We start from the raw sequence: 115,343 nt of genomic DNA, 5'->3' as shown, positions 1-115,343 counted from the left end.
TGATGACTATATGACGCAGTTAGGGCAAGGCGAGCATCAGGTGGCGCGCTGGCTGGAAGCGGAAAACGATCCGCGTCTGACCGAGATCGTCACGCATCTTAATCATGTTGTCGAAGAGGCGCGTATCCGATGAGTGAAACGGTGGTGTTCAGTCAACTGAGCCGTAAGTTTATTGATGAGAACGATGCAACGCCCGCTGAGGCGCAGCAGGTTGTCTATTACAGCCTGGCGATTGGTCACCACCTTGGGATCATCGATTGCCTGGAAGCGGCGTTAACCTGTCCGTGGGATGAATATCTGGCGTGGATTGCTACGCTTGCCGAAGGCAGTGAAGCTCGCCGGAAAATGGAAGGCGTGCCGAAGTATGGTGAGATAGTCATCGATTTCAACCATGTGCAAATGCTGGCGCGCGCGTTCGATGATGCGCGTGCCGTGCAGACCCCGCAGCAGCAGGAGTGGAGCAAGCTGATGCTCAGCATGCTGCACGATATCCACCAGGAAAGCGCTATCTATCTGATGGTGAGGAGACACCGTGACTGACGTTTTATTATGTGTAGGTAACAGCATGATGGGCGATGACGGCGCGGGTCCGCTGCTGGCCGAAATGTGTGCCGCAAACCCTCAAGGTCAATGGGTTGTCATCGACGGCGGTAGCGCGCCGGAGAACGACATCGTCGCCATCCGTGAACTGCGCCCGCAGCGTCTGTTGATCGTGGATGCCACCGACATGGGGCTAAACCCCGGTGAAATCCGTATTATCGATCCTGATGATATTGCTGAGATGTTCATGATGACCACCCACAACATGCCGCTGAACTACCTGGTCGATCAACTGAAAGACGACGTAGGCGAGGTAATTTTCCTTGGCATTCAGCCAGATATTGTCGGTTTTTACTACCCGATGACACAACCGATTAAAGATGCGGTTGATACCGTCTATCAGCGATTAGCTGGCTGGGAAGGACACGGCGGATTCTCCGAGCTGGAAGCGCCGGAAGAGTAAACCGTATCAGTGCCGGATGTGAGCGACATCCGGCCTGTTTCCCTGCGTATCCTCGTCACTCAATGGCCTGCTCAATAATTAATTTCCCCTGCATCACTGACACTTTTACTGCCGTACCGGTAGGAAACCCAGCTTGTTCCAGCCAGTCACCGTTCAGCGTGAGTGAAGCGTGCCGACTGATTCGTCGCGTGAAACCCGTTTTGGGATCTTCATGGCGTTTTCTGACATAGCCGACTTTCAAACGACGTACGGGTTTGGTGATAGCCACTGCTATTTTGTCATTTTGATCAGTCATACACGTTTCCTTGTGGTGAACGGCCAGGATTAAAAACTACTGAATAAAATGCCAGTAAAAAAGGGCGCGAGCAAACCTGAAACTGGAAGGATGATTCCACATTTTGAATGCAATAAATGAAATGAAAATACGTACTTCTGCCGGAGGGCTGTAGACCCCTCCGGCAGGCCCGTCACGACAGATCGGCGCCGTTGCTGGCGATGGCTTTTTTGTACCACCAGAATGATTTCTTGCGGGTGCGAGTCAGCGTGCCGTTACCCGCGTCATCGCGGTCCACATACACAAAACCGTAGCGTTTGCTCATCTCACCGGTTGAGGCAGAAACCAGATCAATACAGCCCCAGGTGGTGTAACCCATCAGCGGCACGCCATCCTCAATAGCGTCTGCCATGGCGCGAATGTGCTCGCGTAAATAGCTGATGCGATAGTCGTCATTGATCTCGCCGTTAGCATCGATTTCATCTTTCGCCCCCAGCCCGTTTTCCACCAGAAACAGCGGTTTCTGGTAGCGGTCATACATCATGTTCATGGTAATGCGCAGACCGAGCGGATCGATGCCCCAGCCCCATTCGCTGGTGGCAATATATGGATTACGCAGCGATTTCACCACGTTGGCGGCGCTGGTATTGCCGGTGTTCATTTCAGCAGAGGCACAGCGCGATGCGTAGTAGCTAAACGAGACAAAATCGACGGTGTTTTTCAGAATGTCGTCATCTTCCGGGGCTTTTTCTATCACCACGCCTTTTTCGCGAAACACACGGGCAGAGTAAGCGGGGTAAGCCCCGCGCGCCTGCACATCAATAAAGAACAGGTTTTCGCGGTCTTTTTCCAGCGCGGTCCATACATCTTCCGGTTTACAGGAGTAAGGATAAAAATTGCCGCCAGCCAGCATACAACCGACCTGGTTTTGCGGATTAATTTCATGGGCAATTTTAGTCGCCAGGGCGCTGGCTATTAGTTCGTGGTGCGCGGCCTGGTATTTAACCTGATCCTGATTTTCACCTTCTTCAAATACCAGCCCGGCGCCAGAAAAGGGACTGTGCAGCATAATGTTGATTTCGTTGAAGGTCAGCCAGTACTTCACCAGACCGTCGAACGCCTCGAAGCAGGTACGGGCGTAGCGGGTAAAGAACTCCACCATTTTGCGGTTACGCCAGGAGCCGTACTCGGTGACCAGATGCATTGGCACATCGAAATGGCACAGCGTGACCAACGGCTCAATTCCGTATTTTTTACACTCGGCAAACACGCTCTGGTAAAACGCGATTCCCTCTTCATTCGGCGTCAGTTCATCGCCGTTAGGGTAGAGACGGCTCCAGGCAATGGAAGTACGAAAAACCGTAAACCCCATTTCCGCCATCAGCGCGATATCTTCTTTATAGCGATGATAAAAGTCGATCGCCTGATGGCTGGGATAAAACTCGTCATCCTGAAGCGTAAAGCGCTTTTCCTGACCCAGTTTGACGGGCATCCGGTGTGCGCCGTGAGGGATCATATCGACGGTGGTCAGCCCTTTGCCGCCTTCCCGGTATGCCCCTTCAGACTGGTTGGCGGCCAGTGCGCCGCCCCATAAAAATCCTTGCGGAAAAACAGACATAATTAACCTCAGTTGATACCAGTCAAATGCTGGCTCCATTGATATTGCCCGGTTGTGCGGCCTGACTTTTTCTGGCCTGCGCGGCTGCATCTTCGACAGGAATATCTTCAAAGCCGAGAATCAGTGTTAATACAAAGGAAAGCACTACTGCCAGCGCCATCACGCCAAATACCCAGACGATGGTCATCGGATTGGCCGGATCGAAAAACTGTACGCTGGTGAACAGGCCCGGAGCCGCCATGGAGTGGCTTGCCAGTCCGGCCATTCCGGCAACGGCGCCGCAGATAAAGCCGCTGATAAGGCTCGCAATCAGCGGACGTTTCAGGCGGATCGCCACGCCATACAGCGCAGGTTCGGAAATACCCGCCATAATGGCTGAGGCAGCTGCCGCTAACGCCGTCTGACGCAACTCCGGGTTTTTAGTTTTCCATGCTACTGCCAGCGATGAACCGCCTAACGACAAGTTGGCGCCGATTTCAGACGGCATCACCATGCCTTCTTTTCCGGTCTCGGCAATAGTCTGAATGATGGTTGGCGTAAAGACGCGGTGCATACCGGTCATTACCAGCAGCGGCCACAGCGCGCCCATAATGGCTACCGACAGCCAGCCGAGATAGCCGTGAATGGTATACACCAGCGCGGAAATCGCACTCCCGATCCAGATGCCTACCGGGCCAATGATGACGATGGCGAGTGGGGCGGCGATCAGTACGATCAGCATCGGTTTCAGGAAGTTTTTGGTCACCGCCGGAGTGATGCGATCGACCCAGCGTTCGATGTAAGACAGACACCAGGTCATGACCAGTGCCGGGATCACCGTATAGGTATACTTCACCGCCGTCACCGGGATCAGGGCGAACTCAACGTGTTCACCCTGCGCGGCCTTCGCCATCAGGTCGATAAAGCTGGGATGCACCAGTACCCCTGCGATGGCGATAGCCAGCGACATGTTGGTTTTGAATTTGATGGCTGCCGAAGCGGCGACCATCAGCGGCAGGAAGAAAAATGCGCCGTCGCCGATAACGGTCAGAATGGTGAGTGTGGACGAACCTTTCACCAGCACGCCGGTCATTTCCAGAACCATCGCCAGCAGCTTGAGCATTGATCCGCCGATAATTGCCGGGATCAACGGAGACATGGTGCCGATCAGCGCGTCGAGGATCCCCGCGCCAATCCGCTTCAGCGTCAGTCGGGGTTTGGTCTGCGGCTCAGCAGGTTGCATGTTGGCAGGCAACAGGCTGACCACTTCACGATACGCCTGCGAAACGGTGTTGCCGATAATCACCTGGCACTGGTTATCGTTACGCACCACGCCGAGCACGCCAGAGAGCGTCTTCAGCGTCGCGCTGTCGACCTGCGAGTCATCTTTGATAACGAAACGCAAACGGGTCATGCAGTGGGTCACTGCTGTGATGTTGTCGACGCCTCCCAGAGCCGTCACAACGGAGCGCGCCAGCGCTGCATAATTCTTGGACATCGGATTTAATCCTGTTTTATCAGTAGAGTACGTTATGTTTTATCCGTTTACGTTGGTCGCTTTTCTGAGTGAATGAAACACAGATAGGAAACCGGTTCCACAAAATCATGTTTAAATTATGAATAATGAGCAAGATTTAATTTTGATCACTTTTTGTAATTGTGACTCCGATCACCAGATGTCAGCGTCTGCGATTTAGCAGCAAGGACAGCGGCGAAACGGTGCAGTACACTGCGTCACATTGAGAGAATAGGGATGAGTAATATGACCACGATGCTGGAGGTGGCGAAGCGTGCCGGGGTGTCGAAAGCGACCGTTTCCCGGGTGCTTTCCGGAAACGGCTATGTCAGCCAGGAGACCAAAGACCGCGTGTTTCAGGCCATTGAAGAGAGTGGTTACCGCCCAAACTTGCTGGCGCGCAGTCTCGCAGCGAAAACCACGCAGACGCTGGGTCTGGTGGTAACAAATACCCTTTATCACGGCGTCTATTTCAGCGAGCTGCTGTTTCATACCGCGCGGATGGCGGAAGATAAAGGACGCCAGCTGTTACTGGCTGACGGTAAACACAGCGCTGAGGAAGAGCGTCAGGCAATCCAGTACCTGCTCGACCTGCGCTGTGACGCGATTATGATCTATCCGCGTTTTCTCAGCGTGGATGAGATAGACGATATCATCGACGCCCACAGCCAGCCGATTATGGTGCTTAATCGATGCTTGCGGAAAAACAGTAGCCACAGCGTGTGGTGCGATCAAAAGCAAACCAGCTTCAACGCCGTTACTCAGCTCATTGCCGCCGGGCATAAAGAGATTGGATTTATTACCGGCTCAATGGATTCCCCTACCGGCGTGGAGCGACTTTCAGGCTATAAAGACGCGCTGGCGCATCATGGTATCCCGCTAAACAATGATCTGATTGTTAACGGGAAATGGACGCCGGCCTGCGGCGCAGCGGGTGTGGATACTTTACTTTCGCGCAAGGTCAAATTCACCGCGCTGGTGGCCAGTAATGACGATATGGCGATCGGCGCGATGAAGCAGTTGCACGTGCATGGCGTGCGCGTTCCTGCGCAGGTGTCGGTGATTGGCTTCGATGATATCGCCCTCGCGCCATACACTATTCCGGCGCTTTCCAGCGTCAAAATACCGGTGACGGAAATGATTCAGGAAACGATTGGACGTCTGATCTTTATGCTGGATGACGGGGCATTTACGCCGCCAAAAACCTTCACCGGCGAACTCATCCAACGCGACTCTGTTGCGCCGCTTGTCTTGCGCTGACGGCTGTCATTTGTCATCGTCACTAGTGACGATGACACGCCTTTCCTGCATTCGCCAGAATAAAAAACCTTTAATAACAGTCAATTAAAACCTGGCACGATTTGTGAATGCTTCGGCAGATATTCTGTCATTGCTGGAGAAATTGATGAACCGTTTCATCATTGCAGACGCCAATAAATGCATTGGTTGCCGTACCTGTGAAGTGGCCTGCGTGGTATCCCATCAGGATAACCAGGACTGCGCATCGCTGACCCCTGAAACTTTTTTACCCCGCATTCACGTCATCAAAGGCGTTAATGTCTCCACGGCGACGCTGTGCCGCCAGTGCGAAGACGCGCCGTGCGCTAACGTCTGCCCGAACGGTGCTATCAGCCGTGATAAAGGCTTTGTCCACGTGATGCAGGAACGCTGCATTGGGTGTAAAACCTGCGTTGTGGCGTGCCCTTATGGCGCAATGGAAGTGGTTGTGCGCCCGGTTGTGCGTAACAGCGGCGCGGGTCTGAACGTCCGTGCAGAAAAAGCAGAAGCTAATAAGTGCGATCTGTGCCACCACCGTGAGGCCGGCCCTGCCTGTATGGAAGTCTGCCCGACTCACGCGCTGATTTATGTGGATCGCAATAAGCTTGAGCAATTGAGCGCGGAAAAACGCCGTCGCGCGGCGCTGGATTCCACCGCATCTTTGCTGTTCTGATATCTGAAAATCCGCGTAAAATACGGTAGTACATATGCCGGATGGCGGCTTTGCCTTATCCGGCCTACGGGGATAGATGACTGCGGGACTACTTAATGACAATAAACAACCACTCCGGCGTACAACTGCGTATTCGCGGTAAGGTACAGGGTGTCGGATTTCGCCCCTACGTCTGGCAACTGGCGCAGCGGTTACAACTGCATGGCGATGTGTGTAACGACGGTGACGGTGTGGTTGTGCGTGTACAGGAAGATCCGGCGGAGTTTATTGCACAGTTGCATCAACACTGCCCACCGCTGGCGCGTATTGACAGCGTTGAGAGCGAACCATTCGCCTGGACGCAGCAGCCTGCCGATTTCTCGATTCGTCAAAGTGCTGGCGGTACGATGAATACGCAAATCGTTCCTGACGCCGCGACCTGTCCCGAATGCCTTGTTGAAATGAACACCCCCGGCGAACGTCGCTACCGATACCCCTTTATCAACTGCACCCACTGCGGTCCACGTTTTACGATTATCCGCGCCATGCCCTATGACCGGCCGTTCACCGTGATGGCGTCGTTCCCACTCTGTGCGCAATGCGATAAAGAGTATCGCGACCCGTATGATCGTCGCTTCCATGCCCAGCCCGTTGCCTGTCCGGCCTGCGGCCCTCATCTTGAGTGGTTCAGCGCGGATGAGCGGGCGGAGAAAGAAGAGGCGCTGCAGGCGGCGGTATCGCGGCTGAAAGCAGGCGGTATTGTGGCCGTTAAAGGCATTGGCGGGTTTCATCTGGTGTGTGATGCGCGAAATGATGATGCCATAGCGTTGCTCAGGTTGCGCAAACGCCGTCCGGCAAAACCTCTGGCGGTAATGCTGCCAGGTGATGACGGGCTACCTGAACCCGCTCGTCGTTTGCTGACTACCCCTGCCGCGCCGATCGTGCTGGTACAGAAGCGCTATGTCGCGGCATTGAGCGAAGGAATTGCGCCAGGGTTAACGGAGGTTGGCGTCATGCTGCCCGCGAATCCGTTACAGCATTTACTTTTACAAGAGATGAATTGCCCACTGGTGATGACCTCCGGCAATCTCAGCGGCAGGCCTCCGGCCATTACCAACGCGCAGGCGCTGGAAGATTTACGCGACATTGCTGACGGTTTCCTGCTGCATAACCGCGAAATTGTGCAGCGGATGGATGACTCGGTGGTGCGTGAAAGTGGGGAAATGCTGCGTCGTTCCCGGGGTTACGTACCGGATGCGGTAGCACTGCCGCCAGGATTTCGCGATGTGCCGCCGATGCTGTGCTTAGGCGCGGATCTGAAAAATACTTTCTGTCTGATGCGTGGCGAACAGGCGGTTATCAGCCAGCATTTGGGCGATCTCAGCGATGACGGCATTCAGCAGCAGTGGCGTGATGCGCTGCGCCTGATCCAGAGCATTTATGACTTTACGCCGCAGCGTATTGTGCACGATGCACACCCTGGCTATGTTTCCAGCCAGTGGGCCAGCGAAATGGAGCTGCCAGTTGAAACGGCGCTGCATCACCATGCGCATGCCGCTGCGTGTCTTGCCGAGCACGGCTGGCCGCTCGACGGTGGCGACGTGATTGCTCTGACGTTAGACGGTATCGGCATGGGGGAAAACGGCGCGCTGTGGGGGGGAGAGTGTTTGCGGGTCAACTATCGTGAATGCGAACACCTTGGCGGCCTACCTGCGGTAGCGCTGGCGGGCGGCGATCTGGCGGCAAAACAGCCGTGGCGTAACCTGCTCGCGCAGTGCCTGCGTTTTGTTCCTGACTGGCAGCGTTATCCGGAAACATCTGCGCTGCAGCATCAAAACTGGAATGTGCTGGCGCGCGCTATTGAACGGGGGATCAACGCTCCGCTGGCGTCATCGTGCGGACGGTTGTTTGACGCCGTTGCCGCTGCGCTGCAATGTGCGCCGGACTCGTTGAGTTATGAAGGAGAAGCGGCCTGCGCGCTGGAGGCGCTGGCATCGCAGTGTGATGATGTTGATCACCCTGTTACGGTGCCGCTTGATGGCAATGAACTGGACTTAGCGGTTTTTTGGCAGCAATGGCTGAACTGGCAGGCCAAACCAGCGGAAAGAGCGTGGGCGTTTCACGACGCGCTGGCGCGTGGGTTTGCTACTCTGATGCAAGAGCAGGCCGAAGCGCGCGGAATCAAGACGTTAGTATTTAGCGGCGGCGTGATGCATAACCGTTTATTGTCAGCCCGTCTGGCTATTTATCTGCATGATTTTACTTTACTGTTTCCCCAGCGTTTACCGGCGGGCGACGGTGGGTTGTCGTTGGGGCAAGGCGTGATTGCCGCGGCGCGAGCGTTGGCACAAAAATAAAAAAGCCCCGGGACTGGCGGGGCAAGAAAAACATGTCGGGGCATACCGACAAATGGCAACGCACATCCATGTGCGTGAGGTTAATAAATCAGTAGCAGCGTAGCCGGATAAAGCAAAGCCGCCATCCGGCATCACGATTTACACGGGCAACGTTTTCAGCAACGCAAAGGCCTCTTTCATGCGGTCTTCACTGACGACGAACGCGCAAAGCTGACCTTCGTCGTTCATCCCTCTGGCGACCATCCCCTGCGTTTCGGCGGCAATTTGCCAGTTCAAATCGCGGCGCTGGGTTTCCCCGGCCAAATGCAATGGCAGTTCCGGCGTTTTGACTTTTACCAGCATGGCTGGCAGCTTCAACGGCGTATTGCCGCCGAGCAGGTTTTTCGCCAGATACATGGCGCTCAGTTGAATCGGTTGCAGGAACGGAAGTACCTGACCGTTAATTTCCGCACAGTCGCCGAGTGCGTAAATATCCGGATGGCTGGTTTGCAGGTAGCTGTCGACGCAGACGCCACGGTTGATGTTCAATCCGGCGCGGCGTGCCAATGCAGTTTCCGGGCGCAGACCGGTTGCGGCGATCACCGCATCGACCTCTACGCTGCGGCTACGATCGAGCGTGGCGCGAATACCCGACGCCGTTTTCTCCAGCCCCTGAAGCTGCGATTTCAGCAGCAGATGTACACCCATATCGGTCAGACGATGCTGTAAGCGACTGCTGACTTCCGGCGGCATCAGCGAAGCCAGAATGCTGGCGGCGTTGTCGATAAGCGTCACCGCTTTACCGGCACGACAGAAATCCATCGCCAGTTCGCTGCCAATCAAGCCGCCGCCGACAATCAGTACCCGCTGTGCGTCGCGCAGCTGCGTTTCACAGGCGCGGTACTCTTGTTGACTGTTCAACGTGAGCATTAACTCACGTCCGGTAACGGGCGGTACAAAGGCTGAAGCGCCCGTCGCCAGTACCAGCTTGTCGTACTGCCACTGATGATCCTGGCTTTTCACTACGTGAGCATCAGCGTCGATGTCGGTTACCCAGGTGTGCGGGAACAGGCGTAAATTAAACTGTTCGGCAAACTCTCCCGCCGACTGGCGGGTGAGGTCGTCTGCACGCTGCGACTGACTGATAACATGGCTGAGATCGGGCTTGTTGTACTCATCCATGCTGTCCGCAGCAATCAGGGTCAGCGGGACATTTGCATCCTGCTTACGGATATTTTTGACTAACTGGCGGGCAGCGAAGCCCGAACCAATAATGACAATTCCGCGGCTCATTTTGCCTCCGTTGCCAGTACGTCGAAGACGTCTTTACCTAATGAACATTCCGGGCACAGGAAGTTGTCAGGCACGTCGCTCCACGGCGTTCCCGGCGCAACATCCTGCAGCGGTTCACCTTTTGCCGGGTCGTAAATCCACTGGCACACGCTGCATTGCATGCATGGACCGAGATCGGCTGCTGCGCAGGCGCACTCTTCTTCTTTGGATGCTGCTTTCACGGTTGTTTCCGGCAGTGGAGCAAGCGCCCACTGACGAGCAATTTCACGGCCGTGCTGGCGGCACAGTTCCAACGCATCCAGGTCCGGACGCCATTTGGCTTTGAGGCTCAGCGACATCTCGAAACCTGCATCCTGCAGGCGCGTGGATAAACGGTCTACCGCTCCGCCGCTCCAGCCGTGTGAGCCAAAAGCGCTGGCGCGTTTGTTGCGAAAACGCAGGCCGGTCATCTCTTCCACGAGACCCGCGATTTTCGGCATCATCACGTTGTTCATCGTCGAAGTACCGACCAGCACGCCTTTAGAGCGGAAGACGTTAGTCAGAACTTCGTTTTTATCGCTACGGGCGACGTTAAAGATTTTCACCGCCACGTTCGGGTCAACTTCGTTGATGCCCTGGGCAATGGCGTCCGCCATCATGCGGGTATTGTTGGACATGGTGTCGTAGAAAATGGTGATCCGGTCTTCCTGGTAATCCGCCGACCATTTCAGGTACATCTCAACGATTTGCGTTGGGTTGTCGCGCCATACCACGCCGTGAGAAGTGGCAATCATATCGACCGGCAGGTTGAAGCCGAGGATCTCAGTGATTTTCGGTGTAACCAGACGGCTGAACGGCGTCAGGATATTGGCGTAGTAACGCTGGCACTGTTCGAACAGTTCGGTCTGGTCAACTTCGTCGTTAAACAGACGTTCGTCGCAGTAGTGCTGACCGAAGGCGTCGTTACTGAACAGCACCGCGTCGCCGGTCATGTAGGTCATCATGCTGTCAGGCCAGTGCAGCATCGGCGTTTCAACGAAGATCAGCTGTTTGCCGTTACCAATGTCCAGTGAATCACCGGTTTTCACCACGTTGAAATTCCACTCCGGGTGATGGTGGTGCCCGTTGATGGAGTCAATGGCGTTGGCTGTGCAGTAAATCGGCGTATCCGGGATGCAGGACATTAGCTCGGTCAGCGCCCCGGCATGGTCTTCTTCCGCGTGGTTAATGATGATGTAGTCGATATCCGCGAGGTCAATTTCACTGCGCAGGTTCTGCACGAATTCACGGCTAAATTTGTGGTCTACTGTATCGATCAGGACATTTTTTTCTTCACGGATGAGATAGCTGTTGTAGCTGCTACCGCGCAGCGTTTTGTATTCAGTCCCGTGGAAATCACGAACTTCCCAGTCACGTTGGCCAACCCAATGAATGTTATTTTTAACCAGAATAGACATAGCAACCTCAGTAATTAATTCAGCGTTTTTCTAAAAAAGATGTTTTGCTTATTGCAGGTTGTGTGCCAACTTTTATTTTATTGATTTTAAAGGTTTTATTGTTTGGTGCTTATTAGGTGGTAGTCAAAATGACTATTCATTTTATTGTCAATATGACAATATGAATTGTCAAAATGACAATGAGGTAGTCATGAGCTTTTCCGTAGACGTGCTGGCGGGCATCGCCATTGAATTACAAAGCGGTATTGGACATCAGGACCGTTTTCAACGCCTGATAACCACCTTACGCCAGGTGCTGGAGTGCGACGCGTCGGCATTGCTGCGCTATGAGTCCCGACAGTTTATTCCGCTGGCGATCGATGGGCTGGCGCAGGATGTTCTCGGCAGACGCTTTACCCTGGAGGGGCATCCGCGTCTGGAGGCGATTGCCCGTGCCGGGGACGTGGTTCGTTTCCCTGCCGACAGCGATTTGCCAGACCCTTACGATGGGCTGATTCCGGGGCAGGAAAGCCTGAAGGTACACGCCTGCATTGGTTTACCGCTGTTCGCCGGTCAAAATCTGATTGGCGCGTTAACCCTGGATGGCATGGAGCCCGATCAGTTCGATGTTTTCAGCGATGAAGAGCTTAGACTGATTGCCGCGCTGGCGGCGGGCGCGCTGAGCAATGCGCTGCTGATTGAACAACTGGAAAGCCAGAATATGCTGCCAGGCCCATCGACGGCTTTCGAGCAGGTGACTGAAACGCAGATGATTGGCCTGTCGCCCAATATGATGCAGCTGAAAAAAGAGATTGAGATTGTGGCAGGGTCCGATCTCAACGTACTGATTAGCGGCGAAACGGGGACCGGGAAGGAGCTGGTGGCTAAAGCTATCCATGAAGGTTCGCCGCGCGCGGTAAACCCGCTGGTGTATCTGAACTGCGCGGCGTTGCCGGAAACCGTAGCCGAAAGTGAGCTGTTTGGGCACGTAAAAGGCGCGTTTACCGGGGCTATCAGCAATCGTAGCGGTAAGTTTGAAATGGCCGACAATGGGACGCTGTTTCTTGATGAGATTGGCGAACTCTCGTTAGCACTACAGGCTAAGCTGCTGCGCGTATTGCAGTACGGTGATATTCAGCGTGTGGGTGACGATCGCAGTCTGCGCGTGGATGTGCGGGTGCTGGCGGCGACGAACCGTGATTTACGCGAAGAGGTGCTGGCCGGAAATTTCCGTGCGGATCTGTTCCACCGTCTGAGCGTCTTTCCCCTTTACGTACCGCCTCTTCGCGAACGCGGCGAAGATGTGGTGCTGCTGGCTGGCTATTTTTGCGAGCAATGTCGGCTGCGGCTGGGGCTTTCCCGCGTAGTGTTAAGCCCCGGCGCGCGTAGCCATCTGCTGAATTATGGCTGGCCTGGAAACGTGCGCGAGCTGGAACATGCCATTCACCGGGCGGTGGTTCTGGCAAGGGCGACCAGGGCAGGGGATGAAGTGGTACTGGAGGCGCAGCATTTTGCCCTGCTGGATGAAGGTCCGGCTCCGCAGGCGGCAGAAGTTGTTGCGGAGATCCCACAGCATCACAGCCTGCGTGAGGCAACAGAGTCTTTCCAGCGGGAAATGATCCGTCGGGCACTGGCGCAAAATAACCATAGTTGGGCGGCAAGTGCGCGAGCGCTGGAAACAGACGTCGCCAACCTGCACCGGCTGGCGAAACGTCTGGGGCTGAAGGATTAGATAATACCGGCCTGATAGAAATCCTGCAGGTTGATAGCACCGGTGAGTTTACCGTTTTCATCTACCACCGGTGCGGCAGTGATTTTGCGCTTCATCAGGATCTCTTTGGCATCAATCGCGCGGCTCTGCGCCTGCAGCGTAATGCCATTATGGGTCATTGCTTCGCTAACCTGAGTGGTGAGCGCTCCGCCGCCAACCAGCCAGCGGCGCAGGTCGCCGTCGGTAAAGACCCCTTTCACTAGTGACGCGTCGTCGCAGACCGCCACCAGGCCAAGACCCGTGCGGCTGAGTTCCAGCATCGCGTCCATGACGCTGGTGGTAAGCGTCACCTGCGGAATGGCATCGTCACGGCGCATCAGATGATGCACTTTATTTAACAGACGAGCGCCCAGCGCACCTGCCGGATGCGAGCGGGCAAAATCTTCCTCGTTAAAGCCGCGCGCCTGCATTACGGCGATTGCCAGTGCGTCACCCATCATTAAAGTGTTCACGGTGCTGGACGTTGGTGCCAGACGCATCGGACAGGCTTCGCGCTCAACGGAAATATCCAGCACGGCTTTGGCGGCCAGACCCAGCGGTGAGGTCGGTTTTCCGGTCATTGCCAGCAGGGCGACGGATTTGTCTTCCAGGCGTGGGATGATGAGATCCAGCTCTTTTGCGCCGCCAGAGTAGGAGATAAATAGCATGACATCGCGGCTTTCAATCATCCCTAAGTCACCGTGCAGCGCTTCCGCCGGATGCACAAAAAAGGCGGGCGTGCCGGTACTGGCGAGGGTCGCTGCGATTTTTTTGCCAATATGGCCGGATTTTCCAATCCCGGAGACGATCACTTTGCCTTCGCAGTGGATGATAGTATTGGCGGCACGGACAAAATCATCGCCCAGCCGCTCAGGCAGTCGGCTGGCTTCCTGTAGTTCCAGCATTAACGTCTGACGGCCCGCGTTCAGTAGTGCATCACTCATTGGTTTCTCCGGTTATGATTACTTCAATCCCTTTTGCTTCCAGCGCCTGACGAAACGCAGGGTCGATACCCGCATCGGTAATCAGCTTGTCGACGCTTTCCAGACTGCACACAACATTAGGGCTTTTACGCCCGAATTTTGACGAGTCAGCCATCAGAATCACTTCACGAGCAGCATTACACATCGCTTTACTGACGCTAAACACCTCATTAAAGGTGGTCACGCCGGCATTGAGGTCAATGCCGTCGGTTCCCATGAAGAGTTTATCAAAGCTGAACTGCTCAAAGGCGTTTTCTGCCAGCTGACCGTGAAATGACGCAGATTTTTTGCGAAAGGTCCCGCCGGGCATCAGGATGGTTTGCTCGTTGTCCAGCTCCGAAAGGGCGTTAACAATGTGCAGACTGTTGGTCATGACGGTGATGTTGCTAAAGCGTGTGAGCATCGGCACCATCTGCAATACGGTGCTACCCGCATCCAGAATAATAGAGTCGCCATCGTGTATAAAACGGACGGCGGCTTCGGCAATCTGCTCTTTTTTATGCGTATTGATTAGCGTTTTATGATCGATTGGCGGGTCGGATTCGTCTTTATTTAATACTACGCCGCCATAGGTACGAATGACGGTTCCGGCATTTTCCAGAATGACCAGGTCTTTGCGAATGGTCGTGCCGGTCGTGTCAAAGTAGTGGGCCAGTTCTTCAACCGAGCATTTTCCCTGCTTTTGCAGATGCTCCAGTATGGCAGCCTGACGCTGACGAGGTTTCATAGGCGTGATTACCCTGACTTAATAGGTTGCAAAATGATAATTTCGCAAGCTATTAGCATTCACAACGAAATTACCCATGTTTCAGTTTAAGCGCCAATGATAGTGCATTCTGCGCTAACGGATCATGGGGAAAGATCACATCAGGCTGTAAATCATCAAGATGTTTGCCCATTATTGTGGCAATTTTGCCGGGTCTGGCGAATACCGTAAGACCTTTCATAAACAACGTATCGGTAACCCGTTGCCGCTCATCCAGCGCGATGGCGACCACCACGCGTGGTTTAAACCGTCCGCCGGAACGACCGACGCCAACCCGACCCCGTTGGCAGAGTTTATCAAACGCCCGGTTAAAGCGGGATATTTGCCAGCCGCCAAGCGCCAGTTGCAAACACCAGGCGATAGCGGCGACGGTAATCAGTGCGGAAACCATATGTACTCCTTTGATTTTGCCGGATAAGCGCAGTCGCCATCCGGCAATTCAACATTAAAACATCACCTGACCGCCGGTGACGTTGATGGACTGCCCTGTGCAGTAAGAGGCTTTCGGGCTGGCGTAAAACAGCAGCATATTCAACACGTCCTGATAATCGCAGCCGCGCTTGAGCGGAACCTTATCAATGTAATACTGCTCAACTTCGTCTGGCTTAAGGCCAAGCTTGGTCGCATATTGCGGCAATAACGACTGAAACATCGGTGATTTCAGCAGATTACCGAGCATCAACGAATGCACGGTAATCCCGTATTCCGCCAGATCCAGCGCCAGCGACTGGGTTAGGCCCACGCCGCCAAATTTTGCCGCGCTATAACCTGAGTTGTGTTTACTGCCCACTTTCCCTGATTTGGAGTTGATCTGGATAATGCGCCCCTGAACGCCATCGCGGATCATCAGGCGTGAGAATTCACGTGCGCAGAGGAAGTAGCCAACCAGATTCACTTGCAGCGAGCGGTCGAAATCCCCAAGCTGAAAGTCGCTGATAAACGCGGCTTTAGCGATACCCGCGCTGTAAACCAGCAGATCGACGCGGCCAAATATTTCATCCACTCCGCGCGATAACGCCAGCACGCTCTGCTCGCTGGTGGCATCTGCGCCAAAACCGTAGGCGGTGCCTTCGCCAAACTCGGCGTTAATTTCCTGCGCGACGTTGGCGGCTTTATCGCTTTGAATATCCACCACCGCGACGCGGTATCCTTCTGTCGCAAGCCCACGGCAAAGGAATGCCCCCAGGGTCTGGCCTCCACCAATGACAACGGCAACCTGATTCATCTTTATCTCCTTCAATCTTAAGCAACAAACTTCAAAATACAGCCCGGCGCTATACCGTCTGGTACAGGACCCGCAACGTGTACGGTGCCAGGGAATTCCGCTTCACTCAGTCCGTCAAAACGCAGGGTGATATGGCCCAGTTCACGTAAGTTTTGTTCCGCCACGCTGCCAACGGCCGTGACCGGGTAGTGATGCTGACCCAGCACAAATTGGATCCCTGCTTGCAATGAGCCGCTTAGTTCTCCGTGGCAATGGATGAAGCAAAACTCCTCGATATCCGCAGGGGCACCTTCACGAAAGGTAATCAGCATCTGGTCGCAGAGCGCATCCGGGGCGCTCTGTCCGATGCGGGTGATGGTGGTTTGATAAATCACGGTCATTTTTGAGTGCCTCTTATTGGTAAATAAAGCCGGAAACAAACCAGGCGATGAGAACGGTAGGTGCGCCGGTCAGAAAACGGCTCACCAGAACAGATGGCACGCCGACGCGGACCGTGTCCTGACGCGCTTCGGCCAACGACAACCCGACAGGAATAAAATCGCATGCAGCCTGGGCGTTAATGGCGAACAGGGCAGGTAGCGCCAGATGTGGAGGGATGTTCCCCAAACCAATCTGTACGCCGATCAGAACGCCGATAACCTGGGCGATAACCGCGCCGGGGCCGAGAAAAGGTGACAGCAGCGGGAAAGAACAGATCAGCGCCAGAGTGACCAGTCCCAGCGGATGGCTGGCCAGTGGTGCGAGTCCATGGGCAATCCAGTCCCCCAGACCAGAAGCCATGATGATGCCGATCAGCGCCGAGACGAACGCCATAAATGGCAGAATGGTTTTCAGAACGGTATCGATAGTGTCGCGTCCGGCCTGAAACAGAACCGCAACTGCTGAACCCATTCCCATCCCAACTTTTGCCAGCAGACCGTCGCTTTGTTCCGTAATTTTCTTGCTGGCGTCGTACTCGCGACCAATCGTGCTGCTTGCAGGCGTTGTCGCAGCGGATGCTTCACCGACAATGGTAATATTTTCTTCTTTTACGCCAGAGACATAGATGTCTTCGATAATGTACTGGGCCAGTGGGCCTGATTTACCTGTAGCGTGAATATTCACCGTCGGTATACGACGTTTGGGATAGATCCCGCAGCGCAGCGTGCCGCCGCAGTCGATGATCGCCACGCCAATTTCGTTTTCCGGCGGCTCGCCTTCTTTGAAGCCATCAACGGCCTGCCAACCGGTCAGACTTGCTATCCTGTCGACTATTGCAGGGCGAGTCCCGGCGGTGATATAGACAATTTTCTTGCCCGGTTCGGCATCCAGTTCAAGCGGGCCGCCCCAGCCGCCGGTGCCTTTTTCAATACGAATACGCGTCATGATGTTGCTCCCGCCAGATGCACTTTCTGCTCAAGTTGAATGCCCATTTTTTTCTCAAAGATGGCGGTGGTGAAATCAGTCACCCAGCCGCGGAAGAAGTTGGTCACCAGACCGACCAGCAAATAGCTCACCGCTAGCGGGCCGAGCGGAAGACCCAGCGTGGTCAGTCCGCTGGCGATCCCCAGATAGACGAACAGTTCACCAGGGTTGATGTGTGGGAATAAGCCGTTCATGGAATGGCAACTGTATGAGGCGGCGGCGTAGTAGCTGGGCTTGTACTTTTCTGGCATAAAGCGGCCCAGGCTCAGCGTCATTGGGTTACAAAACACAAATGTGCCGATGCACGGCAGCAGCAGATAGCGGGACAGCGGGTTTCCGGCGCAGCGCTGGGCAAAACGTTCAATGCGCTGCTGACCGATAAAGTTAATTAGCGCATTCATGATGACCAGCAGACTGATCAGCAGGGGCAGAATACCGGTTACCATGCCGGTAAAGACCTCTCCGCCTTTCTGGAACAACCCGATAAACCACTCAGCACCGAGTGTGATGGTGTCGATCATTATTCTCTCCTGTAGGGTTTTTAGTTATCTTGCCAAACGGTAACTAATTTTAATCAGATCGAAAGATTTAAAAGTGTTATTTTGATCTCAAAATGAAAGATAAATATTTTAATTTGAAAGATTGTGCGTAAGGGATCGCAAATGTGCCGGTCGGGGGGGCAAGAGGGGGGAAATTCTGTGAAGGAGAGTGACTACTACTTCCTTGTATGGAGGAGGATGCTTTACCATACTTCTCCCAGGCTGAATTTGTTTAATGGATGTCTCATGTTCAAGCGTCGTTATGTAGCGTTACTTCCCCTTTTCGTATTGCTTGCTGCTTGTAGCAGCAAACCTAAACCTTCAGAGACTCAAACGACTACGGGTACGCCTTCCGGCGGTTTCCTGCTTGAGCCACAGCATAATGTCATGCAAACGGGCGGCGATTTTGCCAATAATCCGAACGCGCAGCAGTTCATCGAGAAAATGGTGAACAAGCACGGCTTTGACCGCCAGCAGTTGCAAGAGATCCTGTCGCAGGCCAAGCGTCTGGACTCGGTATTGCGATTGATGGACCGCCAGGCACCGACGACTCAACCGCCAGCCGGGCCTAACGGCGCATGGTTGCGGTATCGTAAACAGTTCATCACGCCGGATAATGTGCAAAACGGCGTGGCCTTCTGGAACCAATATGAAGATGCCCTTAACCGTGCCTGGCAGGTCTATGGGGTACCGCCGGAAATTATCGTTGGCATTATTGGCGTAGAGACTCGCTGGGGCCGCGTGATGGGTAAAACGCGGATTCTGGATGCGTTGGCGACGTTGTCGTTTAACTATCCTCGTCGTGCAGAATATTTCTCTGGTGAACTGGAAACCTTCCTGCTGATGGCGCGAGATGAAAGCGACGATCCGCTTGATTTGAAAGGTTCTTTCGCCGGGGCGATGGGCTATGGCCAGTTTATGCCATCTTCCTATAAACAATATGCCGTTGATTTTAATGGCGATGGCCACATTAACCTGTGGGATCCGGTTGATGCTATCGGTAGCGTGGCAAACTATTTCAAAGGTCACGGCTGGGTGAAAGGCGATACGGTTGCGGTTCCGGCCAATGGTCAGGCGCCTGGGCTGGCGAACGGCTTTAAAACCCAGTACAGCATATCTCAGCTTGCCGCCGCGGGCCTGACGCCGCAGCAGTCGTTGGGGAATCATCAGCAGGCCAGCCTGTTGCGCCTGGATATCGGTACTGGTTATCAGTACTGGTATGGACTGCCGAACTTCTACACCATCACCCGCTACAATCACAGTACCCACTACGCGATGGCCGTGTGGCAATTGGGTCAGGCTGTCGCACTGGCGCGCGTGCAGTAATCGCTCCACCGGCCTACCGGAAGATATCTCTTGTAGGCCGGATAAGATGCTCTGGTATCGCCATCCGGCAGGTCTTATTTATGCCACGGAGCAATTTTTGGAATCCTCCTCGTAAATCGTTCTCTCCATCCCCACATTGGTTATGAAAGTGCTATCTTGTCCGGCATATTTTTTTAACTGACAGAGGCTGAAATGACTGACAGTGAACTGATGCAGTTAAGCGAGAAGGTTGGCCTGGCGCTGAAGGCGCGCGGTGCAACCGTAACAACGGCGGAATCCTGCACCGGCGGCTGGGTAGCCAAAGTGATTACGGATATTGCCGGCAGCTCCGCCTGGTTTGAGCGTGGGTTTGTAACCTACAGCAATGAAGCTAAAGCGCAGATGATTGGCGTGCGCGAAGAGACGCTGGCCCAGCATGGCGCGGTGAGCGAGCCTGTCGTGGTGGAGATGGCGATTGGTGCGCTAAAAGCCGCCCGCGCGCATTTCGCTGTTTCGATAAGCGGTATTGCGGGGCCAGATGGTGGCAGTGAAGAAAAGCCCGTGGGGACGGTATGGTTCGCTTTTGCCAGCGTGAGCGGCGAGGGGATTACCCGCCGGGAATGCTTCAGCGGCGATCGCGACGCGGTACGTCGACAGGCGACCGCCTACGCGTTACAAACCCTGTGGCAACAATTTCTACAAAATACTTGATACTGTATGAGCATACAGTATAATTGCCTCAACAGAACATTATCTATCACGTTTCGCGGTTTAACCCGAAAGCGGCATGACAGGAGTAATTAATGGCTATCGACGAAAACAAACAGAAAGCGTTGGCGGCAGCGCTGGGTCAGATCGAAAAGCAATTCGGTAAAGGCTCCATCATGCGCCTGGGTGAAGACCGTTCCATGGATGTGGAAACCATCTCCACCGGTTCGCTTTCTCTGGATATCGCACTGGGCGCGGGCGGTCTGCCAATGGGCCGTATCGTCGAAATCTACGGGCCTGAATCCTCCGGTAAAACGACGCTGACCCTGCAGGTTATTGCCGCCGCACAGCGCGAAGGTAAAACCTGTGCGTTCATCGATGCGGAACATGCGCTGGATCCTGTCTATGCGCGCAAACTTGGCGTTGATATCGACAACCTGCTGTGTTCTCAGCCGGATACCGGTGAGCAAGCGCTGGAAATCTGTGATGCGCTGGCGCGCTCCGGCGCGGTTGACGTTATCGTTGTCGACTCCGTTGCCGCATTGACGCCGAAGGCAGAAATCGAAGGCGAGATTGGTGACTCTCACATGGGCCTTGCGGCACGTATGATGAGCCAGGCAATGCGTAAGCTGGCCGGTAACCTGAAGCAGTCCAACACGCTGCTGATTTTCATCAACCAGATCCGTATGAAGATTGGCGTGATGTTCGGTAACCCGGAAACCACCACCGGTGGTAACGCCCTTAAGTTCTATGCTTCTGTCCGCCTGGATATCCGTCGTATTGGCGCGGTGAAAGAAGGCGACAACGTGGTTGGTAGCGAAACCCGTGTTAAGGTCGTGAAAAACAAAATTGCAGCGCCGTTCAAACAGGCTGAATTCCAGATTCTTTACGGTGAAGGTATTAACTTCTACGGCGAACTGGTTGACCTGGGCGTGAAAGAGAAGCTGATTGAAAAAGCGGGTGCATGGTACAGCTACAACGGTGAGAAAATCGGTCAGGGTAAAGCGAATGCGACCAACTGGCTGAAAGAAAACCCGGCAACTGCGAAAGAAATTGAGACGAAGTTACGTGAGTTACTGCTCAACAACCAGGATTCAACGCCTGATTTCTCCGTTGATGACAGCGGTGAAGACGTAAAAGAAACGAACGAAGATTTCTGATAATCTGTTTTGAATCGCATGTTTTGAATCGCATATAGTAAAGGGCTGCATATCATGCAGCCCTTTTTCATTTCTGAAGGCTCACTATGACAGAAGCAACTTCTCGCCGTTCGGCTTATTCACGACTTCTTGACCGCGCCGTACGTATTCTGGCAATGCGCGATCACAGCGAGCAGGAGCTGCGGCGCAAGCTGGCCGCTCCAGTGATGGGGAAAAATGGACCGGAAGACATTGATGCTACGCCGGAGGATTACGACAAGGTCATCGCCTGGTGTATTGAAAGTCGTTATCTGGATGATGATCGCTTCGTTCAGCAGTTTATCGCCAGCCGTAGCCGTAAGGGCTATGGACCCGCGCGTGTACGTCAGGAACTAAACCAAAAGGGGATCACGCGTGAGGCTATCGAGCGGGCCATGCGCGAATGCGAAATTGACTGGGCAGTTCTTGCGCGCGATCAGGCCATTCGGAAATACGGAGAACCTTTACCTGTAGATTTTTCAGATAAGGTAAAGGTCCAGCGCTTTTTGCTCTATCGTGGCTATCTGATGGAAGATATTCAGGCAATATGGCGAAATTTTGACGATTGAGCGCATACGGGATTTTACTTCCCAGTAAAGAAAACTTATCTTATTCCCACTTTTCGATTGCCAGAGGCGCAGTTTACGTGCCGATGCTGGTAATGACATTTCGTTAGCTTGATTTCTTCAGGATAATTATGAGCAAGAGCACCGCTGAGATCCGTCAGGCGTTTCTCGATTTTTTCCATAGTAAAGGACATCAGGTAGTTGCCAGCAGCTCCCTGGTACCGAACAATGACCCTACTTTGTTGTTTACCAACGCCGGGATGAACCAGTTCAAGGATGTTTTCCTTGGCCTCGACAAGCGTAATTATTCCCGCGCAACCACCTCGCAGCGTTGCGTACGTGCGGGCGGTAAGCACAACGACCTGGAAAACGTCGGTTACACTGCACGTCACCACACTTTCTTCGAAATGCTGGGCAACTTCAGCTTCGGCGATTACTTCAAACACGACGCCATTCAATACGCGTGGGAACTGTTGACCGGTGAAAACTGGTTTGCCCTGCCAAAAGATCGTCTGTGGGTCACCGTCTATGAAACTGACGATGAAGCCTATGAAATCTGGGAGAAAGAAGTCGGTATTCCACGCGAACGTATCATCCGCATCGGTGATAACAAAGGCGCGGCTTATGCTTCCGACAACTTCTGGCAGATGGGTGATACCGGTCCTTGCGGCCCGTGCACCGAAATTTTCTACGACCATGGCGACCATATTTGGGGTGGCCCTCCGGGAAGCGCAGAAGAAGATGGCGATCGCTACATTGAGATCTGGAACATCGTCTTCATGCAGTTCAACCGTCAGGCTGACGGCACCATGGAACCGCTGCCGAAACCGTCCGTGGATACCGGTATGGGTCTGGAGCGTATTGCGGCAGTGCTGCAACACGTTAACTCCAACTATGAAATCGACCTGTTCCGCTCACTGATCGAATCCGTGGCAAAAGTTACTGGCGCGACCGATTTGAGCAACAAGTCGCTGCGTGTTATCGCCGACCATATCCGTTCCTGCGCATTCCTGATTGCCGATGGCGTTGTTCCGTCGAATGAAAACCGTGGTTATGTGCTGCGCCGTATCATTCGTCGCGCGGTACGTCATGGCAATATGCTGGGCGCGAAGGATACTTTCTTCTACAAGCTGGTTGGTCCGCTGGTGGAAGTCATGGGCTCAGCAGGTGAAGAACTGAAGCGTCAGCAGGCTATGGTTGAGCAGGTTCTGAAAACCGAAGAAGAGCAGTTTGCACGTACTCTGGAGCGTGGTCTGGCGCTGCTGGATGAAGAACTGGCAAAACTGTCCGGCGATACGCTGGATGGCGAAACCGCATTCCGTCTGTATGACACCTACGGTTTCCCGGTTGACCTGACGGCAGACGTTTGCCGTGAGCGCAACATTAAGGTTGATGAAGCCGGTTTTGAAGCTGCAATGGAAGAACAGCGCCGTCGTGCGCGTGAAGCCAGCGGCTTCGGCGCAGACTACAATGCGATGATTCGCGTTGATGGCGCCTCTGAATTTAAAGGCTACGAACACCTGGAACTGAACGGCAAAGTGACCGCGCTGTTTGTTGATGGTAAAGCAGTAGACGCAATTAACGCAGGTCAGGACGCAGTTGTCGTTCTGGATCAGACGCCGTTCTATGCGGAATCTGGCGGTCAGGTTGGCGACAAGGGTGAACTGAAAGGCGCGGGCTTTAGCTTTGCGGTCAGCGACACGCAGAAATATGGCCAGGCCATTGGTCACATCGGCAAGCTGTCTACGGGTTCTCTGAAAATTGGCGATGCAGTACAGGCCGATGTTGATGATGCACGTCGTGCGCGTATTCGCCTGAACCACTCCGCAACGCACCTGATGCACGCGGCGCTGCGCCAGGTACTCGGTACGCATGTAGCGCAGAAAGGCTCGTTGGTTAACGATAAAGTGCTGCGCTTCGACTTCTCTCATACCGAAGCTATGAAGCCTGATGAAATCCGTGCCGTTGAAGATCTGGTGAATGCGCAAATTCGTCGCAACCTGCCGATTGAAACGAACATCATGGATCTCGAAGCGGCGAAAGCCAAAGGCGCAATGGCGCTGTTTGGCGAGAAATATGACGATCACGTGCGTGTTCTGAGCATGGGGGATTTCTCTACCGAACTGTGTGGCGGTACTCACGCCAGCCGTACGGGGGATATCGGTCTGTTCCGCATAGTGTCCGAGTCAGGCACCGCGGCGGGCGTTCGTCGTATCGAAGCCGTAACCGGTGAAGGCGCTATCCAAACCGTGCATGCTGAGAGCGATCGCTTAAGCGATATTGCGCAACTGCTGAAAGGCGATAGCCAGAATATCGGTGACAAAGTTCGTTCCGTACTGGAGCGTACGCGTCAACTTGAAAAAGAATTGCAGCAATTGAAGGAACAGGCTGCGGCGCAGGAGAGTGCAAATCTTTCCAGCAAAGCAGTTGATATCAACGGCGTGAAGCTGCTGGTCAGCGAACTCGCGGACGTTGAGCCGAAAATGTTGCGTACCATGGTTGATGATCTGAAAAATCAACTGGGGTCTACCGTTATCGTTCTGGCAACGGTAGTGGAAGGTAAGGTTTCTCTGATTGCGGGTGTGTCTAAGGACGTGACAGATCGCGTGAAAGCAGGGGAACTGGTTGGCATGGTCGCTCAGCAGGTAGGCGGTAAGGGTGGCGGTCGTCCGGACATGGCGCAAGCCGGTGGTACGGATGCAGCGGCTCTGCCTGCAGCGTTAGCCAGTGTGAAAGGCTGGGTCAGCGCAAAACTGTAATAATTATAAGCGTAAGCCGACGCTGCGGACTTCAGTCCGCAGCGGTTGGATCAACGCTATCGACAACGATAAAGTCAGGTTGAAGTTGTGTATATCGGCTAAACTTAGGTTTAACAGAATGTGATGCCGTGACTGCTTACACTTAGGTGTTTGTCATCGCTTACTTTTTGGCGTTATATGATGGATAATGCCGGGATACAGAGAGACCCGACTCTTTTAATCTTTCAAGGAGCAAAGAATGCTGATTCTGACTCGTCGAGTTGGTGAGACCCTCATGATAGGCGATGAGGTCACCGTGACAGTTTTAGGGGTGAAGGGCAACCAGGTGCGCATTGGCGTAAACGCCCCGAAAGAAGTTTCTGTCCATCGTGAAGAGATCTACCAGCGTATCCAGGCTGAAAAATCCCAGCAGTCCAGTTACTAAGGTTTTCGCGTCTCACCTTTCTGGTGAGGCGCAACCTGATTGAATAGTCCTTTTTCTTCTCTTTTCTATTTTGTCTTCCCCATTTTTTCGATTCCACTGCGCGTATTGCCTTTTCCTGCGACGTTTCCGTTTGTTCACTGCTTCAGGAAATTGCCAATTTATCTGTTGATAAAACACTCTTTTTGCCGTTTTTGCAGACTAATTGCGCGTGAAATGTGCAAACGATAAAAGCTCTGGAAAAATTGTTTGACTTATAAGTCCCAGAAAGTAATATGTGCGCCACGCAGCGACGATGAGCAGAAACAAGTTCTTCGAAGCACTCGCAAGAGGCGTGTTGGTGAGGTGGCCGAGAGGCTGAAGGCGCTCCCCTGCTAAGGGAGTATGCGGTCAAAAGCTGCATCCGGGGTTCGAATCCCCGCCTCACCGCCATTTGCATCCGTAGCTCAGCTGGATAGAGTACTCGGCTACGAACCGAGCGGTCGGAGGTTCGAATCCTCCCGGATGCACCATCTTCTCTGCAATAGCGCATTAGCGTTGTTACAGAAAATCGATATCACTTTAGCAGCGATATCAAATCTGCAGTAAGTAAGTTTCCCTGATGCATCCGTAGCTCAGCTGGATAGAGTACTCGGCTACGAACCGAGCGGTCGGAGGTTCGAATCCTCCCGGATGCACCATCTCTTACTTGATATCGTTTATTGCGGTATCAATATCGGCAGTAAAGCAAGTTTCCCGATGCATCCGTAGCTCAGCTGGATAGAGTACTCGGCTACGAACCGAGCGGTCGGAGGTTCGAATCCTCCCGGATGCACCATCTTCTCCGAGATAACAGCGAAACTGTTGTTTCATGGACTGCGAGATAATCGCGAGTACCAGGGAGGATAACGTTGCTTCAGCAACGGCCCGCAGGGCGAGGCGCAGCCGAGTAATCCTCCCGGATGCACCATCTTCTTCGCAGTATCAGTAGTAATCAGCAATTCCCGATGCATCCGTAGCTCAGCTGGATAGAGTACTCGGCTACGAACCGAGCGGTCGGAGGTTCGAATCCTCCCGGATGCACCATCTTCTCCGAAATAACTGTGAAACTGTTTTTTCATGGTCTGCGAGATAATCGCCAGCACCATCTTCCCCTTTTCGAATCATTTCCTCATACTCCCGGAACACCCCTTAATTCGCTGTCAGCGACAAAATCAATCAATTACGATAAAATAACGTCTGGTCAATCGGCTTGTGAGAAGACGATGTACGAACGTTATGCGGGTTTGATTTTTGATATGGATGGCACCATCCTGGATACCGAGCCTACGCACCGTAAGGCGTGGCATGAGGTATTGGGGCATTATGGGCTACGTTTTGATGAACAAGCCATGGTCGCCCTCAATGGCTCCCCAACGTGGCGTATTGCCCAGTCGGTAATTGAGTTGAATCATGCCGATCTTGACCCACATGCCCTGGCACGTGAAAAAACCGATAAGGTGAGAAGCATGCTGCTGGATAGCGTCCAACCTTTGCCATTGGTTGACGTCGTGAAGGCCTGGCATGGTCGCCGTCCTATGTCGGTAGGTACGGGGAGTGAAAGCGCGATTGCAGAGGCTCTGCTCGCTCATCTTGGGCTGCGTCGCTATTTTGATGCTGTAGTCGCAGCCGATCACGTTCAACGCCATAAACCTGCTCCTGATACGTTTTTGCTCTGTGCTGAACGTATGGGCGTTGTTCCGGCGCGCTGTGTGGTGTTTGAAGATGCTGATTTTGGACTGCAGGCGGCGCGTGCCGCGGGAATGGATGCTGTGGATGTCCGGTTATTGTGAGTGATGGACTATCGCTCCTGTCACTGTTTGCCAGCAGTTTTCTCAGCGCTACGCTATTACCCGGTAATTCTGAGGTTGTTTTAGTTGCTTTGCTGGTTTCTGGGGTAAGTCATCCCTGGGTCTTAGTCTTAACAGCAACAATGGGTAATAGCCTTGGAGGGTTAACTAACGTTATCCTTGGGCGTTTCTTTCCATTGCGTAAAACATCGCGCTGGCAAGAAAAAGCCACTGGCTGGCTGCGGCGCTATGGCGCTGTCACACTATTATTAAGCTGGATGCCGGTTGTGGGCGATTTACTGTGCCTGTTAGCTGGATGGATGCGCATCTCGTGGGGCCCGGTACTCTTTTTCTTATGTCTTGGCAAGGCGCTGCGCTATGTTGTTGTCGCAGCGGTTACGACGCAAGGCATTATGTGGTGGCACTAATTGTGTTGTGAGATAGCCTACAGGGTAACCAATACCATTATGCTAATTAAAACGATTTTGACAGGCGGGAGGTCAATTTGATCCCGGACGTATCACAGGCGCTGGCCTGGCTGGAAAACCATCCTCAGGCGTTAAAGGGGATTCAACGTGGGCTGGAGCGCGAAACGCTGCGCGTTAATGCAGACGGGTCATTAGCAACGACAGGTCATCCTGAGGTGTTAGGCTCAGCGCTAACGCATAAATGGATAACCACTGACTTTGCCGAAGCGCTGCTGGAGTTTATTACGCCTCCTGGCGACGATATTGAGAAAATGCTCACGTTCATGCGCGATCTGCATCGTTATACCGCCAGAAATCTGGGCGACGAGCGTATGTGGCCATTGAGCATGCCTTGCTATATTGCCGAAGGCCAGGATATCGAACTGGCGCAGTACGGTACGTCGAATACTGGTCGTCTGAAAACGCTGTACCGTGAAGGCCTCAAAAACCGTTACGGCGCGTTGATGCAAACTATCTCTGGCGTACACTACAATTTCTCGCTGCCGATGGCTTTCTGGCAGGCGAAATGCGGCGTAACGGACGGTGAAGATGCGAAAGAGAAGATCTCCGCAGGTTACTTCCGCCTGATCCGCAACTACTACCGTTTTGGTTGGGTTATCCCGTATCTGTTTGGTGCCTCTCCGGCCATTTGTTCCTCCTTCCTGCAAGGAAAACCGACAACCCTGCCGTTTGAAAAAACCGACTGTGGGATGTATTACCTGCCATACGCGACGTCGCTGCGTCTGAGTGATTTAGGCTATACCAATAAGTCGCAAAGCAATCTCGGAATTACGTTTAACGATTTGCATGAGTATGTGGCAGGATTAAAGCGCGCGATTAAAACTCCTTCCGAGGAGTACGCGGCGATCGGTCTGGAGAAGGATGGTAAGCGTCTGCAAATCAACAGCAACGTTCTGCAGATTGAAAATGAGCTGTATGCGCCTATTCGCCCGAAACGTGTCACTCGTCGTGGTGAAACACCTTCTGACGCGCTTCTGCGCGGCGGTATTGAGTACATCGAGGTTCGCTCGCTGGATATCAACCCGTTCTCACCGATTGGCGTAGACGAGCAGCAGGTGCGCTTCCTCGATCTGTTTATGGTCTGGTGTGCGCTGGCCGATGCCCCGGAAATGAGCAGCGATGAATTGCTGTGTACGCGTAAAAACTGGAACCGTGTGATCCTCGAAGGGCGTAAGCCTGGGCTGACGCTAGGCATTGGCTGTGAAACAGCCCAGTTCCCGCTGCCGAAGGTAGGTAAAGATCTGTTCCGCGATCTGAAACGCGTGGCACAAACGCTGGACAGCATCGATGGGGGAGAGGAGTATCAGAAGGTCTGTGATGAACTGGTTGCCTGTTTTGACAATCCTGAACTGACTTTCTCTGCACGGATCCTTCGGTCTATGATTGATGAAGGCATCGGTGGCACGGGCAAAGCGCTGGGTGAGGCTTACCGAAATCTACTGCGTGAAGAGCCGTTAGAAATATTGCAGGAAGCTGAATTTATTGCTGAAACCGAGGCTTCAAAGCGTCGTCAGCAGGAGATCGAAGCGGCGGATACTGAGCCGTTTAGCGTGTGGCTGGAAAAGCACGCTTGATACAAAAGAAAAAGGCCACTCGGGAGTGGCCAAAATTTCATCTCTGAAAACAGGGATGATGATAACAAATGCGCGTCTTTCATATACTCAGACTCGCCCCGGAACAAAGAGTTCAGATTATTTTTAAAAAATTTATCGGAGGTGGCTAAATGCCGTTGTTAGATAGTTTTACTGTCGATCACACCCGGATGGAAGCTCCCGCGGTCCGGGTTGCAAAAACGATGAACACCCCGCATGGCGACGCAATCACCGTGTTTGATCTGCGTTTCTGCATTCCGAACAAAGAAGTGATGCCTGAGAAAGGTATCCATACGCTGGAACACCTGTTTGCAGGTTTTATGCGTAATCACCTCAACGGTAACGGCGTTGAGATTATCGATATCTCTCCGATGGGATGCCGCACCGGCTTTTACATGAGCCTGATTGGTACGCCGGACGAGCAGCGAGTTGCCGACGCGTGGAAAGCAGCGATGGCGGACGTGCTGAAAGTGCAGGATCAAAACCAGATCCCAGAACTGAACGTTTACCAGTGTGGTACGTATCAGATGCACTCGCTTAGCGAAGCGCAGGATATCGCTCGTCATATTCTGGAGCATGATGTGCGCGTTAACAGCAATGAAGAGCTGGCGCTGCCGAAAGAGAAACTGCAGGAACTGCATATTTAGTCTTACTAATTAGCTGTTTCAGTATTTAAATTAACCCCGGTTTGTAGCCGGGGTTTTTTATTGCTTAACATAATTTGTATTTATTATATTTGTGAAGAAAATACATCACGTATTAACTAAAGCATGGCCAGAGAAATAATAAAATGTGATCTGGTATACAGAAAGTTGCGGATGATTAACGATGCCAGACCGCATTGATCACATAAATTAAAAAACATAAATAATGAATAGAAAAACATAATGGAATGCACCAGATATCCGGGTAATAACAAGACTCTTTTAATAGCCGGTGGATGAGGTTTTTATCAAATCTTATCTGGTATACATTTAACTTTAGGGATAAAAAATGAAGGTGAAATATTTAGCGCTAGTGGTCGGCGCTTGCTTTTCGCATAACCTTTGGGCAGCGAATACCGCTATTGAGCAGCGTCTTGCCGAACTGGAGCAGCGTGTGATTAATGCCGAGCAGCGGGCTGCTGATGCCGAGTCGCAAATCCGTTCGCTGAAGCAACAGCAGGTAGCCACAGCGCCGACGGTGCAAGTACAGTCTGCTGAACCCTCCGCCTCTACGGAAAATCCACCCAAGTTAACGCTATCCGGTTTTAGCGATATCAAGTTCTATGGCGACGTTGAGTTTAATATGGATGCGGCAAGCCGCTCTGGTAGTCTGACATCAACCAGAACTTCTGCGAATAAAGATTGGGCGCCAGGAACGAATGAACGTTGGGATATCAACGGGCGTCTACTATTAGGGTTTGATGGCTACCAACGACTGAACAACGGTAATTTCGCCGGATTCTCAGTTCAGCCGCTGGCAGACCTGACCGGAAAAATGAATCTCGATGATGCAGTGTTCTTTTTTGGTCAGGAAAAAGACTGGCAAATTAAGGTTGGACGCTTTGAAGCTTACGATATGTTCCCGCTGAATCAGGATACCTTTATTGAATATTCAGGTAATACGGCGAATGACCTGTACAGCGATGGCTACGGTTATATATATATGATGAAAGAGGGCCGGGGGCGTAGCGACAGCGGTGGTAACTTCCTGATCAGCAAAACCATCGATAACTGGTATTTCGAAGTGAACACATTGATGGAAAATGGCAGTACGCTCTATACCGAGAAGCAGTACCACGGAATGGACTTAACCAACGATAAAAACGTGGCCTATGTGCGTCCGGTGATAGCCTGGCAAAGCGGACGCTTCTCGACGGCGGTGGCGATGGAAAGTAACGTCGTCAACAACGCCTATGGCTATTATGAGAATGGGAAGTGGATCGATCAGTCCGATCGTACAGGCTATGGTTTTACTATGACCTGGGATGGTCAGAAAACCGATCCAGAAGATGGTGCGGTGATTAACCTGAACACCGCCTATATGGATGCGACCGACGAGACCGATTTTACCGCCGGGGTGAATGCGTTGTGGCACCGGTTTGAGCTGGGTTATATCTATGCGCATAACAACATTGACGCCTTCAACGCCACTAATCTTGAAGCCGTTTGCGAGGAAGATTGTTGGATAACCGATCCTGGCAGTTATGATATTCACACCATTCATGCCTCATATCTGTTCCCCAACGTACTGGATATGAAAAACTTTAACATCTACCTCGGTGCCTATGCCTCATGGGTTGAGGCCGATCCGAATAATGGCGATAACAGCGAAGATGCACGCTACGGCGGGCGCCTGAGATTTAAATATTACTTCTGATCGCGAGTCTAATAAAAAAGGGATCCGCAGATCCCTTTTATCAGAAGCTTAGTGTGCGCCGCCGCCACCACCGCCTGCGCCGAAGGGCGGTTTGGCAAACCACACCAGGCCAAGCAAAACCAGGAAGATCCCCGCCGACATCCAGAAGATTTCGTTGGCGGAAATAATCAGACCCTGATTGGTGATCTGCTGAGCTATCCAGCCTGACGCCTGCTGCTGCGTCATCCCTAAATCCTGCAGCTTATCGTACATGGCCTGCGCATTTGGGTTGTAGGGGTTTACGGATTCCGTTAACTGCGCATGGTGCAGCGACTCGCGGTTCGTCCACATCGTTGTCGTAATCGACGTGCCGATAGAACCTGCCAGCGTTCGCGTAAAGTTCGACAAACTTGATGCTGCGGCCAGACGCTCAGGCGGTAAGCCGGACAGCGTGATGGTCGTCAGTGGCATAAAGAAGCAGGCTACCGCGAACCCCTGAATAAACTGCGGCCAGGCTGATGCGCCAAAGTCCATACCCGGTTCGAACGTCCACGCACGCCAGTAGAAACAGACGGCATACATAATAAAACTGAACGTCACCAACCTACGCATATCCAGCTTGTGCGCAAAGCGGCCGATAATTGGCGACAGGATCACCGGAATGATCCCTACCGGCGCGGACGCCAGACCGGCCCAGGTTGCCGTATAGCCGTAAACCTCCTGCAATAGCTGCGGCAGCAGGACGATTGCGCCGAAGTAGAGCATATAGGCCAGGCTGATACACAGGCAGCCGATGGTAAAATTACGCGACTTAAACAGCGAGAGATCGACGATGGGGTGCTCGTCGGTAAGCTCCCAGACGATCAGGAAGCTGATAGCGACAACCGCGACCACCGTCAGGATGATAATCTCCTGCGAGGCGAACCAGTCCAGCTCTTTGCCGCGGTCGAGCATAATCTGCAAACTGCCGATACCGATGACCAGCAGAGCCAGACCAATGGCGTCGATGCGCCGCTGCTCGGTTTTGGTTTCCCGTCCGCGCAGGGTTTGCAGGGTCATCAATACCACCGCAGCACCGATTGGCACGTTGATGAAAAATATCCAGCCCCAGTGATAGTTGTCGCTGATATAGCCCCCAAGAATAGGGCCACATATCGGAGCAACAATTACCGTCATCGACCATAGCGCGAGGGCGATGGAACGCTTGGCGGGAGGATAGTTATTCAGCAACAGGCTCTGTGACAGAGGAATTAATGGACCGGCGACAATCCCTTGTATCACGCGGAAGAAAATGAGCATGTTCAGGCTGGTGGACATCCCACATGCCCAGGACGCAATGACGAAGGCAATTGTGGACCACATGAAGAGCCTGACTTCGCCAAAGCGCTTTGCCAGCCAGCCGGTGATCGGAATAGAGATAGCATTCGCCACCCCGAAAGAGGTGATCACCCAGGTTCCCTGGCTCAGCGAAGAGCCCAGGTTCCCGGCGATAGTGGGGATCGCCACGTTAGCAATGGTGGAGTCCAGCACCTGCATGAATGTCGCCAGGGACAGCGCGATCGTCATAATGACGAGCTGCGCGCCTTCCAGCGGTTTTTGCTGTTGCATCACACGCACCTTTAATTAGCCCGCGTTGGCCCGCACGATCTCTTCGATCATCTTATTGACCGGAGCAAGGTCGATTTCACGTGCATTACTTTCTGCTACCGGCGTGGTGCGAACCTGGCTTGCCAGAATCTGCCCGTCACGATTAGCGGTATCAACGGTTACCAGCGTAGACAAACCAATACGCAGCGGATGCTGCGCCAGTTGCTGCGCATCCAGTTCGATACGTACCGGCAGACGCTGGACGACTTTGATCCAGTTACCGGTCGCGTTTTGCGCTGGTAACAGGGAGAAGGCGCTGCCCGTACCCATATCCAGGCCGACTACTTTACCGGTGTATTTCACGTCATCGCCGTAAATATCACTGATAACGGTCGCCGGTTGGCCGATACGCATGTGCGCGAGCTGTGTTTCTTTAAAGTTAGCATCCACCCACAGATTAGTGGCCGGAACAACTGCCATCAGCGGCGTGGTTGGGCTAATTTGCGCGCCAGGCTGCACGGCACGACGGGAAACATAGCCGGTCATTGGGCTGACAATTTTAGTACGTTCCAGTGCCAGCCAGGCATTGCGCACTTCAGTGGCAGCCTGTTGCACGGCGGGCTGGTCTTCCAGCTTGCTACCCAGAATCATCGCCTGGTTAGCATTATATTGTTGAATTGCGACATCAAGCTGGGCCTGCGCGCTGGCGACAGCATCACGCGCATGTTGCAGTTCTTCGCGGCCAATCAGGTTGGCGTTGCCCAGTGGAACACGGCGATTAAAGTCGCTTTGCGCCTGCGCCAGTGCGGTTCTCTGCACTTCAATGCTGGCCTGCAACTGCTTGCTGTTGATCATCAACTGGTGCGTCTGACGCACGCTGGAAGCCAGCGCAGTTTTGGCTTTTTCAAATGCCTGTTTTGCGTCCGTCTGATCAAGGGTGACCAGTACATCGCCTTGTTTTACAAAGTCAGTGTTATCAGCCCAGACTTTCGTCACGCTGCCTGATACCTGCGCCATGATTTGAACCTGGTTCCCTGCCACGTACGCATCGTCTGTCTCTTCGACATGACGCAGTACTAAAAACCAATAAATCCCATATGCCACGGCAATGATAATAAAGAGCAAGGTCAGAAGGAGCAGCGTACTTTTACGTTTGCCATTCTTCTTGACCGGTTGCTGCGGGGTTTGAGTCTCCGCATTTGCGCTCATGTTGTTCTCCACGATCTTCTTTTTTTTCACATCGGCTGAGCCGACCTGTTTATCAGACAGGCCAGCAGTGTGCGTGCTGGCCTGTCGGTTTTTTCATTTATAAATCTGGATTTCTGAGCGAGTCGGCGCCTTAGCGCAGCGCTTCTAACACCGCACCATCCTGCTCCATCTGATCAAGACGGGTCAGAAGTTTACGGGTAATTTGCTCGAGCTGATCTTTTTCGGTGGTGCTGAGAGACGACCAGAGCTGATGCAGGCAGTTGTGCTGAGGCGGTAATACCTCTTGCAAAAATGCATGGCCTTTCTCGGTCAATTGCAGATGCAGACAGCGGCGATCGTTATCGCTTTCGCGACGTTCGATCCAGCCACGTTTTTCTAACTCATCCGCGATGCGGGTAGCGTTAGTGCGTGACGAGCCGAGCGCGCAACTCAGTTCAGAGGGCTGAATACTGTGGTTTTCCTGAGACTCCAGCGTAATCAACGCCATAAACAACGTCTCGTTAATCCCTTGAGCTTTCAGCATCTTATTGCGGTTTTCCAGCAGCTTGCCCTGCATGTGCATGCAGAGACGAGTCAGAAGCACTTCCTGATAAGGGAACTCTTCGTAGCGGCTGGCGCGAAATTTTAGCATTTGTTCAATGGGCGTAAACGAACTATCCATTTGGGTATAACCTCATTAATTTCAGCCGATATAGTAACGACAGTGACAAATAAAGTAAATGTATTATTTATTTAAATTGATTTCTTTTATCTATAAGCCAACCAGCATTTTCCAGGCTAATCCGTAGCCCAGAGCACTCAGTAAGGTTGGAATGATGATACTGCGGGTCTTATAGAAGCTTGCGCCCAGTATGACAAACCCCACCAGCGTCGGTACGAACCGACGAGCGTCGTGCATCACTTCTGGCGCGGTAGACACCACCAACAGGGCGCAAATTGATGCTATGCCAATGGTGTCGAGTAATATGCCCGTTGCGCCGCGCCTGGTCGGGCGAACATTACCCACTCGAAGGCGCAGCGGTAAATAGCGAAAGCAGTAGTTCACGCAGCCGACCAACAGGCCAAGCAGCAGGACCTCATAGCTCATCAGGACCCCCCTGCCAAAATGACTGGATGAGTGCCGTCAGGCATCCGCAGACAATGCCGGCAAGGATGGCGGCAGGAATAGAAAACAGCATAACGCCAGCCAGCGCCCCGGCTAGCGCCGCAGTGACGCAGAGCGCCTGCTGACGCTGGAAAGAGGCCAGCAGGAAGCTCATGAACAGCGCCGGGAGCATGAAGCCCAGCGCCGCCTCAACGGCCGGGTAATCCTTAAGTAAACCGCTGCCGGAAAACGCGCCGATCACCGTGCCAAATACCCAGGAGGCCCATGAGCATAGCGCAATGCCAATCATCCAGTTCTCACTCCAGCGCCGGTTATCCCGTACCAGCTTTGCGGTTGCGGCGGCAAAGACTTCATCGGTGAGGCCAAAGGCCCACAGCGCACTTTTGGGTTTGCTCAGTCGCTGGGCGATTCGGCTACGCAGGGAAGGGCCGTACAAAACATGGCGTACATCCATGGCCATGACGGTCAGAGCGGCAACCCACAGAGAACTGCCTGCAGCGAGCATCGTGGTGATGACAAACTGGCTGGCTCCCGCATAGATAATGCAAGAGAAAAAGACGCTTTCAACGGGAGAAAAGCCAAGGCGAGTGGCATTGAGACCAAATGCAAAAGCGACCGGAATATAGCTAATGACTATTGGCAGGCTGTCTTTGAATCCTTCAGTTAGCGTTGCAGAACTGGGTTCAGACTGGGGTATAGGGCTTTCCATAGGGTTATAGGTTTCATTACCGAAATTAATATAACTTGGTTCAATGAGTTATAACCTTAGCAGACTGATGGGCTCCTTAACACCCTGTGGAGCCCAATCAGCGGTAAACATGCACTATACGCTTAATTTACGGCTTCCTGACGGTGAAAACCTCGCCACCAGACCAACAGATTGAGTAGGGCAACGGTCGTACCGGCCAGACAAACGCCAGCCCACCCGGCATGCTGCCAGGCGGAGGCTGAAATCAGCGACCCTGCCGCTCCGCCAATAAAATAGCTGGTCATGTATCCGGCGGTCAGGCGATTACGCGCATCCGGATGAATGCGATAGATAACCGTCTGGTTGGTGATATGTACGCCCTGAACGGTGAGATCCAGCACCAGAATGCCGATAATCAGCATGGGGACGGAAGCGTGCCCAAACCAAATAGCTAGCCAGGAGAGCAGCAGCAATAACAGCCCAAGGGTGGTGGTCAGGTGAGATTTACCTTTATCGGCAAAACCGCCCGCCGGACGCGCGCCTAACGCCCCGGCGGCCCCCGCCAGGCCAAACAGACCAATCATGCCTTCTGAATAGTTAAACGGCGGTGCGGCGAGCAAAAACGCCATTGATGTCCAAAGGATACTGAAATTGGCAAAGGTCAGACAGCCCAGCATTGCGCGGGTACGCAGCAGTTTATCGCGGATAAACAGGCTGAATACCGAACCCAGAAGTTGCGGGTAGTTAAGATGTGTTTCTGATTTCATCTTCGGCAGACCGCGCCACAGCGCAATCGCCATCAGCGCCATTAATACCGATGCCACCCAAAACACAGTGCGCCAGCCGCCCAAATTGGCCAGTAATCCCGCTACGGTGCGCGCCAGCAGAATGCCCAACAGCAGGCCGCTCATAATCGTGCCGACGACTTTACCGCGCTTGTCTGGCGTGGCAAGTGTCGCCGCCAGCGGAACTAAAATCTGTGCGACTACCGAGAACAACCCGGTCAGGGCGGTACCGAGGATCAGCATGCCCAGCGACTGGCTGCTGGCGGTAATCAGCATGCCGCCTGCCGCTAACAGCGTCATGGAGACGATCAGCATCCGACGTTCGAGCATATCGCCAAGCGGGACTAAAAACAGCAGGCCAGCGGCATAGCCGAGTTGGGCCGCGGTGACGATAAACCCTGCGGTACTGGCAGATAGTGAAAAGTTACGGGCGATGGTGTCGAGCAACGGCTGAGCATAATAGTTACTGGCGACGGCGAGGCCGGTGGCGATAGACATTAACAGGATCAGCGAAGGGCTAAGTCCCTGAGTGGTTTTCGTCATTGTTTTCAACTGAGTAATGGGTTGCAGAAAACAATCATAACGGAAGTGATTAAATGTTGCTGATTTGTTGGGTGATGAATTGTGCGATTGGGGGGAGGGCGTCTATGCCGGATAAGGCGCATCGCGCCACCATCCGGCATTGGTATGGTTACAGTGCCTGATGAAACTACGCTCATCAGGCCTGCGAGCCGGTTATTTCTGCGCGGCCAGCGCTTCGTTCACCCAGCCGTCAAACTGCTGCTGGTGGGCTTTGATCCAGCCGTCAACGTGACCCTGCACGTCGGCTTCAGACGCTTTACCGTCATGCATCATCGCGTTCTGCGCGTTGATATCCGCCAGCGGCAGCTTCATGATGGCAAACAGTTTCGCTGCAGCCGGGTTTTTCTCCGCCCAGGCTTTATTGGCGACAATATGCATCGTGTTCACCGGGAAGCCGTAGTTGGCGCCGTTTGGCAGCTTGGTATCAATATCTTTCTGCTCGCCTGGCAGGGAAGAGAACGGTACCTGCAGCCAGACCACATCTTTACCCGGCTTCATGACGTCGCTGACCCAGTACGGTGTCCAGGTGTAGTAAAGAATGGGTTTGCCTTCTTTAAAGCGGGTAATGGTGTCAGCCATCATCGCCGCATAGTTACCGTGGCTGACCTCGACGGTTTTTTCCAGATCGAAAGCTTTGTTCTGGTGGTTGATTACGGCTTCACAACCCCAGCCCGGTGAACAGCCCATCATATCGGCTTTTCCGTCACCGTTAGTGTCAAAGATTTTGGCGATCTTCGGATCTTTTAACTGAGCGATGTTAGTGATTTTGTACTGCTCAGCGGTTTTTTTGTCGATCAGATAACCCTGTGCGGCACCCGTAACGAATACCCCCTCGCGATAAAACTTTTTGTCTCCGCCCGCAGCGGCGTACATATCATCATGCAGCGGCTGCCAGTTCACGGCGGTAAAAGTTGCATCGCCAGAGGCAATGGAGGTATAGCCGACGTTGTAATCAACTTCGCTTGTTTTGTTAACGGTGTAACCCAGCTTCTCCAGCGCGCGGGCAACAAGCTGCGTCTGGAAGGATTCTTCAGAGATTGTACTCTGAATTGGCTGTACGGTGATGCCTTTGCCCGGCAGGTCGGCAGCGAAAGTGCTGGTGGAGACAAGGGTAGCAAACGCTGTGGCAATAATTATTTTCTGTCGCATCGTTGTTCCTTATTACACTTCATCCTGAATGATTTTGTGCAAGTTAATGAATTGTAGGCCCGGTAAGCAATGCGCCACCGGGCAACGGGTGACTTACTTCGTGAAAGGGCGAGTGATAAGCCCAACGGGACCAGTGGTGTACCAGCGACGGTTGCCACGACTACGCGAGTCGCGACCAACGGCCTGCGTCAGGCGATCCAGGATGATGGCGAGAATTACAATCCCAACCCCACCGACGGTGGCAAGCCCCATATCCAGACGACCGATTCCACGCAGCACCATCTGACCCAGCCCGCCGACGGCGATCATCGACGCGATGACGACCATTGAAAGCGCCAGCATCAGCGTCTGGTTGACCCCGGCCATAATAGTGGGCATCGCCAGCGGGAGCTGCACTTTAAACAGCATCTGACGCGGGCTGGCGCCAAACGAACGCGAGGCTTCAATCAGATCGGCTGGCACCTGGTTAATCCCCAGAATGGTCAGACGTACGATTGGCGGCAGGGCGAAGATAATCGTCACCACCACGCCCGGGACGTTACCAATACCGAACAGCATGACAATCGGCACCAGATAGACGAACGCTGGGGTGGTTTGCATGGCGTCCAGCAGCGGGCGAACAATTTTTGCCGCCCGCGGACTGCGTGCTAACCAGATCCCCATCGGCAGACCGATCACTACGCAGAACAGCAGAGCGGTCAGTACCAGCGCCAGGGTTATCATGGCCTGCGACCACGCACCGATGGCACCGATGGCAATCAAGGAAATCAGCGTAGCAACGCCCATTCCGACACCGGATATCTGCCAGGCAATCAGGGCGAACAGGATAATCGCCACGGGCGCTGGCATACCTAACAGAAGCTGCTGGAAGCCGTTGAGAATGTAATCCACCGGAACACGAATGCCCTGGAAGACCGGACGGAAATGGGTAACAACCCAGTCGATCCCTTCGGTGACCCAACTATCCAGCGGGATCAGTGTTTTATGGAACGGATCCATAATATTGAAATGTTCTGGCGCCGGCGCAGGGGCGCTGGTCAGCCAGTCTGCGCTACCGCCGTCAGTGGGCGCACCAGATGGCGTGCTCCAGGCATCGGCAGTTTGTGCGGCGCTGTCGGCCGCTGGTGTGGTATCCCACGGATTAGTTTGATCAGCCATTGTTTACCCCCTCACGATCTAAAGCCTGTAACAGCATGCGTTTTGAAATGACGCCCACATACTGCTGTTCCTCATCAACAACCGGCACCGCGCACGGGGCCTGGCCGACATGAGAAAGCAACTCGCTGAGAGGAGTTTGCGCATCTACGGCTAACGGCTCATCGATCAATGCCGCTTCAATACCTTGCGCCTGACTTAACGCTGTTTTTAAGGAGTCGATTGAAACAACGCCAACGAATTTATTGCCGCGTTCGATCACGTAACCATATTCGCGATCTTTGTCCTGCAATAATTGCAGCGCTGAACGTGGACCCACCCCGGGCGTTTTACGAATTAAACCTTCGGGGCTACGGCGTGAAATATCTTTCGCACTGAAGACCTGGCTAATATCAACGCCACGGAAGAAGGTGCGTACATAATCATTGGCTGGATTATTCAGGATTTCATCCGGCGTGCCGACCTGGACCACTTCACCGTTTTGCATAATGGCAATTCTGTCGCCAATACGCATAGCTTCGTCGAGGTCATGCGATATAAAGACCACGGTGCGTTGATGTTTCGCCTGTAGTTTTACCAGTTCATCCTGCATCTCAGTACGAATTAATGGATCGAGGGCTGAGAAGGCCTCATCCATTAATAAGATGTCAGGGTTAATGGCTAATGCACGGGCGAGGCCCACACGCTGGCGCATTCCCCCGGAAAGTTCATCCGGGTATCCGTGAGCATAATTCTCCAGACCAACCTGACGTAGCGCATCTAACGCTTTTTCACGACGTTCATCCGCGCCGACACCGGCTAATTCCATGCCGAATGCCGTATTGTCCAGCACCGTCATGTGCGGCATCAGGGCAAAGGACTGGAACACCATCGCAATCTTTTTTCTGCGCACCTCGCGAAGCTCGGCATCGGATATGCGGGCGATGTCTACGCCGTCAATCAATACCTGTCCGCGGGTGGGTTCAATCAGGCGATTGAGAAGGCGTACCATTGTGGATTTACCCGAACCGGATAATCCCATGATGACAAATATCTCGCCTTCTTCAATGGCCAGACTGGCGTTCTTTACGCCAAGCGATAGCCCTGTTTTATCCAGAATCTGCTCTTTTGAAAGTCCTTTTTCAATATATTTGAAGGCTCTCTGGGGATGCTCTCCAAATATCTTATAGAGATTTTTAACTTCTAATTTAATTGCCATGCAATAGAATGATTCCTGTTATTTGTTTATATCGATATATTACCTGATGGAAATAGTGACCTTTTTCTACCCTAACATACTGAGAATCTGAGACAACCCTGAATTTGGTTGTGGCATGAATATTGCCGAAGGCCAGGCGGCGGGACTTCCCGTGATATAAGGGCTGAGCGCGAATGCGGGCGGGTTAATATTTTTTGTAAATGCCAATGAAAAATCGCCTGAATTGCTGGAATGCAGGCGAATAATGCGGCTGATATTGAGTGTAGATCACACAATTATATTTGCACGACAAAAGTGTGATCCTGTTAAAATATTTCCGCGAAAAATGTACGGTATTTCCCGCAGAAATGATTGCTAGAAATTCCAGTCGTCGTCTTCGGTTTCGACCGCTTTTCCCATCACATAGGATGAGCCAGAACCCGAGAAGAAATCGTGGTTTTCGTCAGCGTTGGGCGACAGCGCGGCAAGGATTGCCGGGTTAACCTCGGCCATTTCAGGTGGAAATAGCGCCTCATACCCCAAATTCATCAATGCCTTATTGGCGTTGTAGCAAAGGAAGGCTTTGACGTCATCCACCCAGCCTGTTCCTGCATACAATTCTTCCGTATAGCGCGCTTCGTTATCATACAATTCCATCAGCAGATCGAAGGCAAAGTTCTTTAACTCCTCGCGTGCGGACTCGGAAATATGCTCCAGACCTTTTTGATATTTATAACCAATGTAATACCCATGAACGGCCTCATCACGAATAATCAGGCGAATAAGATCGGCTGTATTGGTCAATTTGCCGCGGCTGGAAAAATACATCGGTAACCAGAAGCCGGAATAGAACAGGAAGGATTCCAGAAACACGCTGGCAATTTTCTTCTTCAACGGTTCGTCGCTGGCGTAATGTGCCAAAACGATCTGCGCCTTGCGCTGGAGTGGGGTATTTTCTTCACTCCAGGCGTAAGCTGCATCCACATCTTTGGTCTGGCAAAGGGTGGAGAAAATAGAGCTGTATGAACGGGCGTGTACCGCTTCCATAAAGCTGATATTCGACAGCACCGCCTCTTCATGCGGCGTTAACGAATCGGCCATTAACGCGGGTGCTCCGGCAACATTCTGAATGGTGTCGAGCAGCGTCAGCCCGGTAAAAACGCGGATGGTCAACTGCTGTTCGGCGGCGTTCAACGTTTGCCAGGCCGGGATGTCATTGGAGAGCGGGACCTTTTCCGGTAGCCAGAAGTTACTGGTCAGGCGGTTCCATACCTCGAGATCTTTATCATCCTCAATCTTGTTCCAGTTGATGGCGCTCACGCGGGATAATGTCATTTTCTCCTCCTTACAGCGCGCATGACACGCAACCTTCGATTTCGGTTCCTTCCAGCGCCAGTTGACGTAGTCGGATGTAGTACAGCGATTTGATGCCCTTACGCCAGGCGTAAATCTGCGCTTTGTTGATATCGCGCGTGGTGGCGGTATCGGGGAAAAAGAGCGTCAGTGAAAGCCCCTGATCGACATGGCGCGTTGCTTCCGCGTAGGTATCAATGATTTTTTGTGGACCAATCTCGTAGGCATCCTGATACAAGGCCAGATTCTCATTGGTCATAAACGGGGCAGGGTAGTAAACGCGCCCGGTTTTACCCTCTTTGCGAATCTCCACTTTTGACACGATCGGGTGAATGCTTGACGTGGCATGATTGATGTAGGAGATAGAACCGGTGGGCGGCACCGCCTGTAAATTCTGATTATAAATGCCGTAGCGCATCACATCTTCTCGCAGTCGCGACCACATTTCGCGCGTCGGCAGCGTAAAGCCGCTGGCAGCAAACAGTGTGCGAACCTTGTCGGTTTTAGGCTGCCAGTCGCCCTGCAGATACTGGCTAAAATACTCGCCGCTGGCGTAGCGGGATTGTCTGAATCCGGCAAAGGTTTGACCGCGCTCGCGGGCGATCTTCATTGACGTATTCAGCGCATGCCAGGTGATGGTATAGAAATAGAGATTGGTAAAATCCAGCCCTTCCGGCGAACCATAGGCGATCCCTTCCCGCGCCAGATACCCGTGCAGATTCATCTGCCCAAGACCAATCGCGTGCGACGCGCTGTTCCCGGCTTCGATCGAAGGCACGCTGCGGATGTGGCTCATGTCCGAAACGGCGGTTAAACCGCGAACCGCCGTTTCCACTGTACGACCAAAGTCCGGTGAATCCATGGTATGGGCAATGTTCAACGAGCCGAGATTGCAGGAGATATCATGCCCGGTCTGTGCGTAATTGAGGTTTTCATCGTAGGTGGAGGCGCTGTTAACCTGCAAAATCTCCGAGCACAGGTTGCTCATATTGATCCGACCGGCAATCGGGTTGGCGCGATTCACCGTGTCTTCAAACATGATGTAAGGGTAGCCAGACTCAAACTGGATCTCTGCCAGCCGCTGGAAGAAATCGCGGGCGTTAATGTATTTTTTGTGTACGCGTTGGTCAGCAACCAGTTCGTCATACCGCTCGCTCACGGCGATATCACCGAATGGTTTGCCGTAAATTCGTTCCACGTCATACGGTGAAAACAGCGCCATCCGGGCGTTTTCTTTCGCCAACTGGAAGGTGACGTCCGGGATCACCACGCCAAGCGAGAGCGTTTTGATGCGAATTTTTTCGTCGGCATTTTCACGTTTGGTATCAAGAAAACGCAAAATATCCGGATGGTGCGCGTGCAGATACACTGCCCCCGCGCCCTGACGCGCCCCGAGTTGATTCGCATAAGAAAACGCATCTTCCAGCATTTTCATTACCGGGATCACGCCGGAGGACTGGTTCTCAATGCGCTTAATGGGCGCACCTGCCTCGCGCAGGTTAGAGAGCAAAAATGCCACGCCGCCGCCGCGTTTAGAGAGCTGTAGCGCCGAGTTTACCGCCCGACCAATTGACTCCATATTGTCTTCGATGCGTAACAGGAAGCAGGAGACCAGCTCGCCGCGTTGCTGTTTACCGCAGTTTAGAAAGGTTGGCGTGGCGGGTTGAAAGCGCCCGGAGAGCATTTCATCAGCCAGTTGCATCGCGAGCGCTTCATCGCCCTGCGCCAACGTGAGCGCCACCATCGTGACCCGATCCTCAAAGTCTTCGAGATAGCGCTTACCGTCGAACGTTTTCAGCGTATAGCTGGTGTAGAACTTCCATGCGCCGAGGAACGTCTGGAAACGGAATCCGCTGGCGTGGGCGTGGGTGAATAGCTTCAGCACGAACGCGCGATTGTAGCGGGCTAACACGCTGGCATCGTAATAGCCTTCATCTACCAATGTGTCCAGGCGCTCCTGCTGGCTGGTAAACGCCACCGAGTTGGGGCGGACATGGGCGGCAAAGAAAGCCTCCACCGCCTGATGGTCTTTGTCGAACTGAATGCGTCCGGCTTTATCGTACAGATTCAGCATGGCATTCAGGGCATGGTAATCCAGCGTTGGCTGCATTACGCGTTCTGCGGTTGTCGTTGCCAAAATTCGCTCACTCCTTTCCGAACGTTGTCGATATCGCTTTGGGTGCCCATCAGCTCAAAGCGATAGAGCCACGGCACGCCGCATTTTTGTGAGATCACATCACCCGCGCGACCATAAGCATCCCCGAAATTGCGATTACCGGAGGCGATCACTCCACGGATTAACGCCCGGTTGTGCGTATCGTTTAAAAAGCGGATCACCTGTCTTGGGACCGCGCCAGCCGTACCGCCGCCGCCGTAGGATGGCACGATTAATATGTAAGGTTCGTCTACCCGGATCCGCTCGCGTTCGTTAAGCGGAATGCGGATGGCAGTCAGCCCCAGACGCTGGATAAAGCGGTGCGTATTTTCGGAGCTGCTGGAGAAGTAGACGAGCTGGCTCATGCGCTGGCCACTTGGGGTTCCGGGCGCAGACGGTTGATCATGTCCGGGCGAAATCCTGACCAACTGGCTTCCCCTGCGACCACGACCGGTAACTGGCGAAAGCCTTGCTCGCGCAGGCTATCAGCCAGATCGGGCTGTAAATCGATGTTCACCATCTCGAAGTCAAACCCGCGGCTTTCCATCGCCCGCCTGGTGGCGTGACACTGAACACAGTTGTTGCGAGTGTAAATAACAATGCGCATGATTCGTATTTCCGTTTATAAGTAAAAGATCGACGCGATAGAGGGCGTCGGGTTGTGTGCGTCTTGATACAGAAGATACTAGATGTAGTTTTAAAAAGATTCAACCATACAAGATATGGGAATTTTAGATTAATGAGGGCCGGGTGAGGAGCGTGACGGGGGAAGTGATATGTATCATCGCAGGTTGCTGGATGGCGGCGCGTCGCGTCTAATCCGGCCTACAGGAAAGGACTTCTCAGGCCGGATAAGACATTTATGCTGTCATCCGATAGCGCAGAATCACATACGCATCCCCACCGCCAGACGGTTAAAGCAGTTCATCAGGCTAATGGCAAACGTCAGGTCGCTAATTTCTTTCGCGCTAAAATGGGCGAGCAGCGGCAGATAAACGTCATCTTCGGCATGCGTACTGGCGATATGGGTGACGGATTCAGCCCACGCCAGCGCCGCACGTTCCTTTTCGCTGAAGTGGTGACTCACCCGCCAGCCTGCCAGTGCGTCCAGTTTGGCCTGCGCAACACCGGATTTACGCAGCGCCTTACTGTGCATTTCCAGGCAAAAGGCGCAGCCATTGATTTGCGAGACCCGTAAGTAAATCAGTTCCGTCAGTGTAGGTTCCAGTGCGCAGTTTTCCAGCGCTTTGCTTGCCTGAACCAGGGCGTTATAGATTTCAGGACTGAGTTCATAATAGGGCTGGCGTAACATTGTCATGGTATTTCTCCTCATTTGGCTGAACCGCAATGTAGCACTATAATGGACTGCTAAAGAGAGCCATATTGTTGCAAAAAAAGCAGACCATAAATGCCGCGCTATCAGCAAATCGCCCGTCAGTTAAAAAACGCAATTGAGAACGGTGAACTCAAGCCAGGTACCAGATTACCTTCCAGTCGGACCTGGGCCCAGGAGCTGGGCGTATCACGCTCGACGGTGGAAAACGCCTATGCAGAGCTGGTGGCGCAGGGCTGGCTTGCGCGACGCGGACAAGCAGGAACGTTTGTCAGTGAACAACTGCGGCCTCAAAGCGCGCCAGCATCACCTGCCATCTTCGCCGGAGAAAAACCCCGACCGCAGCTTTTTCAGATGGGATTACCCGCACTCGATCTCTTCCCGCGCGACGTCTGGGCGCGGGTAATGGGGCGGCGTTTACGCACCCAAACGCGTTTTGATCTGGCGGTGGGCGATGTTTGCGGCGAACGGGTATTACGTCAGGCGATTGTTGATTACCTGCGCGTTTCACGCAGTATTGAATGCCAGCCGGAACAGGTTTTTATTACTTCAGGTTACGCAGCATCAATGACGTTAATTCTGCGCGCTTTGTCTCAACCCGGTGAGGGGATGTGGGTCGAAGATCCTGGCTTTCCGCTGATTCGCCCCGTGGTCGCTCAGGAACGCATTGAGCTGATGCCGGTGGCGGTTGATGCTGATGGTCTGGACGTCTGCGCTGGGATCCGCGATTTCCCGCAGGCGCGTTTTGTACTGCTCACGCCCGCACACCAAAGCCCGCTGGGCGTGGCCTTGTCATTAGACCGTCGCCACCGGTTGCTGGAGTGGGCGACTCGCGCGCAGGCGTGGGTAATCGAAGATGACTACGACAGCGAATTTCGCTACCACGGTAAACCGTTGCCGCCGCTAAAAAGTCTGGATGCGCCCCAGCGGGTGATTTATGCCGGAACGTTCAGCAAATCTCTGTTTCCGGCTTTGCGCACGGCATGGCTGGTGGTGCCTCTGACTCAGGTCGAACATTTTCGTCAGCAGGCGGCGCTAACGGCCTGTAGCGTTCCGGTTTTATGGCAGCAAACGCTGGCGGATTTTATGCAAGACGGCCACTTCTGGCGACACTTAAAACGCATGCGTCAGCATTACGCCTTGCGACGACAATGGATGGAAAACGCCCTGACCGAACAAGGATTTAGCGTCATTCCTCAGGAAGGTGGGATTCAACTGGTAATGAGTGTGGATGGAGATGATGTTGCGCTGGTGCGCAAAGCGAATCAGGCTGGACTGGCGGTTCAGGCGTTAAGCCGCTGGCGAATAACTTCAGCAGGAAAGGGAGGAATATTGCTGTCGTTTACCAACATTAGCTCGCTGGAAATGGCGCAGCAGGCGGCATATCAGCTGCGGCTGGCGCTGGCCTGAATCAGCACGGTTCTTAAGATATTCGTCCCACCATCGCCACTCGTTTATGGACTTTTCTGAAAGCGTTGCTAATGCTGAATCAGGTAAGGTAAGCCCGCAGTAAAAGATAACGAGGAAAAGAATATGTATTTACGACCAGATGAGGTGGCGCGCGTACTTGAAAAAGTGGGCTTTACCGTTGATGTTGTGACGCAGAAAACGTACGGCTATCGTCGTGGCGAAAATTATGTGTACGTTAACCGTGAAGCACGCATGGGACGTACCGCATTAGTCATCCATCCCACGCTAAAAGAGCGCAGCTCTTCGCTGGCGGAACCTGCTACGGATATTAAAACCTGCGATCACTACCAGCAATTCCCGCTGTATTTAGCCGGAGAGACCCATGAACATTATGGTATTCCACACGGCTTTAGTTCACGAATTGCACTTGAGCGCTATCTGAGTGGGTTGTTTGGCGACGTTAGCTCAAACTAATAATGCGACTGGCAGGGCCAGTCGCAAAGAATCGTATCAAGCTTTAGCCTGGTGATAGCTGCTGACCTTAAACAGGCGGCGGCAATAATCAAGAAAGTAGCCATAGACAGCGCCCATCAGCATTGACACCACGATGTTCGAACTTACTGCAGCCGTAATCTGGTGCCAGTCTGCGCCAACCGTTAACAGAATAATCACATATACCGGCGACTGGAAGGTGACGTAAGCCAACACGTCTGCCAGGTTTTTCCCCCATCCTGCCTGCGTGGCTTTCCGCGCCGCACGCATAAATAAATCGCGGTACATGCCGTAAGGCCATGCGATCAGGATGTTGACGGGGATAGCCACCAGTCTGGAGTACAGTGACTGTTCGAAGCTCATTCCTGAAAGGAATATTTCGATCAACATGTTCACGACAGAACAATAAACAACCATCGCGAACGTGTCTGCTACTGCATGACGCAAGCGTGACTGCGGAGAGAACATGTTAATGCTCCTTGTAAAAAGGGAAAAAAAGGTTTTGAATGCCTTCTTGCTAGTGATTTGTCTTGCTGCTTTCGCGTTTGAATAGGATATCTGTCTGGATAATAACTGGCAACTAGCTTAAAATTTTTATTTATAACCTTTTTGTCGATAAAATGCTCTGCAATGGTCTGTTTTTTGTTCGTTTTGGTATTTTCGTTGCTGTGTTAATTAAAGGTATTTTAGATCAATGGGTTATAGGAATTTGTTTTTCTGAATTTTTTGCGCTCCTTTTCTGAATGTTGACCAATGTGCAATATGTAGACGAGTTGTCCCGTGCGATGCCGTGGTCTGTTTCTCAAGTGACGTGCAGAGATAGCTTGCAGGTATATTCCTGGCAGCTATCCGGTAATGGAATATATTGCATGGACGATAGCAAAATAGATGCTATAAATACCAGGGTTGGCTATTTGTTTAATAACTCACGAAGAAATTAGACTGGAAATATAATAAGCAGTTGCATACAATATTTAGCGTAATACTGTTTTTACGTTAAAGAGGTTTTGTTAATATGAGTTCAATGTTAAAAAACTTAAATAATATCCGCTCGCTGCGTGCAATGGCTCGTGAATTTTCCGTTGATGTACTGGAAGATATGCTTGAAAAATTCAGGGTAGTGACCAAAGAACGGCGCGATGAAGAAGAACAACTGCAGCGCCAACGTGCAGAACAGCAGGAAAAAATTAGTGCCTTGTTGGCGCAGATGCAGGCAGATGGGATCAGTCCGGAAGAGCTGTTGAGCATAACGCCTGCGACGGCACGTTCAGTTAAAAAACGTCAGCCACGCCCGGCGAAATATCGTTTTACCGATTTCAATGGTGAAACGCAAACATGGACCGGACAAGGTCGCACACCGAAGCCAATTGCTCAGGCGTTAGCTGCCGGTAAATCTCTTGATGACTTTTTGATCTAATTACGACGGCGGTGAGGGTGTCCTCACCGCTTATTTTCAGCAAACGCCGAAATCACCTTCTTCGGTATATCGCGTCACATCAGCTGCTTTCAGCGTGAATTTATCACCGCTTTCATTACTGGCTTGTACCGCCACAATTTGATCGCCATTGACTTCGATAACTTTCAGTTTGGGTCCGCCCATGCGCGGTTGAACCAGATCGCCAGGTTGAAACATATTGCTCTCCTTTATTTATCGCAGAACTCACCATAGATCACGTCATTCAACGGGTACAGCGCTGTTTCAATGATTACCGCTTAATGAGTACGTCGGTTCCAGGGCATGATATTCAGTACTCGCGCCATGCCGCAAAAGCCGGTCACGCCAGCGAGAATCAGCCCGGCACCAACAAAACCGCTCAGCAGGAAGAACGCGCTGTTAACGGCGTAACCCAGAATGACGCCAAGTAAAGCAAGGCTGCCTGCGGCTATCTGTACCTGACGCATCAGTGGTAACGGTTGTGAACTGTCTTTCGCCACCGGCAAACCAGCGGCTTTCCAGCCATCAATTCCGCCTTCCAGCAACCAGACCTGCGCAGGCGCGGCAATGGCGCTCAGTTTTGTCGCTGCGTTTTGTGTACGTTTGCCGGACTGGCAGTGAAAAATTACCTGACCGGCGCGTAAATTCTCAGGCAGCACTCCGTGCTCAAGCGTGGGTAACGGCACCAGATGCGCCTCAGGAATATGCTCGTACAGATACTCATCAGCATCGCGGATATCAATCAGTTTTGCACCTTGTGCGAGGCGCGTCTGCGCCTCGCGCGGGGAAATCGTCCCAATGGTCATGATGGCTCCTTATGGGCAATACAGTGTTTTTAATGTGGCGATCAGCGAATTCACGGCCGCATTTTTAATGGAGTAGAGGATGCGCTGGGCATCGCGCTGGCTGTCTATCAGACCTTCTTCGCGCATACGCGCCAGATGCTGGGAGGTGGCGGAAGGGCTCAGTCCGGTAGCGCGGGCTAACTCGCCTGCGCTGGTACCGGGCGAACCGCAGAGCATGCACAAAATCAGCAACCTTTTCGGGTTACTCATCGCTTTGAGCAGAGCGGCAGCCTGTTCCGCGCTGGCCTGGAGTTGTTCAAGTTCTGTCATATGTATTTAAGCATAGTCTAAATTAAGTAAATTCTAAAATAAAAAGCCAACGTACGCCAGCGTAAAGAGCGTAAAAGAGGGTAAAACAGCAGGGCGAGACGGACGGAGTTAGCTACACTGATTAATCTTAGAGATAAAATCTCTTTTTAAACAATGATTAACTTTTTGCTTGTAGGGAGTGTGTATGGGTTTCTGGAGAATCGTTTTTACTATTATTCTGCCCCCGCTTGGCGTGCTGCTGGGGAAAGGATTCGGCTGGGCATTTATCCTCAATATCGTTCTGACGCTGCTGGGCTACATCCCCGGTTTGATCCACGCCTTCTGGATACAGACGCGTAACTAATCCTCCTTCTGCTACGGCGCTTTGGCGCCGTTTTCTTTGCGCCTCGTTCTCCTCTGCTACACTTTTGGGTGTTGATTGTTAATAACCGAGGTGGATATGGGACTTTTCAATTTTGTAAAAGATGCGGGTGAAAAACTGTGGGATGCGGTCACTGGAAACCATGACACAGCCGATCTGGCAAAAAAGGTGCAGGAACACCTGAATAAAACCGGCATCCCGGATGCGGATAAAGTGAACGTGCAAATTAACGAAGGCAAAGCCACCGTTTCTGGCGATGGTTTAAGTCAGGAAGCGAAAGAAAAAATCCTGATTGCGATCGGTAATATCTCCGGTATCGCCAGTGTAGACGATCAGGTTAAAACCGCTGCGCCCGCGAGTGAAAGCCAGTTTTATACCGTAAAATCTGGGGATACCCTGAGCGCTATTGCCAAACAGGTTTACGGTAATGCCAACCTGTATAACCAGATATTTGAAGCGAATAAACCGATGTTGAAAAGCCCGGATAAAATCTATCCTGGGCAGGTTTTACGTATTCCGGAACAGTAATATTATTCAGGCTTATTCCGTCAGTAATTTGCCGGACATCGCCTGTTGAATAATCGGAATTGGCGTCAGCAGGTGCTGGCGCATTAATTCGCTGGCGCGCGCGGTATCGCGTGCCAGAATTGCTTCGGTCAGCGTCTTGTGTTGATCGTGTTTATCTTCCAGCATTTCAACTGACAACACCGTTTTACGCAGCCAGATAAACCGGTAGCGCGCCGCCAGAGAGAATAGACGTTCGCGCATTTGCAACAAGTATTGTGAACCGCAGCCGGCGACAATCGCCGAGTGAAACGCCTGATGGCGCTGATCCCACTCGTCGAGCATCTGTTCACTGGCGTCAATGGCTTCAAGTTTGCTGAGCATATGCGCCCGCGCCAGAATTTCAGCTTCCCAGGCGTCATCGCCGCGTTCAATCGCTAGCGCGACCAGCATGGCTTCCATATTGGCGCGGGCATCGAAAATATCGAGCAACTCTTGTTCTGACATCGGGGCGACACGATACCCTTTCTGATTAACCACCGTCACCAGCCGCTCCGCGACCAGCTGCGAAAGCGCTTCACGCAGCGGTCCCACGCCAAGATCGTAGCGCGAGGTCAGCAGACTCATACGCAGTTTTTCATCAGGCTGATAAACACCGCGAATAATGTCGTTCTTCAGCCAGCGGTATCCATCAATGGCCGTCGGTTGGGGAATGGCGGTCATGTCTTACTCCTGAACGGATCCCCGGCCTGCGCCGGGAACAGGTTTAATGCGTATTTTGCAACGGTGCTTTTTGCCACGATAGCAGTTTTTTCCAGCGTGACATAATGGGCACGGTACAAATAATTCCTATGGCTAACAACCCGGTAGAGATAACTTCCAACTGTTGTGCTGGCCGAAATAACATGACTACCAGTACAAAGATAATAAACGCGATGACCAGCCAGGTAAGCCACGGATAGAGCCACATTTTCAGTTTAATTTCGCCGCCTTGCGCCAGTAGGATTTTGCGCATCCGTAGTTGTGAAATCGCAATCACCAGATACACCAGCAGCGCGATGGCGCCGGAGCTGTCGATCAGGAATTTAAACACCTTGGCTGGGGCGTAATAGTTGACCACCACGGTGAGGAACGCGGCCCCCGTAGACAGCAATACCGCAACATAAGGCGTTTTACTGCGGTTTGTTTTACCCATAAAGGCGGGCGCATCGCCACGACGGCTCAGGGAGTAGAGCATACGCGAGGACGTATACAGCGCGGAGTTCAGACAGCTGGTCACCGACAGCAAAATAACGCAGTCCATGATCAGTTTCGCGTGCGGGATATGCAGTAACTCCAATACCGAGCGGTACGAACCCACTTCTTTCAGTCCCGGCATATTCCATGGGATCAGTGCCACCACCACGAAAATGGAGCACAGATAGAAGATGGAGATACGCCAGATAACTGAGTTGGTGGCGCGGACGATATGTTTGTCCGGTGTGTCGGACTCGGCGGCGGCGATGGTGACAATCTCCGCCCCCATAAAGGAGAACATGGTGATTAGCATCGCACTGAGCACTGCGCCAAAACCGTTGGGCATAAAGCCGCCCTGATCCCACAAGCGTGAAACGCCGCTGACGTCAGCATAAGGGTAGAAACCGCTAATTGCCGCCGCACCGAGGGTAATAAACGCCAGAATGGCAATCACTTTGCACAGCGCCAGCCAGAATTCGAACTCACCGTAATTTTTGACGCTCAGCAAATTACTGCCGGTTAATGCCAGCGTGATAACCAGAGAAAACAGCCAGACAGGAATGCCCGGCACCCAAGAGTGTAGAATGATGGCGGCGATATTCGCCTCCAGCGGGATAACCAACACCCAGAACCACCAGTACAGCCAGCCGATGGTATAACCTGCCCACGGACCGATGGCCTTATCGGCATAGGTGGAAAAGGAACCCGTATCTGGGGTGGCGACGGCCATTTCGGCCAGCATGCGCATAATCATCACCACCAGCAACCCGGCGAAAAGATAGGCTAATAATACCGCGGGGCCGGCTTCTGCAATCGCCACGCTTGAACCAACAAACAAACTTGCGCCGATAACCCCGGCAATAGACAGCATGGTGACGTGGCGTGATTTCAGCCCGCCCCCTAAATCATGTGATTGTGACACTTGCCCCATCTTTTAAACCTCTCGAAAGTATTTCACTTGGGAGAGCACCCCGGCATTCCCGCGCCGGGGCACGCGTATTATTGTTATTGACCCTGTTTGCCGGATGGCGGCTCCGCCTTATCCGGCTTAAAATTCCCCGTTCGGATACAGGGCTTAACCCTGCTTCGCCTCGGCAAAACACTGAGCGATAATGTCCAGCCCCTGGCGGATTTGCGCGTCTTCAATGGTCAGCGGAACCAGAATGCGCAGCACGTTGTAGTAAGGTCCGCAGGAGAGCAGGATCAGCCCTTTATCGCGTGCACGCGCCACCACTTCCGCAGTCAGTTTGGCGTCTGGCTTCGTGCGATCGCCGTCTTCAAACAGTTCGATAGCGATCATCGCGCCCAGTCCGCGCACATCGCCAATCTCGCGGTGGGTTTCCGCGATAGCCAGCAGGCCTTCGCGCAGGGTTTGTCCCAGCTCGTTGGCTTTTTGCAGCAGATTTTCCTGTTCGAAAATGTTCAGTACCGCCAGCGCGGCGGCACAGGCAATCGGGTTACCGGCATAGGTACCGCCCAGCCCGCCCGGTGGGATAGCGTCCATCACTTCGGCGCGTCCGGTCACTCCGGCCAGCGGGAAGCCGCCGGCGATGGATTTGGCGAAGGTGGTAAGATCGGGGGCGACGCCCATCTGCTCCATAGCGAACAGCGTACCGGTACGGCCCGCGCCGCTCTGTACTTCATCGGCAATCAGCATGATCCCGTGCTCGTCACAAATGGCGCGCAGACGTTGCATAAATGCAGGTGAGGCAGCGTAGAAACCACCTTCGCCCTGGACGGGCTCAATCACGATGGCAGCAACATCTTCCGGTGCGGCATCGTTTTTGAAGATGCGGTGAATGCTGGCGATAGCATCGTCGTCACTGATGCCGTGCAGCGGGCACGGATATAGCGCGCGATACACGTGGCCTGGCATCAGCCCCATTCCGGCTGAGTAGGGATTGACTTTCCCGGTCAGCGACAGGGTGTAGTGCGTACGACCGTGGTAAGCGCCGCTGAAAGCGATCGTGCCGGTTCGCTTAGTGGCGGCGCGGGCGATTTTTACCGCGTTTTCCACCGCTTCGGAACCAGTCGTTACCAGCAGGGTTTTCTTGGCGAAATCACCCGGCACTTTCTTGTTCATAATTTCGCACAGCTCAAGGTAAGGCTCATAGGCCAGCACCTGGAAACAGGTATGGGACAGCTTTTTCAACTGCGCTTCTACCGCAGAGACGATCTGCGGGTGCAGGTGGCCGGTGTTCAGCACCGCGATACCGCCAGCAAAATCGAGGAATTCACGGCCTTCAACGTCCCACACCCGACAGTTTTCTGCCCGCTCGGCAAAAATTGGGTGGATCTGTCCAACGCCACGGGGAACGGCGTTGCTGCGACGTTGCATAAGTTCTTTGTTGGTGCTCATCAGGTGTTCTCCAGTATTTATTTTATTAAAGGCCGATGCACATATATTTGATTTCTAAGTAGTCTTCGATGCCGTATTTCGATCCTTCACGGCCAAGACCGGAGGCTTTGATCCCACCAAACGGGGCGACTTCGTTGGAGATAATGCCGGTGTTAATCCCGACGATGCCGTACTCCAGCGCTTCGCCAACGCGGAAGACGCGGCTCAAATCACGGGCGTAGAAATAGGCGGCCAGACCAAACTCGGTGTCGTTGGCCTGAGCGATGACGTCAGCTTCGTCTTTAAAACGAAACAGCGGAGCCAGCGGGCCGAACGTTTCTTCTTTGGCGACCTTCGCGTTATCAGGCACATCCACCAGAATGGTGGGTTGGAAGAAGTTCCCGCCGAGCGCGTGAGGTTTACCGCCCGCGATAATGCGCGCGCCTTTATCCAGGGCATCGGCGATGTGTTCCTGCACTTTGGCTACCGCTTTCTCGTCGATCAGTGGTCCGGTGGTGACGTCAGGTTGCAGACCATCGCCGAGGCGCAGCTTGCTTACCGCCTGCTCAAGTTTTTCGGCAAAACGCTCATACACGCCGTCCTGCACGTACAGGCGGTTGGCGCAAACGCAGGTTTGCCCAGCGTTACGGAACTTCGACGCCAGCGCGCCTTCCACGGCTTTATCGAGATCGGCATCGTCAAAAACGATGAACGGCGCATTGCCGCCCAGTTCCAGCGACACCTTTTTGATGTCTTTGGCACATTGCTGCATTAGCTGACGGCCAATTTCGGTTGAGCCGGTAAATGACAGCTTGCGCACCAGCGGGTTGCCGGTCAGCTCGTTGCCGACCGCGCCCGCAGAACCGGTCACCACGCTGAAAACGCCTGCTGGGATCCCTGCGCGATTGGCAAGCTCTGCCAGCGCCAGTGCGGAGTAGGGGGTTTGGCTGGCGGGTTTAAGCACCATGGTGCAACCTGCCGCCAGCGCCGGGCCAGCTTTACGAGTGATCATCGCCGCCGGGAAGTTCCACGGTGTAATCGCGGCGGTAACGCCGATCGGCTGTTTGATGACGATCAGACGTTTATCAGCCTGATGGCCGGGGATCGTATCGCCATAAATGCGCTTACCTTCTTCGGCAAACCACTCAATAAATGAGGCGGCATAGGTGATTTCACCTTTGGCCTCTGCCAGCGGTTTACCCTGTTCCAGGGTCATCAGGCGGGCGAGATCGTCCTGATGCTCAATCATCAGGTTGAACCAGCGACGCAGGATGTTGGCCCGCTCTTTGGCGGTCAGCGCACGCCATGCGGGCAGAGCGCGGTTAGCAGCGTTGATCGCTTCGCGGGTTTCATCCGCCCCCATTTTCGGTACGCTGCCCAATTGCTGACCGTTGGCGGGGTTGGTCACCGCGAGGGTCTCGCCGCTGTTGGCGTCACACCAGTTGCCGTCGATCAATGCCTGCTGGCGGAATAAGGTTGGATCGTTAAGTTGCATAATTGCTTCCTGTCTTAATCGTGTTAACGGGTGAATGCGGCGTGTAATGTCTCAACGCTACGTGCCGCACGCAGCGTGCGTCCGGAATTACTCTGGTTCTCCAGTAGCGCATGAACTTTGCTGACAATATGCGCGCCGATAGGGATCGCCGACGTTGCCGCCGGAGAAGGGGCGTTACAGGTGTGAATTGAGCGTGGCGTGGTGACAAACAGGAAATCGTCTATTAGCTTGCCATCAGGTGACACCGCCTGCGCCCGCACGCCCGCAGGCCAGGGCTGCAGATCGTTCTGCGTCAGACTCGGGCAGTACTTTTGCACCAACCGCAGATAGCCGCTTTTGCACAGCGAATTCTTCATTTCGCCAAGCCCTGAACGCAGGTTGTTTTGCAGCACGCGGCGAATGCCGGAAGAACCGAGGATCTCCAGCGTATCGCTGAGCGAGAAGTCGCGTTTACGATAGCCTTCACGCTTAAATGCCAGTACCGCGTTGGGGCCCACGGTGACGCTGCCGTCAATCATCCGGGTCAGATGAACGCCGAGAAACGGCATCGCCGGGTCGGGGATGGGGTAGATCAGATGGTTAACTATCTGGTTGTGTTCTGACGCCAGGCGGAAATATTCGCCACGGAATGGACAGATGATAAAGCCGGGTTCAACGCCGAGCATTTTCACCAGTCGGTCCGCCATCAGACCAGAGCAGCTAATCAGCGTTGCCCCCTCAAATTCCTGCCCCTGGCGGGTATGGACGATCACGCCCGCAGCGTGCTCCTTTAGCGCGCTGACCTCGGCGTTGTAAATAATCTCGCCGCCTTTGGCCTGGAAAATCTTCGCCATCGCGGCGGTCACTTCACGGTAGCTGACGATCCCGCTCGACGGGACGAAAATGCCGCCCAGCCCGGTGATATTGGGTTCACGCTCACGTAGTTCCTGCGCATTCAGCCATTCGCGCTCCAGGCCGTTAGCGGCGGTGCGATCCCAAAGCGCCCGCATGCGCTCCATTTCCAGTGAGGAGGTGGCAACCAGCATTTTTCCGCAGACGTCGTAGCGGATGCCGTTTTGGTCGCAAAAGGCTTTTGTGGCGCGATTACCGGCCAGGCAAAATTGCGCCTTCAGGCTGCCGGGGGTGTAATAGACCCCGGCATGAATTACGCCGCTGTTATGGCCCGTCTGGTGGCAGGCCGGACCGGACTCTTTTTCCAGCAGCGCTATTCTGGCGTCCGGATAGACATCAATCAGTTGCATGGCGGTCGACATGCCGATAATACCGCCGCCAATAATCACAAAATCATACATCCGCTTTTTTCCTTCGCGCTTACTGATGAGTCTGGTAGTGGTTTGTCGCGTAAGCGAAATAACCACGTTGGCGCATCAGTTCGCGGCGCAGGTCAGGATGCGAGGTGAAGCGGTCACGACCATGCAGCCAGAACAGGTTGTTGATCAGCAGGAATTTACCCACTGGAACCGGAACGGAAATAATGCTCTTACTGGTTTCCAGCGCATCGGACAAATCGCTCAGCCAGACGCCTTCGTCATAGTCTTTAGGCTGGACGAACTGGTCGATGTAACGCATTACCGGACGCCCCTGCTGGTCAACGTCAAACACCGGATGGAACACTTCCTGGCTGACGTTTTTGCTCGGCGGCGCGGCAAAACGCATCGCGCGACGCGCCAGCGGATGGGTAAAGTAGTGATCCAGATGTTCCCAGTCGTCGAGGTGCAGCAGCAGCGAGTTACCACCGGTCATGTTCTGTTCGTCAATCTTCATCATCAGCACATAGTCGGTGATCTCTTCGAGGTAGGTTCCGTCGTTATGCAGCTCCATGACACGATGCGGCTGGCGCAGGTAGCTGTCTGAGTTATCGACGTTTTTCACCACAAAACGCGCATAATATTGCCCACTCATCGCATCAAAATTGGAGCGTCCGATCAGATGTGCCACCGCCGTCGCCAGCTTAACCATCTCTTCCGCCTGCGCGACATCATCTACGCCGACGGCATTGATCAACAGCGCGCCTTCGGCACGATCGAGCAACGTTTTCAGCAGCACAGGCTGCAACTGATTACCGCACAGATCATCGAGGATTTTGCCCACTTTGAAGCGCAGGAAGGATTTGTATTCCAGGGCCTGTACCGGCCACTGCGCAACGGCCTGGATAAATTGTTCAGTGGTCTCAGCGGAAAAAGTCAGCTCCAGTAGACGTGGGGACTGGGCTGATGGTTTCAGCGTGAAACCGCTGTAATGCTGGGCAGGATCTTCAGCGTTCTGTTTTACGGCAGTCAGTGCGTTCATCAAATCGTTCCTCTCAGTAGATTGTCAGGGAGATATGGCGCAGCTCGTTTCGTAGCCATAAATTAAAAATATCTACATTTTTGAAAAACGCGCACAGAATGAGCTTGTTTGTTTATTATTTGTGATCAAAAACAACAATTATTTAACATTGTAAAAGGTGAGGATTTAGAGGCTGGATGGATACTGAGTAGCTATTTCAGGGGCGAAAACCCCTGATTTTAAAGAGGAAGATAAGGTGTATTAATGTTCCAGAGCGATGGCGCAGACGTGTTCCACATGGGTCAGATCGTGGTATAAGTCGGGCAAGGTCATCTTTTGACGAATTACGATTTTGAGATTGACCTCAATTTTGCCCTTCTTGATATCCCTGATCGTGATGTTTTCGATAATGTTTTTCTGTTGATGAATGCGGGTTATCAGACTTTCAAGAGCGTCTCGTTCATCAAGAATAACCCGCACTTTAACTTTTCCGGGAAACTGGTTTCTGGTCTGTAAGAAAATTATGAATGGGCTTAGTTTGATCGCTAATAAAAATAAAGCCGTGGCAAAAACAGCATGCAAATAAAAACCGGCTCCGCAGGTAATTCCCACCCCTGCAGATGCCCAGACAATTGCCGCAGTAGTGAGACCAGAGATAGCATCGTCGTGTCGGTGCAGAATGACTCCCGCACCGAGAAAACCAACGCCGCTGATAATCTGCGCCGCCAGGCGCATAGGATCGCTACGGATATTCATCGAAATTTCAGCATAGTATTCAGCAGATTGTATTGATACGACAGTTAACACACAGCTGGCTACGGATAAAATAACGCAGGTTTTGAAGCCGACCGGTTTCCCTTTCGATTCTCTTTCCAGGCCAATAATGCCACCCAGAATAAATGCAATACTGATTTTGATGATCGTAGTTAAAGGCAACAATCCTTGCTCATTGATGATGGCGGCCAGATTATTCATGCAATTACCTTAATAAGAGAGTCTTTAACGATCAGGAGTTTGCTTTTTTCAATGTGAGGTCCGTTTTGCGTTTCGAAATATCGTCCCGGAAGAAAATCAGGAAGAATACGCTGACCACTGCAGCAACGCCTGCTGAAACTAGCCAGAATGTCTCCCATTGTGGCAACGCCTCTGGACCTTGTTCCGTCACGGTGTTGTTAAAGATTTGCCCGCATACGGTGGAAGCAAATAGCAGACCAACGCCGTTGGAGACGATAAATCGCAAGCTTTGGGCTTGTGCTTTAATCTCTGGCGCTGCTTTACGGTCAACATAAATGTCGCCCACGGTAAAGAAAAAGTCCCAGCAGAATCCTTGTAACATCAGGCCGATCAGCACAAACATCATGTTGGCATCCAGCGAGGCATTAGCAAATAATAGTGTGCGGATAATCCAGCAAACGGCGCCTAACATCAGCGTGATTTTGAAGCCAGCTTTCAGTAAGAAGAACGACAGCAGGAACATGAAAATGACTTCACAGGCGATGCCAACCTGCATCATTGAGGCGGCGTTATCGAATCCAAGCGCTTTTAAAAAGACCGGGATATAGGCGGAATAAGCCGTTTTAGGGATCATCAGGACAAAAATACTGAGCATCAAAACCGAGAAACTGCGGTCTTTGAAGAGCGCCAGAGCATCCAGACATAACAGATCGCGAAGCGTAAACACGCTTCCTTTTGCTTTCGGTGGGGTATTTGGCAACGTAAAACAGTACAGGCCGAGAACGACACCGGAAGCCGACGCGATATACCAGGTGATGGTATTTCCAGAATAACCCATTTCACCAATGATAAAGCCGATGACCATAAAGCCAAATGTGCCGAATACACGAATAAATGGGAAGTATTTTACCCCGTTAATGTGGCTGAAACTGATACTGTTCGCCAGCGCAGTTGTAGGATAAAACAGCAGACCAACCAGGAAAATCATGGTTAACGTCATACCTGTATTTTGCGCCTCAATAAATTGCGGAACAAACAACAGTACACCAGCATTAATTAAATGCAGGATCGCCATGACTTTTTGTGACGAAAAAAAGCGGTCGGCGACCATGCCAATAAATAGCGGGGAAAGAATAGTCGCCAGGCCAAGCAAAGCATAGGATGAGCCAATAATTGTCGCCATACCATAGGTGCTCAATACCAGCCCCATGGTCATATTCCAGGCACCCTGCATGAAATATTGTATGAACATCATAATCAACAGGCGTGGTGTTTTATTAAGGTCCATATTGCATATCCTTATTGGTTGATGCTCAGGTTAAGCCCGTCCCAGGCGACAAGAATGTTCTCTTTGTCGCATGCCGCAACGAGATCGTCGTGCAGCAGACCTCCGCTGTGTGAAATATGCGAGACGATAAGTTGGCTATTTTTCTCGAGGCAACCGAGTTCCGCAAGCCTGTCTCTGGCGGCGAAGACGGTTTCCAGGCTCATGTGGTTATTCGTACGATTATCACCATTAAAACCGTAGGTGCACTCCAGGACAGCCAGATCGATTTTTTTTCCTTTCAGCCACTGCCATGTGAGCTCAGGAAACCAGCCTGAATCATGTCCGTAAAAAATTGACTGGCCTTCTTTTTCGATAAACCAGGTATAACAAAGCTCCCACTTGGCATGGTTAGCCAGCAGCGGAGTGATGCGGTATCCGCGAGTTTCAACGGTCACGAAAGGAACCAGACAATGAAAAGCAAATCTTTCAGCGCTGTAGCCCGGTAACACTTCCGCGGCACCGTTAATTGCACGGTCATTACCAAAAATGTGCAACGGATGAGTAATTTCAAATCCATACCCTTCCATTCGGCTAAATAGATCGCCGACGTTGAAATGATCGGGATGAGTATGTGTGAACAATAGCGATCTGATCTCTGTTGCGTCCAGGCCATCTCGCAGCAGTTGTTGGCTGAATTCAGGCGCCACGTCAATGAGCAGTTCATCGTCGATAATCGCTGAAGAGTGTGTGCGTAAGTCTTTGCCTTTCCGAATGCGGGCTTGCTGGCAGTGCTCACAACGGCAAAAAGGATTGGGGATCCCTTCAGATGCAGCGGTTCCCAGAAAATGAATCTTCATGTTTCCCTCTTAATGACAAATGCGATCGTTGTTTTTTTAGGCAATAATGTAATAAAACGTAATTGGAACGTGTCAATTATGATTCCGGCGTTTTATATGAACAACGATCTTTTTCCTCAGAAGTGATCCTCTTCAAATATTATAAAATTTATACTTATATTTCATTGTGTTAATGTTTTTATGTTATGAGGATTGTCTATCAACAACATCAGGCTTTTTTATTATGACATGTTTATAAAATGCACTTTTTAATATTGTAACGTTCAAATTTAAGTGCTGAAGATAGTTTCCTGATGAGCGCCGTGCTAGCATCAAAGCATCAGGGGAAGGATGTAAAAATGCCAACTATCAAAGACATAGCAAGAATTGCCGGTGTGTCGCATGGAACTGTCTCGAATGTGCTCAATGGCAGAGGGAATGTAAGCGTCGAGAAGATTGAAGCGGTTCAACGTGCAGCCCGAGAAGTTGGCTATCAGTTGAATGCGCAGGCGCAATCGTTGAGAGCCAGCAAAAGTCAGGGAGTGGCACTGATTCTGCCCGACATCAATGCCGAACAGTACTTTCAACTCTATCGGGGATTGCATCAGGTTTGGCAGCCTTCATTAAGCGAACCGATTGACCTTTACCTGACCAACGATCTGCCCAATCTTGAGCTGGAGATTCTGCAAACGCTGGCGGCAAAGTCCTACCAGGCTGTTGTCTCGGTCAGTTGCCTGAATGACAGTCAGCCCTATTACGACTTGCTCAGGCTCTCCCCGGAAAATGTTCTGTTTGCATATCGCCAGCCTGTCGGCGCAGTTTGTTATTTTAGCCTTGACTATGTGACTGCAGGCGAAGAAACAGCGAGGAGGGCGCTGGCGCAGCAGCCGGGCCATATTGGTATATTCTGCGAACGTCTGGAATTTTCCCATAGCGCGAGCTTTACTCAGGCGATACAGGAAACCTGCCGGGAATTAAGTCCGCATACGAAGCTAACGATTTTACCTGCACATGCCAGTGAAGCTAACACCGTCGCTTTTGACTTTTTTCGCGGGGCAATTCCCGATCTGTTTATTGTCCAGGACTCTGAGAGAACGCGAGCACTGACGCAAGCAGCCTGGTTTGGTAGCTCCCAGTCCTGCCCGCCGATATTGCAACTGAGTGATAATCTTCCTGCATCCTTCGACGGGATCACAAGCTACCAGATGGATTATGGTCGCTTGGGGACAACTATTGCCTCCAGTATTCGCCTGCCCAAAAGTAAAGAAAAGCATCGTATTCTGACGAATTGCGGTTTTTCCTGGAATGGACAGTACGTGCCGCCGCCTGAAACCGAGGCGACGCTGAATATGTTAATTTTACCAAGTCCTTCGACTGATGCGTTGAAGAAATTGTTACCCCACTTTTATCGCCAGACCGGTATTAAGGTTAATCTGGCGGTTTATCCCTATGATGAAGTTTTTGAAATCCTTTCCCATCTTCATCTACATCCTTATTACGATTTATTGCGAATCGATATGGCGTGTTTTCCCTGGTTTGCTGAGAAAGCACTATTGCCGCTGGAATCCGTCTCTTCTGAGCTTCCGCTGCTGTTGGAAAATTTCTCTGAGCAAATTCAACAGCACTTCAGCATGGTGAATGGGACGGCATGGGCAATACCCTTTGATGCCAGTATGCAGCTTCTGTTTTATCGACGAGATCTGTTTGAAGACGCGACGATTAAACGGATGTTTTATGAAGCAACGGGAAAAGAGTTAACGCTGCCAGAGAGCTTTGCACAATTTGATGAGATAGCGGCTTTCTTTAGTCAGTTACATCAGCCAGAAAACAGACAGCGCCCGATGGGAACTGCGGTGACCCTGGGAAGCTCGGGGCTTATTGCTACCGAGTATCTGCTGCGTTACTACGCGCTCGGTGGGCGTTTAGTGCGTGAGGGCGAGCCGGTACAACTCGAGCCTTCACTTGCCGCAACTGCACTCGAACAATATCTACAACAGCTTTCTATCGCCGTGAATCTCCCCGGTGAGTGGTGGAGTGACGCGGTAAAACAGTTTGAGCGTGGAAATCTTGCCATGCTGATCATGTATCTCAATTTGTTTAATGATGTGGCGCACACGGCCATAGCGCCCACTATCGGCTATGCTCCCGTTCCAGGGCAACTTCCACAATTGGGGGGCGGTTCCATTGGAATGTCCCGCTACAGTAAAAAGAAAAAACAGGTTGAGCAGTTCTTTCATTGGCTTTATTCCGATGAAATTGCGCGTCATCTGGTTTTGCTGGGAGGAAATAGCGCCTGGTCTGGAATATGTCACGATCAAAACGTTCTCAATCTCTACCCGTGGTTTAATTTATTGAATGAAAAAGGCATGACGGGAATAAGGGAGTCTGAGGGAAGTAAAGGTGAACCTTTCAACCTGCGCCAGGCAGAGATTATTATCGGGCAAGGCGTGACGAATGCAATTAACGGCATTATGGATGTCACTGAGGCCGTGGAATATATCAATGCGCGAATAAGAAACGAAACGGGTGCCTGAGCCTGCCTCTTCCTGATGACGTAAGAGGCAGGGTAATGCTTTGTCAGTAACCGACTTTATAAATACGCCCGGTTTGGATGCCTTCCACACTGCGGCGATAGGCGTTGGCGGCGGCGGCGGCGGGCACACTTTCAAAGCCCGGGAAGAAATCGTCGTAAGCTTCGGCGGACTCACTGAGCACGGTTGGGCTTATCAGGTTAATACGCTGACCACGCTCTAATTCGCAGGCCGCGGCGCGAACAAATCCTTCCAGACCGGCATTGATCGTTGCCGCATTCGCTCCCTGTGCGATGGGTTCATGGGCGATGATGCCGCTAATTAGCGTAATTGAGCCGCCATCATTGAGAAAATGCTGCCCGGTTAGTGCCAGACGAATCTGGCCTAACAGCTTATCCTGTAACCCCTGATTAAAGTCCTCATCGGTCATCGTCGACAGCGGCCCAAAGAACAGATTGCCGGTGGCGGAAATGATCGCATCTACCCGACCGACTTTTTCAAACAATGCCTCGACACTCTCCTGCGAGGTGATATCAACCTGGTAATCTCCCTGCGTGCGACCTACGCGGATCACCTCATGTTTACGGCTTAACGCTTCTGTGACTGCGCGCCCCACTGTGCCGCTGGCACCAATAATGACGATTTTCATAACCACCTCCGCAATAGTGTGAGCCGCTATTCTTTAATGAAAATGAAATCGGATAAACTGGCTAAAAGTTAGATGATTACTAACCAGGGGTTTGTAATATGGATAAACTGCGCGGCATGGAAACGTTTATCGCCGTGGTGGAGAGCGGGAGCTTCACCGTTGCAGCAACGAGACTCGAAATGTCTGCGGTGATGGTGGGTAAATATATTACCCAACTGGAAGCGCAGCTTGGCACGCGTCTGCTGGAGCGTAATACGCGCCGCCAGAGCCTGACCGATGCCGGGCGAGTCTATTTTGAAGAAGCCCGCCGCGTGCTGGAGCAGGTGTCGATAGCCGAACGTTCGGTAGAGCGTTTGCGGCTGGCACCGGCGGGGACGCTACGCATTAGCGCGCCCACTTCTTTTGGCGCTTGCGTGATCTCGCCGCTGGCCGCTGCATTTTTACAGGCCTGGCCAGAGGTGCGCATTGAGCTGGATCTGACCAACCGGATGGTTGATCTGGTGAATGAAGGCGTTGACCTGGCAATCCGTATTGGCGATATCCATCAGACTGACGTGGTGGCAAAATACCTGTGTCCCTACCGTATGGCAATCTGTGCTTCGCCAGAATATCTTGCCCGCTATGGTACTCCCCGGACGCCCGCGGAACTGGTGGACCATCTGTGCCTGTCCCATACCGTGTGGACGGCTCGCAACGAGTGGATACTGCCTGGCGTGACGGGTGAGGTCAGATGGAAACGCGATGCGATCCTGCGCTGTAACGATGGCCACGGCCTGCGTATGGCGGCGGTCGCGGGGGCCGGACTGTTATTGCAACCGGAGGTGTTGCTGGCGCAAGAACTGGCTACGGGGAAATTGATTCGGGTGCTGGAAGGGTTTACGCCGCAGCCGCGGTCGATTCATCTTCTGTGGCGACAGGATTTGCGTCCTCTGCCCAAGCTCACAAGGTTTGTTGAGCACGTGCTGGAAGGAACGCGAAGTTTGCGTTGAAGATGAAAATGCCGGATGGCGCTACGCCATCCGGCTTAATACTAACCGATATCCACCTGCGGTTTGCTGTTACGTTTGCGGATCAGTCGCAGCACTGGCGGGACTACGATAACCAGTACCGCCAACACCAGCAGCACTTTCGCCACGCCGCTGGCCCACAGAATATCCATATTACCGTTACTGATAGACAGCGCCCGGCGCAGGTTCTGCTCCAGCATTTCCCCGAGAACGAAGCCTAAAATCAGCGGCGACATCGGGAAGTGCATTTTACGCAAAATGTAGCCCAGTACGCCGAGGGCGACCATCAGCACCAGATCGAAGGTGGTGCTATGGACGGCATACACGCCAACCGCGGAGACTGCCGCGATAGCCGGTACCAAAAACCACAGTGGGATGGTCAGCATACGGGTAAACAGGCCGATTAGCGGGATGTTCATTACCAGCAGCATCACGTTGGCAATCAGCAGCGCCGCAATCAGCCCCCAGACGATATCCGGTTGTTCGGTAAACATCGCCGGACCCGGTGTAATGTTGTACAGCGTCAGCGCGCCCATCATCACCGCCGTGGTGCCGGAGCCCGGTACGCCGAGCGTCAGCATCGGGATAAAAGAGCCGCAGGCCGAGGCGTTGTTGGCGGCTTCGGGGGCCGCCACGCCGCGAATATCACCCTTGCCAAAGCTGTCGCTGTTGCCGCTGAGCTTTTTCTCGGTCATGTAGGTGATTGCGCTGGCAATGGTCGCGCCAGCGCCAGGCAGAACGCCGACGAAAAAGCCAATCACCGATGAACGCAGGGTTGCGCCAACGCACTGCGCACCTTCTTTGGCGTTAAATAACATGCGGCCCGTTTTACGCACCAGCGTCTGGCCACTGCTGGTATGTTCCAGCATTAACAGTATTTCAGAGACGGAGAACAGCCCAATCACCACCACGATAAACTGCACACCGTCGGAGAGATGGACGCTGTCAAAGGTAAAGCGATAAACCCCGGTATTGGCGTCTACGCCGACGGTCGCAAGGCCGAGACCGATAAGCGCTGCCAGAAATGATTTCAGCGGATTTTGCGCCATCATACTGCCGAGGCAGGCAATAGCGAAAACCATTAAGGCGAAGTATTCCGCCGGACCGAAGGCCAGCGACCATTGGGCTAACGCTGGGGCAAACAGAATGATGCCGCCGATAGCGATAAGCGAACCAAAGAAAGAACTGACCGCCGAGATAGAGAGTGCGACGCCGCCGCGGCCTTGCTGCGCCATCGGATAGCCATCGAGCGCGGTCATAATCGCCGCCGCATCGCCGGGAACATTCAGCAGGATGGAGGAGATACGCCCGCCGTATTCACAACCAATGTAGACGGTCGCCAGCAGGATCAGCGCAGATTCTGCGGGCAGATGCAAAGCGAATGCCAGCGGCAGCAGGATCGCCACGCCGTTAATGGGCCCAAGTCCAGGCAGCAGTCCGACAATAGTACCGACAAAACAGCCAATCAGGGCGATGACCAGGTTTTCCGGTGTCATTGCCACCGCGAAACCCTGAGAAAGATAAATCCAGGTATCCATCGTTTCTCCGTTAACCCAGCCAGGCGCCGAGTGGTAAGGTGACGTCAAGCAGTCGGTCAAAGGCATACCACAGCAGAATGCCAAGCACCGCGCCGGAAATACCCGCAGCCGGGATGGTTGCGCCGAACAGCATGCCAATCACCACGGTGAGAATGGCGGTGGCGATGGGAAAACCGAGCCACTCAAAACCCCAGGCGTACATCAACAAAACAATCACCATCGTTAGCAGCTTTTGCAGCACGTGGCGACGAGGCCAACTGATGGTGTCCGGATGGCGCAACAGCAGCGCCACGGCGCAGACCAGCATCAGGCTGATAATGCCAAGCGGGAAGGGACGCGGCCCAACCGGTTCATAGCTGTATTCGCTGGTGATTTGCCAGGCCACGAACAGCCCGGCTATACAGAGCAACAGCCAGATACCTGCAAAAATACGATCGCTCATCATCTTTGCCTCTGTGCTTATTTCGCCAGACCGAAGGCTTTCGCCTGCTCACGATAATCCGTGACCTGCCTTTTTACGTACTCGTCGAGCTGCTTACCGCTCATGTTGAATTCAAACAGGCCGCGCAGATCGCGCTGCTTTTTAAATTCATCGGTCTGCTGGAGTTTGTTAAAGGCATCAACCCACCACTGATACTCGGCGTCGTTGACTTTGGGGCCCACGTAGAAGCCGCGAATGATGGGCCACACGAGGTCATAACCCTGCTCTTTGGCGGTTGGCACGTTAGCTAACTGACCCGGCAGACGTTCTTCCGAGAACACCGCGAGCACGCGAATTTTGTCGCCGCTGAGATAAGGCACCATTTCACTGAGATCGCCGGAAACCACCTGCACGTGATTGCCCATCAGCGCGGTAACCGGTTCGCCGCCGCCTTCAAAGGCGACGTAGCGCATCTTATGCGGATCAACGTTGGCTTTTTGCGCCAGCAGCGCCGACTTCATCCAGTCCTGGCTACCGATAGAGGCGCCTGCGCCAATGACCACGCTGTTGGGATCTTTCTCCATTGCCGTTAGCAGGTCTTTCAGCGTTTTCCACGGTGAGTCCTGGCGTACGGCAATCATGCCGTAGTCGGTGCCGACACTCGCCAGCCAGCGGACATCATCCACGCCGTAGCGACCAAACTTGCCCTGTGACAGATTCAGCAGTGAGCCGCCGGAGAAGGCCACTACGGTTCCCGCTTCAGCCGGGCGTTGAGCGACGATCGCGTTATAGGCCACGGCGCCAACGCCGCCGGGCATGTAGGTTACGCGCATCGGTTTTTCGATCGCGCCGGTTTCCATCATGCTCACCTGAATCAACTTACAGGTGAGATCGAAACCGCCGCCGGGTTTAGCAGGGGCGATACATTCCGTGCGCGATGGCGCTTGTTCGGCCAGTACAGAGGTACTCATCAGTAAAATGCTTGCAGTAAGGGTACGAAGTAACTGTTTTTTCATTGTTTATCCTCACGCCGGAAAACCGGAATTTCGGGTACGGAAGAAGATTTTTGTGATTATGTGAGCCGATGTGTAGCAGTTCGGTTGCGTGATTGTTAAAACATTAACCTTTCAATTCCCTTTCAATGCGGCAGAAACTTTACAGGATGTGATATGCGTCTCTTATTAGCGGAAGATAACCGTGAGTTAGCTCACTGGCTGGAGAAAGCGCTGGTGCAAAACGGTTTTGCCGTCGACTGCGTTTTTGATGGCCTGGCGGCCGACCATCTTTTACATAGTGAAACGTACGCGCTGGCGGTGCTGGACATCAATATGCCGGGGCTGGACGGCCTTGAAGTCGTTCAGCGGCTGCGCAAACGCGGGCAGACGCTTCCTGTCCTGCTGCTGACGGCGCGCAGCGCGGTGGCCGATCGAGTGAAGGGGTTGAACGTCGGGGCCGATGATTATCTGGCAAAACCGTTTGAAATCGAGGAACTGGATGCCCGACTGCGGGCCTTGCTACGCCGTAGCGCGGGGCAGGTGCAAGGTATACAGCAACTGGGGGAACTGGCCTTTCACGATGAAGGCTATTTTCTGTTGCAGGGGCAGCCCCTGGCGCTCACTCCGCGCGAACAGGCATTGCTGACGGTGCTGATGTACCGTCGATTACGACCGGTTTCGCGCCAGCAGTTGTTTGAACAGGTTTTCAGTCTGAGCGATGAGGTCAGTCCCGAAAGTATCGAGCTGTATATCCATCGCTTGCGTAAAAAACTACAGGGAAGCGATGTGCGTATCGCCACGTTGCGCGGCCTCGGCTATGTGCTGGAGCGTAGCGATGAAGTGGGCTAAACCCCAATCGTTGTATCTGCAACTGCTGATGTTTCTGGGCCTGCCGCTCATGTTGCTGTGGGGACTGTCTGCATTTAACAGTTATGTCAGCGCGCTACAGGCGGCGACGCAGGCATATGACCGAACGTTGCTTTCGTCCGCGAGGACTGTCTCCGAACGACTGGTGGTGCGCAATAAACAGCTGGAAGTAAATGTGCCGTGGGTGGTGCTGGACAGCTTCGAACTCAACATGAACGACAGGTTGTATTACAAGGTGGTCGATCCGATGGGGAAGGTTATCTCAGGTTATGACGATTTACCGGCGATGCCGCCTGCAACCTCGCGTACGCGGCTATATCCGGCGCTGGCGTGGTTTTATCACACTGAATATCGCGGCGAGGCCATTCGCGTGGCGCGTCTGCTGCAGCCCGTCAACGAGGGCGGTATTGCCGGCATGGCGGAGATTTATGTCGCTGAAACGCTGCAATCTCGGCGTTATCTGGCGCGACAGTTGCTGTTTTCCTCATGGGTTTCACAAGGTCTGCTGGTGCTGCTCACGCTGGTGCTGGTTGGCTGGCTGCTGCGTCGGGTGTTGCGTCCGATGCGCCAGTTATCATCGTTGATGGTGCGTCGTGAGCCAGGCCTGTTGACGCCGTTGCCAGAGCTGCTGCCGTGGTCGGAAACCCGTCTGCTGATTGTGGCATTCAATCGTTATCTGGACCGACTTCGCGGCCTGATCTCTCGTCAGGAACGCTTCAGCGCGGATGCTTCACATCAGCTTAAAACGCCGCTGGCGGTGCTGAAAACCCAGGCCTCGGTGGCCCTCGCCAGCCAGCAGCCGCAGCAGTGGTATGAGAGTCTGCAAGCCATGAGCGCCACGCTGGATAACACCATTCAACTGACTGAAAGGCTGTTACAGCTGTCGGCGGTGAAGCGCAAAGAGCAAGGAGAAAGGCACTTCTCGCCGGTTAATTTGTATGAGGTGGTGCAAAGCAGCTGTTTTACCCGGCTGGCGCAGGCGCGTAGTAAAGGGATCGATCTGGGCTATGAAGGAGAGCAGGACGCGGTGTGGATTGAGGGGGATGAAGTTCTGCTCGGCGAACTGAGCGGAAATCTGCTGGATAACGCACTGAAATATACGCCGCCGCATGGCGTGGTGACCGCCCGATTGCTGCGAGAAGGAGAGGCGGTGGTGCTGGTGGTTGAAGATAGCGGGCCGGGTATTGATGAGCAGATGGTGCATCAGGCGCTGCTGCCGTTTCATCGTCTTGATAACGTCGGTAATGTTCCCGGTGCCGGGATCGGACTCGCGCTGGTCAACGATATTGCTCGTCTGCACCGCACGCACCCTCAGCTCTCACGGAGCGAAGCATTAGGCGGGTTAAGCGTGCGTGTGCGATTTTTAAGCGTAGCGAGCTGAAATACCTTTTTGATGATGCGAACGGTATTAATATAATTAAAAGTAATTAATTGTATTGTTATTGTAATTTTAAATTTCGCCGCGAGGCCGTGAATTATATTTTACTTGCTGTATTTAACAGCAATTCTGCGACAATTTAGCGTCAATCAAACTAAACTTTTGCGTTATTTATCATACATAAATCACTTTTCATAGACCACGAATTGTTACCTGTCAATAGCAAAAGTGTTGTTAAAAGTCATCTTTTTTGCTGAATTGGCTAAAACTTTTCTTGACTCAATCCTTATCAAAATCATATGGATATGATTGTGCTCGGGATGTTTATCACAGTAAGAGACATTATTTTTTACATTTACTGACAATGTGCCATTGCGTTTTTTAGACTTGTGATATAATTAGCAACATAAATGAGAAAAAAACAATTAAAGATCAATAAATAATGGGCTGAGATATGCTTAAAAAATCGCTAAAGATTAGCAGCCAAGGATATCCAGTCTTTTTAAAACTGGTCGATTTCATTGTAATCAATGCGACGTTGGTCTTTAGCGCCCATCTGTTAGGTCTGGCGCCATTTAACACCATTGCCATTCTGAGTATTCTCTTCTCAGTCTTTTTCTTGCTGTTTGCTGAATACATAAAAATGTATCAGCAAAAGATCAAGACGATCGGTCTACGTAATCAAAAACGGTTGGTTTTTTGTACGCTGTTGGCGATTTTTTTTAACGAACTGGTCAGCATTACGGTGGCTGAACCCGAATCACTCGGCTACCTCGACAAACTGCCTTCACCATTTTATTCAGCCATTATTTACTGGTACTTTATCCCATTACCTTTTCTTTATTACATTCGCTTTTTCATTTTTAAATATTCAACGAAAAAGAGTATGCGCGTGGCGATTATTGGTCTGACCGACAATGGCCTGGCTGCAGAAAACGCGTTAATGAATGAATACGCCAATATCACACTCGATCTGGCGTTTTATGATGAGCGCGCCTTATCCCGCTGCGGCGATATCGTAGATAAGGTGAAAAGCCCCTTCCGTGGCCCGGTGATCAATCTGGTTGAGGAAGCCCGGCAGGGAAATATAGACGAAATCTACATCGCTTTACCGATGGTCGCTTTACACCGTATTCGCCATTTTTTAGCGATGATGTCGGACACCACTGTAGACACCTATATTGTTCCTGACTTCTATACCTACAGTAACAACATGTCCAAGCTGCGCTCCATTCACAACCTGCAAACTATCGGAATCTTTAGTTCGCCGTTTGAAGGGGCGGGTTCATTTATCAAGCGGGCGGAAGATTTGGTGCTTGGCAGCATCATTATGGTGATGATTTCTTCGCTGATGTTGGCAATTGCCATTGGAATCAAACTCACTTCCCGCGGGCCGGTGTTTTTTAAACAAGATCGGTATGGTCTTAGCGGACAAAAAATTAAGGTCTGGAAGTTTCGCTCAATGCGCGTCATGGAGAACGCCGACACGGTTATTCAGGCTACGAAAAACGATCCACGGGTAACCAAATTCGGGAGCTTTTTACGCCGTACTTCGCTGGATGAACTGCCGCAATTTATCAACGTATTGCAGGGAAGTATGTCGATTGTTGGCCCCAGACCTCATGCGGTTACGCATAATGAGCAGTACCGCAAACAGGTCGAAAATTACATGATCCGCCATAAAGTTAAGCCTGGGATCACCGGGCTTGCGCAGATTAACGGTTTCCGCGGGGAAATCGATGCGCTTTATAAGATGGAAAAAAGGGTTCAGTACGATATTGAGTACATTCAAAACTGGTCGTTATGGCTGGATATAAAAATTATTATTAAAACTATTTTCAAAGGATTTGTCGGTAAGAATGCATACTAAATTACTCGTTATTACCGGAATCGTGATATCGCAGCCCGCATGGGCTGATTTAACACCGAAATCACACATTGGCTTTGCAGGGATCGACTTCCAGAGCAAGGTCGCTGTGGACTATGGTTATAATGATAACGTGACTTATCAGCCACATAGCAGCGATGCTATCGGTTCCTCGTTTCAGAGCGCGGCGCCCGTTCTGAGTATGAGCGGAGAACGCGGTCAGGATAAGTATTTGCTGATGTACTCCGGAGATTATCGTAATTACTCAAGCGATTCCGCGGATAACTATAACGACCATTTTTTTCGTTTTAACGGCGCCTGGCGGTATGGGCTCAAGCATGGCTTAACCCTCAATCTGGAGGATACGCTTGGGCATGAGTCCCGCGGTCGTGGTATCACCGAAGGTTTTCTCCCTGGGCAGTTCGAGCAGTATGGGATTAAATCTCCGCTGACGACGAATTTTATCAACAGTGAATTGCGCTACAGCTACGGCGCACCCGATGGGCGCGGAAAAGCGGAACTGGCGTTGTTGTACAAAAAACTGACCTTCGGCAATACGTCTGATGTCCAGGACAGTAGTGAAGATTTCTACAATTATATTCAGGAACAGGAATGGCACGAAAATAGCCTGGTGGCAGAAATTTTTGACCAATACACATCCAAAACGCGTTTTCGCTATAGCTTTATTACTAACCAGCGTCGCTATGATAACAACTCAGAAAAAGACACTAATGAGTATTATTTGCTGTATGGCCTGAAGTCGCAGTTGACGGGCAAAACCAATGTCGACATGAATATTTCATGGCTGTACAAGACATTTGAAAACAACGCAAACTCGCATGATTTTAATGGTCTAAACTGGGACATAAAAGGGGAGTGGAAACCGTTACAACAGTCTGTTTTCACGGTTCACTCGGCGCAAAGCATTAAAGACCCATCGGAAGTTGGGGGTTATATTTTAGTGACCCAGTATGGTCTTTCTTATCAACATTTCTGGTTAGGCAACCGTTTTTCTACCTTGCTGGATTACTCATACACTTCAGAAGACTATAAAAAACAGAATAAGGATCGGCATGATAAAGATGGGGTATTTAGCGTAACCATGAGCTATGACTACACGCCGTCAGTTAATTTTGAGATTAAATATCAAATAGATACATTGAATTCGAATAAGGATACTGATTCTTTTTATATCGGTCCCAACGACAATCAGGAAGTCATTAGAACGTTGGGTTATGATAATTCTATGATTATGCTTAAAGCTAAGGTTCAGATCTAAAATGAAAATAATAGAACTGTGCGCGGTTTTGCTATTCAGTATCCTGATGGTCGGATGCACAACGTCCAGCCCGAGATTAATGGACGATCCTGCTACTGTTCAGCAGGATTACCGACTTGGGGCAGGGGATACTGTCAATATCGCTGTTCATGGTCAACCCGATATGACGATGCGATTTATTTTGGATAAGAGTGGGGAGATCAATTTCCCGTTTGTTGGCGCTCTTAAATTAAAAGATAAAACTGTCGATCAAGTGACCAACGAATTAACTCAACGCCTGACCGGAGATTATTTTACAACTCCGATGGTGACGGTGAGTATTGCCGAGTTCCGTAAATATTATGTTTCTGGCGAGGTGAAAAGTCCGAATGGATTCGCCTGGGAGCCAGGACTTACCGTCGAGAAATCTATTGCGCAGGCGGGAGGATTTACAGATCGTGCTGACCGAAAAGATATCAACATTCGTCTGTCAGGTAGCAATCAGCTGCTGGAGAATGTTGATTTAACGCACTCTGTTCATCCTGGGGATGTCGTGATTATTGGCATGGGGTTCTTCTGACGATGAAACTATCAATAGTGGAAAACGGCAAAAAACGAGAAAGCACGGTCGAATTCTCCCGCTTTGCCAAAGAGCTGAAAAAGAACGCCTGGAAAATCGCGCTGGCCGGTATTATAGCCGGGGTTGTGGCTTATCCGTTAATCAGCATGATGTCCTCAAAGTATGTTTCAACGGCGACGGTGCTGATCAAAGCGCAGGCCGATAACGTTTCTCCGTTTCCACAGGTTGATGGGTTCGATTCAACGCGCAGTGGTTACTACGAAACGCAATATGCGTTGATGCATTCGCGGATTGTGCTTGAGCAAGCCGTGCGCGATATGAAGCTGGATGAAAACCCGGAGTTTACCGGGGAAAAAGCCGGTGCTCAGGGGGCCGATAGCAGTGAAGGTCGGCAGCTGAGAATGGAGCAAGCGCTGAAAACGTTATCGAAAAACCTGAATGTCATCGGTATTCGCACGACGAATCTGGCTTCCATTACCTATGAATCAACTTCGTCTCAGGTTGCGGCTGATATTGCCAACGGCGTCGCGCAGGCTTTCATCAACTATACGGTGGAACAAAAGCGTCTGAAAGCAGAGAAAGCCCGCGAACTGAATTATGAAAAAATGGAAGAGATTCAGAAGTCGATAGCCAGGCAAAAAGAAGAGATGGACAGCTATCTGAAAAACGCCGGGCTGCTGACCTTCCGCGGTATTGATGGTTTTGAAACCGAACAGTTAAGTATCGTGACCAATCGCCTGGCCGATGCGACCCAGCGTCGTGTTGCGGCTGAATCCGTCTATAACGAGGTGAACGGGGGAGGGAAGTCCGTTGAGAGCGTTATCTCACTGCCTTCAGTCTCTAACCACGCTCAGATCCAGGATTTGCGCATTGCGTTGATTCAGGCGCAGCGTAACTTGTCTGAACTACGCAAAGTGTATGGGCCAAAAAACCCCGCTATTTTAAAAGCCGAGGCCGATGTTCAGTCGATCCAAAGCCAGACAGGACGGGTGTTGGGAGAGCTGAAAGTCGGTTTGCGCCAGCAATATCTGGCGGCGCTGGCGGATGAAAAGAACTATCAGCAGCAGGTGGCGCAGCAGAAAGAGGTCTTCCAGAAAATGGCGTCTAAGCGCGATGCTTATAACAGCCAAAAACTGTCGTTAGATAAAATGGAAGACCTGTATAAATCGCTTTATCAGCGTACTCAGGAGCTATCGCTGTCCGGCGTGAGTGCCGATGCGGTGTTATACGACCCTGCCGTACCCGCGCTAAAACCGGCGAAACCGAATAAATCACTGCTGTTGGTGATGGTGGTCATGCTGGTGGTCGTGTTCAGCATCATGTATTTCATTGTCAAAGCGGCGATGGATAACTCAATCGCAACCCTGAGTCGCATGAAAAAACGGCTCAATGTTGCTCCGCTGGGTGAAATCCGTCGTTTTAGCGGAACTTCTGGGCGCGCGCAGGTGCGGGACATGATCATGAAGAACCCGCTAAATGCCGATATTGTGCACGGTATCCGTACCCGGATTATGCTGGATAATCGACCATTACAGACCCTCGCCGTGGCGTCGGCGGAGCATGGCGATGGGCGTTCTTTGTTAGCGAATCTGTTAGCGAACTCCTTTAGCTTCGACCAGAAAACGCTGCTTATTGATGCGGATTTCTTTAACACTGGCGGGCTCTCTTCAGAGCTGGCATCAGCCACATCCGCAGGCGTAGCGGAACTGCTGCGCGGGGAGACTGAGCTTGAACAGGCGCGGATCACGCTCAGTGATAATCTCGACTTTATCCCGCACGGCAAGAGCACCATCTCTTCTTTACTGATGCTGTCGTCGGAGCACGTTGAACCTTTAATGCGCGAGCTGAAATCGCATTATCAGCGCATCATTATTGATGTTGCTGCTGTGAATCAGAGTCAGGATGTTCAACTGATCAAACGTGCCGTCGATGGGGTTGTTTTCATTGTGAAAGCCGGGGCCGGATCGGCGGGACAAATCGCCAACGCGCTGGATAAGATCGAGGAAAATAACGGTGTTGTGATTGGCGCGGTGCTCAATGCAGTTGAAGAAAAAGATCTTGAGACGCAAGAAGGTCTGCGTTCACTCAACTTCAGTACCGATCAACTGATGACGACGCCAGGCCGCGTATGAGTCTACTGAAGAGCGCTTCCACGATAGCCGGTTCATCAGTCATCTCGCAGTTGATTGGTGCGCTGTCTATCTGGTTGATTTCACACAAGTACGATATGGCTGAAGTGGGGCTTTATGCGCTCAACTACAGCATCGCCGTGGTGGGCGCTCAGGTATGTACCTTTGCATCGCAGCTTTTAATTCCAAAACAGCACGACGACGAACTGGTACAAAACGTTGTGTTTTGCCTGCTCCAAAGCACGATCATTGCCTTACCGTACGCTGTGCTCACCGCGTGGCTGTTTCATCAGAACATCTTGTTCCTCTATCTGCTGACGCTGGCAACAGCATGGGTTTTAATCTCGGAAAACCTGTCGCTACGCACGGCCAATTTTCGTTTTCTGATTTTCCAGCGCATTTCTGTCTCGGTGGTGGTATTACTTTCGGTTCTGGCGACGCATCAGGTGCAACTGTTTTATTGGTCATGGGCCTGTGCAACGATGGCGCTGACCATTAGCTGTATTTTGCACTCGTTTGATATTCGGGCGGTGGCGGCCCGACATCTGCGACCCGCCAGTAATTGGCATTTTTTCAAACAGAATATTCATCACATTACCAAAGTGGGCAGTGCGGAAGTGCTGGCGATGGCCAGCAGCAATTTGCCGGTTATGCTGATTAACTTTTGGTTCTCGGCGCTGACGGCGGGTTATTTTTCCGTGGTTAGCCGCTTTTGCCTGGCGCCGGTGGTGATCATTGGCAACGCGGTGCGCAATACTATTTTTTCCAAGTGGTCTATCGATTTCAGAAATAACACCTTTAATTATCAGGAATATACCAGGGTGCGGATGCTGCTGTTGGTGCTGGGTGTCATCTGTACCCTTGGGGTGTTTATTTTCTATCCGATAGTGATGCGTCTGGGCTTTAGCGAAGACTGGATTAACTCCATTGAAACGTCGCGCTACATGTTGCCCTATTTGTTCCCGGCACTGGCGATAAGCCCTCTGACGGTGATTGAACTTATTTTTGGCTCCCACCGCTATTTTCTGCGCATCCAACTGGAACAGCTGGCGATCGTGTTATTCGCTTTTGTCGTCATCCCCTATTTTTATAAAGATTATGCCACGTCGGTTATCCTGTTTTCTTCACTGACATTTATTCGCTACGCCTTCATTTATCTGAAAATGAATAAGCGAGCCAATCTCCTGAAAGATAAGCCGGTGATACTATGACGCTGAATACCGGATACTATTTGCAGGTTTATACCTTTGTCACGCTAATCCTGTGTGGTCTGGTGCAATACTTTACCGGCATGCAGTCGGTGCTGTGGATCCCCTTTTTCCTGACCCTGTTGATGGTGGGATTATTGGTGATGCAGACGCGTGATAGCTCGCTGCAACTGGATGCGCAGGAGACGATTGTCCTGGCGTTGTATTTCTCGTTCCTGGTGCTGGCAGGAACATCGACGCTGATTCAGGGCGGGATCACCGTCGCGATTGTGGCATTTAAAAACGAAATTGCATTGTCGCTGGTGATGATCTGTTTGCTGCTGGGATTTTGCCGGGAATCGCAGATTTATCGGGCAACGCGCTATCTGTATTGGGTGTTTTACGCGCAGATCCCGGTAATGATTTATCAGGTTTTACTGGTCGTTCCCCAGCGCGTCGCGGTGCGTGGTGAAGATGAGAAATGGGACTCCGTGGTTGGCACGTTTGGCGGAGACCCCATGGGGGGCGGTAACACTGCCGCGATGGGCCTGTTTTGCCTGTTGATTATGTTGTTAAAAGTCTCTGAGTATAAGCATGGGCTGACCTCGTTTAAGTCAATGGCGTTGCACATTGTTCTGGGGATCGGGCTTTGTATCATTGGCGAAGTGAAGTTCGTCATTCTGCTTTCGCCTCTGTTTCTGGCGTGGGTGTGGATCTCACCGAGCTACGTCAAAGACGTTAGTAAGGTCAATCTGAAGACGCTGTTGGTTATTGTGGCAGGTATGTTACTGCTGATTAGCCTGTCGATCGTGATCCTCGCGTACTATTATTCTTCCGCGTTTGGCGGCGATCCCTCGAAAAGCTCGCTAAGCATTTTCATCGACTCCTTAAGCTATATTTTTGACCCGAACTACATTATGTCTACCGGGGAGTTAGGGCGCTTTACGACGTTTTTGTTCTGGTTAAAAAATAACGATCTGTGGGGGCTTTCAGGAACGTTATTTGGTTACGGGCTCAACGCCACTAACAGCGGGAGTACGGTGTCGCCGGGCTTTTTGAATATCATCTATAACTTAATTCTCGACTCGACTTCCCTGAGTATGCTGCTGTGGGAAGTTGGGGTGATCGGCACGTTACTCTTTATTAGCTTATTCATTTATATCCTGAAAGTTTGTCAGCCAAAGCCATTACTGACGCTTGAACAACTGGACCAGCAGGACCTCCAGTTATTGAGCTTTGCACCGGCGTTTAACGCTTTTGCTATCAGTTGCTTAATTAGCTTACCTTACAGCCAGATACTGATGATTACACCGATGTTACAATTCCTGTTCTATTTATCACTAGGATCAAGTTTAGTGATTCGTCGAACCGTCCTTCGCTGTGTAGGGTAATTGTATGGACCAAAAACCGTTTATTTCAGTGAGTATTAAAACACTCAATGAATCTGAATGTATTGAGAAAACGATCGACAGTATTCGCCGGCAGCTTGTTGATTATCCACATAAAATTATAGTGGCAGATAGTCTGTCAACGGATAACACCCAACAGCTTGCTATCGATAAAGGGGCGACCGTGGTGTCCTTAACTAACCCAGACGATCGCTGCTGCGGCGTCGGGCATCAGTTAGGTTACCTGTATAGTGAAGGGGAATATCTGCTACTGATGGATGGTGACATGGAGCTGGAAGAGGGCTTTGTGGATCAAGCTGTCGCATTTTTGCAGACTGAGCCGGAATATGCAGGCGTCGCGGGAACCGTTGAAATGGACGATGCCGTTAACTATGAATTTAAATCGCGTAAGCAGCGTATTAATAAAATTTATCCGCTCGGGGATAGTGACCATTTAGGCGGTGGCGGGTTATATCGTCGATCTGCAATTGAAAAAATTGGTTATCTTACCAACCGTAATTTGCACGCTTATGAAGAAGCCGAACTGGGCCTGCGTTTGCTCGATGCGGGTTATAAACTGCGTCGTCTGAATATTCCGTATTTTATTCATACTTCCCATACTATGCCGACCTTTCAGATGCTCAAGCACCGCTGGAAAAGCGGATACTATCAGGCTCCGGGCGAGCTTTTACGTTGTGCCTGGGGAAAACCTTATTTCGGCAAAGCGTTAAAAATGGTCAGGAACGAGGCGATTTTTTCTGTTTATTTGATTGCTTTGTTCATTGCGGCGGTGACCTTCAATCTCGAACTTTTCGACATTGCATTTTTGCCGTTGCTTGCGTTTATTGTCCTGAAAACCGTGCAGAATCGATCGTTATTGAACGGATTGCAGAGCGTAATGAACCTGGCCGTGCTTTCTGCCGGATTGGTTAAAGGCTTGACTAAACCAGTACGCGATCCGTTGACTCCGCCTGACAGTAAAATCATTCATGAATAACTAAGGCTGGCGCAATGAAAGTTTTATTAGTGAATAAGTTTTTTTTCATTAAAGGCGGCGCGGAAACGGTTTATTTTCAAGAGCGCGATATGCTGAAACAGGCTGGTGTGCAGGTTATTGATTTCTCGATGCAGCATGAGAAAAATTTCCCTTCAGACTATGCGGATTATTTCGTCAGCAATGTGGACTATCACAAAGAAAGCAATCTGCTGGGTGGGCTCAAAACGGCGGTTAACTTTATTCATAATTCGCAGGCCTGCAAAAAGATGCTGGCGCTACTACAAAAAGAGCGTCCGGATATCGTCCACTTTCATAACATTTACCATCAGTTAACGCCGGCGTTAATTAAAGTTGCCCGCAATTTTGGCTGCAAAACGGTGCTGACCGCGCATGACTATAAGATAGTCTGTCCCGCCTATTCCATGCTGCGCGACGGCAAGGTGTGTGATTCCTGTATCACCGGAACGGTTTTTAATGCTTTCAGGTATCGTTGCCAGGAAGGGTCTGCCTCAAAAAGTCTTCTGCTCTCTTTGGAGGCGACCTGGCAGTATATTGCGCAAAATTACCAGGCTCTGGATGTGATCGTTTCGCCAAGCGTCTTTTTACGTGGGGTTTTACTGCGTACGCTGCCGAATTCGCGTATTGATGTCATCGTCAATGGCGTTGATGACAGCCGTCCCCTGGATGAGGTAAGCGACGAGGGTTATATGCTGTACTTCGGTCGTCTGAGCCGTGAAAAAGGTGTGGCAACGCTGTTGGCGGCGCATGAGAAAATGCAGAACAAAGCGCTGCTGAAAATTGTGGGTCACGGTCCGCTGCACGATGAGTTAGCCGCCAAATACCCGGACGTTGAGTTTTTAGGTTATGTGCAACAAGGGGAAGCCCTCGACAACCTTATTAAACATGCGCGGGCGGTGATCCTGCCTTCAGAATGCTATGAAAACTGTTCAATGGCGATATTAGAGGCGATGTCCTTAGGCAAGCCGGTTATTGGGTCGCGCATTGGCGGCATCCCCGAACAAATTCGTGACGGTATCGAAGGGATTTTATTCGAACCGGGCAATGCGCAGGAGTTAGCTAATGCGATGGATGCCCTGGCCGACTCGCCAGAGAAAGCGCGGGTCATGGGCTTACTTGGTCGTGCGCGGTTGAGTGAAAAATATGCGCTGAGTAAACATATGGATACCCTCCAGGCGCTCTATAAAGAACTGCTGAGCAGGCCATAGTATGAGTAAAAAAATAACGGTTTTTGGAACGCGTGGTATTCCCGATGTATTGGGCGGTGTAGAGACACACTGTCAGAATCTATATCCTGCCATTAAGCAGCAGTTCGACGTGGATATTTGCGTGATTGCTCGCTCGCCATATGTAAATTACAAACGATCGGTATATAAGAAAGTCGAAACCTACGCGCTGTGGGCGCCCAAAAAGCGCTCGCTGGAAGCGATTGTCCATTCCGTTTTAGCGGCGTTTAGGACAAGTATCGACCATTCGGATATTGTGCATGTCCATGCTATTGGACCAGGCCTTGTGATCCCATTATTACGCGTGTTAGGGAAGAAGGTGGTTTTTACCCACCATGGGCCCGATTACGATCGGCAGAAATGGGGTTTCGTTGCCAAAAAAATATTGCTACTCGGTGAGCGTTGGGCGGTGAGATATGCCAACGAAGTGATTGTGATTTCTGACGTTATTAATCAACTGATCCAGAAAAAACATGGTCGCTATGATGCACATTTAATTCACAATGGCGTAAACGAGCCGCGATTGTTATCTGATCTGACCATCGACAATACGCTCTCCCGCTTTGGGCTGCAGCCGAAAAACTACCTCGTGGTGGTTGGGCGATTTGTGGAAGAAAAAGGGATGCATGATGCCATCGCCGCCTATCAGCGTAGCGGTTTGACCATGCCGTTAGTGTTAATTGGCGATGCGGATCATCCGACAGAATACAGCGTGCGCCTCAAAAAGCTTGCCGCGGACACGCCAGGCGTCGTGATGACCGGTTTCTTACGGGGTGATGAGCTGCAGGCGGTATTTTCGCAGGCCAGGCTGTTTGTGATGCCTTCATACCATGAAGGATTGCCCATTGCGCTACTGGAAGCGATGTCATTCTCTCTTCCTGCCGTCGTCAGTGATATTCCGGCTAATCTTGAAGTTCAACTGCCCGCCGAGGCCTATTTTAAGGTGGGGGATGTGGCCAGTCTGGCCGAGAAATTAACCCAGTGGGCGACAACCAATAGCGTGGACTATCGTGTATATTTACAAAACTACAATTGGCATGAAATCGCCAAAAAGACGGTTAACGTCTATCACTCTATTGATAAAGATATAGGTTAATTTTGACCAGTCCTCAAAATCGTCCTCCCGTCATCGAACGATTTTATTCTCATCTTGATGAGTCGATTGTTGAGGGGTTGACCCCTGAACAAAAGGAAGGGGTGGAAAATGCTATCCTGGCATCGACGCTGGCTTCGCGGCATCAGATCGATATTCGCCGAAGCTTTCCTTTTTTCAGTAAGCGTTATTATCTGGTTTTTTTGTTTGGCAGAGATTTACGCCGCCAGCACCGCCAGGAATCGACCCTGTCGAGAATGTTGCTCACTTTTTTGCTGCTGATTGCCGTGTTGTTCGTCACCTGCTGCGTATTGCTGACGCTGTATATGATCAAATCCGCGTTAGGTATTGATGTGTTCCAAAATTTTCATGTAGGTATCTGGGACTGGTGGTTAAGCCTGAAAGACCGCTAGCGTTAACAAACCTGTGGAGGGCGTCACTGCGATGAAGTGTAAATGGGTTTCTGCGCTGTTGTTGATGTCCTTTCCGTTGACGGTCATTTCCGCATTAACGACCGTTACCCCCAAAGCATTGACTGGCCCGCTGACCAATCCAGGGATTGGCGTGGCAAGTTTTCATCAGGGATACGGTGAAACGCTGGGGCTGGCTGATTATCCCAACACCGGGTTTGAGTACGAGCGGTTTTACTGGCGAGACCTGGAGCCCATTGAAGGTCAGTACAATTTTGCGCTGGTGGATGATGCCTTCAAATACGCGGCGGCGCATCGTCCCGCGATGAACGTTGGACTGCGGTTTATGGCGCTAGCTGACCCGGGGGATGGTACAAAAATTCCCGACTGGCTGATTAAAAAAGGCGTGAAAGGCACCTGGACGCCTGATAACAAAACATTTATTCCAGATTTAGACGACCCTCTGTTTATTGAGTACAGCCAGCGTCTGCTGAACGCATTCGGAATACGCTACGACGGCAATGAGAATCTTGCGTTTGTGGATATCGGCATGGTGGGGGCATGGGGTGAATGGCATAACAGCAATTTCTCTAATCTGCAGCCACTGCTGGAACGGTACACCACCGCGCAGTTGGACCGCTACGTCGCAATGCATTTTTCTGCCTTCCCTTCGACGCCGAAAATTATGTTAATGAGCGGTGGGCAAAGCCTGGCGAATGCGGTGGCGCGCGGTGCGGGATGGCGGGCGGACTGCTGGGGCGATCTGCGCGTATTTTCAAACACCTGGAACCATATGGCTGATGATTATCCGCAGCGAATATTGGCCGCGCAGCAGAGTTATTCAGGGTTTAATGACGCCTGGAAACGTGCGCCGGTTAGTCTGGAAATCTGTTCATATATGCAGGATTGGAAGAATACCTTCCACTATACGCGCGCCGAAGTGCAGGGCATTTTTGACTGGGCGATCAAGCAGCACGCCAGCACTATTAACCTGAAATCGAGGGCGATTCCCAGCGATTATCGACCGATTGTTGACGATGCGCTGAGTAAACTAGGCTATCGGTTTCGCTTAGCGTCTCTAAGCCATGAATCCGTGTGGGACGGCGGACAAACGCTGACATTAAACAGCACGTGGTATAACGAAGGTATCGCCCCGATTTATCTGCCCTACACGCTGGCATTTCGTGTGGTGGATAACGCTAATAAAGTGGTGGCGCAGGGGAATGCGGCGGATGATATACGACGTTGGCTCCCGGGTGTTTATCAGGTCAGCTATGCCTTGCCCATGCCGGGAGGACTGGCGAAAGGGCAATACGCGATTGAGGTCGCGATGCTGGATAAATCCGGTGCGCCGAGAATTAACTTCGCCAACCAGGGTAAGCAGAGCAGCGGCTGGTATCGCGTATCAACGATAACGGCACGCTAACCCAGCACGGCAACGCGCCTGGCGGTCAGGCGCGTTGCCGCATACATCAGATGTGATACCCATTCGGGTTATTTTTTTGCCAGTTCCACGTGTCACGCATCATTTCATCAAGGTTATAGATGGCCTTCCAGCCTAACTCTTTGTATGCCAGTGACGGGTCAGACCAACATTCGGCAATGTCGCCAGGTCTTCTGTCGACAAACTGATAGCTTATTTTTGTCTGCGCCGCTTTTTCAAACGCCTCAATCAGATTAATTACGGAATAACCGACTCCGGTACCGAGATTAATCACCTTGTAGGCAGCGCCTTTGTTCTGGCAATCCAGTGCGGCTAAATGGCCGGTCGCTAAATCCATTACGTGGATATAATCACGCACGCCGGTGCCGTCGGGAGTGGGATAATCATTACCGTACACCGACACGGTTTCCAGCTTACCAATCGCGACCTGGGAGATGTACGGAACCAGGTTATTAGGGATACCGTTAGGATCTTCACCAATCCGACCCGATGGATGGGCGCCGACCGGGTTGAAATAGCGCAGGCAGGTAATGCGGAAATCGGGTTGCGCGCGTGAGAAGTCGGCCAGAATTTGTTCGACCATTAATTTAGAGGTGCCGTACGGATTGGTGGTTCCGCCCGTACGCGATTGCTCGCTCAGCGGTACGCTTTCCGGATTGCCATATACCGTAGCTGATGAGCTAAAAATGAATCGATTAACGCCTGCGGCCAGCATCTCATCCAGTAAAACCAGCGTACCGGTGACGTTGTTTTCATAGTAGGCGAGGGGGTCTTTTATCGACTCTGAAACCGATTTTAGCCCGGCAAAATGAATGACATCGGAGATGTTATGGTTGGCGAAAATATTTTTCAATGCCTGTCTGTCGAGAACATCGGCGATATAGACAATGGGTTCTCTTCCGGTGAGCTCCGCGACCCTGTCCAGCGAGATTCGGCTCGCATTCGCCAGATTATCGATGACTACGACATCATCGCCTCTTTCCAGTAGCGTTAACACAGTATGTGAACCAATATAACCTGCACCACCAGTGACAAGAATTGCCATACAGACTCCAGAAAAATGCTATCAAAATGGGCATTAATTCACGTCACTGCCCTGGAAGAAGGTTATGGGTGACGCCTGGTAAGATAATAGTTACGATACCTCACCATACACTTGTAAGATATTTTTTTAAGTATAGATAAAAAGCTGAATTTGTTTATTTTTGTATCATAAGCAATAAAGTTACTTGAGAAATTCAGCGTGTGAACACCGTCACTGTGGTTGATCGACGAGTTGATTTGTTCGATCAGATTCTCATCAAAATTAGCGTTATTCAGGGTGACTAATTCCTTGATGTAGATAGATTTTCCATAGGTTTCAGGCGTGCATTCCTGGGTGAGGAAATACATTTTGTTATCGACAAGATAAGGAGCGCCCGCTCCACGGTGATGAGGGTTGCTCACTTTCAAGGCAGGAGTAATTCGCTGCCACTGTCCGTAAAGATGCTCTGCTGAATGAATAATTATTTTATTATCCATGGTGGTGGACATCAGATAGCAGGTCTCATTCATTGAAAGAAAAATGTTATCGGTTACTTCGGTATCAGAGATTAGAACTTTAATTTGCTTCCAGCGAGCTGGAAATTCTACCGACTGAAACAGTATTACTTCTTTTCTTTCTGATGACTCAGGAATCATGAAGAGCTGATCGTTGATATTAATCAGGAAAGGAAATGACAAATGACACATCAGGTCGTCAAAACCTTCGAGCTTCACATCATCAATTTCAGTCAGTTCACGATCAAGAATGCGGCATCGGAGCGTGCCTTTCGAGTTGCGAAAGCTAAAAGCTTCATAAAAAACATAGAGTTTGTCGTCTTTTTCAATAAGAAAAGGATCGGCCTGAAACGTATATTTCTTTTTTAACTGCTGTGCGGCTGATTTACTTAATATTTCCAGCGTATTATTTGGGAATAAGTGTGTGCCGTGATCCTTAATAATCATGATATCCCACGACTCATGATAGAATAACATATTTATTATTCTTTTTATTTTTGCTTGCATTCGTACCGGCTCCTTTTATCGCCTGCACCATGTATGAACGGCCGTTTGCGACTCAGTGCATGAGACCTGCCGCAATGTTATATTAATGTGCGAAAACCGATGTGGGAACACCAGTGGCTATTTTAAAGCTAGTCGCAAGTGTGTTTTTTGTCTATAGCACAAAAGTAGGTAAAAGCTATCCAGAGCATCCTTGCTCCAGTGAATGATTTACTCGAAATGCACCTGCGGGTTATCTGCAAGAGAAACGTAGGTTTTGCTGTTTTTATCCAGGGTACGGATTTCACCGCTTTCGATGTCATAAACCCATCCGTGCAGACGAAGCGCGTTGTTTCGCAAGCCAACCGCGACACAAGGATGCGTTTTAATGTTGTTGAGCTGTGCGATAACGTTCTCTTCCACCATGGCGTTAACTTTATCGATTGGGTTATCCCAGGTTTTCTTATCGACCACGGCTTTCGCGGCATCGGCATAGTGCAGCCAGTGAGCGACAGCAGGCATCGGATCCAGAGGCTGGCTATCGGCAATGGCTTTCATCGCGCCGCAGTTGGAGTGCCCGCAGATGACGATATCCGTCACGCCAAGTGCCACTACCGCGTATTCAATAGTCGCGGAAACGCCGCCTGGTTCCGGTCCAAAAGACGGTACGATATTCCCGGCGTTACGGATAACGAAAAGCTGTCCGGGCTCTTGCTGAGTAACGAGTTCTGGCACCAGACGGCTATCGGAACAGGAGATGAAAAGCGCTTTAGGATTCTGGCTGGACGCCAGGCTGCGAAAGAGTTCCTTACGTTGAGGGAAAATCTCTTTTTGGAAGTTGAGGAAGCCCTCAATGATATGTTGCATAGCAGTGTCTCTTTTCTCTGTTTAAGCAGGTTATGATGAAGATCACACTTTCCAGTTTAACACCAGCCGACGGAAGGGAAAGAGTTTATAGCAGTTCTGCAACATCTTTGGATAATTTTGCCCCACCGTAGTGGGGCGAATAGTTTGCTGTGCGTTATGCTCTCTGCCGTTTTTGGTACGCCGCTTTAAGCCGGTTCATCGCTTCTACCAGTACCGGGCGCGGGCACCCAACGTTGAGTCTCATGTGACCCTCGCCGCCGGGGCCATATTGCGCGCCGGGCGACAGACCAAGCTTTGCTTCATGCACAAAAAAAACGTTTAGCTGTTCATCGCTAAGATTCATCTCTTGTGCGTTCAGAAACAGAAGATACGATGCGCCGCCATACACAATTGAGATTAAAGGGCAGTGCTGTTCAAGTTCACTTTTAACAAATGCCACATTATCGGCCAGGTAGGCTAATAATTTCTGGTGCCAGTCGCCGCAATGGGTAAAGGCGCTGTAAATGGCTGCCTGCTGTAAGGAATGCGTCTCGGCAAGGTAGCAGTTATCCAGGAAACCATAAAACTGATGGCGTAATTCATCATTTTTAATAATGGCTATTCCGCCCTGGATCGCAGCGGTATTGAAGGTCTTGCTGATAGAGGTCAGCACGATTGATTGGCTGCCTGCCGCTTCGTCGAGAGTAAAAAACGGCAGATGGCGCTTGCCAGGCAGCGTTAAATCACTGTGCACTTCATCAGACAGAATAATGACGCCAGCAAGCTTGCAATAGTGACTGACTTTTTCCAGCGTTTCTCGCGACCACACCATACCGCCCGGATTATGCGGCGAAGGGAAAAGAAACATTTTGCACTGCTTGAGCTTCTCGCTGAAATCATGCCAGTCAAATTCGTAATGACCGTCTTTTTCAATGAGGCGCGTTTGAATCAAATTCCTGCCGCTGGTTTTTACCAGATTAGGATAGGGGTCATATATTGGCGTACAGGTTAAAATATTATCGCCCGGACGGGTAAGCGCCATTAAAGAGAGTACGATAGTTTTTATGACACCGGGAATAAAATGTAACCAGTGCGCCTTGATGTCAGTATCATACTGTTGTTTATACCAATCGATAACGGACTCTTTCCATTGTGGATAATCCATGTTATAGCCTTGTACCGGTTGTGACACCACCGAACGCAACGTGCTCATGATTGGCTCTGGCGTTACAAAATCCATATCTGCAATCCACAGCGGTAATACATCGGTGGTACCGTACATCTGTTGTAATTGTCCGTATTTACGGCAATTCACATCCCTTGTGACAATATCATCAAACAAAGACATTGCTGACTCCTGGAAAGTCTCTGAAAATAATTTAAGCAACGCAATACAGCGAAGAATGTTTATGTATATCTAATAGATATAGTAATTAACCCTGGTGGTGGTTAATTTTAGCGATTAATAACCTATGACTTTTGCTCCACCATATGCTCTGTAGATTCGTTGGGTTCATATTTAGCAATGCCAATACCGGTTGCTGCCCACAACAAAGCAAAGATAACCCCGCTGTAGCAGAGGATTGCCCATGGCAAATAATCAAGCGTTGCCACGCCCAGCATCGTGGCGCAATAAACACCTGAGGCAGACCAGGGAATAATCGGTTCGACAACGGTTCCGGCATCTTCGGTAGTACGCGAAAGATTCTTTGTCGCAAGCCCTCGTTTTTTGTACTCCTCTTTAAAGGCATCACCACACAGCAGCAATGGCAAGGTCCCATTTGCCGTGCAGGCACAAATGGTGACCGTCGTTACAATTGTGGTAGCCACCAGGCGAAATGTGGATTTCACGCCTTTAGTAAGCGCGTTTATCACGGTGTGTAGAGAGCCTGTCGCACTCATTGCTCCGGCAAAGCTGAAGGCGCTGAAAACGGTAACGAAGCTGCTAAACATTGAAATGGCGCCGCCGCGTTCCAGTAAGCGAGAAACATCGGAAGACAGTGTTGGCATATTGTCTCCGGTGAGCATCGCGAGCTTAAAGCCGCTGACCACGGATTCACCGACCGAAGAGGCGGTAAATTGCTGAAAGACTAATGCCAGAATCATTGAGACGATTGTGGATAAAAAGAGCATCGGGATTGGTGGTCTTTTTGATAGTGAGCCATACAAAACGATGATCGGCGGCAGCAGTAGCAGAATGTTGAAGTGATAAATCTGACCGATAGAGTTCATCAGGCTGGTGATATTTGCCGGCGCGCTGGACGAAGCATCAATGCCCATGCCCATATAGCTGTAAACAACGCAGCAAATAATAAAGCCCGGGCCGGTGGTCCACAGCAGATGGCCGATATGTGAGTACAGGTTTACCCCGGCAGCCAGCGCCGCCATGTTGGTTGAATCAGAAACCGGCGAGAGCTTATCACCAAACCAGCAGCCGGAGACAATAGCGCCAGCAGCAATCGGCAGCGAAACATTCAGGCCAATTGCTACGCCAATCATGGCAATCCCGACGGTGCCGATGGATCCCCAGGAAGTGCCGGTACATACTGAGATCAACGCTCCCAGCATAAATGCTGAAATATAGAAAAACTGCGGATTAATCCATTTCAGACCATAATAAATCATCATTGGAATAGTGCCTGACACCATCCAAGCGCCAATTAAGAAACCGATACTGGCAACAATTAATATAACAGGCAGCGCTTCAGATATTTTATTACAAATAGATTGTAGAATGTCATCCCACGTGTAGCCGTGCGCGATGGCGATAAACGAGGCGGTTGCCGTTCCCATCAGGATCATGGGTTCAGCACGAATATTAAAGATAAAATACCCGATGCTAATTCCGCCCAGCATGACAACCATCGGTAAAACTGACCAAAAGAAAGACAATGGCTTTCTGTTGTTAGCGGTGCAGCTATTTAATTCCATAATTCCATCCCAATCGTTAATGGTTGAACACGTCAAATAAATACCTGCTACAGGTCACTCATGTCTGAGTAACATAGTTGCCAGAGCTCATGGCTGAACCCTATTTTATTAACTGCAGCAGATTATCTGTTTTGACCTGCTATTCTGGTGCTTATATTTTGGTAGTAAGGTAAGAGAGAGTCTGGCGAATAAATTACCCCTCGGCATAAGGTGAATGATTTCGGCGTTGTTGGCTCAGTTTGCGATACTGCTGCGGCGGCATGCCGACGTATTTATGAAACGAGCTGTAAAAACGGCTGCTGGAGCGAAAACCTGCAATCGTCGCGATATCCAAAATTGTTTTATCCGTGTCGCTGAGTAAAGCCCGCACATGGTTGATACGCATTGCGGTAATGTACTGTTTCATGGTTAGTTGCATCACCCGGTGAAAAATACCCATCGCGTAATTGGGGTTGAGCTTAACGTGTTCGGCAATAGCATCGACCGTGAGTTGTTTGTCGCAATTGGCGGCAATAAACTCCAGCATCTGGCTAACGTAAAATTGTGAATGCCGTGAAATGCTGTTTTTCTGGGTGCGTGACGTCTTGTTACCCAGTACCGGCCGCCAGCCAGCGAGGCTAAATCGCTTGAGCATCAGGGCGATTTCATCAATGGCTAACTGACGAATTTGCTCATTGTCGCTGTTGAGTTCACCCTGCCAACGCTGCACTTCAAATGCGCTCAACTGCTGAGAAACAAGCGAAGTGATCACCATTCCGTGCGTCACGTGGTTAATCAGTTCCCTGTCCAGCGGCCAGGACAAAAACAGATGCATCGGTAAGTTGAAGATGGCCATCTGTTTACAATGCCCGGCATCCGTCAACTGATGAGGTGTGCAGGCCCAGAACAGAGTGATAAATCCCTGTTTGCTCTTCACCACTTCGTCATTGAAAAGGTACTCCACATCGCCATCAAACGGCACATTCACCTCAACCTGACCATGCCAGTGGCTGTAGTTCATGGCCAGCGGCGCCCGCAGCTCGACGTCCATACGCTGATACTCAGAGTAGAGTGCCAGCGGACTTCGCGACTTTTTTTCATAGCTGCGACACATATGTGGGTCGAGCGGCAGCTGCGGGGTACTTTTTGCCATTATGGGTGGGTTCCTGAATAGTGGATCTGACCATGGGTAGCGCCAAAGCATGAACATAGCTTAACTGAAAAAAAACGCCGTTTTCTCTCCATTTTCGCGAAGTTATTCCCAAAAACTCAGATCCTGTGCCTGCCGCTTGCCGATCTGAGTTAACGGGAAAGGGGAGTTTTAATCTTAAAAACGGTCAGACATAGGAGGCTTTGTTTTACCTGCCGGATGGCGGCGCTGACGCCTTATCCGGCCAACTTAAGCTTGTAAGCCGTAGCCCTGATAAACGAAGCGTCATCAGGCTGTGCCGATCTCCAGCCCTGTTACAGCCTGTTTTTTGCTCTCATCCTGTCCCCTCAATCATGCGTTTTGGTATCCGATTTTACCCCTTGAACCCTAATCTCATGACCGCTGTCACATTTATAACCTGATTTATGAACGATCATGTTCAAAAATTATTTTTAGAGTGATAACGTCAGATTGTGCGAGGTTGATGTCCGCTTGTTACCCAGCTCATGCAATTTTTTATTGCATGAAAACAATTATTTAAAGAAATTCAGGGGGAGCAATGAGTGAAGCCAATTTAGACAGAGTAAGCCAACTGGATGTCCCGGAAGAACAGGGTGCCAGTAAGAAAACGATCCGCAAAGTTATGTTCGCCAGCATTTCAGGAACCGTTATTGAATGGTATGACTATTCGCTGTATGGAGCTGCTGCTGGACTGGTTATCAATAAACTCTATTTTCCGAATCTTTCGCCAACCATTGCCACGCTGGCCGCTTTTTTAACCTTTGCGGTCGGCTTTGTCTCTCGTCCTTTAGGTGGGGTAATTATTGCCCATATTGGCGATCGTTATGGACGTAAACCGGCCTTGATTTTTGCTGTGGTATTAATGGGCATCGCCACATTGGCGTTGGGACTGTTACCCACGTATCACCATATTGGTATTTGGGCGACAATTGCGCTGGTGGTTATCCGCCTGATGCAGGGATTTGGTTCGGGCGCGGAGCTTGCGGGGGCGCAAACCTTTGTTGCTGAATACGTACCGGTTAAACAGCGTGGTTTTTATACCTCGCTGATTAATGCCTCTACCGGGGTCGCTATTCTTCTTTCATCGCTGGCGTTTTTTCTGGTAACGCAATTGCCGGATGAGGCCTTTATGAGCTGGGGGTGGCGCGTTCCATTCTTGTTCTCCATTGTATTGTTTATTGTGGCTATTTATATCCGTAAACATCTGGATGAAACCCCTGAATATGTAAGATCAATGGAAAAAGCTGAAAGTAATAAGAAAACCCAGTCTGTCCCTATTAAAGCGTTGATCGTTAACAGCCCGAAAAACCTCATCTGCGGCTTCTTCAGCCTGGCAGGCCATCAGGCAAATGGGTATTTGCTCAGCGTTTTTAGTATCAGTTATCTGACTAATACGCTGGGGATGGCGAAATCTGAGGGTTTGATGGCGCTGATGATTGCCGTGACGGTCAATACCATTATGACGCCGATAATGGGAAAAATGGCCGATAAATATGGTACTACCGTGGTCTTCTCTTTTGGCGCGATTTTCCTCGGTGCTTTCGCTTTCCCATTATTTTGGTTTCTTGATAGCGGTAATATCGTGCTGGCAACCATCGGAATGTGTATTGCTTACGGTATTGGGCATGGCGCGACGTCTGGGGCGCAAGGCGCATTCCTTGCGAATCTCTTTCCAACTCAGTACCGCTACTCTGGTATCGCTTTATCACGGGAGCTTAACAGCGTTATTTTTGCCGGTTCGACCCCCGTTATTGCCGCAGCGCTTATCACCTTTGGCGATGGTGAGCCAACTCTTTTAATTTGCTATCTCATGTTTTGCAGTTTGTTGACTTTAGTGGCCGTACAAATGGCAAGGGGATTAAAAGAACATCATTAATGGACGTTCAGGGAATAGCGTAAAATTCACTAATGAGGTAAAGATGAAAATTATCATTGCAGAAAATAAAGATATTTTAGGTCAGAAAGCCGCTGAAGCAGGTATCCTTGCCATGCAACAAGCATTGGCTCAGAAAGAACACATTGCCATTATTCTTGCGACCGGTGCCAGCCAATTCCAAATGCTGGAAAATCTCATTCAGGCGGATATTGACTGGTCCCGAGTGACGATTTTCCATCTGGATGAATACATTGGTTTAAGTGACGATCATCCGGCAAGCTTTCGCCGCTATCTGCGTGAACGCGTAGTTGAAAAACTCCCTACATTGAAGCAGTTTGTCGGCGTTAATGGTTCTGCTGAAGATATCGATCAGGAAATTGACCGTCTGAACAGGTTGATCGGCGCACAGGCTATTGATGTTTGCTTCGCAGGTATTGGTGAAAATGGACATCTGGCCTTTAACGATCCGCCAGCTGATTTTACTACCACTGTTCCCTATTTACAGGTTGCACTGGATGATGCGTGCCGCCAGCAACAGTTAGGCGAAAAATGGTTTAGTTGCATAGAAGAGGTTCCGTCCAGGGCTATTTCAATGAGCATAAGCCAGATTATGTGCTCCCAAGTGCTGATCCTAAGTATCCCTGACAGCCGTAAAGCGCAGGCAGTAAAACAGGCCCTGCAAGGCCCTGTGATAAATACGGTTCCAGCCTCTATTGTTCAGCGTCATCCCGCATGCCAGATATTTCTGGATAATGAATCCGCATCGCTAATGACTGAACGGTAAGGGATGAAAGATGAAAGTCACTCCAGGTTTGTTTGATATACAGGTAAATGGGTTTGCCGGCATTGATTTCAATGATGAAAATATTGATGCCGAGATGCTGGACTCTGCGCTAGAAGCTATGCTGAAAACCGGCGTGACCTGCTGTCTGCCAACGCTGATCACAGCATCTAAAGCTGTATTGATGAAACGCTTTCAGGCGCTCGATAAAGCGGTTGCTAACAGTGAGCTCGGTGCGTTAATGGTTCCGGGATATCATCTGGAAGGACCTTTTCTGAACCCGGCAGACGGATATGCCGGGTGTCACCCTGCGGAAGATATGACGCCACCTGACCCCCAGTTCATTGCTGACCTCGAACACGGCCTTTCAAGACCGATTCTGCTGGTCACCTGCGCCCCTGAATTTGATGAAGGAGGGGAATTTGTGCGAGGGCTAGCGGCAAGGGGAAAACGCGTTGCAGTCGGACACTCCAGTATTGGTCATGCCCAGCTTCAGATAGCGGTCAGTGCAGGTATCAGTTTGTGCACACATCTGGGAAACGGTATTCCTCAGGAATTGGCAAAGTTGGATAACACATTACAGGCGCAATTGAGTTGCGATGCGTTACATGCCAGTTTTATTGCTGATGGATTACATATTCCGCCGTTTGCGCTCAAAAACCTGCTACGGGCGAAAACGGTGCCCCGTTCAATTTTGGTAACGGATGCGATGAGCGCTGCAGCCTGTGAACGCCCGGGGATGTACCCTTTTGCCGGGGCAATGGTCGAACGCGCTGAAGACGGTACGGTTCGCCAGCCAGGGGCAAGCAATTTGGCGGGTTCCAGCCTGACGTTGGACAGGGCGGTGCGTAATCTTGTGACCTGGCAACTTGTAGGCTTTGATGAGGCCGTCGCGATGGCGAGCGTTCACCCCATGCAATTTATGCAAAAAGCCATGGCGCACCACCAGTGTGCAAACCTGGAGAGCAGAATCATTTGGGATGAAAACAATACCGTTATTGAATGCCGCATTGGCACTGCCTTAAGCAGGTGCTTTCATTAAAAAACGGGGCAGCAATGCCCCTGTAACATTCTTACCGTCTTTTCCTTATCTAGTAATATCCCTCAACGTTGTAACTCTTTGTTCCTGCTCATATGAAAAGGTAAATCAGGGTTGATCGATGCGTTGCCTTTCTGGATACTTCGTCAGGTAGCTCTGATGACAACATGTGCCTCTGCAGAGTTACTGTGGGGGAATGCGGCAAACTTCCCGGTCTGAACCCGAAACGTGTTAATAAGAGCATGAATAATAAACGCACAATAGACTTTCTTACCCATTTACCGATTACCCGCGGCTTGCTCAATGATAAGGAACGCGTGTTTCTTGCGGTTCTGAAGGGCGAGGTTAAAACCCGAAGTGAAGCCACGAAACGATTGAAGATTCGTTCAACGACGATCTCTGACTATGTGGCTGAACTTCTGGAGGCTCGCTTGTTAACGGAAGAACCCAGCGAGCATGTCGGACGAGGGAGGCCGTCATTGACGCTTGGCGTCAATGCCAACAGAGTGGTGACGATTGTTTTTCAGGTGATTAGTCAGTCAGTGCACACATTTATGGTCAACCTGGCGGCGCAGATTATTGCACATGAGCATACCGAGGCGCCTCCTGGCAGCGACAATAAGGCTCTGGAAGCTATTTTTCGTCATCTTTATAACGACATTATTGCCAGGCGACCTGAAGATGCAGAAATAGCAGGCATTGTCTTTTCGCTGGGTGGAGTTTTTGATCGGACCACGAATCGCTGGATCCACACCTCTCGCTGGCCCAGGATGCACAACCTGGATATCAGCGCTGTTTTTCCAAAAGAAAGCGACTCAATCACGCTTTCACGCACGCTGGACAATGAGCTATTGATTCATCTGCTCCAGCAAGATGAAAGTACATTGCTGTTACACTGGGGATACGGTGTTGGTTTTGCGTTTGGTCAGTCCGGGGACAATATTGTCGAAGGGGGGTATGCTTTTGGCGAAATTGGTCACTGGCATATCTCAGGACAAAATGCACCTTGCCACTGTGGACAAAAAGGGTGTCTGGAAACGGTTGCAGCGCTGTGGTCAATCGGACACGAAGTGCTCGGAAAAGAGTTTCAGGCGGGTGATGATGAAGAGAATATTGCTACTCTTCTGGCATCAAAGGATCTGGCAGATAACCCAGCAATACAGCAAGCGATTGATCAGATGACAACCGCAGCTTCAAACGTTTGTCGCGTATTCTTTCCTAAAAAGCTGATTGTTTCTGGCCCTTTCGTTAAAAATACCGGTATTTGGCAAGCGTTTTGCGCAGGGTTTGAGCAACAAAACAGCTTCTTTGGGCAGACGATCCAGCAATTGTCCGTTAGTCAGGTTAACCGCGATCTCGGTGTCTACGGTGCGGCGATACCCATACTCGAACAAGGGCTCGCAAAGCTGTTACAGTGAAGACGCATTTCTTCATGGCCCGATCTGAATTTGCTCGAGAATTGTGCGGAGTAGCTGAATAGCGCGCCAGATGTCATCCTCTGTGTCACCATCCCACTCAGGAATGGTGACCAGTTCGGATTTAAACTGTTTCATCAGGATGTGCGCATCAGCAATCTCATCCCGACCGCAGCCCGTAGCAATGCGCGATATCGATTCTGCGGACAGGCTGGAGTAAGGGGTGAACTCCTCACGCTCTGCGCTGATAAGCTTTTGTATTTTTCGCATGATACGTACGTGCTCAGAGTCTCTAAATCAACCGTTTAATTGAATTTTCCAGAGAAAATAATACAGGGTGTTCTAAACCGCAAAAATGAGAGGGTTTGTTGTTTTTATTTGCTATAACAGGAAAAACATAAATAACTTTATTTTTAGGGCAATATATATTTTTATATGGTTTAACACTTCGCTGTTTAATGGTCTGGCTTGTTGACAAATTCCCATGCGGTTTAATTTTCTGGGATAAGCCTTGTAAAATAGAAGAATATACGTCACGTAGTCCACTCTGTGATTTTTTTATACTCAGCGTACTGATTATTTTAACTTTTTCATTAAGAATGAGCCGTGATACATGAAAGGTTTGTCCTACATGTGTAGGAATATTCTCTTTGCTGCGTGTTAATGATTTGATGTCCGCTAAGTATCAAAGTTTAAATTTTGTAAACCAAAATGTTATTTTCATGATTTATTCACTTGAATTATGAAAAAATCATAAAATACGCGCATGGCTATGTTAGAATTTGCATCCTGAGTCTAATGATATATAAATCAATAATATTGCAGACTCACCTGCTCTATAGCCATCGCCTCTCTTTATTTATCGGGATTCTTAAACGCAATGAACGCGATAATCGTTGACGATCACCCATTGGCTCGCATAGCCATCCGCAACTTACTCGATACAAATGGTATTACCGTAACAACCGAGCTCGACTGCGGGGATCACGTGGTTCAAACCGTTGAAAAAACGAAACCGGAACTGCTGATTGTTGATGTGGATATACCGGGTATTAGCGGCATCGAAGTGCTGGAGCAGTTGAGAAAGCGGCACTATGCTGGTGTAATCATTATCATTTCAGCTAAAAATGAATATTTTTACGGTAAACGTAGCGCCGAATATGGTGCCAACGGATTTGTGAGTAAAAAAGAAGGTATGAATAATATTCTTGCCGCCATTGAAGCCGCTAAAAATGGTTACAGCTATTTCCCCTTTTCTCTTGAGCATTTTACGGGTTCATCTGTCAGCGAGCAGGATAAGCTTGATACATTGTCGACCCAGGAAATGAGAGTGTTGCGTTATATTCTCAACGGTATGGATTACAGCACAATTGCCAGCAAAATGAACATCAGCAATAAAACCGTAAGTACCTATAAAAGTCGTTTGATGGAGAAATTAGATTGCTCATCATTAATGGAAATATATGATTACGCGCAGAGAAATAAAATAGGATAGAGTAATGCTGGAACGCTTGTTTATTTTTTTGATGGTCATATTTACCATCGGGGTGTCTACGGATGTAAGCTCTGCCCGGCAAGTTGAGCTGAAAAGTAACTATAGTACCTCTGTACAAAATATCAGTCTGAACAGGGAAGAAACGAACTGGTTAGCGCATAAAAAAACCTTGGTTGTTGGCACCTGGTTACCGGAAGTCTCCCCCATTGTTTACCAAAATAGTGGGGAATATTACCGGGGAGTCAATGCGGATTATCTTGCGCTAATGCAAAAGAATCTCAATCTAAAAATTGTTATAAAGCAGTATGATAATGAGCAAGAAGCACTGGCCGCGCTCGCCAGTAACGATGTCGATACGCTGATAACCCAGCTTTCAAGGCGCCAGGATGTCGGCGGGAATTTATTGCGCACTTCTGCATTGCTGACAACGTGGCCGACGCTTGTGACCTCGCTAAAAAACACCATGCTGCCGCTGACCACGGACCATCAGGTTAGCGTCGCGTGTGTGCGTGATTGTCCTTTCCTTGATGTTATCCAGGATGCTTTTCCTGATGCTAAAGTCTCATTTTACGATGACGAATATCAGGCCATGGCGTCGGTTGTGAATGGTGATAGCCAATATTACATTGGTAACAATATCACCAGCAGTCATTGTATCTCCCGATATTTTTCACAATCACTGGTTATTACGCACTACTTTGATAAACAAGAGCAATATAATTATTTTGTGGTTAAGGAAGAACAGCCGGTATTAAGAAACATTCTTGATGGTTTCATTACATCAATCAGCAATGAAATTCATATGCAGGTCATGCAGAACTGGCTGAACCGCGGCAACCTGGCCTATCTGAATGCGCCGATTCCATTCACCGATCGGGAGAAAGCGTGGCTGAAGAAAAAACATACTATTCGTATTTTGATCAATCCAGATTACCCGCCCTATACGCTTGTTGATCGCAGTGGTGAATTACGCGGTATCCTTGGCGATTTGCTGAATATTATTCATCTGCAAACGGGGCTTGATTTTGAACCCGTTTTAGCTGATTCGAAAAGTGAACAGATGAAAAAAATAAGCGGCGAACAATGGGATATGTATCCCACCATCACCCTGACTAATCAAAATCAGCGTAATTCGACCTTTAGCGATCCGCTGATGAATGTCGCATTTGTGATTATCACTTCCCGCGAGGAAACGGCCGACTCGCTACTGAATAAACCGATCCGTATTGCGTTGCCCGCTGGACATGTGTTGGAAAGTGACCTGAGACAACGCTACCCCAAGGCCACCTGGGTGGATGCCGATACTGGTAGCGTCGCGATGACTATGCTCAGGGATGGCAAGGTTGACGCGGCAATCGCTACCGAATTGTCGGCAAGGTACATGGTCGATCATGACTACCAGAAAAATATGCACTTTTTTAGGCTTCCTGATATGCCGGGTGCCTCGGTAAGTTTTGCGGTCTCTCCTCACGAGCCCATGTTGAAGTCCGTAATGGATAAAGCGCTGCAGGCCATACCGCCACGTGAAATTTTGCAGATGACGGAGAAGTGGTCGAAAATTTCCAATACGCAGGTCGATATCTGGAGCCGATATAGCAAACAGTTCTATCAACTGGTGGTGTTTGCGCTGCTGCTGATAGCGATTAGCCTGATCTGGGGGATCTCACTTTCGCGTGAGGTCAATAAAAGAAAGCAATCGCAGCGTCTGCTGGAAGAGCAACTCCATCTTAAAGAAGCATTGTCTCAAGAGCTGGAGATCGAAAAGAACAAAGCAATTGAAGCGACCAAGGCCAAAAGTCGTTTTCTTGCGAGCATGAGCCATGAATTACGTACCCCTGTAAGCTCGATTGTGGGTTTTCTGGAATTACTGTCGAGTTCAGAACTCAGTCCGGCGCAGCGAAAGGAGGCGATTGCCCTTACCGGGGCGACGGCCCAGTCATTACTTGGGCTGATTGGTAAGATTCTGGACGTGGATAAGATTGAGTCTGGTAAATACCAGGTTGTTCCTCAATGGACGGATCTCTCGCAGCTCATTGAATTGCAGTGTCACTCTTTCGATGCCTTAGCCAGACAGAAAGGCATTACGCTTGCCTGCGTTAGCCAGTTGCCGGCGAACGAGCGGGTCTTTGTCGATCAGCAGGCTTTACGGCAAATTCTCACCAATCTGGTGGGTAATGCGCTGAAGTTTACCGAGCAGGGCAGTATTCACGTGACGGCCCGTTTGACGCCTGACGAGGAGAATCACGGCAACCTGACCATCGCTATTAGCGATACCGGTTGTGGGATTAGTGAAGAGGAGCAGGCTGGGCTATTTCATCGTTATGCTCAGGGGCGCAGCGGGCGTCAACAAACGGGTTCCGGTCTGGGGTTATTTATCTGCAAAGAGCTGGTGACGCTGATGGGTGGTACGCTTGAACTGATGAGCGTACCGTCGCAAGGAACCACGTTTACCATCACGTTGCCGGTTGAGACTGCCCGACAGTCAGTTGTTCCGGATGGCGACACGCCAGGCACACTATTGCCGCTACCGTGCCTGTCTATTTTAATAGCAGATGATAACCCGACCAATCGTCTGCTGCTTAAGCGACAGTTGAACGCCATTGGTTACAGCGTGGATGAAGCGTGTGATGGCGAGGAGGCCGAAGCCAAACTGGTTAAAAAATCATACGACCTGTTGATAACCGATGTGAATATGCCGAAGAAGGACGGGTTTGATCTCGCGGCTTCATTGCGTCGTCAGCAGCCTCATTTACAAATATGGGGGCTAACGGCCAGCGCGCTCCCGCAGTCACGCGATCGGTGTCTGCAAAATGGGATGAATTTGTGTTTGTTTAAGCCCGTGTCGATTAAGACGCTGACGCATGAACTGAGCAAAATCGAAACCGGTTATTCGTCTCCTTGTTCGATCCGACATCTGAAATTCAATGTTCTGACGGAAAATACCGGCGGCGATCGTGCATTAATGAATGAGATACTCGAAACATTTCGCGAGGCAACGCTCAGCGATTTACAGGCGGCCGGAAAAGCCGTTTTGCAAGATGAACCTCAGCTGTTTTTGCGGGCTCTTCACCGGTTACATGGTTCGGCGCAAATTCTGGGTATTACTGCTCTTCAGACGCTGTGTGAACCTTTTGAATCTATGCGACATGACTGTCTTCCTTTGGCTGTACGCCAGGAAGCATTACAGAAGATTGTTGCGGTCATGCGGGAAATTGAGATTGAGATCGACAGTCTGATTAGCCATTAACCCCCCCGATCGGGTAGCCGTAGCTGCCCGATCGGGAGAGAAAGTCCTGGTTCAACACTCCGTAGTGCTGAGTATTACTGGCCTGCGCCCAGCATCTCGCTATCGATAACAATGCCTTCTTCAGCACCCTTTAACACAAGGTTTGCCTCGTAGTATTTACCAGAAGACAGCAGTTTTTGTGCGCTGGCAACGGCTTTACGAGTCTGATTTAAAGGCATCAGGTATTGAGTCTGAAGTACGTTGATACCCGCCAGCTGTAAGGTATCCACCGCACCTTTCCAGTCGCCTTTGGCCATTTTACCATTCGCTGTATTGATAGCGGATTCTTTGGCTGGAGTGGCAATGTAGTCTTCTGACAGCGCGACAGTCGCGTTAATAATCACGTACTGATCGTCAATCATTTTGGCTTTAGGCGCAGTTTTTACAAATTTCGCCCAGTCGTGGCTGTCACCTGCCAGCAGGGAAGCGGCATCGTCGGTTAATTTTTTAGCACTGTCAGGCTGTCCATGAAACAGGGCCAGACGAGCAAGCTGAATATCACGCATCGCATTTGCACCTTGCACCGCGACCTGCATAATATCGGCAGCTTCTTTTTGTACATTGGCTGTAGCGGTTTGTGCCGGAGTGGTAGTGGTCGCTGCCAGTACCGGAGCTGAACCCATCATGGTTGCAAGCAAACCCGCAAGAATAATCTTTTTCATTACTTTCTCCTGAATAAAGTTGGCATATGTCACCAAACGAAATAAGCATATTAAATAAATTAAAAGAGTGGAATCAGAGCCAGGACAGAATAATGAGCGTTTAATCCTACAGGTGTCAGACGTCTGACGCGTGTAGGATTATACGGATAACGGCATTCCTTTTATCTTATATACGAACGCTGAGTGAAAGTCTTATCATTTCATTGTAAGTAATATGTATTAAGTGAGAATTATTCTTTAATTAGCAGGTTACATTGCGTTTCTATGTAACGGAGGATGTATGTTTGTTTTTAATCAGCGTAGCCTGAAAGCGTTTAATGAAAAAACACTAACTCATTATAAGAGACACGCCACAATCATGGCGGTGCTGTTGTTGGTTTGTGGCATCTGCTGCTTAATCTATCCAATCGCTGCGGGTGTTTACTTAAGCTACACAACAGGTTTTATGTTTCTGGTGTGTGGTTTCTATTCTATCTATAGCTTGTTTAGCTCTGGTAAAAAGCAGTTGAAAGCCAAATTTACCTATGCCTTTTTTGCTATCGCGTGGTTACTGCTGGGATACTGTTTCCTCGAGAATCCTGTGATAGGCATGAATTCATTGGCAATGGTTTTTTGCTGCCTGTTTATTCTTGGCGGTATTTTTCGTGTTGCTTCCGGTGTCAAAATGTTCCGCAGTCCGGGTTATGGATGGAATATTTTCATTGGTATTTTTGATCTGCTCATTGCAGCCGTGTGGCTGAATATGGATCCCGACAGGTCATATGTGTTTACCTCAATATTTATTGGCGTTGAGATGATCTTTAGTTCTTTAGCTTTTATCAGTCTGCGTAGAAATACGACGTTGGTAGAAACTGATAAACTCGCCGATAAAAATTAATGCTACCTCTGGAGTGCATTGTGAATATTAAATTGGTTGTTTCTGCAGTTATTCTTATGACTTCTGTTATGGCGCCGATGAGCCGTGCTTTTGCTACGCAGGCAACGGAAGCTGCGCCACAGGATATGACCTGTAAAGAATTCGTTGATATGAGTCAGCAATACAAGACGGCAATTGCCTTTGTGATTGTTAATAAAAATTCGGACTTTAAAGGTGATGATTATGTTCCACTGCATCAGGTGGAAACGGAAGCTGTACCGAAAATGGTTAAAATGTGTCATCAGCATCCGAATACAAAACTGGGTGAACTGGCTGTAAATCTGAAAGGTTCCGGTCTGGACTATTAATTAACCGTTTTGATAGCCTGGCATTAGTTAGAATTGACAACCTCTGTACCTACCCCAGTTGTTCCCCTACAAGAAAATACCCGTGTAATGTTTACCTTGCTAGCCACGAGAAACTCGCTGGATAGCAAGGCCCGCTAATGACCGTAGATCTGACAAACAAAGTCCTATCCCTGGGATAAGATCCCAGGGATAGGACAACGAGTCAGCGTCGGGCTTTAAATCGCGCCAGCATGTTTTCAACGAGAACAAAGAATAGCGGGACAAAATAGATAGCCAGCACGGTTGCGGCCAACATCCCACCGATAACCCCCGTACCGACGGCATTTTGCGCGCCAGAGCCTGCGCCGTCGCTTATTGCCAATGGAATAACCCCCAGGATGAAAGCCAGTGAGGTCATTAAAATAGGACGTAAGCGCATTTGCGCGGCCTCCACCGCGGCTTCAAGCGGTGCTTTTCCTTCGTTTTGCATAATCTCGACGGCGAACTCGACGATCAGAATGGCGTTTTTAGCCGACAGCCCCATGGTGGTGAGTAGCCCGACCTGGAAGTAAACATCATTGCTCAGACCGCGTAGATCGGTAGCCAGCAAAGCGCCGACCACCCCGATTGGCACAACCAGCATCACCGAGAAGGGTATCGACCAGCTTTCATACAGCGCCGCCAGCGCCAGAAACACGACGATCAGCGAAATGCCGTACAGCATTGGCGCCTGGTTTGTGGACAGTGCTTCCTGATAAGACAGACCTGTCCAGGCATAGCCAACGCCTGCGGGCAGTTTATTAATCAGCGACGCCATAAATTTCATTGCATCGCCGCTGCTTTTTCCTTCGACCGGCTGGCCGAGAATTTCCATTGCAGGCTGACCATTGTAGCGTTCAAGGCGGGGGGAGCCGTAGGTCCACTCGGTGGATGAGTAAGCGGAAAGCGGCGTCATTGCGCCAGAGGCATTACGTACGTACCAGTGATTGATATTGTCCGGCAACATACGAAACGGCGTATCGGCCTGTACATACACTTTTTTAACGCGCCCCTGGTTCAGGAAGTCATTGACATAGCGACTACCAAACGCGGTGGAGATGGTCTGATTGATATCCGATAACGCAACGCCCATGGCTTCTGCCTTCCTGGCGTTGACGTGAATGCGGAACATCGGCGTATCTTCCAGACCGTTCGGACGCACCCCGTCAACCTCTCCTGACGACTGGCTGGCCAGCGCCAGAAGCTCGTTTCGGGCCTGCATCATTTTTTCATGCCCAAGGTTACCGTTATCCAGCAGCTCCATATCAAAGCCTGAAGCGGTCCCCAGTTCCGCGACTGCGGGTAAATTAAACGGATAAACAACGGCGTTATTAATGGTGCTTAAGGCCATCATCGCCCGTCGAATAATGGCGGTAACCGAGTTTTCCTCGCCAACGCGTTCTGACCAGGGCTTCAGGCTGATAAACGCCAGACCGTTGTTTTGCCCCTGACCGCTGAAGCCAAATCCGCCGACGGTGAAAACCGAAGCGACGTTTTTCTGTTCTTTCGTCAGATAGTAATCCGTTATTTCTCCGAGCACTTTGCTGGTGTTCACCATCGTTGAGCCGGAAGGTAATTGCGCCGTGGTCATGAATACCCCCTGATCTTCTTCAGGCAGAAAGGAGGTCGGGGTGCGTGAAAACAGCACGATCATGCCCGCGCCAATCACTAAATACACGACCATGTAACGGCCCGTGCAACGGAGAAGTTTACGGGTGCTGTCCGTGTAGTGCTGAGTACATTTCTCCATGAAGTGATTGAAACGGGTAAACAGAAAATGTGTGTTTACTTTTTCTCCCTCATGGGATTTCAACAGCATGGCACAAAGTGCAGGCGTCAGGCTCATCGCCACAAACACCGACAGCAGCATCGAGGAGATTAAGGTGATAGAAAACTGGCGGAAAATCTCCCCCGTCGCCCCGCTCATAAATGCCATCGGCATAAATACAGCGGATAACACAACGGCAATACCGATCAGCGCTCTCTGGAGCTGGCCCATCGCTTTATGCGTCGCCGCTTTTGGTGACAAATGTTCTTCGGCAATAATGCGTTCTACGTTCTCAACCACCACGATAGCATCATCGACTAACAACCCTATCGCCAGCACCATGCCAAACATCGTGAGTGTATTAATCGAAAAACCGGCGACGTCGAGTATTGCAAAGGTGCCGAGGATAACTACCGGAACGGCGATTGTGGGGATAAGCGTTGCACGGAAACTCTGCAAAAACAGGTACATGACGAGGAATACCAGAATGATTGCCTCGATCAATGTATGAAAAACGCCCTGAATCGAAATCTCGATAAACGGCGTGGTGTCATAGGGATAAACGGTTTTCATACTGGGCGGAAACCAGGCCGATAATCTGTTCAGCTCTTGTTTGACCGCCTGGGACGTTTCCAGGGCATTGGCGCCAGCGGCAAGTTTAATCGCAATCCCGGCGGCGGGTTTGCCGTTGTAACGTGCAACCGTGGCATAATTTTCCGCACCCAGTTCAATGCGTGCGACATCGCGCAGCAGAACCTGGGAGCCATCTTGCTGGACTTTGAGGAAGATCTGGCCAAATTCATCGGTAGTTTGCAGGCGCGTCTGGACGATGATCGACGCATTTAGCTGCTGATCGGCTGACTGAGGCATGCCCCCCAGTTGCCCGCCGGATATCTGATTGTTCTGAACTTTGAGTTGGGTAATAACATCTTGCGGGGTGAGGTTATACTTGTCGAGCTTTTGCGGATCCAACCAGATGCGCATGGCGTATTGCGAACCAAACAACTGTACGCTTCCCACCCCGGCAGTGCGGCTTAGCGGGTCTTTAATATTTGAAGCCACATAGTCGGCAATATCATATTGGCTGAGACTGTTATTATCAGAGATAAAGCCGGCGACCATTAAGATGTTGCTGCTGGATTTATCAACGCTTATCCCTTGCTGCTGTACCTCCTGCGGCAGGGAAGGCATCGCCAGTTGTAATTTATTCTGTACCTGAACCTGCGCAATATCGGGTGACGTACCCGTTTTGAAGGTCAGGATAATCGAGGCATTACCTGCCGCATCGCTGGTGGATGACATATACATCAGGCCATCAAGACCATTCATATTCTGTTCAATCACTTGCGTCACGGAGTCTTCAACGGTCTTTGCGTCTGCCCCTGGGTAAGCGGCGCTGATGGTGATGGTCGGGGGAGCAATTTGTGGGTACTGGGCGACAGGCAGGTTCATTATCGCGATACCGCCCGTAAACATCATGATAATGGCGAGTACCCAGGCGAAAACCGGGCGCTCAATAAAAAAGTTGGCCATGAAGAAAGTGTCCTTAATGCCTGAAATATTACTGTTCAGTTACCGCGTCAGGTGTGTTCAGTTTTGAATGGAGGACCCGGGCTTTGATTCCCGGACGAATCCTTTGTAGTCCGGACACAATGACCCGATCGCCAGGGCCTAATCCCGCGGTCACTAGCCATTGATTGCCAACGGCCTTCACGGCGTTTATTTCACGCAGTTGCACCACGTTTTCCGGGTCAAGGATTAGCGCGGTGGCTTTTCCTTGTTCGTTATGCGTAATCCCTTGCTGGGGAACCATCAACACGTTCTGCTGACTGCCTTCGTCCAGCAGCGCCGTGACGTACATGCCGGGTAAAATTTCACCCTCAGGATTGGGAAATACGGCGCGCAGGGTCACCGAACCGGTGGTCTCATCAACGGCGGGATCGGAAAACTCAAGCGTACCGGTATGGCGATAGGGCTTGCCGTTTTCCAGCATCAGTTCAACCGGAATTTTGCCTTGTTGTTGGGCGATTTGGCCGTTGGCTTTCTCTTCTTTCAGGCGAAGAAAGTCTTGTACTGACTGGGTTAAATCAACATAAATCGGATCCAACCGTTGAACGGTGACCAGCGCATTTTCCTGATTGGCAGTGACCAGGGCACCCACGGTCACGGAGGATTTACCGCTGATGCCCTCAATTGGCGAGGTGACATTGGCATAGCGCAGGTTGATAGTGGCTTGCTCAAGCTCCGCTTTAGCAACGGCGACATTGGCCTGTGCTTCATTAAGCTGTGAGCGCGTCGTGTCGTAGTCCTGGCGGCTGACGTAATTGGATTTTATTAACGCTGACTGCCGATTTAATGTCAGACGTATGTTATTGGCCGTCGCCATTGCCTTAGCCAGCGCACCTTTGGCTGAATCCAGTCGCGCCTGCAGCGGGGCAGGATCAATTTGATACAGTGACTCTCCTTTGCTGACTTTATCTCCTTCAATAAAGTTGCGCTTTATGATGATCCCCCCAACCTGAGGGCGAATTTCGGCGATCTCAAATGAAACTGCGCGGCCCGGAAGTTCACTTTTAATATTCACTGAGGAGGGCGCTAAGGTAACAACGCCGACCTCGGGTGCCATGGCGGTGGTTTTTACTGCAGGTTTATTATCGCAGGCGGTGATGATGGCGCTACTAAAGAATAATGGTATCAACAGTAAGCATTTTCTGTTCATTGTAATCCCTGAATAATGTGAAAACACAAAGGTTCTTTTATTGCATGCAGGGTGGAGGAATTGTCGGTAAATAAAAAAAGATGGTCAGGCATGAGAAGGGTAAAGCCCATTTCTTCGCTAAAGAATTAGCGGTTAAAAATTATATGTAACAGGAAGAATACATGTTAAGCGAAGGATCTCATGAAGCTGGATGGCGCAATTAGATAAACGCGAGTTGATGTGGTGGGCGTTGGTTAGCGCCCGACTCCGGAATATATTAGCGCCATCTTACTACTGGGATTATTTCACTAGCTCCGGAGTTACCTGAGTTACTGTGTTGGCGTAGTAGGGGCCTCCCCATATGGGTTCAGGCCAGAACGCGCCATAGCCGTAATCCCACATATTATAGGTGGTGTTGACAGACTCAGTTAAATGCCAGACCTGAATACCCTGTAAATCAACTTTAACAAAGTTATACGGGACCTTGTTGATGAATCCTGACTCATCTCCTTGAATTGTTCCCAAAATAGTCACGAAATGGTTTCTGTAGTTTACCGGATCGAGAAAACCTTTCTGCTGGGCAAGAATTCGTCCCTGATAGCTCGCGTCTATTTGTGGCTTAGCAGAGTCGTTCAGTGGCAAAACGGCGATTTCCAGTAACGTATCCGTTTTGGTGTTAATCACATTGATGACTTTACCACCAAAGCGGGCCTGTTGACCGGTATATAATCCCGGCTGATTATGCACGGAGATAAAGTTTTTTTGTATATCAGGTTGATTATTACCTTTGATATTCTCAGGAATGGAAGCACATGATGCCAGGGTGAAAGCAAGGGCAATAATCATCAACCCTTTTGTTTTTTTCATTTTTACTTTCCTGCTAAAAAAAGACAGGCCTATAGTAAACCTTTGCTCATTATTGTCAGCAAGCATGCTGTTGATTATCTAAAATTAATATAATTGTAGCTTATGGTAATAATAGACTGTGTTGTAGCTGGTCGCTGAATGAGGACTATATTTTCAACGACCATAAAAGCAACGCGTGCAATTGCTCTTGCGCCTCACGCTGGCGGGTGTTAATAAAGCGGGCGATCAATTTGCTGACCGCTATTACCCGACGGAATGACCGCGTTCATTACTCCCGTCACCCAGACGGTAAGCCAGCGCCACCACTAGCGACTGCACCAGGCACAGCGTTGCTGACTGGGAGCGAAACGCGTCAACCTGTGCCTCCTTCACCACAAAGCAGAGATCGCTGAATGTTGCCAGCGGGCTTATCTGGCTGTCGGTAATGACAATCTGGCGCGCGCCTGCATTGGCCGCGGTTTCGCTGACCATCACCGTTTCTTCCGCATAGGGCGAGAAGCTGATCGACACGACGATATCACGTGCTTTGATGCGGTTAATCTGCTCGCGCAGCATCCCGCCCATTCCATCGAGCAAAATAGGGCGACACTCGAGATGGCTCAGGGCATAGGTGAGATAGGCCGCCACGCTAAACGAACGACGCAGACCGGCGATGTAGATGGTGTCGGCTTCTGCCAGTAATTGTACCGCGCGTTCCAGCATTTCTGGTTCGGCACGGGCTGCCAACTGCTGTAGGGCCTGAGTATTCGAACGGGCGAATTCCTGCAAGATATCGAGCGGCGTTTCCGGCACGGCTTCGCTTTCCATCTCACGGAACAGGCGTGCGCGGTCGCTGTAACTGGCAGTTTCCTCCACCAGATTCATACGAAACAGCTGTTTCATTTCGTTAAAGCCGGTGAAATCAAAAGCATTGGCAAAGCGGATCAGCGTCGAGGGAGGCACTCCGGCACGTTCGGCAATGACGGCAACCGTATCAAAGGCCACGCTATTTGTATTATCCAGCACATAGCGGGACACCTGCTGCAGCCTTTTGCTCAGGCCATCGTAGCGATCGCGGATCTGCTGCTGCAGCTCGTTCAGGCTGGTTGCTGTCGTCATTTTACCTCCTGTTGCATAGTTTTATGATTCTAAACGCAAAACCGCGTCTTTGAAATGTCACGCATTCATCTGGCCGTAAAAACGAAACAAAAGCTTCAGTCTAATCGCTTGCTGAAACATTCTGCCAGTACACGTTAATCATGCGATTCCGCTTGTTAACATAAAAATCCATCCTTGATCACATTAATCATTATTTATTTTATTTCAACTTAAAATGGAATGTTTGTTTCATATATAGTACACAGATAACGGCGTTCAGGTAACAATCACGTATCAACAGCGAGAGGTTAAGGATGGAGACAGTAGCGAATTTTATTCATGGCGAATGTGTCACCGGTTCAGGCCAGCGCGTTCAGGCGATCTTCAACCCGGCCACCGGTGAGCAGATCCGCCAGGTGGTGATGAGTTCGACACGGGAAACCGAACAGGCCATCGCGGCAGCGCATGACGCATTCCCCGGTTGGGCGCGGCATTCTCCGCTAAAACGTGCGCGAGTGATGTTCCGCTTTAAGGCGCTGCTGGAACAGAACATGGAAAGGTTGGCTCGCATCATCAGCGAAGAGCATGGCAAGGTGTTCTCTGACGCTGTCGGTGAACTGACGCGCGGCCTGGAAGTGGTGGAGTTTGCCTGTGGCATCCCGCATCTGCAAAAGGGCGAACACTCCGCCAACGTAGGTACCGGCGTCGATAGCCACTCTCTGATGCAACCGCTTGGAGTTTGCGTCGGGATCACGCCGTTTAACTTTCCGGCGATGGTGCCGATGTGGATGTTCCCCATCGCGCTGGCAACCGGAAATTCCTTCGTGCTGAAACCCTCCGAAAAAGACCCTTCTCTCGCGCTGGCGCTGGCGAAACTGATGCAAGAGGCGGGATTACCGGACGGCGTGTTCAACGTGGTACAGGGAGATAAAGAGTCCGTTGACGTGCTGCTTACTGACCCGCGCGTGCAGGCCGTAAGCTTCGTCGGCTCAACGCCGATTGCGGAATATATTTATCAGACGGCCTCGGCTCACGGTAAGCGTTGCCAGGCGTTGGGTGGCGCTAAAAATCACTGTATTTTAATGCCGGATGCTGACATGGATATGGCAACCAACGCCATTATGGGCGCCGCTTACGGCGCGGCGGGTGAACGCTGCATGGCGCTTTCGGTTGTGCTGGCGGTGGGGGATAAAACCGCGGATGAGCTGTGCTCGCGACTGGAAAAACAGATTGCGGCGCTGCGCGTCGGACCGGGGCTTGATCAGACGCCGGAAAACGAAATGGGGCCGCTTATCTCCTCGGCGCACCGTAATAAAGTACTCGGATACATCGACAGCGGGGAATCACAGGGGGCCAGCCTGCGTGTGGATGGTCGGCGTTTTAGCGTTAAAGGCCATGAGCAGGGCTATTTTGTCGGGCCAACCCTGTTTGATAACGTCACGCCGGAAATGACCATCTATAAGGAAGAGATTTTCGGGCCGGTTCTTTCTGTGGTGCGTGTAGCCGATTACAACAGCGCGGTGGAACTGATTAACCGCCATGAATATGGTAACGGCACGGCGATTTTCACGCGCGACGGCGGCTGCGCGCGTCGCTTCTGCGAAGAGGTGCAGGCGGGCATGGTGGGCGTAAACGTGCCTATTCCGGTGCCGATGGCGTTCCACAGCTTCGGCGGCTGGAAGCGTTCGATTTTTGGCGCGCTCAACGTGCATGGTAACGATGGCGTGCGCTTCTACACCCGCATGAAGACCGTCACCGCACGCTGGCCGGAGATGCTGCAAGACACAGGGGCCGCGTTCTCCATGCCAACGCTGGGCTGACAGGAGGGGTTATGCAAACCGAACGTATGACCATGGCTCAGGCGCTGGTCAAATTCCTTAATCAACAATATGTCTGTGTCGATGGTCATGAAACGCCCTTTGTTGAGGGCGTTGCCACCATCTTTGGTCACGGTAATGTGCTCGGTATCGGCCAGGCGCTGGAGCAGGAACCCGGTCATCTGCAGGTAATGCAGGGATGTAATGAGCAGGGAATTGCGCACATGGCGACCGGGTTCGCTAAACAGCATCGACGCCAGCGTATTTTTGCCGTGACGTCGTCGGTTGGACCGGGGGCGGCGAATATGGTGACCGCCGCGGCGACCGCGACGGCGAACCGTATTCCGCTGTTGCTGTTGCCAGGCGATGTCTACGCCAGCCGTCAGCCGGACCCGGTATTGCAGCAAATTGAGCAATTCCATGAGCTTGGCATCAGCACCAACGACTGCTTCCGCCCGGTCTCGCGTTATTGGGATCGGATTAATCGCCCGGAACAGTTAATGAGCGCGATGCTGAACGCGATGCGAACGCTCACTGACCCTGCAGACACTGGCGCAGTTACCCTCTGCCTGCCGCAGGATGTGCAGGGAGAAGCCTGGGACTATCCACTGAGTTTCTTTGCGCGCCGCGTCCATCTGATCGAACGTCGCCCGCCCGACCCGCAGCGTCTGGCGATGGCGCGGGCGCTGATTGCCCGCAAACGCCGTCCGCTGGTGGTGTGCGGTGGCGGGGTACGATATTCCGGCGCGCATGAGGCGTTGCGTGCGTTTGTTGAAACGCTGCAACTACCGTTTGCTGAAACTCAGGCTGGAAAGGGGGCGCTGGTTAGTGACCACCCACTTAACCTCGGAGGCATTGGGGTAACCGGTGGGATGGCCGCCAACCAGCTTGCAACCCGGGCCGATCTGGTGATCGGCATCGGCACGCGACTCACCGACTTTACCACCGGTTCGAAAGCGCTGTTTTCCCATCCGGAGGTTGAGTTCCTGCTGCTGAACGTGGCGGAGTTTGACGCACTGAAGCTTGATGCCACCGCGCTTATCGCCGACGCCCGTACCGGGCTTACGGCATTAACCGAAACGCTGCAAGACTACCGTAGCGATTGGGGGGGCGAGATCGCACAGGCGCAGGCGGCCTGGCGTGATGAGTGCCAACGTTTATGGGATCGCGACTGGCGTCCTGACGATGTTCCCGAAGTGGCAGGGCATCTTGACGCCCAACTGGCGGAATATGGCGACACGCTCAACACGCGGTTGACCCAGACGCGGGTGCTGGGGCTTATCAATCAGCACATCGAAGATAACGCGATTGTCGTGGGCGCCGCCGGATCGCTGCCTGGCGATTTACAACGCATCTGGCAGGTCAAAACCCCGGACAGCTATCACCTGGAATACGGTTACTCCTGTATGGGCTATGAGATTGCGGCTGCTATTGGGGCCAGGCTGGCGAAGCCGCAGCAGCCGGTGTATGCCATGGTGGGGGATGGCTCATACATGATGCTGCATTCCGAACTACAAACTGCCGTTCAGGAAGGGATAAAAGTTACTATCCTGCTGTTTGATAACGCCAGCTTCGGGTGCATTAACAATCTGCAGATGGGGCACGGGATGGGGAGTTTCGGCACGGAAAACCGTCACCGCAACCCGCAAACCGGGAGGCTGGATGGGCCGCTGGTGAAAGTTGATTTTGCCCAGAATGCCGAGAGCTACGGCTGTCGTGCCTGGCGGGTGCATGATGAAAAAAGCCTGCTGGCGGCGCTGGAAGCCTCTCGTGCGCATCCTGGCCCGACGCTGCTGGATATTAAAGTCCTGCCGAAAACCATGACCCACGATTACGCCGCCTGGTGGCGAACCGGTGATGCGCAGGTGGCTGATTCACCGTCGGTGCGCAAAGCCGCTGAGCAGACGTTTGAACAGGTGAAAAACGCTCGTCAGTACTGACGCTGGGTAATGCCGGATGTCGCTGCGCTTATCCGGCCTACAACTACTTCTAACCTGTAGGCCGGATAAGGCGTTCGCGCCGTCATCCGGCAACCTGCAACAACGAAATTTTCATTTCATTTTTCCTGCCCCTTCATCCTTCGCCTCCTTCCTGAACGGAAGGGGGCTAATTCCTTCATCTTTCCTGTCTTTATGTTGTGATATTGATAACAAATTTTATCTCGTTCATCTCAAAAGTGTTAACTTGCACTCAAAAACATAATTTTCACTATTTATAAAAATGAAATAAATGTTTTATTTAAGGGGTCGTTAGTTCATCGCATTCACCAACACCGGGAGCCGTTATGTTTAACATTGCTTTACTGGGCGCTGGCCGAATTGGCCAGGTACATGCAGCTAACATTGCCAGTCACAGTGCCACCACCCTCTGGTCCGTCGTCGACCCGAATCAGGAATTTGCCACCCGTCTTGCCACTCAGTACCAGGCTCGTCTGCAAAGCCTGAATGAGGCGATGGCGGATCCTAATGTTCACGCCGTACTGATCGCCTCCGCGACCGATACCCATGCGGATCTGATTGAACTGGCCGCTCGTCATGGCAAAGCCATCTTCTGTGAAAAGCCGGTCCACCTGGATCTGGCCCGCGTACGCGACTGTCTGAAAGTGGTCAAAGAGTACGACGTACCGTTGTTCATCGGCTTCAACCGCCGCTTCGATCCACAGTTCCGCCGTGTGAAAACGGATGCACTGGCCGGGCGTATCGGTAAGCCGGAATCGCTGCTGATAATCTCCCGCGATCCGTCGCCGCCGCCTGCGGAATATGTGCGCGTGTCTGGCGGTATGTTTCGCGATATGACCATCCACGATTTTGATATGGCGCGCTTTATCATGGGCGAAGAGCCGGTTTCTGTGTATGCCCAGGGCAGTAACCTGGTCGATCCGGCGATTGGCGAGGCGGGCGATATCGACACCGCGTTCATCGTACTGAAATATGCCTCCGGCGCGATGGCGACCATCGTCAACAGCCGCCGCTCCTCCTACGGCTACGACCAGCGCCTTGAGCTACACGGCTCTGAAGGGCTGCTGTGCGCGGGCAATATTCTCGAAAACCAGGTGCAACACTACGCGAAGACAGGCTGCACCAGCGCGTTACCTGAACACTTCTTCTTGCAGCGTTATAAATCGGCCTATGCCGCGGAATGGGAACACTTTGTTGCGGTTCTGCGCGGCGAAGCAGTCCCTGATTGCAGCGGGGACGATGGTGAGCGTGCGCTGTATCTGGCGGATAAAGCGCTGGAGTCACTGCATAGCCAACGTGAAGTTCTCCTCTGATTGTCACCACAACCTACCCTACACAGAGAGACATAATAATGAAAAAACTGATCTTAGCTGTCCTCATCGCCATGACATCCGGGGCAGCCATTGCTGAAAATGAGCAAATTGTTTTCAGTACGCCAAACCTGGCGATGCCATTTGAAGTTCACATGCAGCGTACGGCGGTGAAAGCCGCAAAAGAGATGGGCGTGAATTTACAGGTCCTGGACGGGCAAGGTAGCTCGCCAAAACAGGTCGCTGACCTGGAAAACGCCATCACCCGTGGTGCACAGGGTTTTATCGTTTCGCCGAACGATGTCAACGCGGTGTCCAGTGCGGTAGATGAAATTCAGGATGCGAAACTGCCCGTTGTTACCCTCGACCGCTCCGTTGACAGCCAGAAAAAAGTGCCGCACTTCGGCGCGAACAACTACAAAGGCGGCCAGGCGATTGGCGACTTTGTCAAAACCAAATTCCCTGACGGGGCGGACATCATTCTGCTGACCGGCCAGCCGGGCTCCTCCTCCAACATTGAACGTACCAAAGGCATTCGCGACAGCCTGAAGGCGGGCGGTGAAAAGTACAAGATTGTCGCCGATCAGACCGGAAACTGGATGCGTTCTGAAGGGATGCGCATTGTCGAAAGCGTGCTGCCTTCGCTGCCGAAACGTCCGCAGGTGATCCTCTCAGCTAACGACGATATGGCGCTGGGCGCGATTGAAGCATTGCAAGGACAAGGGCTGAAACCGGGTGAGGTTCTGGTTACGGGCTTCGATGCCGTGCCCGAAGCGCTGGCGCGCGTGCGCGAGGGCTGGCTGGCGGTGACGGCGGATCAGCGTCCGGGATTTGCGGTGAAAACGGCCATGACCCAGTTGGTGAATAACGTACGGGAGAAGACCGCGATAACCGGGGCTGACTATCCGCCAACGCTTATCACCAAAGAGAACCTG

105 protein-coding genes and 5 tRNA genes (2 of these 110 running past the window's edge) are annotated in these 115,343 nt (G+C 51.3%); 55 read left to right on the top strand and 55 right to left on the bottom strand.

Going from position 1 to position 115,343, the window contains the following annotated elements; all coding sequences use genetic code 11:
- The 3 genes in view from hycG to hycI are tightly spaced (each overlapping or abutting the next) and all read left to right on the top strand, a layout consistent with a single transcriptional unit that may run on beyond the window.
- Positions 1 to 133: the 3' end of a formate hydrogenlyase subunit HycG gene (gene hycG, locus LA337_18150; protein UBI15071.1), read on the top strand. Its footprint begins 635 nt before the window's first position; the window shows 133 of its 768 coding nt (coding positions 636-768); the start codon falls outside the window, past its left edge; its stop codon occupies positions 131 to 133.
- On the top strand, positions 130 to 540 hold the full coding sequence (locus tag LA337_18145) for a formate hydrogenlyase maturation HycH family protein (GenBank protein UBI15070.1): 411 nt from the start codon (positions 130 to 132) through the stop codon (positions 538 to 540). Before hycG ends, LA337_18145 begins: the two co-directional genes overlap by 4 nt.
- Entirely contained in the window at positions 533 to 1,003 is a 471-nt protein-coding gene (gene hycI, locus LA337_18140; GenBank protein ID UBI15069.1) for a hydrogenase maturation peptidase HycI, read from the top strand. Before LA337_18145 ends, hycI begins: the two co-directional genes overlap by 8 nt.
- A 55-nt stretch (positions 1,004 to 1,058) precedes the next feature.
- On the opposite strand, the gene LA337_18135 is transcribed toward hycI, so the two are convergent.
- The 3 genes from LA337_18135 to ascF form a co-directional block, all read right to left on the bottom strand.
- Positions 1,059 to 1,298, bottom strand: a complete 240-nt coding sequence (locus tag LA337_18135; GenBank protein UBI15068.1) for a type I toxin-antitoxin system SymE family toxin — start codon at positions 1,296 to 1,298, stop codon at positions 1,059 to 1,061.
- Between the two features lie 172 nt (positions 1,299 to 1,470).
- A complete protein-coding gene (locus LA337_18130; protein UBI15067.1) occupies positions 1,471 to 2,895 on the bottom strand; it encodes a 6-phospho-beta-glucosidase in 1,425 nt (474 codons plus the stop codon).
- Positions 2,896 to 2,917: 22 nt separating this feature from the next.
- Positions 2,918 to 4,372, bottom strand: a complete 1,455-nt coding sequence (gene ascF / locus LA337_18125) for a PTS cellobiose/arbutin/salicin transporter subunit IIBC (GenBank protein ID UBI15066.1) — start codon at positions 4,370 to 4,372, stop codon at positions 2,918 to 2,920.
- A gap of 264 nt (positions 4,373 to 4,636) precedes the next feature.
- Here ascF and LA337_18120 point away from each other — a divergent pair, with 264 nt between their 5' ends.
- From LA337_18120 to hypF, 3 genes are all read left to right on the top strand, one after another.
- Entirely contained in the window at positions 4,637 to 5,650 is a 1,014-nt protein-coding gene (locus tag LA337_18120) for a LacI family DNA-binding transcriptional regulator (protein ID UBI18508.1), read from the top strand.
- A 145-nt stretch (positions 5,651 to 5,795) separates the two neighbouring features.
- Complete coding sequence (gene hydN / locus LA337_18115; protein UBI15065.1) at positions 5,796 to 6,341, top strand: electron transport protein HydN; 546 nt, start codon at positions 5,796 to 5,798, stop codon at positions 6,339 to 6,341.
- Between the two features lie 95 nt (positions 6,342 to 6,436).
- Positions 6,437 to 8,677 carry a carbamoyltransferase HypF gene (hypF, locus tag LA337_18110; protein ID UBI15064.1) on the top strand — a complete coding sequence of 747 codons (2,241 nt, stop codon included), beginning with the start codon at positions 6,437 to 6,439 and terminating at the stop codon, positions 8,675 to 8,677.
- 138 nt (positions 8,678 to 8,815) lie between these two features.
- On the opposite strand, the gene norW is transcribed toward hypF, so the two are convergent.
- Positions 8,816 to 9,949 (bottom strand): NADH:flavorubredoxin reductase NorW, encoded by a 1,134-nt coding sequence (gene norW, locus LA337_18105; protein ID UBI15063.1) that lies wholly within the window; start codon positions 9,947 to 9,949, stop codon positions 8,816 to 8,818.
- Positions 9,946 to 11,385, bottom strand: coding sequence for an anaerobic nitric oxide reductase flavorubredoxin (gene norV, locus LA337_18100; protein UBI15062.1), 1,440 nt, complete (start codon positions 11,383 to 11,385; stop codon positions 9,946 to 9,948). Before norV ends, norW begins: the two co-directional genes overlap by 4 nt.
- A gap of 190 nt (positions 11,386 to 11,575) precedes the next feature.
- Here norV and norR point away from each other — a divergent pair, with 190 nt between their 5' ends.
- Positions 11,576 to 13,096, top strand: coding sequence for a nitric oxide reductase transcriptional regulator NorR (gene norR / locus LA337_18095; GenBank protein ID UBI15061.1), 1,521 nt, complete (start codon positions 11,576 to 11,578; stop codon positions 13,094 to 13,096).
- Here norR and gutQ read toward each other — a convergent pair.
- The 7 genes from gutQ to srlA all read right to left on the bottom strand — a co-directional run bounded on the left by gutQ (position 13,093) and on the right by srlA (position 18,013).
- Positions 13,093 to 14,058: an arabinose-5-phosphate isomerase GutQ gene (gene gutQ / locus LA337_18090; protein UBI15060.1), complete on the bottom strand. Its 966-nt coding sequence runs from the start codon at positions 14,056 to 14,058 to the stop codon at positions 13,093 to 13,095. The two genes, norR and gutQ, sit on opposite strands and share 4 nt — an antisense overlap.
- Complete coding sequence (locus tag LA337_18085) at positions 14,051 to 14,824, bottom strand: DNA-binding transcriptional repressor (protein ID UBI15059.1); 774 nt, start codon at positions 14,822 to 14,824, stop codon at positions 14,051 to 14,053. Before LA337_18085 ends, gutQ begins: the two co-directional genes overlap by 8 nt.
- 70 nt (positions 14,825 to 14,894) lie before the next feature.
- A complete protein-coding gene (gene gutM, locus LA337_18080) occupies positions 14,895 to 15,254 on the bottom strand; it encodes a transcriptional regulator GutM (protein UBI15058.1) in 360 nt (119 codons plus the stop codon).
- Positions 15,255 to 15,308: 54 nt separating this feature from the next.
- The gene (gene srlD, locus LA337_18075; GenBank protein UBI15057.1) at positions 15,309 to 16,088 is read right to left on the bottom strand and encodes a sorbitol-6-phosphate dehydrogenase; all 780 of its coding nucleotides are present in this window, start codon (positions 16,086 to 16,088) and stop codon (positions 15,309 to 15,311) included.
- Positions 16,089 to 16,105: 17 nt separating this feature from the next.
- A complete protein-coding gene (gene srlB / locus LA337_18070; GenBank protein UBI15056.1) occupies positions 16,106 to 16,468 on the bottom strand; it encodes a PTS glucitol/sorbitol transporter subunit IIA in 363 nt (120 codons plus the stop codon).
- A 13-nt stretch (positions 16,469 to 16,481) separates the two neighbouring features.
- Positions 16,482 to 17,453 (bottom strand): PTS glucitol/sorbitol transporter subunit IIB, encoded by a 972-nt coding sequence (locus LA337_18065; GenBank protein ID UBI15055.1) that lies wholly within the window; start codon positions 17,451 to 17,453, stop codon positions 16,482 to 16,484.
- Entirely contained in the window at positions 17,450 to 18,013 is a 564-nt protein-coding gene (gene srlA, locus LA337_18060; protein UBI15054.1) for a PTS glucitol/sorbitol transporter subunit IIC, read from the bottom strand. Before srlA ends, LA337_18065 begins: the two co-directional genes overlap by 4 nt.
- A gap of 264 nt (positions 18,014 to 18,277) precedes the next feature.
- Here srlA and mltB point away from each other — a divergent pair, with 264 nt between their 5' ends.
- The 16 genes from mltB (at position 18,278) to LA337_17980 (ending at position 31,217) form a co-directional block, all read left to right on the top strand.
- Positions 18,278 to 19,357, top strand: a complete 1,080-nt coding sequence (gene mltB / locus LA337_18055) for a lytic murein transglycosylase B (protein ID UBI15053.1) — start codon at positions 18,278 to 18,280, stop codon at positions 19,355 to 19,357.
- A gap of 192 nt (positions 19,358 to 19,549) precedes the next feature.
- Complete coding sequence (pncC, locus tag LA337_18050; GenBank protein UBI15052.1) at positions 19,550 to 20,047, top strand: nicotinamide-nucleotide amidase; 498 nt, start codon at positions 19,550 to 19,552, stop codon at positions 20,045 to 20,047.
- A 92-nt stretch (positions 20,048 to 20,139) separates the two neighbouring features.
- Entirely contained in the window at positions 20,140 to 21,204 is a 1,065-nt protein-coding gene (recA, locus tag LA337_18045) for a recombinase RecA (protein ID UBI15051.1), read from the top strand.
- A gap of 86 nt (positions 21,205 to 21,290) precedes the next feature.
- Complete coding sequence (gene recX / locus LA337_18040) at positions 21,291 to 21,791, top strand: recombination regulator RecX (GenBank protein ID UBI15050.1); 501 nt, start codon at positions 21,291 to 21,293, stop codon at positions 21,789 to 21,791.
- Between the two features lie 128 nt (positions 21,792 to 21,919).
- Positions 21,920 to 24,547 carry an alanine--tRNA ligase gene (alaS, locus tag LA337_18035; GenBank protein UBI15049.1) on the top strand — a complete coding sequence of 876 codons (2,628 nt, stop codon included), beginning with the start codon at positions 21,920 to 21,922 and terminating at the stop codon, positions 24,545 to 24,547.
- A 238-nt stretch (positions 24,548 to 24,785) separates the two neighbouring features.
- Positions 24,786 to 24,971: a carbon storage regulator CsrA gene (gene csrA / locus LA337_18030; GenBank protein UBI15048.1), complete on the top strand. Its 186-nt coding sequence runs from the start codon at positions 24,786 to 24,788 to the stop codon at positions 24,969 to 24,971.
- A gap of 336 nt (positions 24,972 to 25,307) precedes the next feature.
- Positions 25,308 to 25,400, top strand: a tRNA-Ser gene (locus LA337_18025).
- 3 nt (positions 25,401 to 25,403) lie between these two features.
- Positions 25,404 to 25,480 (top strand) — tRNA-Arg (locus tag LA337_18020).
- Between the two features lie 91 nt (positions 25,481 to 25,571).
- Positions 25,572 to 25,648, top strand: a tRNA-Arg gene (locus tag LA337_18015).
- A 60-nt stretch (positions 25,649 to 25,708) separates the two neighbouring features.
- Positions 25,709 to 25,785, top strand: a tRNA-Arg gene (locus LA337_18010).
- A gap of 171 nt (positions 25,786 to 25,956) precedes the next feature.
- Positions 25,957 to 26,033 (top strand) — tRNA-Arg (locus tag LA337_18005).
- Between the two features lie 179 nt (positions 26,034 to 26,212).
- Positions 26,213 to 26,779, top strand: coding sequence for a fructose-1-phosphate/6-phosphogluconate phosphatase (gene yqaB / locus LA337_18000; GenBank protein ID UBI15047.1), 567 nt, complete (start codon positions 26,213 to 26,215; stop codon positions 26,777 to 26,779).
- A complete protein-coding gene (locus tag LA337_17995) occupies positions 26,776 to 27,204 on the top strand; it encodes a DedA family protein (GenBank protein UBI15046.1) in 429 nt (142 codons plus the stop codon). Before yqaB ends, LA337_17995 begins: the two co-directional genes overlap by 4 nt.
- Before the next feature lie 77 nt (positions 27,205 to 27,281).
- Complete coding sequence (gshA, locus tag LA337_17990) at positions 27,282 to 28,838, top strand: glutamate--cysteine ligase (protein UBI15045.1); 1,557 nt, start codon at positions 27,282 to 27,284, stop codon at positions 28,836 to 28,838.
- Between the two features lie 149 nt (positions 28,839 to 28,987).
- Positions 28,988 to 29,503: an S-ribosylhomocysteine lyase gene (gene luxS / locus LA337_17985; GenBank protein UBI15044.1), complete on the top strand. Its 516-nt coding sequence runs from the start codon at positions 28,988 to 28,990 to the stop codon at positions 29,501 to 29,503.
- A gap of 346 nt (positions 29,504 to 29,849) precedes the next feature.
- The gene (locus LA337_17980) at positions 29,850 to 31,217 is read left to right on the top strand and encodes a carbohydrate porin (GenBank protein ID UBI15043.1); all 1,368 of its coding nucleotides are present in this window, start codon (positions 29,850 to 29,852) and stop codon (positions 31,215 to 31,217) included.
- A 48-nt stretch (positions 31,218 to 31,265) separates the two neighbouring features.
- Here the strand turns inward: LA337_17980 and emrB are convergent, their stop codons facing one another.
- The 14 genes from emrB to LA337_17910 form a co-directional block, all read right to left on the bottom strand.
- Positions 31,266 to 32,804: a multidrug efflux MFS transporter permease subunit EmrB gene (gene emrB, locus LA337_17975; GenBank protein UBI15042.1), complete on the bottom strand. Its 1,539-nt coding sequence runs from the start codon at positions 32,802 to 32,804 to the stop codon at positions 31,266 to 31,268.
- A gap of 15 nt (positions 32,805 to 32,819) precedes the next feature.
- The gene (gene emrA, locus LA337_17970) at positions 32,820 to 33,992 is read right to left on the bottom strand and encodes a multidrug efflux MFS transporter periplasmic adaptor subunit EmrA (protein UBI15041.1); all 1,173 of its coding nucleotides are present in this window, start codon (positions 33,990 to 33,992) and stop codon (positions 32,820 to 32,822) included.
- 130 nt (positions 33,993 to 34,122) lie between these two features.
- Positions 34,123 to 34,653 carry a multidrug efflux transporter EmrAB transcriptional repressor EmrR gene (gene emrR / locus LA337_17965; protein UBI15040.1) on the bottom strand — a complete coding sequence of 177 codons (531 nt, stop codon included), beginning with the start codon at positions 34,651 to 34,653 and terminating at the stop codon, positions 34,123 to 34,125.
- A 90-nt stretch (positions 34,654 to 34,743) separates the two neighbouring features.
- Complete coding sequence (gene ygaH, locus LA337_17960; protein UBI15039.1) at positions 34,744 to 35,079, bottom strand: L-valine transporter subunit YgaH; 336 nt, start codon at positions 35,077 to 35,079, stop codon at positions 34,744 to 34,746.
- Positions 35,069 to 35,806: an AzlC family ABC transporter permease gene (locus LA337_17955; protein ID UBI15038.1), complete on the bottom strand. Its 738-nt coding sequence runs from the start codon at positions 35,804 to 35,806 to the stop codon at positions 35,069 to 35,071. Before LA337_17955 ends, ygaH begins: the two co-directional genes overlap by 11 nt.
- A gap of 122 nt (positions 35,807 to 35,928) precedes the next feature.
- Positions 35,929 to 37,113: an MFS transporter gene (locus tag LA337_17950; protein ID UBI15037.1), complete on the bottom strand. Its 1,185-nt coding sequence runs from the start codon at positions 37,111 to 37,113 to the stop codon at positions 35,929 to 35,931.
- 192 nt (positions 37,114 to 37,305) lie between these two features.
- Positions 37,306 to 38,301: a glycine betaine/L-proline ABC transporter substrate-binding protein ProX gene (proX, locus tag LA337_17945; protein ID UBI15036.1), complete on the bottom strand. Its 996-nt coding sequence runs from the start codon at positions 38,299 to 38,301 to the stop codon at positions 37,306 to 37,308.
- A 93-nt stretch (positions 38,302 to 38,394) separates the two neighbouring features.
- On the bottom strand, positions 38,395 to 39,459 hold the full coding sequence (proW, locus tag LA337_17940) for a glycine betaine/L-proline ABC transporter permease ProW (GenBank protein ID UBI15035.1): 1,065 nt from the start codon (positions 39,457 to 39,459) through the stop codon (positions 38,395 to 38,397).
- Positions 39,452 to 40,654, bottom strand: coding sequence for a glycine betaine/L-proline ABC transporter ATP-binding protein ProV (gene proV, locus LA337_17935; protein UBI15034.1), 1,203 nt, complete (start codon positions 40,652 to 40,654; stop codon positions 39,452 to 39,454). The genes proW and proV overlap by 8 nt, the downstream gene beginning before the upstream one ends.
- A gap of 354 nt (positions 40,655 to 41,008) precedes the next feature.
- Complete coding sequence (gene nrdF, locus LA337_17930; GenBank protein UBI15033.1) at positions 41,009 to 41,968, bottom strand: class 1b ribonucleoside-diphosphate reductase subunit beta; 960 nt, start codon at positions 41,966 to 41,968, stop codon at positions 41,009 to 41,011.
- Positions 41,969 to 41,978: 10 nt separating this feature from the next.
- Positions 41,979 to 44,123, bottom strand: coding sequence for a class 1b ribonucleoside-diphosphate reductase subunit alpha (nrdE, locus tag LA337_17925; GenBank protein UBI15032.1), 2,145 nt, complete (start codon positions 44,121 to 44,123; stop codon positions 41,979 to 41,981).
- On the bottom strand, positions 44,096 to 44,506 hold the full coding sequence (gene nrdI, locus LA337_17920) for a class Ib ribonucleoside-diphosphate reductase assembly flavoprotein NrdI (GenBank protein UBI15031.1): 411 nt from the start codon (positions 44,504 to 44,506) through the stop codon (positions 44,096 to 44,098). Before nrdI ends, nrdE begins: the two co-directional genes overlap by 28 nt.
- Positions 44,503 to 44,748, bottom strand: a complete 246-nt coding sequence (gene nrdH / locus LA337_17915; GenBank protein UBI15030.1) for a glutaredoxin-like protein NrdH — start codon at positions 44,746 to 44,748, stop codon at positions 44,503 to 44,505. The genes nrdI and nrdH overlap by 4 nt, the downstream gene beginning before the upstream one ends.
- Positions 44,749 to 45,027: 279 nt before the next feature.
- Positions 45,028 to 45,459 (bottom strand): carboxymuconolactone decarboxylase family protein, encoded by a 432-nt coding sequence (locus tag LA337_17910; GenBank protein ID UBI15029.1) that lies wholly within the window; start codon positions 45,457 to 45,459, stop codon positions 45,028 to 45,030.
- Positions 45,460 to 45,549: 90 nt separating this feature from the next.
- On the opposite strand from LA337_17910, the gene LA337_17905 reads away from it, so the two are divergent.
- Together LA337_17905 and LA337_17900 are read left to right on the top strand one after the other, a co-directional pair.
- Positions 45,550 to 46,884, top strand: coding sequence for a PLP-dependent aminotransferase family protein (locus tag LA337_17905; protein UBI15028.1), 1,335 nt, complete (start codon positions 45,550 to 45,552; stop codon positions 46,882 to 46,884).
- Between the two features lie 123 nt (positions 46,885 to 47,007).
- Positions 47,008 to 47,358: a DUF2002 family protein gene (locus LA337_17900; protein ID UBI15027.1), complete on the top strand. Its 351-nt coding sequence runs from the start codon at positions 47,008 to 47,010 to the stop codon at positions 47,356 to 47,358.
- A gap of 36 nt (positions 47,359 to 47,394) precedes the next feature.
- On the opposite strand, the gene alaE is transcribed toward LA337_17900, so the two are convergent.
- A complete protein-coding gene (gene alaE / locus LA337_17895; protein UBI15026.1) occupies positions 47,395 to 47,844 on the bottom strand; it encodes an L-alanine exporter AlaE in 450 nt (149 codons plus the stop codon).
- Between the two features lie 547 nt (positions 47,845 to 48,391).
- Here alaE and stpA point away from each other — a divergent pair.
- Positions 48,392 to 48,793 (top strand): DNA-binding protein StpA, encoded by a 402-nt coding sequence (gene stpA, locus LA337_17890; protein ID UBI15025.1) that lies wholly within the window; start codon positions 48,392 to 48,394, stop codon positions 48,791 to 48,793.
- Between the two features lie 36 nt (positions 48,794 to 48,829).
- On the opposite strand, the gene LA337_17885 is transcribed toward stpA, so the two are convergent.
- The 3 genes from LA337_17885 to LA337_17875 all read right to left on the bottom strand — a co-directional run bounded on the left by LA337_17885 (position 48,830) and on the right by LA337_17875 (position 49,926).
- Positions 48,830 to 49,009: a hypothetical protein gene (locus tag LA337_17885; protein ID UBI15024.1), complete on the bottom strand. Its 180-nt coding sequence runs from the start codon at positions 49,007 to 49,009 to the stop codon at positions 48,830 to 48,832.
- Positions 49,010 to 49,089: 80 nt separating this feature from the next.
- A complete protein-coding gene (locus LA337_17880) occupies positions 49,090 to 49,617 on the bottom strand; it encodes a rhodanese family protein (GenBank protein UBI15023.1) in 528 nt (175 codons plus the stop codon).
- A gap of 9 nt (positions 49,618 to 49,626) precedes the next feature.
- The gene (locus LA337_17875; GenBank protein UBI15022.1) at positions 49,627 to 49,926 is read right to left on the bottom strand and encodes a metalloregulator ArsR/SmtB family transcription factor; all 300 of its coding nucleotides are present in this window, start codon (positions 49,924 to 49,926) and stop codon (positions 49,627 to 49,629) included.
- Between the two features lie 184 nt (positions 49,927 to 50,110).
- Here LA337_17875 and LA337_17870 point away from each other — a divergent pair, with 184 nt between their 5' ends.
- Positions 50,111 to 50,269 carry a YqaE/Pmp3 family membrane protein gene (locus LA337_17870; GenBank protein UBI15021.1) on the top strand — a complete coding sequence of 53 codons (159 nt, stop codon included), beginning with the start codon at positions 50,111 to 50,113 and terminating at the stop codon, positions 50,267 to 50,269.
- Positions 50,270 to 50,365: 96 nt separating this feature from the next.
- Positions 50,366 to 50,815 (top strand): peptidoglycan-binding protein LysM, encoded by a 450-nt coding sequence (lysM, locus tag LA337_17865; GenBank protein ID UBI15020.1) that lies wholly within the window; start codon positions 50,366 to 50,368, stop codon positions 50,813 to 50,815.
- 12 nt (positions 50,816 to 50,827) lie between these two features.
- On the opposite strand, the gene csiR is transcribed toward lysM, so the two are convergent.
- The 9 genes from csiR to LA337_17820 all read right to left on the bottom strand — a co-directional run bounded on the left by csiR (position 50,828) and on the right by LA337_17820 (position 61,206).
- The gene (gene csiR / locus LA337_17860) at positions 50,828 to 51,514 is read right to left on the bottom strand and encodes a DNA-binding transcriptional regulator CsiR (GenBank protein UBI15019.1); all 687 of its coding nucleotides are present in this window, start codon (positions 51,512 to 51,514) and stop codon (positions 50,828 to 50,830) included.
- A 43-nt stretch (positions 51,515 to 51,557) separates the two neighbouring features.
- Complete coding sequence (gabP, locus tag LA337_17855) at positions 51,558 to 52,958, bottom strand: GABA permease (GenBank protein UBI15018.1); 1,401 nt, start codon at positions 52,956 to 52,958, stop codon at positions 51,558 to 51,560.
- 144 nt (positions 52,959 to 53,102) lie between these two features.
- Positions 53,103 to 54,386 (bottom strand): 4-aminobutyrate--2-oxoglutarate transaminase, encoded by a 1,284-nt coding sequence (gabT, locus tag LA337_17850; protein UBI15017.1) that lies wholly within the window; start codon positions 54,384 to 54,386, stop codon positions 53,103 to 53,105.
- A 25-nt stretch (positions 54,387 to 54,411) separates the two neighbouring features.
- The gene (gene gabD, locus LA337_17845; GenBank protein UBI15016.1) at positions 54,412 to 55,860 is read right to left on the bottom strand and encodes an NADP-dependent succinate-semialdehyde dehydrogenase; all 1,449 of its coding nucleotides are present in this window, start codon (positions 55,858 to 55,860) and stop codon (positions 54,412 to 54,414) included.
- Between the two features lie 23 nt (positions 55,861 to 55,883).
- A complete protein-coding gene (lhgO, locus tag LA337_17840; GenBank protein UBI15015.1) occupies positions 55,884 to 57,152 on the bottom strand; it encodes an L-2-hydroxyglutarate oxidase in 1,269 nt (422 codons plus the stop codon).
- 19 nt (positions 57,153 to 57,171) lie between these two features.
- Positions 57,172 to 58,149, bottom strand: a complete 978-nt coding sequence (gene csiD, locus LA337_17835) for a carbon starvation induced protein CsiD (GenBank protein UBI15014.1) — start codon at positions 58,147 to 58,149, stop codon at positions 57,172 to 57,174.
- A 240-nt stretch (positions 58,150 to 58,389) separates the two neighbouring features.
- On the bottom strand, positions 58,390 to 59,103 hold the full coding sequence (locus LA337_17830) for an MgtC/SapB family protein (GenBank protein UBI15013.1): 714 nt from the start codon (positions 59,101 to 59,103) through the stop codon (positions 58,390 to 58,392).
- Between the two features lie 31 nt (positions 59,104 to 59,134).
- On the bottom strand, positions 59,135 to 60,370 hold the full coding sequence (locus LA337_17825; protein UBI15012.1) for an MFS transporter: 1,236 nt from the start codon (positions 60,368 to 60,370) through the stop codon (positions 59,135 to 59,137).
- A gap of 11 nt (positions 60,371 to 60,381) precedes the next feature.
- On the bottom strand, positions 60,382 to 61,206 hold the full coding sequence (locus LA337_17820; GenBank protein ID UBI15011.1) for a carbon-phosphorus lyase: 825 nt from the start codon (positions 61,204 to 61,206) through the stop codon (positions 60,382 to 60,384).
- 338 nt (positions 61,207 to 61,544) lie between these two features.
- Here LA337_17820 and LA337_17815 point away from each other — a divergent pair, with 338 nt between their 5' ends.
- On the top strand, positions 61,545 to 63,719 hold the full coding sequence (locus LA337_17815; protein UBI15010.1) for an extracellular solute-binding protein: 2,175 nt from the start codon (positions 61,545 to 61,547) through the stop codon (positions 63,717 to 63,719).
- Between the two features lie 43 nt (positions 63,720 to 63,762).
- On the opposite strand, the gene LA337_17810 is transcribed toward LA337_17815, so the two are convergent.
- Positions 63,763 to 64,365, bottom strand: a complete 603-nt coding sequence (locus LA337_17810; protein ID UBI15009.1) for a short chain dehydrogenase — start codon at positions 64,363 to 64,365, stop codon at positions 63,763 to 63,765.
- Positions 64,366 to 64,463: 98 nt separating this feature from the next.
- Between LA337_17810 and LA337_17805 the strand changes: the two genes are divergently transcribed.
- Positions 64,464 to 65,354 (top strand): LysR family transcriptional regulator, encoded by an 891-nt coding sequence (locus tag LA337_17805; protein ID UBI15008.1) that lies wholly within the window; start codon positions 64,464 to 64,466, stop codon positions 65,352 to 65,354.
- A gap of 41 nt (positions 65,355 to 65,395) precedes the next feature.
- On the opposite strand, the gene LA337_17800 is transcribed toward LA337_17805, so the two are convergent.
- The 3 genes from LA337_17800 to LA337_17790 are packed head-to-tail and all read right to left on the bottom strand — an operon-like array spanning position 65,396 to position 68,347.
- The gene (locus LA337_17800) at positions 65,396 to 66,910 is read right to left on the bottom strand and encodes a tripartite tricarboxylate transporter permease (protein ID UBI15007.1); all 1,515 of its coding nucleotides are present in this window, start codon (positions 66,908 to 66,910) and stop codon (positions 65,396 to 65,398) included.
- 10 nt (positions 66,911 to 66,920) lie between these two features.
- Entirely contained in the window at positions 66,921 to 67,355 is a 435-nt protein-coding gene (locus LA337_17795; protein ID UBI15006.1) for a tripartite tricarboxylate transporter TctB family protein, read from the bottom strand.
- Between the two features lie 14 nt (positions 67,356 to 67,369).
- Positions 67,370 to 68,347 (bottom strand): tripartite tricarboxylate transporter substrate binding protein, encoded by a 978-nt coding sequence (locus tag LA337_17790; protein UBI15005.1) that lies wholly within the window; start codon positions 68,345 to 68,347, stop codon positions 67,370 to 67,372.
- A gap of 153 nt (positions 68,348 to 68,500) precedes the next feature.
- Between LA337_17790 and tctD the strand changes: the two genes are divergently transcribed.
- The 13 genes from tctD to LA337_17725 all read left to right on the top strand — a co-directional run bounded on the left by tctD (position 68,501) and on the right by LA337_17725 (position 84,150).
- Entirely contained in the window at positions 68,501 to 69,175 is a 675-nt protein-coding gene (gene tctD, locus LA337_17785; GenBank protein UBI15004.1) for a transcriptional regulator TctD, read from the top strand.
- A complete protein-coding gene (locus LA337_17780) occupies positions 69,162 to 70,574 on the top strand; it encodes a sensor histidine kinase (protein ID UBI15003.1) in 1,413 nt (470 codons plus the stop codon). Before tctD ends, LA337_17780 begins: the two co-directional genes overlap by 14 nt.
- A gap of 451 nt (positions 70,575 to 71,025) precedes the next feature.
- Entirely contained in the window at positions 71,026 to 72,441 is a 1,416-nt protein-coding gene (locus LA337_17775; protein UBI15002.1) for an undecaprenyl-phosphate glucose phosphotransferase, read from the top strand.
- Positions 72,431 to 73,717 (top strand): outer membrane beta-barrel protein, encoded by a 1,287-nt coding sequence (locus LA337_17770; protein UBI15001.1) that lies wholly within the window; start codon positions 72,431 to 72,433, stop codon positions 73,715 to 73,717. The genes LA337_17775 and LA337_17770 overlap by 11 nt, the downstream gene beginning before the upstream one ends.
- Position 73,718: 1 nt before the next feature.
- Entirely contained in the window at positions 73,719 to 74,276 is a 558-nt protein-coding gene (locus tag LA337_17765; GenBank protein UBI15000.1) for a polysaccharide export protein, read from the top strand.
- A 2-nt stretch (positions 74,277 to 74,278) separates the two neighbouring features.
- Positions 74,279 to 76,408, top strand: a complete 2,130-nt coding sequence (locus LA337_17760) for a capsular biosynthesis protein (GenBank protein UBI14999.1) — start codon at positions 74,279 to 74,281, stop codon at positions 76,406 to 76,408.
- Positions 76,405 to 77,616 (top strand): oligosaccharide flippase family protein, encoded by a 1,212-nt coding sequence (locus LA337_17755; GenBank protein UBI14998.1) that lies wholly within the window; start codon positions 76,405 to 76,407, stop codon positions 77,614 to 77,616. The genes LA337_17760 and LA337_17755 overlap by 4 nt, the downstream gene beginning before the upstream one ends.
- Entirely contained in the window at positions 77,613 to 78,983 is a 1,371-nt protein-coding gene (locus tag LA337_17750) for a capsular biosynthesis protein (GenBank protein UBI14997.1), read from the top strand. Before LA337_17755 ends, LA337_17750 begins: the two co-directional genes overlap by 4 nt.
- A gap of 4 nt (positions 78,984 to 78,987) precedes the next feature.
- Positions 78,988 to 79,977, top strand: coding sequence for a glycosyltransferase (locus LA337_17745; GenBank protein UBI14996.1), 990 nt, complete (start codon positions 78,988 to 78,990; stop codon positions 79,975 to 79,977).
- Positions 79,978 to 79,991: 14 nt separating this feature from the next.
- A complete protein-coding gene (locus LA337_17740; protein UBI14995.1) occupies positions 79,992 to 81,203 on the top strand; it encodes a glycosyltransferase family 4 protein in 1,212 nt (403 codons plus the stop codon).
- A gap of 1 nt (position 81,204) precedes the next feature.
- Positions 81,205 to 82,317, top strand: a complete 1,113-nt coding sequence (locus LA337_17735) for a glycosyltransferase family 4 protein (protein UBI14994.1) — start codon at positions 81,205 to 81,207, stop codon at positions 82,315 to 82,317.
- Positions 82,318 to 82,319: 2 nt separating this feature from the next.
- Positions 82,320 to 82,727: a hypothetical protein gene (locus tag LA337_17730; protein UBI14993.1), complete on the top strand. Its 408-nt coding sequence runs from the start codon at positions 82,320 to 82,322 to the stop codon at positions 82,725 to 82,727.
- A gap of 31 nt (positions 82,728 to 82,758) precedes the next feature.
- The gene (locus LA337_17725) at positions 82,759 to 84,150 is read left to right on the top strand and encodes a DUF4832 domain-containing protein (GenBank protein ID UBI14992.1); all 1,392 of its coding nucleotides are present in this window, start codon (positions 82,759 to 82,761) and stop codon (positions 84,148 to 84,150) included.
- A gap of 46 nt (positions 84,151 to 84,196) precedes the next feature.
- On the opposite strand, the gene galE is transcribed toward LA337_17725, so the two are convergent.
- The 6 genes from galE to melR all read right to left on the bottom strand — a co-directional run bounded on the left by galE (position 84,197) and on the right by melR (position 91,099).
- Positions 84,197 to 85,213 carry a UDP-glucose 4-epimerase GalE gene (gene galE / locus LA337_17720; protein ID UBI14991.1) on the bottom strand — a complete coding sequence of 339 codons (1,017 nt, stop codon included), beginning with the start codon at positions 85,211 to 85,213 and terminating at the stop codon, positions 84,197 to 84,199.
- Between the two features lie 62 nt (positions 85,214 to 85,275).
- Positions 85,276 to 86,214: a hypothetical protein gene (locus LA337_17715; GenBank protein UBI14990.1), complete on the bottom strand. Its 939-nt coding sequence runs from the start codon at positions 86,212 to 86,214 to the stop codon at positions 85,276 to 85,278.
- A 207-nt stretch (positions 86,215 to 86,421) separates the two neighbouring features.
- Positions 86,422 to 87,057 (bottom strand): carbonic anhydrase, encoded by a 636-nt coding sequence (locus tag LA337_17710; GenBank protein UBI14989.1) that lies wholly within the window; start codon positions 87,055 to 87,057, stop codon positions 86,422 to 86,424.
- 154 nt (positions 87,058 to 87,211) lie between these two features.
- Complete coding sequence (locus LA337_17705; GenBank protein ID UBI14988.1) at positions 87,212 to 88,384, bottom strand: PatB family C-S lyase; 1,173 nt, start codon at positions 88,382 to 88,384, stop codon at positions 87,212 to 87,214.
- 122 nt (positions 88,385 to 88,506) lie between these two features.
- On the bottom strand, positions 88,507 to 89,967 hold the full coding sequence (nhaC, locus tag LA337_17700; protein UBI14987.1) for a Na+/H+ antiporter NhaC: 1,461 nt from the start codon (positions 89,965 to 89,967) through the stop codon (positions 88,507 to 88,509).
- A gap of 193 nt (positions 89,968 to 90,160) precedes the next feature.
- Entirely contained in the window at positions 90,161 to 91,099 is a 939-nt protein-coding gene (gene melR, locus LA337_17695) for a transcriptional regulator MelR (GenBank protein UBI14986.1), read from the bottom strand.
- 556 nt (positions 91,100 to 91,655) lie between these two features.
- Here melR and LA337_17690 point away from each other — a divergent pair.
- The 4 genes from LA337_17690 to LA337_17675 all read left to right on the top strand — a co-directional run bounded on the left by LA337_17690 (position 91,656) and on the right by LA337_17675 (position 96,231).
- Positions 91,656 to 92,993, top strand: coding sequence for an MHS family MFS transporter (locus LA337_17690; GenBank protein UBI14985.1), 1,338 nt, complete (start codon positions 91,656 to 91,658; stop codon positions 92,991 to 92,993).
- Positions 92,994 to 93,036: 43 nt separating this feature from the next.
- A complete protein-coding gene (locus tag LA337_17685) occupies positions 93,037 to 93,777 on the top strand; it encodes a glucosamine-6-phosphate deaminase (protein UBI14984.1) in 741 nt (246 codons plus the stop codon).
- Between the two features lie 10 nt (positions 93,778 to 93,787).
- The gene (locus LA337_17680; protein UBI14983.1) at positions 93,788 to 94,816 is read left to right on the top strand and encodes an amidohydrolase family protein; all 1,029 of its coding nucleotides are present in this window, start codon (positions 93,788 to 93,790) and stop codon (positions 94,814 to 94,816) included.
- Between the two features lie 239 nt (positions 94,817 to 95,055).
- Complete coding sequence (locus LA337_17675; GenBank protein ID UBI14982.1) at positions 95,056 to 96,231, top strand: ROK family protein; 1,176 nt, start codon at positions 95,056 to 95,058, stop codon at positions 96,229 to 96,231.
- A gap of 12 nt (positions 96,232 to 96,243) precedes the next feature.
- Here LA337_17675 and LA337_17670 read toward each other — a convergent pair whose 3' ends face one another.
- Positions 96,244 to 96,498, bottom strand: a complete 255-nt coding sequence (locus LA337_17670; protein UBI14981.1) for a hypothetical protein — start codon at positions 96,496 to 96,498, stop codon at positions 96,244 to 96,246.
- Positions 96,499 to 97,108: 610 nt separating this feature from the next.
- Here LA337_17670 and evgA point away from each other — a divergent pair.
- Together evgA and LA337_17660 are read left to right on the top strand one after the other, a co-directional pair.
- Positions 97,109 to 97,723 (top strand): acid-sensing system DNA-binding response regulator EvgA, encoded by a 615-nt coding sequence (evgA, locus tag LA337_17665; GenBank protein UBI14980.1) that lies wholly within the window; start codon positions 97,109 to 97,111, stop codon positions 97,721 to 97,723.
- Positions 97,724 to 97,727: 4 nt separating this feature from the next.
- The gene (locus LA337_17660; GenBank protein UBI14979.1) at positions 97,728 to 100,970 is read left to right on the top strand and encodes a transporter substrate-binding domain-containing protein; all 3,243 of its coding nucleotides are present in this window, start codon (positions 97,728 to 97,730) and stop codon (positions 100,968 to 100,970) included.
- 74 nt (positions 100,971 to 101,044) lie between these two features.
- Here the strand turns inward: LA337_17660 and LA337_17655 are convergent, their stop codons facing one another.
- A complete protein-coding gene (locus tag LA337_17655; GenBank protein UBI14978.1) occupies positions 101,045 to 101,671 on the bottom strand; it encodes a YfdX family protein in 627 nt (208 codons plus the stop codon).
- Positions 101,672 to 101,951: 280 nt separating this feature from the next.
- Between LA337_17655 and LA337_17650 the strand changes: the two genes are divergently transcribed.
- Complete coding sequence (locus LA337_17650; GenBank protein UBI14977.1) at positions 101,952 to 102,548, top strand: HdeD family acid-resistance protein; 597 nt, start codon at positions 101,952 to 101,954, stop codon at positions 102,546 to 102,548.
- Between the two features lie 56 nt (positions 102,549 to 102,604).
- The gene (locus tag LA337_17645; GenBank protein ID UBI18507.1) at positions 102,605 to 102,895 is read left to right on the top strand and encodes an ABC transporter substrate-binding protein; all 291 of its coding nucleotides are present in this window, start codon (positions 102,605 to 102,607) and stop codon (positions 102,893 to 102,895) included.
- A 202-nt stretch (positions 102,896 to 103,097) separates the two neighbouring features.
- On the opposite strand, the gene LA337_17640 is transcribed toward LA337_17645, so the two are convergent.
- The 4 genes from LA337_17640 to LA337_17625 form a co-directional block, all read right to left on the bottom strand.
- Positions 103,098 to 106,214: an efflux RND transporter permease subunit gene (locus LA337_17640; protein ID UBI14976.1), complete on the bottom strand. Its 3,117-nt coding sequence runs from the start codon at positions 106,212 to 106,214 to the stop codon at positions 103,098 to 103,100.
- Between the two features lie 28 nt (positions 106,215 to 106,242).
- Positions 106,243 to 107,400, bottom strand: a complete 1,158-nt coding sequence (locus LA337_17635; GenBank protein UBI14975.1) for an efflux RND transporter periplasmic adaptor subunit — start codon at positions 107,398 to 107,400, stop codon at positions 106,243 to 106,245.
- A 279-nt stretch (positions 107,401 to 107,679) separates the two neighbouring features.
- On the bottom strand, positions 107,680 to 108,246 hold the full coding sequence (locus tag LA337_17630) for a Slp family lipoprotein (protein UBI14974.1): 567 nt from the start codon (positions 108,244 to 108,246) through the stop codon (positions 107,680 to 107,682).
- A gap of 243 nt (positions 108,247 to 108,489) precedes the next feature.
- Positions 108,490 to 109,344 carry a MurR/RpiR family transcriptional regulator gene (locus LA337_17625; protein UBI14973.1) on the bottom strand — a complete coding sequence of 285 codons (855 nt, stop codon included), beginning with the start codon at positions 109,342 to 109,344 and terminating at the stop codon, positions 108,490 to 108,492.
- A 293-nt stretch (positions 109,345 to 109,637) separates the two neighbouring features.
- Between LA337_17625 and LA337_17620 the strand changes: the two genes are divergently transcribed.
- From LA337_17620 to LA337_17605, 4 genes are all read left to right on the top strand, one after another.
- On the top strand, positions 109,638 to 111,143 hold the full coding sequence (locus LA337_17620) for a CoA-acylating methylmalonate-semialdehyde dehydrogenase (protein ID UBI14972.1): 1,506 nt from the start codon (positions 109,638 to 109,640) through the stop codon (positions 111,141 to 111,143).
- A gap of 11 nt (positions 111,144 to 111,154) precedes the next feature.
- Positions 111,155 to 113,080 (top strand): 3D-(3,5/4)-trihydroxycyclohexane-1,2-dione acylhydrolase (decyclizing), encoded by a 1,926-nt coding sequence (gene iolD / locus LA337_17615; GenBank protein ID UBI14971.1) that lies wholly within the window; start codon positions 111,155 to 111,157, stop codon positions 113,078 to 113,080.
- 344 nt (positions 113,081 to 113,424) lie between these two features.
- Positions 113,425 to 114,411, top strand: coding sequence for an inositol 2-dehydrogenase (iolG, locus tag LA337_17610; protein ID UBI14970.1), 987 nt, complete (start codon positions 113,425 to 113,427; stop codon positions 114,409 to 114,411).
- Positions 114,412 to 114,449: 38 nt separating this feature from the next.
- Positions 114,450 to 115,343, top strand: partial view of a sugar ABC transporter substrate-binding protein gene (locus tag LA337_17605; protein UBI14969.1) — the 5' portion only. Its footprint extends 36 nt past the window's final position; 894 of the gene's 930 nt are visible here — the first part of the coding sequence; it begins with the start codon at positions 114,450 to 114,452; the stop codon falls past the right edge of the window.

This window comes from Citrobacter europaeus (assembly GCA_020099315.1).
Taxonomy (GTDB): domain Bacteria; phylum Pseudomonadota; class Gammaproteobacteria; order Enterobacterales; family Enterobacteriaceae; genus Citrobacter; species Citrobacter europaeus.
Note: the sequence above shows the minus strand (reverse complement) of the source record. Positions and strands in the feature narration are given on the sequence as shown.

Bases quoted from the DNA above. Each gene is read 5' to 3' on its own strand.
- LA337_18145 (UBI15070.1), top strand. From the start codon at position 130: ATGAGTGAAACGGTGGTGTTCAGTCAACTGAGCCGTAAGTTTATTGAT.
- LA337_18135 (UBI15068.1), bottom strand. From the start codon at position 1,298: ATGACTGATCAAAATGACAAAATAGCAGTGGCTATCACCAAACCCGTA.
- LA337_18130 (UBI15067.1), bottom strand. From the start codon at position 2,895: ATGTCTGTTTTTCCGCAAGGATTTTTATGGGGCGGCGCACTGGCCGCC.
- ascF (UBI15066.1), bottom strand. From the start codon at position 4,372: ATGTCCAAGAATTATGCAGCGCTGGCGCGCTCCGTTGTGACGGCTCTG.
- LA337_18120 (UBI18508.1), top strand. From the start codon at position 4,637: ATGACCACGATGCTGGAGGTGGCGAAGCGTGCCGGGGTGTCGAAAGCG.
- hydN (UBI15065.1), top strand. From the start codon at position 5,796: ATGAACCGTTTCATCATTGCAGACGCCAATAAATGCATTGGTTGCCGT.
- hypF (UBI15064.1), top strand. From the start codon at position 6,437: ATGACAATAAACAACCACTCCGGCGTACAACTGCGTATTCGCGGTAAG.
- norW (UBI15063.1), bottom strand. From the start codon at position 9,949: ATGAGCCGCGGAATTGTCATTATTGGTTCGGGCTTCGCTGCCCGCCAG.
- norV (UBI15062.1), bottom strand. From the start codon at position 11,385: ATGTCTATTCTGGTTAAAAATAACATTCATTGGGTTGGCCAACGTGAC.
- norR (UBI15061.1), top strand. From the start codon at position 11,576: ATGAGCTTTTCCGTAGACGTGCTGGCGGGCATCGCCATTGAATTACAA.
- gutQ (UBI15060.1), bottom strand. From the start codon at position 14,058: ATGAGTGATGCACTACTGAACGCGGGCCGTCAGACGTTAATGCTGGAA.
- LA337_18085 (UBI15059.1), bottom strand. From the start codon at position 14,824: ATGAAACCTCGTCAGCGTCAGGCTGCCATACTGGAGCATCTGCAAAAG.
- gutM (UBI15058.1), bottom strand. From the start codon at position 15,254: ATGGTTTCCGCACTGATTACCGTCGCCGCTATCGCCTGGTGTTTGCAA.
- srlD (UBI15057.1), bottom strand. From the start codon at position 16,088: ATGAATCAGGTTGCCGTTGTCATTGGTGGAGGCCAGACCCTGGGGGCA.
- srlB (UBI15056.1), bottom strand. From the start codon at position 16,468: ATGACCGTGATTTATCAAACCACCATCACCCGCATCGGACAGAGCGCC.
- LA337_18065 (UBI15055.1), bottom strand. From the start codon at position 17,453: ATGACGCGTATTCGTATTGAAAAAGGCACCGGCGGCTGGGGCGGCCCG.
- srlA (UBI15054.1), bottom strand. From the start codon at position 18,013: ATGATCGACACCATCACACTCGGTGCTGAGTGGTTTATCGGGTTGTTC.
- mltB (UBI15053.1), top strand. From the start codon at position 18,278: ATGTTCAAGCGTCGTTATGTAGCGTTACTTCCCCTTTTCGTATTGCTT.
- pncC (UBI15052.1), top strand. From the start codon at position 19,550: ATGACTGACAGTGAACTGATGCAGTTAAGCGAGAAGGTTGGCCTGGCG.
- recA (UBI15051.1), top strand. From the start codon at position 20,140: ATGGCTATCGACGAAAACAAACAGAAAGCGTTGGCGGCAGCGCTGGGT.
- recX (UBI15050.1), top strand. From the start codon at position 21,291: ATGACAGAAGCAACTTCTCGCCGTTCGGCTTATTCACGACTTCTTGAC.
- alaS (UBI15049.1), top strand. From the start codon at position 21,920: ATGAGCAAGAGCACCGCTGAGATCCGTCAGGCGTTTCTCGATTTTTTC.
- csrA (UBI15048.1), top strand. From the start codon at position 24,786: ATGCTGATTCTGACTCGTCGAGTTGGTGAGACCCTCATGATAGGCGAT.
- yqaB (UBI15047.1), top strand. From the start codon at position 26,213: ATGTACGAACGTTATGCGGGTTTGATTTTTGATATGGATGGCACCATC.
- luxS (UBI15044.1), top strand. From the start codon at position 28,988: ATGCCGTTGTTAGATAGTTTTACTGTCGATCACACCCGGATGGAAGCT.
- LA337_17980 (UBI15043.1), top strand. From the start codon at position 29,850: ATGAAGGTGAAATATTTAGCGCTAGTGGTCGGCGCTTGCTTTTCGCAT.
- emrB (UBI15042.1), bottom strand. From the start codon at position 32,804: ATGCAACAGCAAAAACCGCTGGAAGGCGCGCAGCTCGTCATTATGACG.
- emrA (UBI15041.1), bottom strand. From the start codon at position 33,992: ATGAGCGCAAATGCGGAGACTCAAACCCCGCAGCAACCGGTCAAGAAG.
- emrR (UBI15040.1), bottom strand. From the start codon at position 34,653: ATGGATAGTTCGTTTACGCCCATTGAACAAATGCTAAAATTTCGCGCC.
- ygaH (UBI15039.1), bottom strand. From the start codon at position 35,079: ATGAGCTATGAGGTCCTGCTGCTTGGCCTGTTGGTCGGCTGCGTGAAC.
- LA337_17955 (UBI15038.1), bottom strand. From the start codon at position 35,806: ATGGAAAGCCCTATACCCCAGTCTGAACCCAGTTCTGCAACGCTAACT.
- LA337_17950 (UBI15037.1), bottom strand. From the start codon at position 37,113: ATGACGAAAACCACTCAGGGACTTAGCCCTTCGCTGATCCTGTTAATG.
- proX (UBI15036.1), bottom strand. From the start codon at position 38,301: ATGCGACAGAAAATAATTATTGCCACAGCGTTTGCTACCCTTGTCTCC.
- proW (UBI15035.1), bottom strand. From the start codon at position 39,459: ATGGCTGATCAAACTAATCCGTGGGATACCACACCAGCGGCCGACAGC.
- proV (UBI15034.1), bottom strand. From the start codon at position 40,654: ATGGCAATTAAATTAGAAGTTAAAAATCTCTATAAGATATTTGGAGAG.
- nrdF (UBI15033.1), bottom strand. From the start codon at position 41,968: ATGACATTATCCCGCGTGAGCGCCATCAACTGGAACAAGATTGAGGAT.
- nrdI (UBI15031.1), bottom strand. From the start codon at position 44,506: ATGAGCCAGCTCGTCTACTTCTCCAGCAGCTCCGAAAATACGCACCGC.
- nrdH (UBI15030.1), bottom strand. From the start codon at position 44,748: ATGCGCATTGTTATTTACACTCGCAACAACTGTGTTCAGTGTCACGCC.
- LA337_17910 (UBI15029.1), bottom strand. From the start codon at position 45,459: ATGACAATGTTACGCCAGCCCTATTATGAACTCAGTCCTGAAATCTAT.
- LA337_17905 (UBI15028.1), top strand. From the start codon at position 45,550: ATGCCGCGCTATCAGCAAATCGCCCGTCAGTTAAAAAACGCAATTGAG.
- LA337_17900 (UBI15027.1), top strand. From the start codon at position 47,008: ATGTATTTACGACCAGATGAGGTGGCGCGCGTACTTGAAAAAGTGGGC.
- alaE (UBI15026.1), bottom strand. From the start codon at position 47,844: ATGTTCTCTCCGCAGTCACGCTTGCGTCATGCAGTAGCAGACACGTTC.
- stpA (UBI15025.1), top strand. From the start codon at position 48,392: ATGAGTTCAATGTTAAAAAACTTAAATAATATCCGCTCGCTGCGTGCA.
- LA337_17885 (UBI15024.1), bottom strand. From the start codon at position 49,009: ATGTTTCAACCTGGCGATCTGGTTCAACCGCGCATGGGCGGACCCAAA.
- LA337_17880 (UBI15023.1), bottom strand. From the start codon at position 49,617: ATGACCATTGGGACGATTTCCCCGCGCGAGGCGCAGACGCGCCTCGCA.
- LA337_17875 (UBI15022.1), bottom strand. From the start codon at position 49,926: ATGACAGAACTTGAACAACTCCAGGCCAGCGCGGAACAGGCTGCCGCT.
- LA337_17870 (UBI15021.1), top strand. From the start codon at position 50,111: ATGGGTTTCTGGAGAATCGTTTTTACTATTATTCTGCCCCCGCTTGGC.
- lysM (UBI15020.1), top strand. From the start codon at position 50,366: ATGGGACTTTTCAATTTTGTAAAAGATGCGGGTGAAAAACTGTGGGAT.
- csiR (UBI15019.1), bottom strand. From the start codon at position 51,514: ATGACCGCCATTCCCCAACCGACGGCCATTGATGGATACCGCTGGCTG.
- gabP (UBI15018.1), bottom strand. From the start codon at position 52,958: ATGGGGCAAGTGTCACAATCACATGATTTAGGGGGCGGGCTGAAATCA.
- gabT (UBI15017.1), bottom strand. From the start codon at position 54,386: ATGAGCACCAACAAAGAACTTATGCAACGTCGCAGCAACGCCGTTCCC.
- gabD (UBI15016.1), bottom strand. From the start codon at position 55,860: ATGCAACTTAACGATCCAACCTTATTCCGCCAGCAGGCATTGATCGAC.
- lhgO (UBI15015.1), bottom strand. From the start codon at position 57,152: ATGTATGATTTTGTGATTATTGGCGGCGGTATTATCGGCATGTCGACC.
- csiD (UBI15014.1), bottom strand. From the start codon at position 58,149: ATGAACGCACTGACTGCCGTAAAACAGAACGCTGAAGATCCTGCCCAG.
- LA337_17830 (UBI15013.1), bottom strand. From the start codon at position 59,103: ATGAATAATCTGGCCGCCATCATCAATGAGCAAGGATTGTTGCCTTTA.
- LA337_17825 (UBI15012.1), bottom strand. From the start codon at position 60,370: ATGGACCTTAATAAAACACCACGCCTGTTGATTATGATGTTCATACAA.
- LA337_17820 (UBI15011.1), bottom strand. From the start codon at position 61,206: ATGAAGATTCATTTTCTGGGAACCGCTGCATCTGAAGGGATCCCCAAT.
- LA337_17815 (UBI15010.1), top strand. From the start codon at position 61,545: ATGCCAACTATCAAAGACATAGCAAGAATTGCCGGTGTGTCGCATGGA.
- LA337_17810 (UBI15009.1), bottom strand. From the start codon at position 64,365: ATGAAAATCGTCATTATTGGTGCCAGCGGCACAGTGGGGCGCGCAGTC.
- LA337_17805 (UBI15008.1), top strand. From the start codon at position 64,464: ATGGATAAACTGCGCGGCATGGAAACGTTTATCGCCGTGGTGGAGAGC.
- LA337_17800 (UBI15007.1), bottom strand. From the start codon at position 66,910: ATGGATACCTGGATTTATCTTTCTCAGGGTTTCGCGGTGGCAATGACA.
- LA337_17795 (UBI15006.1), bottom strand. From the start codon at position 67,355: ATGATGAGCGATCGTATTTTTGCAGGTATCTGGCTGTTGCTCTGTATA.
- LA337_17790 (UBI15005.1), bottom strand. From the start codon at position 68,347: ATGAAAAAACAGTTACTTCGTACCCTTACTGCAAGCATTTTACTGATG.
- tctD (UBI15004.1), top strand. From the start codon at position 68,501: ATGCGTCTCTTATTAGCGGAAGATAACCGTGAGTTAGCTCACTGGCTG.
- LA337_17780 (UBI15003.1), top strand. From the start codon at position 69,162: ATGAAGTGGGCTAAACCCCAATCGTTGTATCTGCAACTGCTGATGTTT.
- LA337_17775 (UBI15002.1), top strand. From the start codon at position 71,026: ATGCTTAAAAAATCGCTAAAGATTAGCAGCCAAGGATATCCAGTCTTT.
- LA337_17770 (UBI15001.1), top strand. From the start codon at position 72,431: ATGCATACTAAATTACTCGTTATTACCGGAATCGTGATATCGCAGCCC.
- LA337_17765 (UBI15000.1), top strand. From the start codon at position 73,719: ATGAAAATAATAGAACTGTGCGCGGTTTTGCTATTCAGTATCCTGATG.
- LA337_17760 (UBI14999.1), top strand. From the start codon at position 74,279: ATGAAACTATCAATAGTGGAAAACGGCAAAAAACGAGAAAGCACGGTC.
- LA337_17755 (UBI14998.1), top strand. From the start codon at position 76,405: ATGAGTCTACTGAAGAGCGCTTCCACGATAGCCGGTTCATCAGTCATC.
- LA337_17750 (UBI14997.1), top strand. From the start codon at position 77,613: ATGACGCTGAATACCGGATACTATTTGCAGGTTTATACCTTTGTCACG.
- LA337_17745 (UBI14996.1), top strand. From the start codon at position 78,988: ATGGACCAAAAACCGTTTATTTCAGTGAGTATTAAAACACTCAATGAA.
- LA337_17740 (UBI14995.1), top strand. From the start codon at position 79,992: ATGAAAGTTTTATTAGTGAATAAGTTTTTTTTCATTAAAGGCGGCGCG.
- LA337_17735 (UBI14994.1), top strand. From the start codon at position 81,205: ATGAGTAAAAAAATAACGGTTTTTGGAACGCGTGGTATTCCCGATGTA.
- LA337_17725 (UBI14992.1), top strand. From the start codon at position 82,759: ATGAAGTGTAAATGGGTTTCTGCGCTGTTGTTGATGTCCTTTCCGTTG.
- galE (UBI14991.1), bottom strand. From the start codon at position 85,213: ATGGCAATTCTTGTCACTGGTGGTGCAGGTTATATTGGTTCACATACT.
- LA337_17715 (UBI14990.1), bottom strand. From the start codon at position 86,214: ATGCAAGCAAAAATAAAAAGAATAATAAATATGTTATTCTATCATGAG.
- LA337_17710 (UBI14989.1), bottom strand. From the start codon at position 87,057: ATGCAACATATCATTGAGGGCTTCCTCAACTTCCAAAAAGAGATTTTC.
- LA337_17705 (UBI14988.1), bottom strand. From the start codon at position 88,384: ATGTCTTTGTTTGATGATATTGTCACAAGGGATGTGAATTGCCGTAAA.
- nhaC (UBI14987.1), bottom strand. From the start codon at position 89,967: ATGGAATTAAATAGCTGCACCGCTAACAACAGAAAGCCATTGTCTTTC.
- melR (UBI14986.1), bottom strand. From the start codon at position 91,099: ATGGCAAAAAGTACCCCGCAGCTGCCGCTCGACCCACATATGTGTCGC.
- LA337_17690 (UBI14985.1), top strand. From the start codon at position 91,656: ATGAGTGAAGCCAATTTAGACAGAGTAAGCCAACTGGATGTCCCGGAA.
- LA337_17685 (UBI14984.1), top strand. From the start codon at position 93,037: ATGAAAATTATCATTGCAGAAAATAAAGATATTTTAGGTCAGAAAGCC.
- LA337_17680 (UBI14983.1), top strand. From the start codon at position 93,788: ATGAAAGTCACTCCAGGTTTGTTTGATATACAGGTAAATGGGTTTGCC.
- LA337_17675 (UBI14982.1), top strand. From the start codon at position 95,056: ATGAATAATAAACGCACAATAGACTTTCTTACCCATTTACCGATTACC.
- LA337_17670 (UBI14981.1), bottom strand. From the start codon at position 96,498: ATGCGAAAAATACAAAAGCTTATCAGCGCAGAGCGTGAGGAGTTCACC.
- evgA (UBI14980.1), top strand. From the start codon at position 97,109: ATGAACGCGATAATCGTTGACGATCACCCATTGGCTCGCATAGCCATC.
- LA337_17660 (UBI14979.1), top strand. From the start codon at position 97,728: ATGCTGGAACGCTTGTTTATTTTTTTGATGGTCATATTTACCATCGGG.
- LA337_17655 (UBI14978.1), bottom strand. From the start codon at position 101,671: ATGAAAAAGATTATTCTTGCGGGTTTGCTTGCAACCATGATGGGTTCA.
- LA337_17650 (UBI14977.1), top strand. From the start codon at position 101,952: ATGTTTGTTTTTAATCAGCGTAGCCTGAAAGCGTTTAATGAAAAAACA.
- LA337_17645 (UBI18507.1), top strand. From the start codon at position 102,605: ATGACTTCTGTTATGGCGCCGATGAGCCGTGCTTTTGCTACGCAGGCA.
- LA337_17640 (UBI14976.1), bottom strand. From the start codon at position 106,214: ATGGCCAACTTTTTTATTGAGCGCCCGGTTTTCGCCTGGGTACTCGCC.
- LA337_17635 (UBI14975.1), bottom strand. From the start codon at position 107,400: ATGAACAGAAAATGCTTACTGTTGATACCATTATTCTTTAGTAGCGCC.
- LA337_17630 (UBI14974.1), bottom strand. From the start codon at position 108,246: ATGAAAAAAACAAAAGGGTTGATGATTATTGCCCTTGCTTTCACCCTG.
- LA337_17625 (UBI14973.1), bottom strand. From the start codon at position 109,344: ATGACGACAGCAACCAGCCTGAACGAGCTGCAGCAGCAGATCCGCGAT.
- LA337_17620 (UBI14972.1), top strand. From the start codon at position 109,638: ATGGAGACAGTAGCGAATTTTATTCATGGCGAATGTGTCACCGGTTCA.
- iolD (UBI14971.1), top strand. From the start codon at position 111,155: ATGCAAACCGAACGTATGACCATGGCTCAGGCGCTGGTCAAATTCCTT.
- iolG (UBI14970.1), top strand. From the start codon at position 113,425: ATGTTTAACATTGCTTTACTGGGCGCTGGCCGAATTGGCCAGGTACAT.